The sequence below is a fragment of the Sporosarcina obsidiansis genome, from assembly GCF_009651005.1.
Taxonomy (GTDB): domain Bacteria; phylum Bacillota; class Bacilli; order Bacillales_A; family Planococcaceae; genus Sporosarcina; species Sporosarcina obsidiansis.
Window position 1 is genome coordinate 1 of the sequence record NZ_WHVW01000001.1, and the last position, 115,343, is coordinate 115,343.

General features: G+C 43.9%; 111 protein-coding genes, 1 tRNA gene, 1 pseudogene and 1 riboswitch (1 of these 114 running past the window's edge). Of the genes and pseudogenes, 95 read left to right on the forward strand and 18 right to left on the reverse strand.

The window, feature by feature from the left end; translation table 11 throughout:
- Window positions 1–308 precede the first annotated feature (308 nt).
- Together GD002_RS00005 and GD002_RS00010 are read left to right on the forward strand one after the other, a co-directional pair.
- A complete protein-coding gene (locus GD002_RS00005) occupies window positions 309–626 on the forward strand; it encodes a PadR family transcriptional regulator (RefSeq protein WP_153730275.1) in 318 nt (105 codons plus the stop codon).
- Window positions 626–1,153 carry a DUF2812 domain-containing protein gene (locus GD002_RS00010; RefSeq protein WP_228548232.1) on the forward strand — a complete coding sequence of 176 codons (528 nt, stop codon included), beginning with the start codon at window positions 626–628 and terminating at the stop codon, window positions 1,151–1,153. Before GD002_RS00005 ends, GD002_RS00010 begins: the two co-directional genes overlap by 1 nt.
- A 430-nt stretch (window positions 1,154–1,583) precedes the next feature.
- Here GD002_RS00010 and GD002_RS00015 read toward each other — a convergent pair whose 3' ends face one another.
- Window positions 1,584–2,282, reverse strand: a complete 699-nt coding sequence (locus GD002_RS00015) for a hypothetical protein (RefSeq protein ID WP_153730277.1) — start codon at window positions 2,280–2,282, stop codon at window positions 1,584–1,586.
- 136 nt (window positions 2,283–2,418) lie between these two features.
- On the opposite strand from GD002_RS00015, the gene GD002_RS00020 reads away from it, so the two are divergent.
- The 11 genes from GD002_RS00020 to GD002_RS00070 all read left to right on the forward strand — a co-directional run bounded on the left by GD002_RS00020 (window position 2,419) and on the right by GD002_RS00070 (window position 17,429).
- Entirely contained in the window at window positions 2,419–2,949 is a 531-nt protein-coding gene (locus GD002_RS00020) for a sigma-70 family RNA polymerase sigma factor (RefSeq protein ID WP_153730278.1), read from the forward strand.
- On the forward strand, window positions 2,942–3,589 hold the full coding sequence (locus tag GD002_RS00025; RefSeq protein WP_153730279.1) for a hypothetical protein: 648 nt from the start codon (window positions 2,942–2,944) through the stop codon (window positions 3,587–3,589). Before GD002_RS00020 ends, GD002_RS00025 begins: the two co-directional genes overlap by 8 nt.
- 160 nt (window positions 3,590–3,749) lie before the next feature.
- Complete coding sequence (locus tag GD002_RS00030; protein ID WP_153730280.1) at window positions 3,750–4,319, forward strand: TetR/AcrR family transcriptional regulator; 570 nt, start codon at window positions 3,750–3,752, stop codon at window positions 4,317–4,319.
- 75 nt (window positions 4,320–4,394) lie between these two features.
- On the forward strand, window positions 4,395–6,599 hold the full coding sequence (locus GD002_RS00035) for a YhgE/Pip domain-containing protein (RefSeq protein ID WP_228548233.1): 2,205 nt from the start codon (window positions 4,395–4,397) through the stop codon (window positions 6,597–6,599).
- A gap of 615 nt (window positions 6,600–7,214) precedes the next feature.
- Window positions 7,215–8,069, forward strand: a complete 855-nt coding sequence (locus tag GD002_RS00040) for a response regulator transcription factor (protein WP_194841415.1) — start codon at window positions 7,215–7,217, stop codon at window positions 8,067–8,069.
- On the forward strand, window positions 8,066–9,112 hold the full coding sequence (locus tag GD002_RS00045; RefSeq protein WP_153730282.1) for a HEAT repeat domain-containing protein: 1,047 nt from the start codon (window positions 8,066–8,068) through the stop codon (window positions 9,110–9,112). Before GD002_RS00040 ends, GD002_RS00045 begins: the two co-directional genes overlap by 4 nt.
- Window positions 9,109–10,533, forward strand: a complete 1,425-nt coding sequence (locus tag GD002_RS00050) for a glycosyltransferase family 2 protein (RefSeq protein WP_153730283.1) — start codon at window positions 9,109–9,111, stop codon at window positions 10,531–10,533. Before GD002_RS00045 ends, GD002_RS00050 begins: the two co-directional genes overlap by 4 nt.
- On the forward strand, window positions 10,530–13,715 hold the full coding sequence (locus GD002_RS00055; RefSeq protein WP_153730284.1) for a hypothetical protein: 3,186 nt from the start codon (window positions 10,530–10,532) through the stop codon (window positions 13,713–13,715). The genes GD002_RS00050 and GD002_RS00055 overlap by 4 nt, the downstream gene beginning before the upstream one ends.
- A gap of 252 nt (window positions 13,716–13,967) precedes the next feature.
- Window positions 13,968–16,058, forward strand: coding sequence for a beta-propeller domain-containing protein (locus GD002_RS00060; RefSeq protein ID WP_153730285.1), 2,091 nt, complete (start codon window positions 13,968–13,970; stop codon window positions 16,056–16,058).
- A gap of 149 nt (window positions 16,059–16,207) precedes the next feature.
- A complete protein-coding gene (locus GD002_RS00065; RefSeq protein WP_153730286.1) occupies window positions 16,208–16,960 on the forward strand; it encodes a threonine/serine exporter family protein in 753 nt (250 codons plus the stop codon).
- 16 nt (window positions 16,961–16,976) lie between these two features.
- Window positions 16,977–17,429, forward strand: coding sequence for a threonine/serine exporter family protein (locus GD002_RS00070; protein ID WP_153730287.1), 453 nt, complete (start codon window positions 16,977–16,979; stop codon window positions 17,427–17,429).
- Window positions 17,430–17,461: 32 nt separating this feature from the next.
- Here GD002_RS00070 and GD002_RS00075 read toward each other — a convergent pair whose 3' ends face one another.
- Window positions 17,462–19,114 (reverse strand): sensor domain-containing protein, encoded by a 1,653-nt coding sequence (locus tag GD002_RS00075; RefSeq protein WP_153730288.1) that lies wholly within the window; start codon window positions 19,112–19,114, stop codon window positions 17,462–17,464.
- 132 nt (window positions 19,115–19,246) lie between these two features.
- On the opposite strand from GD002_RS00075, the gene GD002_RS00080 reads away from it, so the two are divergent.
- From GD002_RS00080 to GD002_RS00090, 3 genes are all read left to right on the forward strand, one after another.
- Window positions 19,247–20,167 (forward strand): DMT family transporter, encoded by a 921-nt coding sequence (locus tag GD002_RS00080; RefSeq protein WP_153730289.1) that lies wholly within the window; start codon window positions 19,247–19,249, stop codon window positions 20,165–20,167.
- A 78-nt stretch (window positions 20,168–20,245) separates the two neighbouring features.
- Complete coding sequence (locus tag GD002_RS00085) at window positions 20,246–21,964, forward strand: ABC transporter ATP-binding protein (protein ID WP_153730290.1); 1,719 nt, start codon at window positions 20,246–20,248, stop codon at window positions 21,962–21,964.
- Complete coding sequence (locus tag GD002_RS00090; RefSeq protein ID WP_408020060.1) at window positions 21,964–23,772, forward strand: ABC transporter ATP-binding protein; 1,809 nt, start codon at window positions 21,964–21,966, stop codon at window positions 23,770–23,772. The genes GD002_RS00085 and GD002_RS00090 overlap by 1 nt, the downstream gene beginning before the upstream one ends.
- Window positions 23,773–23,826: 54 nt before the next feature.
- On the opposite strand, the gene GD002_RS00095 is transcribed toward GD002_RS00090, so the two are convergent.
- Window positions 23,827–24,285 (reverse strand): YusW family protein, encoded by a 459-nt coding sequence (locus tag GD002_RS00095; RefSeq protein ID WP_153730292.1) that lies wholly within the window; start codon window positions 24,283–24,285, stop codon window positions 23,827–23,829.
- A gap of 109 nt (window positions 24,286–24,394) precedes the next feature.
- A complete protein-coding gene (locus tag GD002_RS00100; protein ID WP_153730293.1) occupies window positions 24,395–25,411 on the reverse strand; it encodes a DUF2804 domain-containing protein in 1,017 nt (338 codons plus the stop codon).
- Between the two features lie 73 nt (window positions 25,412–25,484).
- Between GD002_RS00100 and GD002_RS00105 the strand changes: the two genes are divergently transcribed.
- The 6 genes and pseudogenes from GD002_RS00105 to GD002_RS00130 all read left to right on the forward strand — a co-directional run bounded on the left by GD002_RS00105 (window position 25,485) and on the right by GD002_RS00130 (window position 29,571).
- Window positions 25,485–25,557 (forward strand) — tRNA-Ala (locus tag GD002_RS00105).
- Between the two features lie 535 nt (window positions 25,558–26,092).
- On the forward strand, window positions 26,093–26,917 hold the full coding sequence (locus GD002_RS00110; RefSeq protein ID WP_153730294.1) for a transporter substrate-binding domain-containing protein: 825 nt from the start codon (window positions 26,093–26,095) through the stop codon (window positions 26,915–26,917).
- Between the two features lies 1 nt (window position 26,918).
- Window positions 26,919–27,584, forward strand: coding sequence for an amino acid ABC transporter permease (locus GD002_RS00115; protein ID WP_153730295.1), 666 nt, complete (start codon window positions 26,919–26,921; stop codon window positions 27,582–27,584).
- Between the two features lie 27 nt (window positions 27,585–27,611).
- Window positions 27,612–28,340 (forward strand): amino acid ABC transporter ATP-binding protein, encoded by a 729-nt coding sequence (locus GD002_RS00120; protein WP_153730296.1) that lies wholly within the window; start codon window positions 27,612–27,614, stop codon window positions 28,338–28,340.
- 32 nt (window positions 28,341–28,372) lie between these two features.
- Window positions 28,373–28,870, forward strand: a pseudogene (locus GD002_RS00125) (amidase domain-containing protein); the annotation flags it as partial.
- 107 nt (window positions 28,871–28,977) lie between these two features.
- Entirely contained in the window at window positions 28,978–29,571 is a 594-nt protein-coding gene (locus GD002_RS00130; protein WP_153730298.1) for a nitroreductase family protein, read from the forward strand.
- A 113-nt stretch (window positions 29,572–29,684) separates the two neighbouring features.
- On the opposite strand, the gene GD002_RS00135 is transcribed toward GD002_RS00130, so the two are convergent.
- Window positions 29,685–31,067 carry a dipeptidase gene (locus GD002_RS00135; RefSeq protein ID WP_153730299.1) on the reverse strand — a complete coding sequence of 461 codons (1,383 nt, stop codon included), beginning with the start codon at window positions 31,065–31,067 and terminating at the stop codon, window positions 29,685–29,687.
- A gap of 245 nt (window positions 31,068–31,312) precedes the next feature.
- Between GD002_RS00135 and GD002_RS00140 the strand changes: the two genes are divergently transcribed.
- On the forward strand, window positions 31,313–32,563 hold the full coding sequence (locus tag GD002_RS00140) for a hemolysin family protein (RefSeq protein WP_153730300.1): 1,251 nt from the start codon (window positions 31,313–31,315) through the stop codon (window positions 32,561–32,563).
- A 114-nt stretch (window positions 32,564–32,677) separates the two neighbouring features.
- On the forward strand, window positions 32,678–33,223 hold the full coding sequence (locus GD002_RS00145; RefSeq protein ID WP_153730301.1) for an RNA polymerase sigma factor: 546 nt from the start codon (window positions 32,678–32,680) through the stop codon (window positions 33,221–33,223).
- A 174-nt stretch (window positions 33,224–33,397) separates the two neighbouring features.
- Here GD002_RS00145 and GD002_RS00150 read toward each other — a convergent pair whose 3' ends face one another.
- Together GD002_RS00150 and GD002_RS00155 are read right to left on the reverse strand one after the other, a co-directional pair.
- Entirely contained in the window at window positions 33,398–33,586 is a 189-nt protein-coding gene (locus tag GD002_RS00150) for an SE1832 family protein (RefSeq protein ID WP_153730302.1), read from the reverse strand.
- 11 nt (window positions 33,587–33,597) lie between these two features.
- Window positions 33,598–34,656: a PseG/SpsG family protein gene (locus GD002_RS00155; protein WP_153730303.1), complete on the reverse strand. Its 1,059-nt coding sequence runs from the start codon at window positions 34,654–34,656 to the stop codon at window positions 33,598–33,600.
- A 120-nt stretch (window positions 34,657–34,776) separates the two neighbouring features.
- Here GD002_RS00155 and GD002_RS00160 point away from each other — a divergent pair, with 120 nt between their 5' ends.
- From GD002_RS00160 to GD002_RS00185, 6 genes are all read left to right on the forward strand, one after another.
- The gene (locus GD002_RS00160) at window positions 34,777–36,714 is read left to right on the forward strand and encodes a cation:proton antiporter (RefSeq protein ID WP_153730304.1); all 1,938 of its coding nucleotides are present in this window, start codon (window positions 34,777–34,779) and stop codon (window positions 36,712–36,714) included.
- A gap of 14 nt (window positions 36,715–36,728) precedes the next feature.
- Window positions 36,729–37,289 carry an NADPH-dependent FMN reductase gene (locus GD002_RS00165; RefSeq protein ID WP_153730305.1) on the forward strand — a complete coding sequence of 187 codons (561 nt, stop codon included), beginning with the start codon at window positions 36,729–36,731 and terminating at the stop codon, window positions 37,287–37,289.
- A gap of 288 nt (window positions 37,290–37,577) precedes the next feature.
- Window positions 37,578–38,165 (forward strand): hypothetical protein, encoded by a 588-nt coding sequence (locus GD002_RS00170; protein WP_153730306.1) that lies wholly within the window; start codon window positions 37,578–37,580, stop codon window positions 38,163–38,165.
- 107 nt (window positions 38,166–38,272) lie between these two features.
- Entirely contained in the window at window positions 38,273–38,764 is a 492-nt protein-coding gene (gene ybaK, locus GD002_RS00175; RefSeq protein WP_153730307.1) for a Cys-tRNA(Pro) deacylase, read from the forward strand.
- A gap of 73 nt (window positions 38,765–38,837) precedes the next feature.
- Complete coding sequence (locus tag GD002_RS00180) at window positions 38,838–39,485, forward strand: YczE/YyaS/YitT family protein (RefSeq protein ID WP_153730308.1); 648 nt, start codon at window positions 38,838–38,840, stop codon at window positions 39,483–39,485.
- A gap of 248 nt (window positions 39,486–39,733) precedes the next feature.
- Entirely contained in the window at window positions 39,734–40,639 is a 906-nt protein-coding gene (locus tag GD002_RS00185) for a hypothetical protein (protein ID WP_153730309.1), read from the forward strand.
- A 213-nt stretch (window positions 40,640–40,852) separates the two neighbouring features.
- On the opposite strand, the gene bshB2 is transcribed toward GD002_RS00185, so the two are convergent.
- The 3 genes from bshB2 to pdxK all read right to left on the reverse strand — a co-directional run bounded on the left by bshB2 (window position 40,853) and on the right by pdxK (window position 42,898).
- Window positions 40,853–41,524 (reverse strand): bacillithiol biosynthesis deacetylase BshB2, encoded by a 672-nt coding sequence (gene bshB2 / locus GD002_RS00190; RefSeq protein WP_153730310.1) that lies wholly within the window; start codon window positions 41,522–41,524, stop codon window positions 40,853–40,855.
- A gap of 16 nt (window positions 41,525–41,540) precedes the next feature.
- Complete coding sequence (locus GD002_RS00195; RefSeq protein WP_153730311.1) at window positions 41,541–41,891, reverse strand: YojF family protein; 351 nt, start codon at window positions 41,889–41,891, stop codon at window positions 41,541–41,543.
- A gap of 173 nt (window positions 41,892–42,064) precedes the next feature.
- The gene (pdxK, locus tag GD002_RS00200) at window positions 42,065–42,898 is read right to left on the reverse strand and encodes a pyridoxine/pyridoxal/pyridoxamine kinase (protein ID WP_153730312.1); all 834 of its coding nucleotides are present in this window, start codon (window positions 42,896–42,898) and stop codon (window positions 42,065–42,067) included.
- Window positions 42,899–43,120: 222 nt separating this feature from the next.
- On the opposite strand from pdxK, the gene GD002_RS00205 reads away from it, so the two are divergent.
- The 5 genes from GD002_RS00205 (at window position 43,121) to GD002_RS00220 (ending at window position 45,543) form a co-directional block, all read left to right on the forward strand.
- Window positions 43,121–43,876, forward strand: a complete 756-nt coding sequence (locus GD002_RS00205) for a DUF4230 domain-containing protein (protein WP_153730313.1) — start codon at window positions 43,121–43,123, stop codon at window positions 43,874–43,876.
- A gap of 5 nt (window positions 43,877–43,881) precedes the next feature.
- Entirely contained in the window at window positions 43,882–44,574 is a 693-nt protein-coding gene (locus tag GD002_RS00210) for a uracil-DNA glycosylase (protein WP_153730314.1), read from the forward strand.
- Window positions 44,575–44,589: 15 nt separating this feature from the next.
- Entirely contained in the window at window positions 44,590–44,766 is a 177-nt protein-coding gene (locus GD002_RS17840) for a uracil-DNA glycosylase (RefSeq protein ID WP_228548234.1), read from the forward strand.
- Window positions 44,763–45,041, forward strand: coding sequence for a YwdI family protein (locus GD002_RS00215; RefSeq protein WP_153730315.1), 279 nt, complete (start codon window positions 44,763–44,765; stop codon window positions 45,039–45,041). The genes GD002_RS17840 and GD002_RS00215 overlap by 4 nt, the downstream gene beginning before the upstream one ends.
- Window positions 45,042–45,162: 121 nt before the next feature.
- Window positions 45,163–45,543 carry a DUF423 domain-containing protein gene (locus GD002_RS00220; protein WP_153730316.1) on the forward strand — a complete coding sequence of 127 codons (381 nt, stop codon included), beginning with the start codon at window positions 45,163–45,165 and terminating at the stop codon, window positions 45,541–45,543.
- Between the two features lie 66 nt (window positions 45,544–45,609).
- Here GD002_RS00220 and gerQ read toward each other — a convergent pair whose 3' ends face one another.
- The 3 genes from gerQ to hemQ all read right to left on the reverse strand — a co-directional run bounded on the left by gerQ (window position 45,610) and on the right by hemQ (window position 47,407).
- Window positions 45,610–45,957 (reverse strand): spore coat protein GerQ, encoded by a 348-nt coding sequence (gene gerQ, locus GD002_RS00225; protein ID WP_153730317.1) that lies wholly within the window; start codon window positions 45,955–45,957, stop codon window positions 45,610–45,612.
- 15 nt (window positions 45,958–45,972) lie between these two features.
- Complete coding sequence (locus GD002_RS00230) at window positions 45,973–46,392, reverse strand: cell wall hydrolase (protein ID WP_153730318.1); 420 nt, start codon at window positions 46,390–46,392, stop codon at window positions 45,973–45,975.
- Between the two features lie 262 nt (window positions 46,393–46,654).
- Window positions 46,655–47,407, reverse strand: a complete 753-nt coding sequence (gene hemQ, locus GD002_RS00235) for a hydrogen peroxide-dependent heme synthase (protein ID WP_153730319.1) — start codon at window positions 47,405–47,407, stop codon at window positions 46,655–46,657.
- A 216-nt stretch (window positions 47,408–47,623) separates the two neighbouring features.
- Here hemQ and pta point away from each other — a divergent pair, with 216 nt between their 5' ends.
- Window positions 47,624–48,595 carry a phosphate acetyltransferase gene (pta, locus tag GD002_RS00240; protein WP_153730320.1) on the forward strand — a complete coding sequence of 324 codons (972 nt, stop codon included), beginning with the start codon at window positions 47,624–47,626 and terminating at the stop codon, window positions 48,593–48,595.
- A 67-nt stretch (window positions 48,596–48,662) separates the two neighbouring features.
- Entirely contained in the window at window positions 48,663–49,499 is an 837-nt protein-coding gene (locus tag GD002_RS00245; RefSeq protein WP_153730321.1) for a lipoate--protein ligase family protein, read from the forward strand.
- A 19-nt stretch (window positions 49,500–49,518) separates the two neighbouring features.
- On the opposite strand, the gene GD002_RS00250 is transcribed toward GD002_RS00245, so the two are convergent.
- The gene (locus GD002_RS00250) at window positions 49,519–50,157 is read right to left on the reverse strand and encodes an RsfA family transcriptional regulator (RefSeq protein ID WP_153730322.1); all 639 of its coding nucleotides are present in this window, start codon (window positions 50,155–50,157) and stop codon (window positions 49,519–49,521) included.
- Window positions 50,158–50,562: 405 nt separating this feature from the next.
- Between GD002_RS00250 and GD002_RS00255 the strand changes: the two genes are divergently transcribed.
- A complete protein-coding gene (locus GD002_RS00255) occupies window positions 50,563–51,852 on the forward strand; it encodes an HD domain-containing protein (RefSeq protein WP_153730323.1) in 1,290 nt (429 codons plus the stop codon).
- Between the two features lie 23 nt (window positions 51,853–51,875).
- Window positions 51,876–52,382, forward strand: a complete 507-nt coding sequence (locus GD002_RS00260; RefSeq protein WP_153730573.1) for a YwgA family protein — start codon at window positions 51,876–51,878, stop codon at window positions 52,380–52,382.
- Between the two features lie 42 nt (window positions 52,383–52,424).
- On the opposite strand, the gene GD002_RS00265 is transcribed toward GD002_RS00260, so the two are convergent.
- Window positions 52,425–52,610, reverse strand: a complete 186-nt coding sequence (locus GD002_RS00265) for a 2-hydroxymuconate tautomerase (RefSeq protein ID WP_153730324.1) — start codon at window positions 52,608–52,610, stop codon at window positions 52,425–52,427.
- A 67-nt stretch (window positions 52,611–52,677) separates the two neighbouring features.
- On the opposite strand from GD002_RS00265, the gene GD002_RS00270 reads away from it, so the two are divergent.
- The gene (locus GD002_RS00270) at window positions 52,678–53,196 is read left to right on the forward strand and encodes a YwhD family protein (protein ID WP_153730325.1); all 519 of its coding nucleotides are present in this window, start codon (window positions 52,678–52,680) and stop codon (window positions 53,194–53,196) included.
- 348 nt (window positions 53,197–53,544) lie between these two features.
- On the opposite strand, the gene GD002_RS00275 is transcribed toward GD002_RS00270, so the two are convergent.
- The gene (locus tag GD002_RS00275) at window positions 53,545–55,599 is read right to left on the reverse strand and encodes a transglycosylase domain-containing protein (protein ID WP_153730326.1); all 2,055 of its coding nucleotides are present in this window, start codon (window positions 55,597–55,599) and stop codon (window positions 53,545–53,547) included.
- Between the two features lie 160 nt (window positions 55,600–55,759).
- Here GD002_RS00275 and GD002_RS00280 point away from each other — a divergent pair, with 160 nt between their 5' ends.
- The 13 genes from GD002_RS00280 to GD002_RS00340 all read left to right on the forward strand — a co-directional run bounded on the left by GD002_RS00280 (window position 55,760) and on the right by GD002_RS00340 (window position 67,520).
- A complete protein-coding gene (locus GD002_RS00280; RefSeq protein ID WP_153730327.1) occupies window positions 55,760–56,182 on the forward strand; it encodes a DUF1934 domain-containing protein in 423 nt (140 codons plus the stop codon).
- Window positions 56,179–57,846 (forward strand): arginine--tRNA ligase, encoded by a 1,668-nt coding sequence (gene argS, locus GD002_RS00285; protein WP_153730328.1) that lies wholly within the window; start codon window positions 56,179–56,181, stop codon window positions 57,844–57,846. The genes GD002_RS00280 and argS overlap by 4 nt, the downstream gene beginning before the upstream one ends.
- A 316-nt stretch (window positions 57,847–58,162) precedes the next feature.
- Window positions 58,163–58,295: riboswitch (cobalamin riboswitch) on the forward strand.
- 141 nt (window positions 58,296–58,436) lie between these two features.
- Window positions 58,437–59,414, forward strand: coding sequence for an ABC transporter substrate-binding protein (locus tag GD002_RS00290; protein ID WP_153730329.1), 978 nt, complete (start codon window positions 58,437–58,439; stop codon window positions 59,412–59,414).
- Window positions 59,407–60,399: a FecCD family ABC transporter permease gene (locus GD002_RS00295; protein ID WP_194841416.1), complete on the forward strand. Its 993-nt coding sequence runs from the start codon at window positions 59,407–59,409 to the stop codon at window positions 60,397–60,399. Before GD002_RS00290 ends, GD002_RS00295 begins: the two co-directional genes overlap by 8 nt.
- A 1-nt stretch (window position 60,400) precedes the next feature.
- Window positions 60,401–61,870, forward strand: coding sequence for an adenosylcobinamide amidohydrolase (locus GD002_RS00300; protein WP_153730330.1), 1,470 nt, complete (start codon window positions 60,401–60,403; stop codon window positions 61,868–61,870).
- Between the two features lie 2 nt (window positions 61,871–61,872).
- Complete coding sequence (gene cbiB / locus GD002_RS00305) at window positions 61,873–62,826, forward strand: adenosylcobinamide-phosphate synthase CbiB (protein ID WP_153730575.1); 954 nt, start codon at window positions 61,873–61,875, stop codon at window positions 62,824–62,826.
- Window positions 62,813–63,886: a threonine-phosphate decarboxylase CobD gene (cobD, locus tag GD002_RS00310; RefSeq protein ID WP_153730331.1), complete on the forward strand. Its 1,074-nt coding sequence runs from the start codon at window positions 62,813–62,815 to the stop codon at window positions 63,884–63,886. The genes cbiB and cobD overlap by 14 nt, the downstream gene beginning before the upstream one ends.
- Entirely contained in the window at window positions 63,868–64,446 is a 579-nt protein-coding gene (locus GD002_RS00315; RefSeq protein ID WP_153730332.1) for a bifunctional adenosylcobinamide kinase/adenosylcobinamide-phosphate guanylyltransferase, read from the forward strand. Before cobD ends, GD002_RS00315 begins: the two co-directional genes overlap by 19 nt.
- Window positions 64,443–65,261 (forward strand): cobyric acid synthase, encoded by an 819-nt coding sequence (locus GD002_RS00320; RefSeq protein WP_153730333.1) that lies wholly within the window; start codon window positions 64,443–64,445, stop codon window positions 65,259–65,261. The genes GD002_RS00315 and GD002_RS00320 overlap by 4 nt, the downstream gene beginning before the upstream one ends.
- A 12-nt stretch (window positions 65,262–65,273) precedes the next feature.
- Complete coding sequence (gene cobS, locus GD002_RS00325; protein ID WP_153730334.1) at window positions 65,274–66,035, forward strand: adenosylcobinamide-GDP ribazoletransferase; 762 nt, start codon at window positions 65,274–65,276, stop codon at window positions 66,033–66,035.
- The gene (locus GD002_RS00330) at window positions 66,008–66,601 is read left to right on the forward strand and encodes a histidine phosphatase family protein (protein WP_153730335.1); all 594 of its coding nucleotides are present in this window, start codon (window positions 66,008–66,010) and stop codon (window positions 66,599–66,601) included. The genes cobS and GD002_RS00330 overlap by 28 nt, the downstream gene beginning before the upstream one ends.
- On the forward strand, window positions 66,553–66,942 hold the full coding sequence (locus tag GD002_RS00335; protein ID WP_153730336.1) for a bifunctional adenosylcobinamide kinase/adenosylcobinamide-phosphate guanylyltransferase: 390 nt from the start codon (window positions 66,553–66,555) through the stop codon (window positions 66,940–66,942). Before GD002_RS00330 ends, GD002_RS00335 begins: the two co-directional genes overlap by 49 nt.
- Window positions 66,939–67,520 carry a cob(I)yrinic acid a,c-diamide adenosyltransferase gene (locus tag GD002_RS00340; protein ID WP_153730337.1) on the forward strand — a complete coding sequence of 194 codons (582 nt, stop codon included), beginning with the start codon at window positions 66,939–66,941 and terminating at the stop codon, window positions 67,518–67,520. Before GD002_RS00335 ends, GD002_RS00340 begins: the two co-directional genes overlap by 4 nt.
- 220 nt (window positions 67,521–67,740) lie before the next feature.
- Here the strand turns inward: GD002_RS00340 and GD002_RS00345 are convergent, their stop codons facing one another.
- Complete coding sequence (locus tag GD002_RS00345; RefSeq protein WP_153730338.1) at window positions 67,741–68,940, reverse strand: iron-containing alcohol dehydrogenase; 1,200 nt, start codon at window positions 68,938–68,940, stop codon at window positions 67,741–67,743.
- 507 nt (window positions 68,941–69,447) lie between these two features.
- On the opposite strand from GD002_RS00345, the gene GD002_RS00350 reads away from it, so the two are divergent.
- The 9 genes from GD002_RS00350 to GD002_RS00390 all read left to right on the forward strand — a co-directional run bounded on the left by GD002_RS00350 (window position 69,448) and on the right by GD002_RS00390 (window position 83,653).
- Entirely contained in the window at window positions 69,448–71,673 is a 2,226-nt protein-coding gene (locus tag GD002_RS00350; protein ID WP_153730339.1) for a (Fe-S)-binding protein, read from the forward strand.
- Window positions 71,674–71,827: 154 nt separating this feature from the next.
- Window positions 71,828–73,024, forward strand: coding sequence for an acetyl-CoA C-acetyltransferase (locus GD002_RS00355; RefSeq protein ID WP_153730340.1), 1,197 nt, complete (start codon window positions 71,828–71,830; stop codon window positions 73,022–73,024).
- Window positions 73,025–73,039: 15 nt separating this feature from the next.
- Window positions 73,040–73,891: a 3-hydroxybutyryl-CoA dehydrogenase gene (locus tag GD002_RS00360; protein ID WP_153730341.1), complete on the forward strand. Its 852-nt coding sequence runs from the start codon at window positions 73,040–73,042 to the stop codon at window positions 73,889–73,891.
- 28 nt (window positions 73,892–73,919) lie between these two features.
- Window positions 73,920–75,056 carry an acyl-CoA dehydrogenase gene (locus GD002_RS00365; RefSeq protein ID WP_153730576.1) on the forward strand — a complete coding sequence of 379 codons (1,137 nt, stop codon included), beginning with the start codon at window positions 73,920–73,922 and terminating at the stop codon, window positions 75,054–75,056.
- A 676-nt stretch (window positions 75,057–75,732) separates the two neighbouring features.
- Window positions 75,733–76,872, forward strand: a complete 1,140-nt coding sequence (locus GD002_RS00370; RefSeq protein WP_153730342.1) for an acyl-CoA dehydrogenase — start codon at window positions 75,733–75,735, stop codon at window positions 76,870–76,872.
- Between the two features lie 19 nt (window positions 76,873–76,891).
- On the forward strand, window positions 76,892–77,509 hold the full coding sequence (locus GD002_RS00375; protein ID WP_153730343.1) for a TetR/AcrR family transcriptional regulator: 618 nt from the start codon (window positions 76,892–76,894) through the stop codon (window positions 77,507–77,509).
- A 66-nt stretch (window positions 77,510–77,575) separates the two neighbouring features.
- The gene (gene icmF, locus GD002_RS00380) at window positions 77,576–80,833 is read left to right on the forward strand and encodes a fused isobutyryl-CoA mutase/GTPase IcmF (RefSeq protein WP_153730577.1); all 3,258 of its coding nucleotides are present in this window, start codon (window positions 77,576–77,578) and stop codon (window positions 80,831–80,833) included.
- Between the two features lie 479 nt (window positions 80,834–81,312).
- Window positions 81,313–81,882, forward strand: coding sequence for a DNA-directed RNA polymerase subunit delta (gene rpoE, locus GD002_RS00385; RefSeq protein ID WP_153730344.1), 570 nt, complete (start codon window positions 81,313–81,315; stop codon window positions 81,880–81,882).
- Window positions 81,883–82,054: 172 nt separating this feature from the next.
- Window positions 82,055–83,653 (forward strand): CTP synthase, encoded by a 1,599-nt coding sequence (locus GD002_RS00390; RefSeq protein WP_153730345.1) that lies wholly within the window; start codon window positions 82,055–82,057, stop codon window positions 83,651–83,653.
- Window positions 83,654–83,718: 65 nt separating this feature from the next.
- Here the strand turns inward: GD002_RS00390 and GD002_RS00395 are convergent, their stop codons facing one another.
- Window positions 83,719–84,243: a DUF2529 family protein gene (locus GD002_RS00395; RefSeq protein ID WP_153730346.1), complete on the reverse strand. Its 525-nt coding sequence runs from the start codon at window positions 84,241–84,243 to the stop codon at window positions 83,719–83,721.
- A gap of 185 nt (window positions 84,244–84,428) precedes the next feature.
- Here GD002_RS00395 and GD002_RS00400 point away from each other — a divergent pair, with 185 nt between their 5' ends.
- The 33 genes from GD002_RS00400 to GD002_RS00560 form a co-directional block, all read left to right on the forward strand.
- Window positions 84,429–84,797, forward strand: coding sequence for a response regulator (locus tag GD002_RS00400; protein ID WP_153730347.1), 369 nt, complete (start codon window positions 84,429–84,431; stop codon window positions 84,795–84,797).
- A 94-nt stretch (window positions 84,798–84,891) separates the two neighbouring features.
- Complete coding sequence (locus GD002_RS00405) at window positions 84,892–85,749, forward strand: class II fructose-bisphosphate aldolase (RefSeq protein WP_153730348.1); 858 nt, start codon at window positions 84,892–84,894, stop codon at window positions 85,747–85,749.
- Window positions 85,750–85,844: 95 nt separating this feature from the next.
- A complete protein-coding gene (gene fsa, locus GD002_RS00410) occupies window positions 85,845–86,492 on the forward strand; it encodes a fructose-6-phosphate aldolase (protein ID WP_153730349.1) in 648 nt (215 codons plus the stop codon).
- Window positions 86,493–86,755: 263 nt separating this feature from the next.
- The gene (locus GD002_RS00415) at window positions 86,756–88,033 is read left to right on the forward strand and encodes a UDP-N-acetylglucosamine 1-carboxyvinyltransferase (RefSeq protein ID WP_153730350.1); all 1,278 of its coding nucleotides are present in this window, start codon (window positions 86,756–86,758) and stop codon (window positions 88,031–88,033) included.
- Window positions 88,034–88,167: 134 nt separating this feature from the next.
- Entirely contained in the window at window positions 88,168–89,133 is a 966-nt protein-coding gene (gene glpX, locus GD002_RS00420) for a class II fructose-bisphosphatase (protein ID WP_153730351.1), read from the forward strand.
- Between the two features lie 158 nt (window positions 89,134–89,291).
- Entirely contained in the window at window positions 89,292–90,575 is a 1,284-nt protein-coding gene (gene rho / locus GD002_RS00425) for a transcription termination factor Rho (protein ID WP_153730352.1), read from the forward strand.
- A gap of 417 nt (window positions 90,576–90,992) precedes the next feature.
- Window positions 90,993–91,208, forward strand: coding sequence for a 50S ribosomal protein L31 (rpmE, locus tag GD002_RS00430; protein WP_153730353.1), 216 nt, complete (start codon window positions 90,993–90,995; stop codon window positions 91,206–91,208).
- A gap of 232 nt (window positions 91,209–91,440) precedes the next feature.
- Window positions 91,441–92,040 (forward strand): thymidine kinase, encoded by a 600-nt coding sequence (locus GD002_RS00435; RefSeq protein ID WP_153730354.1) that lies wholly within the window; start codon window positions 91,441–91,443, stop codon window positions 92,038–92,040.
- Window positions 92,041–92,138: 98 nt separating this feature from the next.
- Window positions 92,139–93,215: a peptide chain release factor 1 gene (gene prfA / locus GD002_RS00440; RefSeq protein WP_153730355.1), complete on the forward strand. Its 1,077-nt coding sequence runs from the start codon at window positions 92,139–92,141 to the stop codon at window positions 93,213–93,215.
- Window positions 93,208–94,059, forward strand: a complete 852-nt coding sequence (gene prmC / locus GD002_RS00445; RefSeq protein WP_153730356.1) for a peptide chain release factor N(5)-glutamine methyltransferase — start codon at window positions 93,208–93,210, stop codon at window positions 94,057–94,059. Before prfA ends, prmC begins: the two co-directional genes overlap by 8 nt.
- A 47-nt stretch (window positions 94,060–94,106) precedes the next feature.
- Complete coding sequence (locus tag GD002_RS00450; RefSeq protein WP_153730357.1) at window positions 94,107–94,676, forward strand: stage II sporulation protein R; 570 nt, start codon at window positions 94,107–94,109, stop codon at window positions 94,674–94,676.
- Window positions 94,677–94,736: 60 nt separating this feature from the next.
- Window positions 94,737–95,768, forward strand: a complete 1,032-nt coding sequence (locus tag GD002_RS00455; RefSeq protein ID WP_153730358.1) for an L-threonylcarbamoyladenylate synthase — start codon at window positions 94,737–94,739, stop codon at window positions 95,766–95,768.
- Between the two features lie 74 nt (window positions 95,769–95,842).
- Window positions 95,843–96,346, forward strand: a complete 504-nt coding sequence (locus GD002_RS00460; protein ID WP_153730359.1) for a manganese efflux pump MntP — start codon at window positions 95,843–95,845, stop codon at window positions 96,344–96,346.
- Between the two features lie 56 nt (window positions 96,347–96,402).
- Window positions 96,403–96,846, forward strand: coding sequence for a low molecular weight protein arginine phosphatase (locus tag GD002_RS00465; protein WP_153730360.1), 444 nt, complete (start codon window positions 96,403–96,405; stop codon window positions 96,844–96,846).
- Complete coding sequence (locus GD002_RS00470) at window positions 96,846–98,144, forward strand: methyl-accepting chemotaxis protein (RefSeq protein WP_153730361.1); 1,299 nt, start codon at window positions 96,846–96,848, stop codon at window positions 98,142–98,144. The genes GD002_RS00465 and GD002_RS00470 overlap by 1 nt, the downstream gene beginning before the upstream one ends.
- Window positions 98,145–98,828: 684 nt before the next feature.
- Entirely contained in the window at window positions 98,829–99,269 is a 441-nt protein-coding gene (gene rpiB, locus GD002_RS00475) for a ribose 5-phosphate isomerase B (protein ID WP_153730362.1), read from the forward strand.
- An 18-nt stretch (window positions 99,270–99,287) separates the two neighbouring features.
- Window positions 99,288–99,833, forward strand: coding sequence for a TIGR01440 family protein (locus GD002_RS00480; protein WP_194841417.1), 546 nt, complete (start codon window positions 99,288–99,290; stop codon window positions 99,831–99,833).
- Window positions 99,834–99,887: 54 nt separating this feature from the next.
- Window positions 99,888–101,141: a serine hydroxymethyltransferase gene (gene glyA, locus GD002_RS00485; RefSeq protein ID WP_153730363.1), complete on the forward strand. Its 1,254-nt coding sequence runs from the start codon at window positions 99,888–99,890 to the stop codon at window positions 101,139–101,141.
- A 221-nt stretch (window positions 101,142–101,362) separates the two neighbouring features.
- Window positions 101,363–101,992: a uracil phosphoribosyltransferase gene (gene upp / locus GD002_RS00490; protein WP_153730364.1), complete on the forward strand. Its 630-nt coding sequence runs from the start codon at window positions 101,363–101,365 to the stop codon at window positions 101,990–101,992.
- A gap of 15 nt (window positions 101,993–102,007) precedes the next feature.
- Window positions 102,008–103,120, forward strand: coding sequence for a non-hydrolyzing UDP-N-acetylglucosamine 2-epimerase (gene wecB / locus GD002_RS00495; RefSeq protein WP_153730365.1), 1,113 nt, complete (start codon window positions 102,008–102,010; stop codon window positions 103,118–103,120).
- Window positions 103,121–104,151: 1,031 nt separating this feature from the next.
- On the forward strand, window positions 104,152–104,520 hold the full coding sequence (locus GD002_RS00500) for an ATP synthase subunit I (RefSeq protein ID WP_153730366.1): 369 nt from the start codon (window positions 104,152–104,154) through the stop codon (window positions 104,518–104,520).
- Window positions 104,521–104,552: 32 nt separating this feature from the next.
- Entirely contained in the window at window positions 104,553–105,263 is a 711-nt protein-coding gene (gene atpB / locus GD002_RS00505; RefSeq protein ID WP_153730367.1) for a F0F1 ATP synthase subunit A, read from the forward strand.
- Between the two features lie 60 nt (window positions 105,264–105,323).
- Window positions 105,324–105,536 (forward strand): F0F1 ATP synthase subunit C, encoded by a 213-nt coding sequence (gene atpE, locus GD002_RS00510; RefSeq protein ID WP_009766206.1) that lies wholly within the window; start codon window positions 105,324–105,326, stop codon window positions 105,534–105,536.
- Between the two features lie 150 nt (window positions 105,537–105,686).
- The gene (gene atpF / locus GD002_RS00515) at window positions 105,687–106,238 is read left to right on the forward strand and encodes a F0F1 ATP synthase subunit B (protein ID WP_408020066.1); all 552 of its coding nucleotides are present in this window, start codon (window positions 105,687–105,689) and stop codon (window positions 106,236–106,238) included.
- Window positions 106,235–106,771, forward strand: a complete 537-nt coding sequence (locus tag GD002_RS00520; protein ID WP_153730368.1) for a F0F1 ATP synthase subunit delta — start codon at window positions 106,235–106,237, stop codon at window positions 106,769–106,771. Before atpF ends, GD002_RS00520 begins: the two co-directional genes overlap by 4 nt.
- 24 nt (window positions 106,772–106,795) lie before the next feature.
- Window positions 106,796–108,307, forward strand: coding sequence for a F0F1 ATP synthase subunit alpha (gene atpA, locus GD002_RS00525; RefSeq protein WP_153730369.1), 1,512 nt, complete (start codon window positions 106,796–106,798; stop codon window positions 108,305–108,307).
- Between the two features lie 42 nt (window positions 108,308–108,349).
- Complete coding sequence (gene atpG, locus GD002_RS00530; protein ID WP_153730370.1) at window positions 108,350–109,207, forward strand: ATP synthase F1 subunit gamma; 858 nt, start codon at window positions 108,350–108,352, stop codon at window positions 109,205–109,207.
- A 35-nt stretch (window positions 109,208–109,242) separates the two neighbouring features.
- Complete coding sequence (gene atpD, locus GD002_RS00535; protein WP_153730371.1) at window positions 109,243–110,658, forward strand: F0F1 ATP synthase subunit beta; 1,416 nt, start codon at window positions 109,243–109,245, stop codon at window positions 110,656–110,658.
- A gap of 19 nt (window positions 110,659–110,677) precedes the next feature.
- Window positions 110,678–111,082 carry a F0F1 ATP synthase subunit epsilon gene (locus GD002_RS00540; RefSeq protein ID WP_153730372.1) on the forward strand — a complete coding sequence of 135 codons (405 nt, stop codon included), beginning with the start codon at window positions 110,678–110,680 and terminating at the stop codon, window positions 111,080–111,082.
- A gap of 312 nt (window positions 111,083–111,394) precedes the next feature.
- Complete coding sequence (locus GD002_RS00545) at window positions 111,395–111,625, forward strand: DUF1146 family protein (protein ID WP_153730373.1); 231 nt, start codon at window positions 111,395–111,397, stop codon at window positions 111,623–111,625.
- Window positions 111,626–112,182: 557 nt separating this feature from the next.
- Window positions 112,183–113,478, forward strand: coding sequence for a UDP-N-acetylglucosamine 1-carboxyvinyltransferase (gene murA, locus GD002_RS00550; protein ID WP_153730374.1), 1,296 nt, complete (start codon window positions 112,183–112,185; stop codon window positions 113,476–113,478).
- 374 nt (window positions 113,479–113,852) lie between these two features.
- Entirely contained in the window at window positions 113,853–114,680 is an 828-nt protein-coding gene (gene spoIID, locus GD002_RS00555; protein ID WP_228548235.1) for a stage II sporulation protein D, read from the forward strand.
- 75 nt (window positions 114,681–114,755) lie between these two features.
- Window positions 114,756–115,343 carry the 5' portion of a M23 family metallopeptidase gene (locus tag GD002_RS00560; protein ID WP_228548236.1) on the forward strand. It continues 24 nt past the right edge of the window, so the window shows 588 of its 612 coding nt (coding positions 1–588); its start codon is at window positions 114,756–114,758; the stop codon falls past the right edge of the window.

Below are 115,343 nucleotides of genomic sequence, written 5' to 3' on the forward strand. Positions count from 1 at the left end.
TTTCTCTGATTTTAGTACCGAAATGACAAAAGGGTTGGAAATCGTTACGATTTCCAACCCTTTTGTCTACAGTCTGAGAAGGTCTTGGCAATACGCCAAGACCTTCTTTCGTTTGGTGTTTTATTGGTAACTCACTTTTCTAATGATGGTAGATCCAAGCAAAAGACTTCCTAAAAATTATCATTGACTCCTCCTAATGAAGAAGCTTTAATATCTTGAATGCAAAAAAATATAGTTGCACTTCTATATCACTTTATGATATAACTTAATTAGATATATCATAAAGTGATATAAAGGAGGGTAAGTTATTGAAATCATTTGAGTCGCTGACGGATTCTGTTTTTTATATTATGGCTTCGCTTACGGAGCCCCGGCATGGTTATGCTGTGATGAGTTTGGTGGAAGAGACAACAAAAGGGGCGTTTGTAATCGGTCCGGCATCATTATATACGATTATTAAAAAGTTACTGAAGGAGCAATTGATTGTACTACATGATGAGTCGGATTCGCGCCGGAAAGTGTATGTCTTAACCGATATAGGCCGGCAAACGCTGGAGACAGATATAGCACGCAGGAAAGTGATGATTGAGATGGCAGAAAAAGGACTGGAGAGGGGAAGCGTATGATGAGAAAAACGAAATATATGATGTCTGCAGGTTTAGCGTTTTCAGAAGCGGACGATATGAAAAAGTTACGCAGCAAAGCATTGCAAGGCTGGCATTTGAAAAAGTTTCGGTGTGCCGGCTACGAATTGGAGAAAGGTGAAAGTGAGGACGTAATCTATAGCATTGATTATCGCATGTTGGATGCTGATGAAAAAGATGAATACTTTGAGATGTTCGCCAGTGCAGGCTGGGAGCATGTGTGCACAGATTATAACATGCATATTTTTAAGGCAAGCAAAGGAACTATACCGATTTATAGTGATAGAGAGTCAGATCGGGATAAAATCAGACGATTAGCGATTCCGGTGAAGAAGGTGACCATCTATGCCGTAGGTCTCACCATCCTGTTAGGGTTACTAATGAAATTCACTTCAGGAACGATTCAAATCGTTAGCGTTTTCGCCTTTTATGTTGCATTGGTTTTTGCAGTTCCTTCTGTCATGACGTATATAGCCACACTTTATCACCGATTGAAAATGATGAAATGAAAAAACTATTTAAACTATGAAAAAACTCAGCAAATAGTTTAAAGTTAGACACATTAGATTTGATAGTTCCTACGCTGTGAAAAAGTAGTGTTAGCGGAGGAATGGCTATGAATCGATAGTAGCAAAAGCTTAGCTATACGATTCGCAGTAAGGTGAAAGTTAAAGTGTCGCGGATAAAACACCAAGAGAAAGGAGCTAACGAAAAGATCTTAGTTAGCTCTTCTTTTGAATGTAACGAGGTTTGTGAAATTTCAGGAATGCTTCGATAGTGACATAGCGTCGAACCTGTTGATTTCCGTTACTGGCGGACGTGTTTCTGGTGGCGTGCAGTGCGTGAGTCCCAAGGAGTCGCAACCTGCAACGAAAATTAACTATGTGCGTGCTACTCATCTTGTTCTTTTAATGCGCCAGTTTGCGAAGTATTCTCCATCTAGCGGGTGCTTTCATAAAAAGTATCGACATAAAACCTAAAACTGTCTCTAAAATCACTTCGAATAGTACCAATTAAATTGTTTACTGCCTTTCGTGAAACATATGTTTCATCTCTTAGATACCTAATACTATCTTCTAAACGTAAAAGATTTTGTATACTATTGAGCAAATAATTTCGCTGTTCCTTCGTATAATCTACCTCGGCAATGAGACTCAATAATGTATCTCTACTCTGTTTAATATCCAAAAGCATGTTATCCAATTTATTTTGATTAATTGATACGGGATCGGTGCCAATCAGCCAATCTTGTTTAAAGATAGGAAGGATATATTCGGTTCGGACAACAGTTAAGTCGATCTCTTCGTCATGATTTTCAAATGCCTGATCCAATTCCTTTTTATAAGTTTCATCAAACTCATTCAATAGCTCTTCATACGTTTTATCATTGTATAAAATTGTACCTGGCTTATAAGTATAACTTTTCTGGATGCTGAAGGGAGAGAAAGGGTAATACCACGTCATCACAGAAATAAAAAGGATAACAAGTACTCCTAAACGTAAAACTAAATAGTTGTTCTTACTCATAAATATTTCCTTTCTTTTTACACGCAAATAATCGAGAGGTTCTCTTGATTCCAAAAACCGATACATCTGCAAAGAAGCCGCTTTTCTAATGTTCTTAACAGAATATGGCATGACCTTCCAGCTTACTATGTAGAAAACTGCCAATGAAACTCTTACCATGATGTTGAGTAACTATAAACAACCTTGCAAAATAAATGGGTCAAAACAAGTACGGTAATCGTCTAATGAATGAAGGGGGGCGAGACACATGCAATATGATGAAGAGGGACTAGACAAAAAAGAATTGTTGGAATCGTTCATCCACGACTATGGAGATGAACTGAAGCGCATTGCCTATCTTTATCTGAACGATCTGTCGGAAAGCGAAGACATTGTCCAAGAAGTACTAATCAAAAGTTATCATCAGCTGGACAATTTCCGTCACGACTCTACTTATAAAACATGGCTTATCCGCATGACTATAAACCAATGCAAAGACTATACCAAACGTTGGAGCATCCGCAACATCTTCTATAGAAAAGAACTAGAAGAGGTACAGGATCAGAACCTAATAGAAAATATATACATAGAACAGGAATCATCCTACGAAATGAGTCAACAGCTAGCGAAACTGCCACCCAAATACAAAGAAGTCCTCATTCTCTATTACTACCAGGAACTGACGATGAAAGAAATCAGCGAAGTTTTGCAAATCAACCACAACACTGTGAAATCAAGACTGTTGCGAGGGAAGAAAGTCTTAAAAGATAAACTGGAAAGGAGCGATTGGAATGGATGAATTCGACCGTAGAATTTCTAAAGAAATGAAACGACGAGTGAAGGGGATTTCCATGACAGAACAAGAAAAGCAACAAGTATACAGAGAAATTAGCCGCCCTCCTGTTACCAACAAAAAGAGAAATATCGTTATATGGACCGTTGCTACTGCTGCGGCAGCACTGTTTTTATTATTGGCTTTGCCTTTGCTGCAAGAGTCAAAAACAGAAACGGGGCTAGGTTCGCCATTGCCAGAAGATTTTTATGAAGGTATGGAAGGGTTGCAACTTAGAGTTCTAAGTGAAAAAGAATTGGAAAACGGTGAAACTGAGTATATGATCGAAGTCAACAACGCCACAAATCGATTGATTCGCGAGGCTATGCTTTACATGAGTTTTGACATCAAACTCGAAAATGGAAGAGCGGGTAATCAATTCAAACAACCATGGAGACTTGGGCATGACTTGGAAGCGGGACAAAAAATTGAAGTACCAATGGTCGTGGATACTCGTCTATTTGACTCGAACCAAATAGATCGGAATTACATTACTCTCGAACTGATTGGCTATCTAGATGAATTGGAACCTCGAAAGATATTTCACGTAGGGCAAGGAAATAGCAACGTGGAAGGCGAAAGCGATCGACAATGGAAAAAGTTATAGCTGCTGTTTTGTTGTACGCCTGCAACACTTTAAATGATGAATCACTAAAAAATTCTTAACTAATTTTACAAACCACTTGCAACTTCCCACCATCCGGTGTAATATAATGACCTAGTGACTAAAAACGTTTTACGGTCAATTTATAAAGCGAGGTGAAGAAGTGGATCGCAGACAGGAAATCTTGCTAGCGGCAGAAAAGTCATTCTCTTTATTCGGCTATAAAGCTACGACTATGGACCAGGTTGCAAAAATCGCCAACGTTGGAAAAGGAACGATTTACACATTTTTCTCGAATAAAGAAGAATTGTTCCATGCAATTGTCCGTCAAATGATTGAAGAAATGAGACGGGTATCCGACGAATGTTCAATCGAAGGTGCTTCATTCGAAGTCAACGCCCACGCGCGACTCATGCAACTATTGAAATTTAGAGAAACACATCAATTGTACATCAAACTAATTGAAGAAGAAAAAGAACTTCGGACGCCGATGGTTAGTGAAGTGCTCGCATCGATTGAACAAGAAATTATTGAATTCGTCCGACAGAAGATTGAACGAGGAATTGCAAAAGGAGAACTAAAACCGTGCAACAGCGAATTAGTCGCCTACCTATTATTCAAATCTTATTTGGCACTTGTGATAGATTGGGGAAAGACGCATGATCATCAACTGACGGAAGAAGAGATTGTGCAATTATTGAGTGATACGATTTTTTCAAGTCTCTTAGTATGAGACTTTTCTTTTCGAATGAAATGACTGATTGAACATTTTAGTCAATTGGTTTTAAATGAAATTGGAGGAAAACTAATGAAGAAGACCATGACATTTGCGGAATGGAAACAATTATTGCGTACGCGCAAGATGATTGTGCCAATGATTGCCATTTTATTTATTCCTGTATTATATGCAGGTATGTTCCTGTGGGCATTTTGGGATCCATACGATCATATGGATCAGCTGCCAGTAGCGGTCGTCAACTTGGATGAAGGTGCCGAACTGGACGATGAACAACTTGCACTGGGAAAAGAACTAGCAGATAAGCTAGTAGAAAGTAAGCAGTTTGATTTTCAAAACGTTACGAAAGAACGTGCGGAAGAAGGACTGAAGGGACAGGATTATTACATCACGATTGAAATTCCCGAAAACTTCTCTGAACATGCGACAACATTACTCGACGATGATCCACAGAAATTAAATATTCTCTACAAGCCAAATGAAGGCTTTAACTTCCTATCTGCACAAATCGGTGAAACGGCGATGGATCGCATCAAAGCAGAAGTAAATGAACAAGTTGCCTCCACATACGCAGAGCAACTATTCGATTCCATCAATGAAATGGGCGAAGGATTCGGTGATGCTGCAGATGGTGCTGGGAAATTGCATGATGGTGCTACGAAATTAGCAGACGGCACGGATGACTTGAAAGGCTACTTGACGCAGCTTGCCTCAAGTAGTGTCGCGTTGTCTGATGGTTCAACTAAGTTAGCTCAAGGTGCAAACAAAGCCGCAAAAGGTGCGAACGATCTGTCAAAAGGTCTCGGTACATTATCGGCTGGTGCAAAAGATATGCAATCTGGCGCTGATCAAGCTGCTACAGGAGCCTCTAGCCTGGAAGCAGGAATTGGTGAATACACAGCAGGCGTCGACAAGCTCGCAACTAGCTATGCTCAAATCGGAGCAAAAGAAAAAGAATTTGTAGGCGGTATCGGCAATTTGGCTGATAAATCGGGTAGCTTGAAAAATGCTGCTGATCAGTTGGCGGCAGGTTCACAAAGTGTCCATTCAGGCATCAACCAGCTGTCCGAACAGTTAGGACCAATTCTTGCTCAATTACCGGAAGAACAGAAAGCAGGCTTGCAAGCAGCGCTGGGTGAATTGAAACAAGGAAGTGCTCAAGTTGCAGGCGGTTTAGGTGAATTGTCAACAGGAGCGAGCGCACTTCAGCAAGGAGCAACACAACTCAACGGTGCAGCTGGCCAATTACAAGGTGCACATGCAGAAGCACTGGCTGGATTGAAAAAACTGCAAGGTAATTCTGCTAAGTTAGTGGCAGGTTCCAATGCACTAGCTACTGGTAACAGCCAATTGGCGGCAGGTTCCAAACAATTGGTTGGTGGGGTACAAACTGCTGCGGCTGGATCGAAGGATTTGGCCAGTGGGTTGAATGAATTGACAACAGGCGCTGGTACCATGCAACAAGGAACGGGTACGCTCGTCTCTAAATCGAAAGACTTGGCGGCTGGATCTGAAAAGTTAGCATCAGGTGCCTCTGAATTAAACGAAGGAACTGCGACATTACAAGAAAAACTGGCCGAAGCAAATGAAACGGCTAGTGAAGTGAATCCGACAGACAAGACGTACGAAATGGCAGCTTCTCCAGTAGATGTTCAGCAGGAAAGCATTAATAAAGTGCCAAACTATGGAACAGGTTTCGCACCGTACTTCCTTTCATTGGGATTATTTGTCGGTGCATTGCTAGTATCCATCGTCTTCCCGATGATGGAACCTGCGACACCACCTACTGGCGCATTCCGTTGGTTCAGCAGTAAAGTGTCTGTACTAGCAGTCGTCGGATTAATTCAAGCGTTACTAGCGGTAGCTGTCATCAAGTATGGCCTCGGTATGGAAACGATCAACACTCCGTTGTTCATCTTAACCGCGATTATCACGAGTTACACATTCATCGCACTCGTCCAAGTGCTTGTCACTATTATGGGGGATCCGGGACGTTTCGTAGCAATTTTAATCTTGATCTTGCAATTAACAACAAGTGCTGGGACATTCCCATTGGAACTAATCCCAGAACCATTGAAAATCTTTAACACGTTATTGCCGATGACGTATTCTGTTCAGGCATTTAAAGCAACCATTTCCACTGGAGACATGGCACACCTGTGGGCGAGCAACGGTGTACTAATCAGCTTTATGGTCGTGTGCTTAGCCATTACATTTGGTTATTTTGCACTCGTCTTTAAGAAAAGATACTCAGGCAAAGTTGCAGTAGAAGCATAAAATTAAAGGTGCGAGATAGTTAGAAACGTCGTAGCAAACGATGCTTCTAACTATCTCGTTTTCAATTTCGTGTTGGTTTTCTCGTACAGAGCGAAAAACTGTCAGAACCGATCCAAACGTATCGCGCACCGATCTAATATAGTAACGCACCGAGCAAAAAACTCTTGCACCGCTCCAAAAAAATGTACAAACGAGCGAAACCATCTTCGAACCGATCCAATACTCGCTACAGGTGAATACATATAAGTGGCTATTCTAGCAACGGATAATCTACCTATAGAGAAAATACTGGAAATTAAGCACGCTTTTTTATGCTGAAAGTTTCGTATACTATTTTTAATGATAGTTTTAATATTAAGAGTATAGAAACACAGCTCGAGATTCACGTACATAAACTGAAGATGGCAGACGACCGGAAGTGTAGTCGTTGCGAAAGATAATGTTGATTGGCAAAAGAATATCCTACACAGCCGCAACTCTGACTAAGTAGCTGCATATAAAATAGGGTTGATCAGAAAATTTTGTGGTTGGTAGTATTTAGGTTATGAGGAATTGGGTAAAGCAATAGTAGGAAGCAAGTGAGTGTGACTTGTAGAATGAATGGGGGTCATCCGGATGTCTATAAGGAAAAATTCTGAAGTGATAGAAGGCGCGTTTTTTCGATATGTTTTCAATTTACTTAGGGCAAACGTTTTGCGCGATCGGAGAACGATGTCGCTTGTGCTGTTGCGAGAGGAAAGGGGCGACAGCAGGATTGCCAGGATGTTGAAAGAAAAATTGACAGAGATGTTGCGAGAGAAGGATGTTCTGTTTGAAACGGAGCATCCCGATGAGATTGGCCTACTGCTGCCGAATAGCGGAAAGGAAGAAGCAGTTGGTTTTCTACAACGTTTGCAAAAAGTCTGCCCGGGAATGGAATGTGGGCCATTCCAGGCAGCGATCCTCGAAGTGTATCACCCTGAACTGACATCGGAGAATGCACTTGCCATTTGTCGTAAGGCCATGGCAGAACCCCAGGGACAGGACGGTATCCATTTTGTCCATGTGGAGTCTGGGTTGGATCGCCCTGTGCTAGAAGTGAAGGTGAGCATCTTAGATGGGGACCGCTTGTTCAGAGAACTTTTGCAGATGGCTGTTGAGCGAATCGACTTGGCGGGTGTACGCTTGCAAGTTAGAACTTTTGCAGATGGCTTGGTCCTGTCGCAGTCAGATTGGACGGATTCTTGGCATCCTCATCTTGTCGTCATGAGTGATGTGCTGCCAAAAAGGAATGGGCTCGATGTCTTGCATGAGCTACGTAAGATGCCAAATCAAGAGAAATTCACAATCCTCATGATGACACGCCATAATTCGGAAGAAGATATGATTTATGCATATGAAAGCGGCACAGACGGCTATTTGCTGAAACCTTTTAACTTGAGGCTTTTTGAAGCGCAAGTTAAGCGGATGTTGGCGGGACTGTGGTCATGATCGGGCTCCCGATTGAGTGGATCGCTGCGTTAATCATAGTTCTCGTAGTAGCGCTTGCCGTCTTCACGTTATACATGGTAATTGAGAGGCATCGTGAGAATAAACGGACCCTGCTCGCTGCAACGTATTTAAATAACAACCGGATAGGGTGGTACGACTATTTGCGTACGGATGGCGTGCCGGAAGACCATCTAATTCCCCGAAATGATGCAGAAGTGAAAGCAGTTGAAGAATTGTTCCGAATGCTAGTCCACAATGTTAAAGAGGATGGTATGGAAGAACGGATCAGTGGTTTTGCCAATCGCTGGATGTCAGGGTTTTATCGTAAAAAGCTTAACGGGCGCAATTGGGGAGAACGCATGAACGCGCTGTACAGAATCTATGACTTCGGTATTGATTCTTTGACAGTTGACTGTCGAGATATGGCGAAAAAATCTATCAGTGAGGAGGAGTTTTTTCTTCTGTTACTGATTGACATGAAGTTCTATCCAGAGACATTTGTACGTGATAATCTCCTTGAATTGTGTGCACTTTCTGCGAATGACGCGAAGGAATTGTTGTTCAGGATGCAGGAGGCAACATTCGAAGAGACAGTATGCCACTTTGACGAACTCGAGCTGACCATCCAATATGCACTAGTAGATGTCATCGGTATGAAGCTTGACGCAACGTATGTGCCGTTTCTTGAAACGCAGTTCAATACTAAGGACAGTGAATTGCGTATCCGCGTGTTGCGCGCATACAATTCGCTTGGCATCGTTCCGGTTGTAACAGTCTATGAAGCGGCTGTCGAATCAGATGTCTGGCAGGAACGGCACCAGGCTGCCAAAATGCTGAAATGGCTACCTCAACAATCTGCTGTCCGGTATGCTGCACATTTTGAGAAGGACGACATGTTTCTAGTCAGAGAAGAGGCGAAGCTATTCAGCACTGCGTCAAGCATAGAAGACCAGGTGAGTCCGTTGGTGGCTGCTGCCGCTGAAGATGAAGGTTGGCTGCTGGATACGCAGTCACCGGACGGAAAAGGAGGAGACCAGATATGACATCCATTCACATTGCAATGCAAGTTTTTGGTGTGATCATATTCCTCTATATGGCAGCGGTCATTTTGTCCTACAGCATCATGTTCGTCCTTGCATTTCGGACATTGAGGCGGGAACGCAGTCTCGATCGTAGGGAGTTGGATGCTCGGTTCGTCGATGCGTTCTATTCGAAACCGGTAACGATCCTCGTGCCAGCCTATAATGAAGAAACTGGAGTAATTGCGACTGTTCACTCGCTGTTAAACCTCGATTATCCACAGACGGAGCTACTCGTCATCGACGACGGTTCAAAAGACGGGACGGCAGCTGTTGTCATTGAGCAGTTTGACATGGTAAGGGCTAGAAAATCAGTGGACCCGCAGCTTGCTACAAAGCCTGTGAAAGAAGTCTATCGTTCAAGAATCCATCCCAATCTTTGGCTGATTCGCAAAGAGAATGGTGGCAAAGGAGATGCCCTAAATGTGGGCATTAACTTTGCACGGTATTCTTATTTCTGTACGATCGACGGTGATTCGATTCTCGATGAAAGTTCGCTACTACGAGTCATGAAACCGATCATTATGTCGGATGGCAAAGTGATCGCTGCAGGTGGCAACGTGCGTATCGTCAACGGAATGGATGTCGAATACGGAGCGGTGTCGTCTACTAAATTGTCAGGCAAACCATTTGTTGTTATGCAGATTGTCGAGTATTTACGCGCTTTTCTGATGGGAAGGATTGCGCTCAGCAAATACAATCTCGTGCTAATCATATCTGGAGCTTTCAGTGTGTTTTCGAAGAAACCTGTGATTCGAGCTGGTGGCTACAATACGACAACGATCGGTGAGGATATGGAGATGGTTGTCAAACTGCAACGTATGCTGAAGGAAGATAAACTGGGTGGGCGCATTGAGTTTGTTCCAGATCCGGTCTGCTGGACGGAAGCCCCGCAGACGATATCGGTGCTTCGAAAACAGCGGCGACGTTGGCATCAAGGTCTGCTGGAGAGTCTTTGGGCGCACCGCAAAATGACATTTAATCCGAAGTATGGAGCGGTCGGGATGATTTCAGTGCCATATTTTTGGCTCATTGAATGTCTCGGTCCGGTTATCGAACTGGCTGGTTATGTGTATGTCATCACTGCGTTTTTCATGGGCGGCATCTACTATGAATATGCGGTTGCACTCGTGCTTCTACTCGTGTTGTATGGAACCGTCTTTTCTATGGGAGCTGTGCTTCTTGAATCCTGGAGTCTCGGCACATTTCCCAAAATTCATAACGTCTTCAGGATGATGTTGCTGACCTTAACGGAAGTTGTCTGGTATCGTCCGCTGACGCTCATCTGGCGTGTGGAAGGGCTTGTTCGTTCCATATTCCGCATCTCTTCATGGGGGGACATGGAGCGAGTCGGTGCGACGGGAACGAAAGGAGCAGGAAAATGAAGAAGGTATACATGATTGCTGCCGCCTTTTTGCTAGTGTTGCTGCTACCGCTTGTTTTCTGGACAGCAGAAAAAGAACAGAAGTTGTCCGTTGCAATTATTGATAAAACGGTTGCCAACGACTCGTTTCGGGAGCACCTCGGCATTATGTGGGTGCTTAATCATCTGAAAGTGAAGACACAGGACGGCAAAGCGTTCCACTCGTCTTCGGACTATTATGGTACTATTCCTCCGAAAGATGGAGAAAATGAGCCGACCATTCGTCAGCTTCCGAAAAACTATGACGGGATCGACGTAATCTACATTGCTGACACATACGGTGTATTTGAAGATGATCTCGTCGAGGGAAAGGGTGGTAGAAATGGGGCTCGCTCTGCAGAAGTGTTAGGCGGACTAGATGCAGAAGAGTGGGAAGCGATTGAGAAGCGCACAGCGAACAAAAAGCCTTCCTTGCTAATCGCTGAATATAATACGTTCGCCTCGCCAACGAAACCGGAAGTCCGCAAGCAAGTGACGAAACATCTCGGAATCGAATGGCAAGGATGGACTGCGCGTTACTTTGATAATCTAGATTATCACAATAACCCTGAAATTCCGCAGTGGGTCATAGACGAGCATAAGGATGAATGGACATATTCAGGAGGTGGGTTCCTGCTCGTCAACGATCTCGATGGCTCATATCTTGTGTTGGAAGATAAGAAGCATGTGAAAGAAACGGGCATCCAGATGACGTTGACAGAAGAAGGAGAAAAGCGTCTCGGCACAGCAGGATCCCACCGCTATTCCTATTGGTTTGATATTGTGACACCGCGACCTGGGGCAGAAGTGCTTGCTACGTATGACTGGTCGTTGACAAACAAAGGACGGCAGCTGCTTGCTGAACAGGGAATTCCGGCTGAATTTGCTGCGGTCGTCCGAAAAACAGCTGATGCGTCTGAAAGCATCTACTTTGCAGGGGACTATAACGATGTCCCATCCGTCCCAAAATTTTATCAGCTAAAAGGGCTATCACAGCTATACAAGTTGTTGTATGCCTTTTCGGACGAATCATTCTTCTGGTCTTCGTATGCGCCGATGATGAAAGGCGCACTTGACGGCTTTGGCAAGGCAGAGGAGAAGACACCTGTTGCAGCTAGTAAAGGAGACATTGACCTACAGGCGAGGATCATCGGCAAACAGATGGAAGTGTTTGAAAACGGAAAATGGAAAGCGATCACTGTGAAAGGTGTCAATATCGGTATGGCCAAACCGGGTGTCTTCCCCGGAGAAGCAGGCATTGAAGAAGCTGAATATTATCGTTGGTTTGAAGCAATTGGAGATATGAACGCCAACACAATAAGGGTATACACACTACACCCACCGGCATTTTACCGTGCGCTTAAGTCCTACAATGAATCTCACGACCAGCCAATTCACGTCATGCACGGTGTATGGATCAACGAAGAAAAACTCGTAGAATCACTCGACGCTTTTGACAAAGGGAACTTGCAGGACTTCCGAGAAGAAATGACCCGCCTGGTCGATGTTGTCCACGGCAATGCGGATGTGGAAGAGCGCCCTGGGCATGCATCCGGTGTTTACGATGCGAACATTTCCAAATGGGTCAGCGCCTGGATGATCGGTGTCGAATGGTACCCGTTCATGGTGGAAGGTACGAACATAACGCATGCCGGTATCGGAGAGTATGATGGTACCTACTTCAGTACGAAAGAAGCTGAGCCGTTCGAGTACTGGCTCGCTGAACAGATGGATTACCTCGTCACCCATGAAGTGGAGAAATATCATGCTATCCGACCGATGAGTTTCACCAACTGGGTGACGACCGATCTGCTTGACCATCCGGCTGATTCATCGGAATCTGAAGACCTAGTGTCGGTTGACCCCAACAAGATTTACGTTAAAGGCGAAATGGAAAAAGCCGGGCAATTTGCTTCGTATCACGTGTACCCATATTACCCGGACTTCTTAAACTATGAAAAGAAATACCGCGAATTCATCGACTTTCGCGGTGAGAAAAACAACTATGCCGCCTACTTGAAAGGCTTACACGCGGCACACCGGCTACCGGTGTTGATCGCTGAATTCGGTATTCCGGCATCGCGAGGTAAAACGCATGAGAACCCGTTCGGCTGGAATCAGGGATTCATGTCCGAGCGGCAGCAAGGTGACGTATTGACGCATCTTTACGAAGATATCCTGCACGAAGGGATGATGGGCGGTCTCGTGTTCACCTGGCAGGATGAGTGGTTTAAGCGAACGTGGAATACAATGGATTACGACGATCCGAACCGTCGACCGTTTTGGTCAAATGCACAGACGAACGAGCAGCAGTTTGGCTTATTGAGCTTCGACCGACTGAAAGTGAAAGTTGACGGTGAGACGGAGGAGTGGGAAGGCGATCCGCTATATGAGAAGGACAGCGGATCGCTAAAGAAGCTGTTTGTCGATCACGATGAACGCTATTTGTACATCCGGCTCGATATAGCTGAACCGGCAGTCGGTGCCTATCCCGTCATCACGCTTGATACTGTACCGGGACAGGGGAATACAACGATTGATGGGATGAAAAATGCGGAGTTTAGCAACGGACTAGAATTTGTTGCGAAGCTGAACGGCAGCAATGCACGGCTACTCATTGATCCGTATTACGATTTTTACCATTACTTGTATGGTAAGAAACTACAGCTCATCAACGACGTTGACCGCAAAAACGACTCGGGGCAGTTTATCCCGATCGAGTACGCATTGAACAAACCGTATCTGATCCCGAACGAAAATAGGACGATTCCGTATTCTGCCTATGAGACAGGCAAGTTGAAAGAGGGCAACGGCAATCCAGAGTCTAATGACTATGATTCTTTGGCTGATTACAAGATCCGCGATGGCCAACTCGAACTTCGCATCCCGTGGCTGCTTATCCAGTCGAAAGACCCGAGCCAAAAGGAGTTCATTGGCAACTTAGCAAAAGATGGTGAACAGGCAAGTGTGAAAGTGGAAGATATCGGCATCGGTGCTTTGTTCGTCGACAATGACGGCGAAGTTCTTGATACTTTCCCGCAGCAGTCCGGCAGCAAGATCAGCGCACTGAAGCGGTACACATGGGATAACTGGGACCAGCCGCTTTACGAAGAGCGTCTGAAGCAGTCGTATTACATCATGCAGAAGACGTTTGCGGAGGAGTGACAGTTGGAATAAGTATTAGGATGTAGACACTACTCTTGATGTATAGTATCTCAAGAAATATGATCCTGCGGAGGGTAATCTCTGCAGGGTCTTTTTCTGTCTTAATAATTCTTCTTAAAATAACTGTGACAAGTACCGGAACCCCCCGTATTTCTATTATAGATCTCCTATAATTTATCCTCCAAAATCTGTAACTAAATCAAAAAAATTCAGTCTACTCCAATAACAACAATTTGGAGAGGATGAGTCGATATGAATAAAAGCAGATGGATATTGACACTTATAGCTTGCGGGGCAGTCAGCGTGTTGATGGTCGCTAGTTTCTTTTTCTGGCCGAAAGTGAACACCACTGTCGCCCAAACGGTGCTCGCTGGTCAGCCGCTGACACTTTATTTTACTGCACCGATCAAGCGAGGCGTGGAGGCGTCGGAATTTTATATCACCGACCACTCGCAAGAAAAAGTGCCTGCTACGCTGTCTTATGGAAATGAAAGGACTTCTTTAAAAGTGGAGGTACTGCAGCCTGGAGAATATAAATTGCACATGCCGAATAATAGTTTCAAAGGCTGGAAAAGAACTACGAACGATACGTTTTCATTCACCGTCATCGAAGCGGTAAAGCCTGTCACATCCATTAAAGAAATTGAAAAATTCTTTAAGCAGGCGGAGCGGCAGAATACGCTTTTTACGTCGCGCGGAGATGTCGTGTTGGAGTCTGCTTCGGAAGATAAAGCTAGCGCCCAAGGAAACAGCGGTCACTCCCAGACGAATCAGCAAGTAGAAGGCGTGGATGAAGCGGATCAGGTTAAAACAGATGGAGATTTCATTTATGATATCACGAACTATGAAGAGTTGATCATCACGGACATTCGAAACCCGAAGAAACTGATAAACGTCAGCACCATAGATTTTAAAGGAGCATTTTACCCGAGAGAACTGTACGTGGATGAAAATCTACTTGTTGTCATTGGTGGTAAACAGCAGGAGCAGCCATCTACTGCTGATGAAGCCAAGCGGATGATGCCAATGCAAGAGTTATCGGTGATTCAGGTGTACGATGTGACAGACCGAATGCAGCCTAAACTGCTGCGTGAAACGGGTGCCGAAGGGTATATCATCGGTACGCGGAAAATTGGACAGCATGTATATATGGTAACCAACAATCGCCCGATGTATTGGATTCAAGAAGCTTCTGAGGGTGAGGGATTATTGCCAAGAGTCTTTGATTCAACAACTGACGATTCAGTGCAACCGATGAAAATCGATCAAGTGTCTATCTTGCCAGGTACGATGGAACCTTCGTATTCCGTCATCACGGCACTCGATATTCATTCGGGTGAGAAAAACGGAGTCCAAACGAAAGCATATATTGGTAGCGGCGAACAACTCTATATGTCAAAGGATCGTGTCTATTTGACGTCCACTCTCTATGGAAAGACAGGAGCTGAAGGGAATAGTGAAGTGTTCAAGTTTGGGTTAGACGGCACGAATGTCCATTTCCTGCAAGCTGCTCAACTGAAAGGCACGATCTTGAACCAGTTCTCCATGGATGAACACGATGGATACTTCCGAGTTGTTACGACGGAAGGCAATCTGTGGGATGAAAAAAATATCGCTAAAAACCATTTATTTATTTTGGATAAGGAAATGAAGCAAGTTGGGTCAATTGAGGATCTGGCGAAAAAAGAACGAATTTACTCAGCGCGATTCATGGGGGATAAAGCGTATATGGTGACATTCCGTGAAACGGATCCGCTATTCGTAATGGATGTAGCGGATCCTAAGAATCCAAAAGTATTAGGTGAATTAAAAATTCCAGGCTTCAGCAACTATTTGCATCCGCTCGATGAAGGACATTTGATCGGCTTTGGCTACGAGACGGTGTCCAAGAAAAATCCACAGGGCGGCGAACCGATTATCCAGACACGTGGCATGAAGATTTCATTATTTGATGTGACGGACTTCGCGAATCCGAAAGAACAAGCGACGGAAGTGATTGGAGGTCAGGGTACATATTCTCCAGTTCAGCATGATCACCATGCGTTGTTTTTACATCCAGAGCAAAACTTGTACGGTTTTCCGATTACCGTTTATCAAGAAACTGAGGAAGAAGGGATATTGCGTTCTGAAAAGGCTGGAGCCATGCTCTATGAAATTTCAGCAGACAAAGGGATTATCCTAAAAGCAGACTTGACGGCAGGTTTTCCGAATGAATACATGGACTGGGAAAAAGAAGTCCAGCGCTTGTTGTATAGTGGTGACGCAGTTTATACCATTGCTGCAAATGAAGTAAAAAGCTACTCATTGGAGGATTTTATATTATTAGGGGAAGTGGAGAAGTGAGAAAAAATTTTAGGGAGCGCTCATAGAACGCATGCAACCGCTCATAAATCCCATCCGGTATATGAGCGGAAATTTTTTGCAATGTTAAAGGTTGTTTTTACCCAGTTCGTCCATTAAGATGTAGAGAACAGTAGCGTAGGGGTGAGAATATGGCGGGAACCGAGGCACAGGAGCTAGCGATTGAATGTTGTTTGCTAGCAGGCCGTCTCATGATGGAAGCAGGTGCGGAAACATATCGTGTGGAAGATACGATGGAGCGCATGGCGCAAGCACATAATCTGCGGATGACCCATAGTTTTGTTACGCCGACGGGCATCATTTTCTCGCCAGGCACGCCACATCATACGCAGCTAATTCGTATTAAGAAACGTTCAACTGACTTAGAAAAGATTGCTAGAATCAATGATGTGTCACGGAAGTTAGTGACAGGTGATTATTCGTTAGAACAAGCGTATATGCAGTTACAAACGATTGATCGAGTAAAAGTTGTTTTCCCATTTTGGCTTCAGCTATTGGCTGCGGCTTGGGCGAGCGGCTGTTTTTTATTGTTGTTCGAAGGGCATTGGCGTGATTTACCGGCAGCTATTTTAGCGGGTGGGGTTGGATATATCATCGTGGTGTTAGTGAATGAAGTGACGAAGGTACAGTTTTTTGCCGAATTTGTCGCATCACTTGGAGTGGCGACCAGTGCTTTTTTGATGGTGTATTTCGGTCAAGGAAACGAATTGGATAAAATCATTATTGGTGGTGTCATGCCGCTAGTACCAGGTCTATTGATCACCAATGCAGTTCGTGATTTGATGGCAGGTCATTTCGTGTCAGGTTTGTCAAAAGGAGCAGAAGCCTTCTTGACGGCATTTGCGATTGGCGCAGGCGTGGCCTTGATTCTGTCATTTAGATGAGCGAGGAGTGGGCGTCGTGTATGTACTGATTCAAGGACTGTTAAGTTTCTTCGCTGCATTGGGATTTGGGATCATTTTCAACGCACCGCGGAAGATGTTGTTTCATTGTGGGCTCGTTGGTGGAGCAGGCTGGCTGATCTATTTACAGTGTAATGCATGGTGGACTGACCCGGTAAAAGCTTCTTTTCTCGGAGCGTTCACCGTATCTGTTTTAGCTCATTTGTTTGCGAAGGCATTTCGGATGCCGATGATTATTTTTAGTGTAGCGGGCATTATTCCGTTAGTGCCGGGTGGGCTTGCGTATAATGCGATGCGACATGTAGTGGAGCACGACTATCTACAGGCAATTCCCATTGCGTCCCAAGCATTCATGGTATCAGGCGCCATTGCGATGGGCCTCGTATTCGCGGAAGTTATGATTCAGTTACTATTTAAATTTGTGATAAAAAATGGAGCCCTTTCGAAATGAAAGGAGCTCCTTCTGATTGAGTGGAATGAAATTTAATGGATGTCTATTTGATCGGCAGGCATCGGGATTCCGATATAGTGTCCTTGGACGGCGTCAATGCCCATTTCTTTTAGTAATTGAAATTGTTGTTCATTGCTTACGCCTTCCGCAATCGTATACAAGTTCATCGTCTTGGAAAACTGAATCATTCCTTCGACTAGTTTTTGCGTTTTTGGATTGATTAACAAGGCGTCGATAAAAATACGATCGATTTTGATACTAGTGATCGGTAAGTGCTGTAAATAGCGTAGGGATGCATAGCCGGAACCAAAGTCATCCAGTGTGAACTGCATGCCGAGATTTTGTAATTCAGACATTTGGATGATCACGGATTGTTCTTCTTCCGCCTTGAGGGCGAACTTTTCAGTGAACTCCAAGTGTACTTTGTTTGCCGGGCAGCCCGTATCGTTTAAGATGGTGATCATACGGTCTTTCCATTGTGGGTTTAATGACTCGCGTATCGATGAGTTGATAGAGATACTCATCTCAGTACCAGCTCGATGCCAGGCCGTTGCAAATGTCATCGCTTCTTCTGCCACATATGCGCCGATTTCTTCAATTAATCCGTTTTCTTCTGCAATGGGAATCAATTCATCTGGACTAATCATGCCGAGATCTTCATCTTCCCAGCGGACAAGCGCTTCATAACAATTAATGCTATCGCTCACGATATCGAATTGAGGTTGATAGGCAACGTGCAATGAATTACGGTCCAGTGCAATCAACATCTTCCGGTCGATTTCAAGACGACGGTTCAAAATCTTATGAGACTCGGCAGAAAGTGAAGCAATCCGTCCACCGCCTTGGCTGATGACATCATCTGCGGCGGTCATGGCGACTTTATATAGTTGGATGTACGTTTTCTGATCTTCTGGAAAACGCACAATACCACCACTAATAGAAAGTGTCTGCGCATTATGGTTCAAGTAGATCGGCTGCTGTTTTAAGAACTCATAAAACCCTTGAATATACCAATCACCAAAAGCAGTGAGAACGACAAAGCTGTTCGTGTCGATACGTGCGATAGGATTATCCTGAAAGTACCTTTTTAGTCGATTTGTGAATTCTTGGATCAGCTGTGTCTCGGAGTCTGGAGATTGCAGCTCTTTCATTGTGAAATAATGGTCGATCGTCAAATAAACAAATGAAAAATGATGACCAAGTTCAATCGATTCATTTACGACTTGTTCTAGTTTATGACGGCTCATGAGACCGGTTTCTACATCAATAAACGCGATTTCTCCTAATTTCTCTTGCAGATGAATGTCTTCTGTAATGTCCAGCTCCAAGAAGAAAGCGGATTGTAGTTCTCCGTCATGAGAAAGAGTAGGGACGGCTAGCAAGTTTACGAAAAATGGTTCGCCTCCGCGAGTCATTTTTTCTACTTTACCAGACCATGCTTTGCCGGATAATAAACGATCCCAAATGGAGTTGGCGACCTGTTGATTTTCACTGCGTTCTGAGAACATTTGCCAAATAGATTTTCCAATAATACGTTTAGGTGTCCATCCACTCACAGTTAAGTAATTTTGATTGGCATAGGTGATTAGTCCCTCTCCATCTGTATGGATGACTAATTGATATTTATCAAGACTATTTACTAATGAGTTGTGTTCTTTAGTTTCAGGAAAGCTAGTGATATTCATTGGAGAATGCTCCTTTCAGATTCTACTATATTACTATTATAGTGGAAATTTCTTTTGTGTCTATGTAATTTGTATGAATTTTATACTATAAAGTAAGAATGTCTATTAATATTTGTTAGGGGTGATGTATGTATGTTACGAATGAAAGGAATCGTGATGATTGTAGTAGGCTCCATGTTATGGGGGGCAACAGGTCCTATGATGGAGTGGATCTTACATCACAGTGAAATGTCCGTCTCCATGTTGTTAATTTTGCGCTTACTGTTTGCTGGAGCCGTTATACTATTATTGCTGAAGGCAAAAGGAGTACGAGTGGGGCGCCCGATGAGACAAAAGCTCTGGTTACGTAAAATGGTCTTATTCGGGGTCTTCGGAATGCTGGGTGTGCAGTTTGGCTTTGTCCAGACGATTGCACATAGTGACGCGATCGTGGCTACGCTCTTCCAATTTGTTGCACCTGTCTACATCATCATTTTGTTGTCCATTAAACAGAGGTCCTTTCCTCCTGGCACCCAAATGATTGGTATGATCGTGGCGCTAATTGGTTTGTATTTTTTATTGACGAATGGCTCATTTTCCAGCATTTCTCTGAATACGGAGGCGATCGTCTGGGGAGTGGTGGTTGGATTTGCGTTTGCATTCTATACATTATATCCAGTTGTCCTCATGGCAGAATGGGGCGTGTTGTTGGTTGTTGGGTGGGGCATGTTCATTGGCGGGCTAGCTCTATTTATCGCCAATCTTCCTAGTTTTTTTGTGAACCTTTCCGTATTGGCGAATGCTCCAGCGATGGGAATGCTACTATTGGTCATCATTATGGGGACTCTAGCTTTTATCATGTTCCTTCAAAGTATGACGTTTATTTCTCCTGTGGAGACAAGTGTGCTTTCATGTTTTGAACCCCTTACCGCAATGGTGATTTCCGTTGTCTGGCTTGGTCAGACGATGGGGATTTGGCAAATAAGCGGCGCTTTGATCATGCTGTTTGGTGTTGTCTGGTTGTCGGTGGGAGGAAGCAAAGTACGATCGGATGCTTCTCCGCCTGAGCTGTAAGCAGTCTTCATCTGTACACTCCTTATGGTGATATGACATAATAAACACAACATAGATGGGGATTTAGAGGTGGAATAGATGAAGACTGTTTTTCGGTACGCGATACGCTATAAATGGTCGATGACTATCGCCATTTTTTTAATGTTGCTAGAACTAGCGGTAGAGCTAATCCAGCCCTTGCTGATCGGTAAGATTATTGACGATGGGATTATGAAGGAAGACCTCGGCATCGTCGGAGTGTGGGGAACCGTCATGATGGGGCTGGCATTGGTGGCACTCTTTTCAGGTGTCGTTAATTCCTATTTTGCCTCACACGTGGCCCAAAGTTTTGGCTATGATTTGAGGCAGGCGTTATTTGTGCGGGTACAAGCCCTTTCGCTCGCTGCCTTTTTGCGTTTTCCTACATCTAGTCTTATCACACGTTTAACGAGTGATGTCACACTTGTGCAAAACGCGTTATTTATGTCATTGCGAATTATGGCAAGGGCTCCTCTCATGGTGCTTGGTAGTCTGATCATGGCGTTCGTGGTCAATTCGAAATTAGCCATTTTCCTATTGGCCGGAGCCCCATTTTTAGCGGTTTTTTTGGTCATCATGGCTCGCAAAGGAGTTCTGCTATTCGGTCGAGTCCAAAGGCGGCTCGACTCGGTCAATCAGTTGGTTCAAGAGAACTTACAGGCTGTGCGTCTCATCAAAGCTTACTTGCGCGGCGCCTATGAAACGAGCCGTTTTTCACAAGCTGCAGGAGCGTTGAAGAAAGACAGTGTTCATGCGATGCGTTTGATGGAGCTCATTTTGCCGGTATTACTATTCATTATGAATGTTAGTTTCATGGCGGTTCTTTGGTTTGGTGCGGATGAAGTGAGGAACTCGGGTATGCCTGTAGGAGATGTCGTAGCAATCGTCAACTATGCGATGCGGATGACGAGTGCTTTTTCCATGTTCTCCTTTTTGATCGTGATCTTTTCACGTGCTAAAGCTTCTTCCGAAAGAATGGAAGAATTGCTACGAACAGATGATGAGTTGGAGCCGTTAAATTCTTTGGGAAACCGTTGTCATGGAGCAGCAGCTGTGCGTTTCGAACATATTTCGTTTCGATATCCAGGTACAAATGAAAACGTATTGAAGAACGTCTCATTTGAAGTGAAACCAGGAGAAAAAATTGTCATTATGGGCGCCACGGGTTCCGGAAAGTCCACGATGCTACAGCTAATTCCACAGATGTTCCATGCAACAGAAGGAACCTTATCGATAAATGGTAAGAACGTGGAAGATTGGCCGCTTGATTCATTACGTAAGATGATTGGCTATGTACCACAGCAGTCTATGTTGTTCACAGGAACGGTGTATGAAAATCTTTCATGGGGCAAGCAAGATGCTAGCCAAGATGATGTGGAGGAAGCAGCGATAAAGGCGCAAATTCATCAATCCGTGATGCGATTTACCGATGGCTATCAAACGCGTGTAGGACAAAAAGGTGTCAATTTGTCTGGAGGTCAGAAACAGCGTTTATCGATTGCCCGTGCATTGATTCGAAAACCTTCCATTTTGATTATGGATGATAGTACGAGTGCGTTGGATGTCAAAACGGAAGCTGCACTATGGATGGCGCTTGAGGAAGAAGATACGACCATGTTCATCGTGACGCAAAAGATCCAAACTGCTCTAATTGCGGATTCAGTCTTATTGTTATCGGAAGGGGAAATAGTCGGTCATGGCACACATGAAGAGCTATTGAAGACCTCTTCGTTCTACCGAAAAATTGCAGAGTCGCAACAGACGGAAGGGGTGGAATGATGTCTAAACCATTTGGTTATGAACCGATTATCCAAAAAGAGGATTTGAGCAAATCAAATCGCAAAAAAGTGCAGAAGGCGAGTAATTGGAAATCCGTTCTCTTTCGCACTTGGCGCCTGATTGATCATCAGCGCGCGCTGCTCGTTGTGGTATTGGTACTCGTGCTGGTCAGTTCTGCCCTTGCATTAGTCGGACCCCTGATGATCGGTAATATCATCGATCACTATGTTATACCGAAAAAAGTAGAAGGGCTAGGCATGCAGATCGGTTGGCTGCTCGTCGTCTATGCAGGTTTTTCGATTGCGACCTATTTGCAGAACTATTGGATGGTGGGGATTGCCCAGCAAACGGTTTATCGTTTGCGGACCCAGTTATTCGGACATTTACAAAAGTTACCCATCCGCTTTTTTGATAAGCGTCAACATGGGGAACTGATGAGTCGTGTGACGAATGATATTGAAAATGTCAGCCAGACGTTAAATTCTTCATTCATTCAAGTATTTTCGAGTGTGCTAACATTGGTAGGTACTTTGTCTATTATGTTGTATTTAAGTCCGTTATTGACATTGCTGACAATGATGATCGTGCCGTTAATGTTTCTAGCGATGCGCTGGATTACGAGACGAACAGGTATCTTATTTAAAGAACAACAGCGTGCAATTGGTGAACTAAACGGTATGATTGAAGAAACCATTTCAGGTCAACGAGTCGTCAAAGCGTTTTCTCAAGAACAGAATGTAGTGAAGGAATTTGCAGAAAAAAGTGAACGCTTGCGAACAGCAGGTTTTTGGGCACAAACGTATTCCGGATTTATCCCGAAAGTGATGAACACGCTAAATAATATGTCGTTCGCTATTGTCGCGGGAGTAGGTGGTTTGCTTGCGGTGAAAGGGTACGGGGGGGTGACCGTAGGAACGATCGTCATTTTTAGTGAATATGCAAGACAATTTACAAGGCCTCTCAATGATTTGGCCAATCAATTCAACACAGTGTTATCCGCCATAGCAGGGGCTGAACGAGTATTTACGATTATGGATGAGCCAGCAGAGAAAGACGAGGGTCTTAAGCAGGCGAAAACACAGACGCTGAAAGGCGATGTCGAATTCTGTAATGTGACGTTCGGTTATGAGAAGGAAGAAACCGTCCGTGGCATCAGTTTTCATGTTAAACCTGGTGAAACAGCCGCTTTCGTAGGGGCGACAGGGGCCGGCAAGACGACCATTATGCAGTTGCTGTCTCGATTTTATGAAGTGGACAGTGGGCAGATCTTGTTGGATGGCATACCGATTGATCAGCTTCCACGTCAAACTGTGCGTAGTCAAATGGCATTTGTTTTACAAGATCCGTTTTTATTTGAAGCAACCGTGCGAGAAAACATTCGCTATGGGAAGTTGGATGCCACTGATGAGGAGGTGGAAGCGGCTGCCAAGAAAGCGAATGCCGACACGTTTATAAGGAAATTGTCCGATGGCTATGACACGGTGTTAACCGCAGGCGGAGAAGAGATTTCCCAAGGTCAAAAGCAATTGCTGTCCATAGCACGAGCGTTGGTGGCTGATCCGACACTCCTTCTTCTGGATGAAGCGACAAGTAGTATCGATACTGTCACGGAATTGGCGATCCAAGAGGCGTTGGAACGCTTAATGGAAGGACGTACGAGCTTTGTCATCGCGCACAGGTTGAACACGATCCGGAAAGCAAATAAAATTTACGTGCTAGCAGACGGAGAAATAGTGGAGGCGGGAAGTCACGCAGACTTACTGGAACGCCGAGGATTATTTTACGACATGCTGAAAAACATAGAGTAGAGTGAATACCAAAAGCCTTCAAATCCGTTATAGAGCGGATTGAAGGCTTTTTTATCATTTCTTTTCATCAATTGTAAGTGTCTTGTCGTCTGTATACTTGACTTCTAGCTCAAATTCATCATAATCATCTAGTCCGTACCATTTCAGAATTTTGTCGATGGCTTCCTCTTTCGACGTATCACTATCGAGCAAAATTTCCATGAACATTTTGTGCAAGTCGTCCATTGCTTCATTGCCTTCCAAGTTCACATTTTGAAATTCATTAACATATTCTGTATCGGAAGGTTTGACATCTTCATAATCTGCTTCAATTTTCTTTCCATCTTTCTTGATACTTAAATCAAAGTCCGTGAAACCATAACCATTCCCTGTGTTAATGGAACTGCCTTTATCTTCATCCTCGTAACCTAGTGCGGGTTCATCATTATTTGGTGGTTTTTCTTTTGAAGAACAGCCGCTGAGAACTAAAATAGAAGAAAACCCTACTACAGATACTAAACGTAACAATGACATGAGAGACACCCTTTCTCAGTGTATAGTACTTATATTATGACCTGAAAGGAGTTATTCTAAACCACTATTTCATAGGTTGAAGAGAAGAGAGTCCAAGACAATGGAGTGATCATCTGTCTGTCCTTTCTAGAATAGAACCAAGCATTTGGCGGATGGGCAGTACTTGATCATTTGGTAGACGAATCTTCCCATGAAAGTATCCGATCACTTGATTCACAGACATTTTGCGAATGAAATAATGGTCGAGTGTTTGTCGTTGAAAAAAAGGTTTAAATGTTAAGTTGATGTCATGCGAAAACTTCGTACGAATACGCCAAGGATTCATGAGATTTTCGGTGTCGCGGCCAAATAATACGTCTTCATGGATCTTGTACATCGTTCCTTCCACAAACACCGCATTCTCTGTTAATCCTGTGCCGTCTGTCCAGCTTCCACCTAGATTCAAGCCAACCCTTTTTCCCCCAGTCCGTTGGGAAGCCATTGCCCAATTCCAATCCGCCATTTTGTTCCAAACGCCACGACCATAATCATGGACTGCGAAGCTATAATATGGATTAAAATCATACCGTCTTTCACCGATTTTCACAAATCCACCGGTTGGTAAAATCGTATGCTTTGATGTGAAATGAAACGTGTCCCTGCTTTTTGGGATCACCACATTTAATGACTCATCTTTATCAGGGTGGATAATATGCAGGTCTGCATGTAACGGTTCATTGTCAAAGTCTGCGATGGTAACGGACAGATGGGTTTCACCTTGCATATGAACGAATTGAACAGTGAGTTCGTCATGAATAAATTTAATGCTATCCAAAGGTTCTTCGGGCATTTTAATACGTCTGCCAAAAGGGAGAGTCAGATGCTTCTCATAAAAACGCTGAGTTTCATAATCTAGTATGTAAATTAGACAAATGGCTTTATGGTCTAGGTGGACGATTGTTGTGGAAAACAACAAATCTTCTCCATAGATGCACCAATAATTCCACCGTTTCTTTTTCATAAACTGCCCTTTTAAGTTACTGATCACTAGAGGACTACGGGCAAATCCTATTGACTCCGGATTAAGAAGACCCTTCGAATCGCATAATGGCACGGATTCAGTCAGTTCTCTTTCTGCATGCTGCATCTGGACATACCACCTTTCTTGCCTATTGTCTTTTCACTGAACACTTGCTATACTCTTATTGTATCAGAAACAAGGGGCATTAGCTCAGCTGGGAGAGCGTCGCGCTGGCAGTGCGAAGGTCAGGGGTTCGAGCCCCCTATGCTCCATACATAGAAACGAAGAGTAGGCGGTAGTTCTTGACGGTTTAGTTCAAGAACTACCTTTTTTTATATTGTGAATAAATTATACTATAAACATATAGGCATCCTATTGTAAGCAATAAAAACTATTTTATAATACCGGTTGTATATTTATTCACTATAACGTATATTAAGTATAACAGGCAATAAGTTTAGCGACGACTAGAATCTTGAATAAGTACTTTATGCAGAAAACTAGTAATCAACTAAATTGCATAGAATATTCAAATAGCAGTAGACAGTCGTCTATAGGTAACATATAATTGTTTTAATTTAGAAGATTTTAACTTAATTCAGCAGCGACTATACTCCTTTTACGTGGGAAATAAATCTATGGTCTCTCTTTATTCAGATGGCATTCAAACACTTGCTGATTTAAGTTAAGCCTCCAGCGGAAGTCACAGATTTTAGGGGGAGCTTTTCGAACAAGCTCGAAAAAATCTGGACGCAATTTCGCCGAGCCGTAATTGATTTAATAATCTAGGGAAAGAAGGGGAAATGAATGAAAAAGACAGTTACAGCACTATTACTCATTCTCGCGCTACTGATTGCAGGTTGTAGTAATAATGACGGTGGGGGATCGGGTACTACGGAGAAGTCCACTTTGAAAAACATCCAAGATAAAAAGAAGTTGGTTGTCGGGATTGCACCAGGTTATTTCCCTTTTGAAATGAAAAGCACGGAAGGCGGTTATGTAGGGTATGACATCGACTTAGCAAATTCGATCGGTGAATGGCTAAAAGTAGATGTGGAATTCAAGCAATTCGTTTTCGATGGCTTGACTCCAGCACTTCAAACAGGTGAAGTCGATATGGTCATCGCAGGGATGACGATCCGGGGAGATCGGGCATTGGCGGTAAGTATGTCAAATCCTTATTACAAAACAGGGCAGGCTATCATGGTGCCTGCTGCAAGTAAGGACATCAAGTCTTGGGAAGAGTTGGATGTGAAAGGTAAGAAAATTGCGGTTGGTGTAGGAACAACGGGTGCGTTGCTTGCGAAATCTCAATTCAAAAATGCTGAAGTTGTGGACTTTGAAGACTTCCCTCTTGCAGCTACAGCAATGGGTTCAGGACAAGCAGATGCGGTTATTTATGATGAGCCGGCAATTGCAGTATGGCGTTTGGAGAATGAAGGGAAAGTGCATCAAATGGAAGGCTTGCTTTCTGCTGAAAATCTAGGAATTGCTGTAAAGAAAAATGATTTTGAAACATTACAATGGCTTAATTCATTCTTGCATAGCTATATTGATAGTCCAGCAGAATTAGAATCTAGAAATCGTTGGTTTGAAGAAAGTGACTGGCTGACGAAGGTAACGGAAGAGTAATATGGGAAGCTATGAATATGACTTCAGTGTCATCTCGCAAAATATGGATATCTTTATTGAAGGGACACTAAAGACGCTTGAAATTTCAGCGATTGCGTTACTTCTTGCTATTCCGATCGGGATTATCTTCGGAATGGGCAGAATCTCGAGAAATAAATTTATCCGTATTATCTCTTCAGCCTATGTAGAAGTCATGCGCGGTGTGCCGTTGCTCGTTTTATTGATTTGGATTTTCTTTGTATTGGGTCAATTCTTGAAATTGGGTTCCTATTGGGGAGCTATCATCGGTCTAGCGATCTTTACAGGAGCGTTCATTGCGGAAATCGTTCGTTCAGGAATTCAAGGAGTGCCAAGAGGTCAAATGGAAGCGGCTCGTTCTTCGGGGATGAGTTATTGGCAGGCTATGCGGCTCATCATTTTACCACAAGCATTCCGTCGAGTTCTTCCGCCACTTGCTTCACAATTTATCATGCTTATTAAAGATTCTTCACTAATTTCTGTAATCGGTGCGACGGAATTAACATTGGCTGCGAAGAACTTGGTTTCGACTACATTCCGGTCAATCGAAGTTTGGACTTTCGTAGGCTTCATCTATTTTGCTATGACGTTTACGCTGTCCATGATTATCAGAGCGATTGAACAACGACTGTTGTCGAGAGAAAATTGAAGAATCTTGTGTGAAGGAGTGCCTTAAATGATTGCTGTAAAAAATGTCAATAAAACATTCGGTATGAATCAAGTGCTTACTGACGTCACGCTGGAAGTGACAAAATCCAATGTAGTGGCGATCATCGGTCCGAGTGGGGCTGGAAAGTCTACGCTAATTCGGACAATTAATGCGTTAGAACCAATCGATAATGGGGAAATCATTGTAGATGGTATTTCCATCCATGATAAAAAAGTAGATATTAATAAAGCGCGTTCAGAAATCGGATTTGTGTTCCAAAGTTTTAATCTTTATCCGTTCTTGACGGCATTGCAAAATGTTACGTTAGCTCCGATCAATGTTAAGGGACTGAGTAAAAGCGAGGCGGAAGAGAGAGGGAAAGAACTGCTAACTTCTTTAGGCTTAGGTGACAAGTTTGATGCGTATCCGAATAGATTGTCTGGGGGACAGCAACAGCGGGTAGCGATTGCGAGGGCGTTAGCCATGGAGCCTCAGGTGATGTTGTTTGATGAACCGACATCTGCGTTAGATCCTGAAATGGTCACAGAAGTATTAGATGCGATTCGAAAGTTAGCAGAAGAAGGTATGACGATGATCGTCGTGACCCATGAAATGGGTTTTGCCAAGGAAATCTGTGATGAAATTATTTTCATGGCAGATGGGAAAGTGGTGGAGCAAGCCTCACCAGCCAAGTTTTTTTCGAATCCCGATACCGAACGTGCCAAAAACTTTTTATCCAAAGTACTAAATCATTAATGCGTAACCCCTCCTTGTCATATAGTTTGACAAGGAGGGATTTTTTGTACGATCGAGAAGCGGCGGTCAGATATGCGGACAAGTGGTGGGATAGCAGAAATCCTGCGTTTCCAATATTTGAAGATGATTGCACAAATTTTATTTCACAATGTTTATTGGCAGGCGGAGCCCCAATGCACGGCTATCCCAATCGTGAAAAAGGGTGGTGGATGCGCAATGGAACCTGGAGTTTTAGTTTTACTGTGGCCCATTCATTGCGCTGGTATTTAGCAACTTCTAAAAAAGGATTGACGGCTACACAAGTGGGTTCGGCAGAGGAACTCCAAATTGGTGACGTCATTTCTTATGATTTACAAGGTGATGGACGATTTGACCATTCTACTATCGTGACAGCGAAAGACGGTACAATGCCGCTTGTCAATGCACATACGTATAATGCCTATCATCGGACGTGGGACTACAAAGATTCGTATGCCTACTCGCCGAATGCGACCTATATTTTCTTTAAAATAAATGATTATTTTTCTTGAGAATAAGGCAACGGAAGGAAGTGTTTTTGCTTAGCCTCTAGTAACAACCTATCTAGTTAGGGTATACTTGGGACTAGATACTTTACAGGCAAAGGAGAAGGTTGAGTGTGAATGAACAAGCATTATCGGTAAGAGAGGCCATTATCACACGGCGCTCAATTAAAAACTTTAACGGACAACCGATCGAACCTGAAATTATACCGGAAATTATCGAAGATGCCATATGGGCACCGAACCATGGAAACCGGAATCCTTGGCGTTTGATTGTAGCGGCAGACGAGCAATATGAGCAACTTCTAGATGTATTAAAGGAATTTGGCGTAGCGAACTGGAAACAGCTTTCAGATGAAGATTTAGAGAAGCAAATGAAAAAGTTCACGTCTGCCAGCGCAGCTGTTTTCGTGATCGTACCTGAGGATGCTCGTCAAAAAGAGCGACTCGAAGATTATGCGGCTGCCAGCATACTGATCCAAAACATTCAATTGTTGGCGTGGGATAAAGGCGTCGGAACTTGCTGGAAAACACCAGGCTTTTTGGATAATCCGAAATTCCGCGACCGCTTAGGCGTGAAACCTGGAGAACGCATTATCAGCATGCTACAGTTCGGCCATTTTGATGGTGCGCCAAAAGCAGCGCCTCGTAAACCGGTGGATGAAATTATTACGTATTTTGGCGATAGCGAAGAAGATTCAGCAGAATAATAAAATAACAGGCTGTTCTCTTCATTTGTAGAGAACAGCCTGTTATTTTATGTTCAAGATGTCAGTAAGCGCTCATAGCTCCCGGATAAGTGCTCATAGAATCAGCCGAAGATTTATAGCTTCAACTTTTCTAATTCTTCATAATAGCTACCGATCACGCGCAAACCTTTATCGAAGTTTTCTAGATGGAAGTGCTCGTTCGGTGCATGGAAGTTTTCAGTGTCTAAACCAAAACCCATTAAGACGACAGGCAGATTAAGAATTTCATCGAACGCTGCCACGATTGGAATGGAACCTCCTCCTCGAGTGTACACCGTTGGAACACCATAGACTTGTTCGTACGATCTACCAGCAGCTTGAATCACGGCATGATCATAAGGCGTCAAATAAGGCTTTCCTTTATCGAACTCGGTAACTGTTACAGTGCAACCGACGGGCTCGTGCTTGGCAATATGCGATCGTAGCTTGTTGATGATTTCATCAGGGTCTTGATCCGGTACTAATCGGCACGTGATTTTCGCACTAGCTTCCGCTGGCAGTACCGTTTTGATTCCTTCTCCTGAAAAACCACCGTAGACTCCGTTAATTTCTAACGTCGGACGAGCCCATGTGCGTTCAGTGTAAGAATAGCCGGGTTCTCCCGTGAGTTCCTTTACACCAACCTCCTGTTTTATAGCTTCCTTGTCGAAGTCCAGTGCTGCCCAAGCAGAACGTTCCTCTTCTGTTAGATCTCGTACTTGATCATAAAAACCATCAATTGCAATCGTACCTTCTCGGTCTCGGAATGAAGCCAAAATTTCCACTAAGGCATGAATCGGATTTTGTACCCCTCCGCCATACAAACCGGAATGCAGGTCTCCTTTTGGACCTTTCACATCAATTTGTACACCAGCTAATCCGCGCAATCCATAACAAATGGCAGGCTGTCCTGGTCCAAACATTCCCGTGTCAGAAATGACGATTAAGTCAGCTGCCAGTTTTTCTTGATTGTCCAGGATATATGCCTCTAGACTAGGACTGCCAATTTCTTCTTCGCCTTCAATGATGAGCTTGACGTTGACAGGAAGCTTTCCGTCAAGTTTCATCAGTGCTTCTATCGCTTTAATATGCATGAACACTTGCCCTTTGTCATCACTTGCTCCGCGTGCATACAATTTATTATCGCGAATATCCGGTTCGAACGGTGGCGTTTTCCATAAATGAAGAGGATCGACGGGTTGCACATCGTAGTGACCGTAGATTAGGATAGTTGGCTGATTTTCGGCATGAAGCCAGTCTGCATAAACGACAGGTTGACCCGCTGTTTTTTCAATCGATACATTCTCTAGGCCGGTGTCTGTAAAAGCGTCTGCTAGCCATTTCGCTGCCTTTTGCATGTCAGCCTGATGTTCTGTTAAGGCGCTAATACTGGGAATCTTTAAAAATGCTTTCAGCTCTTCTAAGTGGCGGTCGCGATTTTTTGTAAAATACTGATCTAATGACTGGAATGTACGCATCTGAAGCCCTCTTTTCTATACACTTTTTTCTTTCACACAGTATAGCAGATATTCTTGATTCGTAAGGTTTAAACGCTTACAAAGAAGGGAAACGATGTGTAAAAGTGAGCATGATAAGTATGTTTAACGTTAACGTCTAAGTTTAGGTTTATGCTATACTGTTGGAATAGGAAGTTGTTAAATTACGGGAATATCTTTATTTTGCTAATGAAAAAGAAACTGAAGAAACGCTGGGGGAGACGCAATTGTTTATTGCACTGGGACTTTGTTTGTTTGTGTCCTTTTTTTTATCGGGAAGTGAAACAGCCCTGACTGCTGTGAATCGTATGAAGATTCAGTTGCGTGCAGATCAAGGAGATAAAAAATCGATTAAGTTACAACAGTTAATTTCAAAGCCGGATCGGATGATTACGGCCATTTTAATCGGAAATAATGTAGCGAATATTTTAATGCCGACCATCGTGACGATGATTGCGATTGATAAAGGTTTAAGTGTTGGGATAATGACGGGTATATTGACGGTTGTTCTTATTATATTTGGTGAAGTATTGCCTAAAACAATAGCAGCCACTTTTGCGGATCGGATCGCTTATGTGGTCGCACCACCTATTACGGTGATCGTCAAATTATTGATTCCATTGACTGCGATATTGGCTTTATTTACGAACTTCTTTGTACGATTAATTTCAAAAGGAGCCGTGACGGAAGCTACGCTGACAAAGGAAGATGTGCGTTCTATGGTGGATATTGCATCTACTGAAGGTACATTTGGTCAAGATGAGTCGATTCGTTTAAAAGGTGTCTTGGATTTTCGCGATAAAGATGTAATGGATGTCATGGAAACACACCGTACAGATATCATTTCTTTATCAATGGACTCTACGTACGAAGATGTGCGAGATGTTGTCTTGCAGTATTTTTATACTCGCTATCCTGTGTATGAAGAAAGTATAGATCGGGTCGTCGGTATTTTTTATTCGAAAATGCTAATCGAATGGTCGATGTATCCTGATCGGAAGTTTTCAGATATGATAGATCGCCAGCCTTTATTTGTCGTGCAGACGGCGAGCGTGGAATTAGTCTTTAAACGAATGCTTACACAGAAGAAACACATGGCGATTGTATTAGATGAGTATGGCGGCACGCTTGGAATTGTTACGCAAGAAGATATTATTGAAGAGATGATTGGTCAAGATATAGAAGATGAAACGGATGTAGAAGAAGAGTCAATGGTTTTTGAGAAAGATGAAAATTGTCTTGTGTGTCAGGGCCGCTTAGAGATTGATGATGTGATAGAGCTTCTAGATGTGGAGCTTCCAACCGACCATGATACGATTGGTGGGTTCGTGTTCCAGGAAATAGGACATATTCCTGAAGTAGGGGAATGGTTTACTTATAACTCATTATTATTTGAAATTGAAGAGATGGATAGAACGCGTATCCTGCGTTTGCGGATCACTAAACAACAAGAACAAGAAGAAGTCATCGAAGCGTAATCTTTGTCAAGCAATCTTACAGAAATGTAAGGTTGCTGAAAGAGAAAGCGATAGTATGTAATGAATGTGTCTGCCATAATTAGGGTACCAGTTAACAAACGGAGGGTACTTATTATGAATTCTGACTTGAACGCACTATATGAAGAATATGGTCGATACTTATATCATTTATGTCTTAAATTAACTCGCAATAAAGAAGAAGCAGAAGATCTCATGCAAGACGTTTGGGTGAAAGTCGTTCGATATAGTGGTGAAATGAATGAAGTCAATCGTATGAAAGCTTGGTTGACGACGATCTGTATGAATACGTTTCGTGATCGCTATCGAAAAAATGTACGTCACAGCCAATACGTGATGAATCAACCTGATACATTAGACGTTCCGATTTTAGATTTGGTTCCCAGTGATGCAAAAACTCCTGTGGAACTGATTGAACAAAATGATATTCAAATGTTGGTTCAACAGAAAATCGGTGAATTGGATGGCATCTATCGTAAGACCATCGAGTATTTTTATGTGAATCAATACTCATTGGTTGAGATTGCTGGGTTGATGAAAGTATCGATCGGTACGGTAAAGTCACGCTTATTCCGCGCGAAAAAGTACTTGAAGGAACTGCTCGTTCAAGACCAAGCAGCACAAGAATATGTCATGGTGTAAAGCTCATATTGTGTGAGCTTTTTTGTTTGGCGTAGCGAGCGGAAGTGAGGATGGACCGAGCGGAAGTCACGTAGAACCGATCTAAATCCCACTACCACCGAGCAACAGACTAATCTCAACTACACAATACTAAAAACGACCTTACATCGCTAAAGATGTGAGGTCGTTCGTTGTTTATTCTGTTGTTGTAGCCAACTGCTTATTCAAATCAGCTAGGCGATCTTCCATGCCTGCCAGACGTCGTTCGGCATTTTCGATCATCTTGCTGTTACCTGTCGATTCTAGTTTTTCGATATCGCCTTGCAAACCGATGTAGTCCATTTTCAGCTGAGCGATTTCCTGTTCAAGTTGCTGTTTATTCATTGGGAAAACTCCTATCTGCGATTTTCCCTTAGTGTAACATATCCAGCCCTTGTCCGTTTCGGAAACTCTAGTAAATAGCGGATTGCTTCCACGATTTTCGCTTCACCATCGCCTACATTCAACAAGAGTTGTCGCTTCACTGCGCGTTCTCTCCTCGCTTCGTGCAATAAAGGCTCCATAATGGCATTCAGCAAATTGGATTGTGTCACTTTACGTCCAAGTCCCAGATGAATAAAGCCATGACTTTCCTTAGGGAAGCCTAGGTTTGATTCGAACTCGTTTTGGGCAAGTACAATACAAGGAATACCGATTGTGGCGACTTCATAAGGCGTGTAGGACGCGTCGCATAAAATCATATCCGCTTGTGTATAAATTTCTGCATGATTATCAGTCGCACGTTTCACAACCGTATTTTTTCGGCTAAGTGCCATCATTTGTATTTCTCCTACGTCGTGAGTATAATTTGAGCCAATTAACACCGTAACACGTAAAGGAATCTGTAATTGTTTAACATGTCTCAATGCACGATATGTCAAATTTCCCGGGTCTTCGTCTCCGAATGTAATAACGAGATGTGGTGAGGAGAAAGAAGGTTTTCTCTTTAGCCCTGCCCTACGATACGGTTGGAGTGAAGTGTCCGCTATAAACGTTTCGTGACCAACGATGTAATGGTCAGGAAGCGGTTCATGTGTTTCCGCATATAATGTTTGGACGACTAAATCGGCCAGTTGACCCCCTTCGCCGAAATCATCAAAGTGCAGTAGGCTAGGGACTACTTCCTGGAGCTTGGACACTTCCTCTTTATGGCTGGTACCACCATCACGGAGTAATAAATCTGGCTGGAGATTGGTCAACAGTTGGATGAGGGAGGACGGTCCTTCCACTGGATAGCAAGCAAAATCACCTTTTGGAGCGGGTGTTTCTGTATCGTGCAGAAAGATGATTTCTGCTTCGTTTTTCAAAGTATTCGCCAGTGTGGCTGCACGTCGGAGAGGATAACTTCCTTTTCCATCCGTTACGGAAAGATACATCGCAATTTTTTTTTGGACTTGTTCTTCGATTGGAACCACCCTTTCTAAATCTGCTACGTTCCTCTTAGCCTATGAAAACGCAGTAGAGTTTATTACAATGGGAAGATACTGAGCAAATACAGAGAAAGATGTTTGAATGGGAAGGAGGGGAATCCTGGTATGTTTGATTCATTGTTGATGGATTTAATGTTAGTCGTATTGATAGGTGTAGGGTCACAGTGGGTGGCATGGCGTACAAGAATGCCAGCAATTGTGGTCATGGCGATTGCCGGATTGTTGGTAGGACCGATACTGGGGTGGATTAATCCCCAACAATCGATGGGAGAACTATTTGGTCCGATTATTACGTTTGCAGTAGCTATCATTTTATTCGAAGGAAGTTTAAATCTTGATTTTAAAGAGATCAAAGGGTTTGGCCGTCCTGTTGCACGAATAGTTACAATTGGTGCTTTTATCGCATGGATTGCCGGTTCTTTGGCAGCACATTATATTGCGGGTCTTTCTTGGGAAGTGGCTTTCATTATCGGGGGGTTATTTATCGTAACAGGTCCTACCGTCATTTTACCTTTATTGCGACAGGCACGATTAAAACCTCGCCCCGCAGCCATTCTGAAATGGGAAGGGATTGTGGTAGACCCATTCGGTGCGCTGCTAGCAGTCTTCGCATTTGAAGTCATCAAGTTTATTAATGATGAAGTCACAGCGAAAGCGATGATGCTTTTTGTTGGGGCTTCCCTGTTTTCGGTCTTACTTGGATGGGGAACGAGTCGGATCTTAGGAGCTGCGTTTGAAAAAGGGACGATCCCGGAATATTTGAAAGCGCCGATTTTATTTGGATTGGTCTTGTTTGTCTTCGTACTATCTGATGAAATTATGCATGAAACGGGATTGCTCGCAGTAACGGCGATGGGGATGACGATGGCGAATATGTCACTCACTACATTGAATGATATCCGAAATTTCAAAGAAAATATTTCCGTCTTACTCATTTCTGGAATTTTTGTCATGTTGACAGCATCTCTGGAACCTCACATATTAATTGAAATCTTGAATCCGAAAATTGTTTTATATGTACTGGCCATGCTGTTTGTAGTCCGTCCACTGTCCATTTGGTTAGCAACCATTGGAACGGATCTGACAATTCGAGAGCGCGCGCTGATCGGTTGGATTGCACCTCGTGGGATCGTCGCCTTAACGGTCTCCGGCTATTTTGCGACGATCTTACTAGACAATGGCTATAAAGATGCAGAACTGCTCACAGCACTGACATTTGCACTCGTATTTTCTACCGTGGTGATGCATGGCTTTTCCATTGGCTGGCTAGCTAAGAAATTGAACTTGACTACGCCGGAAGAGTTTGGTGTCGTACTCATTGGTAGCTCTCGTTTTGTGGCGGAACTTGCAAAAACGATTCAAGAGGCAGACCATCAAGTACTGATCATGGATAACTCATGGGGAGGACTATCGAATGCTCGAAAATTAGAGATCCCTACTTATATGGGAGATATTTTATCTGAGCATACAGGCTACCATTTGGAAATGACGCCATACCGATATATTTTGGCGATGACCAAAATGGACGCATATAATTCCCATGTGTGTGCAGATTTTACGCCCGATCTTGGCCGTGATATGTTATTTCAAACGACTACGCACAAACGTAATGGAGACCAGCAATTCAACTTGGCAACTGGCCAGTTTTTGTTTTCACCGAATTTATCAATTGATGAATTGGAAGAGCGAATGAATGCGGGATATGTTTTCCGTAAAACATTGCTGACGAAACAATACAGTTATACTCAATATCTGCGTGAGCGGGATGATCAATCAATTTTACTGTATATTATCCGAGCAAATGGAGAGATGGAATTTTATACAGCAGAGAAAGAACTGCAAGCACAAACCGGTGATACCATTGTCACGCTGTCTACTCCAACCAAAACGATCGAACGGACGATTGATCGCCTGGAAGGAAAAAACGGCAAGACGTTAATCAAAAAGGAACTAGTGGAAACTAAATTTATCGAAGACTCACCGAATGAAAAACCAGAATTACCGGGGGAAGCCCCACCGAAAATAAATAGGATTACGGACTAAAAGGAGGAGCCATGTTGAAAGTGTTGTTTGTGGATGGAACGATCATTGGCAGGAAAACGGGGAACGTGTTAGACACGGTGCAACGGTATATTCAAGAAACGGGAGCCCAGATTGAAGTAGAACGGATTGATTTTTCAGACTTTGAGCATCAATTTGTTGATGGACGTCCGTTGCATGCATACAACGAAGATATGCAGAAATTGGTCAAGATGTTTGAGTCGGCAGATGGTTACGTCATTGCAACGCCCATTTTCCAAGGATCGATTCCAGGCGTTTTGAAGAATGCATTTGATTTACTACATCCCCATGTTATGCGTTATAAACCGGTATCGATTGTGGCGAACGGTGGAACCTATCAGCATTACTTAGTCGTAGAAAATCAGCTGAAACCGATCTTGGATTATTTTCGCTGTCTCGTCACACCGAACTATGTCTATACGCACACTACTCATTTTAATGAACAAAACCAAATTGTTGATGAAGACGTCCACGGTCGCCTCCGTGAACTGGCACGTGTATTTGTGAAATACGCTGAGATGAGCAGGGATTTGCCGAAAAAGGCATTGGATGAATAATAAAACACGCCATGCAGCAATTGAGCTGTATGGCGTATTTTCATTTTGTTGGAAAAAGGTTTGGCAGTTAATTTACAAGGGTACTAAACGTATACACGTGACAATTGGATACTAGTAAATTTCACCCGTACATAGGAAGCCTTCCTGAATAACCTGGTACTAGGCGGGTAAGATGAGATAATTGATAATTAAGAAAGTGGTCTTTAGACGGATTGGCTAACTAAATGGCTTTGATTACACTAATAATTAAAGTGTACGAGCGAAAATTCCTACCCGGAGGTGGATGCCATGAATGCTGTAATGGGGTTTGCGAGCGCAGCCGAACAATTGCAAAGGTATGACGCAGTCCGAAGAAGGAATGCTGAAAATGCCTATGAACGACAAACACAATTTCGTGATCATACAAATAAAACGAAAGACGATTTAGAAGCACTACTGCGAGGAGAAGAAGAGCCAGTAGTAAAAGCGGCAACCGAGAAGTCGGACTTTCAAAAATTAGATGCTGGTCAAGTGAAAAACATTGCCATTCCACTCGGCAACACATTGGAAGAAACCATTGCCCTTTGGCGTGATGTTCGAAAAGAGGCTTATTCCCATGCCGAAATGACAACAGCTGACTATCAACTCGGCAGTAAAGCCTCTGCCAAAATCGCAGAGGCCGAATTGCAACTGGCTTTACACAACCGTGCCAAAACGATTCGAGACAAAATGCATAGTGCATCGGCTGCTCCAACAGCTTCAAGTTCTATGACAGAGGTAGCAATGGATCGAATGCAAAGATGGTATGATACTGCATTTTCCGCCTATAGTATCCAAAGTCAGGCGAAAGGTAATGACTATCGAATTGAATGGCCTGAAATGTCCGTCAGTGTCTAAGTGGAAAGCGAAGCTAATTTGCTAGCTGTTAGCTACGAATCAACCACAGTCCGTTTTACTGATACTTCAGTGAAATGGGCTTTTTGGTGTAGAAAGGGGAGAATACAATGGGGAAGAAAAGTAAATCTATTAAAACAAATGCAGTCCGGATTATTGAGAGTGAAAAGATCGACTACGAGTTGCGCAGCTACGAAGTGGAAGACGGTCACAATGACGGCATCTCCGTAGCCAATAAAACAAATGAGCCGGCAGCGAATGTTTACAAAACATTAGTTGCTATGGCGAGCAAGACGGACTTACTAGTTTTTATCATTCCGGTAGCAGATGAGCTTGATCTGAAAAAAGCAGCGAGAGCAACAGGTTTTAAGAAGATAGACATGCTGCCGATGAAAGACCTGACGAAAGAAACTGGCTACGTTCGGGGTGGTTGTTCACCAGTCGGCATGAAAAAAGAATTGCCGACATGTATTGATCAACAGGCGGAATCTCTTGACTATATCTTGGTTAGCGCAGGAAAAATAGGCTTGCAAATGAAACTCTCTCCACATGATCTAGCGGAAGTGACCGAGGCGAAGTTTGTGGATATCGTTAAAGGCTGAAGTATCATTTTTGGGTTTTTCTGTTACAATAGATAGAAAGAGTGTTTGACAACTAGAAGAAAGAAGAATGTATATGCGCAATTTATTAGCTTGGCGATGGATTTTCTTCATAGGTGGAATGGTGATCATGTCGCTAGGTATTTCTCTCACAATAAAAGGACAGCGACTCGGGATCAGCCCGTGGGATGTTCTGCACGTCGGGTTGTTTCAAAATATTGGACTGACGATCGGATCCTGGAGCATTATCACAGGATTTTTAATCGTGACGGTTACATCACTTGTTCTCAGAGAGTGGCCTAGATGGGGAACGTGGTTGAATATGATGATGATTGGACTGTTTATCGACTTCTTTAATTGGATTTTACCGGATTTGACATCATTGCCAGCACAAATCGTCAGTTTTATACTGGGGGTTTTGGTCCTCTCGTACGGCGTGGGGATTTATGTTTCACCGAATCTAGGAGCAGGTCCACGTGATAGTTTGATGCTGTTATTCGTTGAGAAATTTGGATGGAGTCTTCGCGTAGTGCGTACAGCGATCGAAGCGACAGTCACATTAATTGGCTTTTTGCTTGGTGGTCCAGTAGGAATTGGAACATTATTTGTCGTATTATTTTGCGGACAAATCATCCAAATCGCATTGCCGCAGTGTCGCATAATTTTATTGAAGATTACAGATCAAGAGGATGAAAAAGTTTTATTACACTATAAAGGAGCATAAGCGGAGACGCTGTGCTTTTTTTATTTGACTAGACATAGAATAAATAGATGAAAGAAAGGATGGTTAGCATATACGGACATATAACAGAATACATGGGAACAGCTTATACGGGCAAAGGCATTATGCACAAGTACGAGGAATTATTGGAAGATTCGAGGAAGACTATCTTCTTGAAATGTTTGCCTACCCACTCTTTGTCACAGGTCCTGAATGATTTAGCTATTTACTTTGTCAAAAGAGGACATCAAGTGGATCGTTTTATGAATCCTGGGCAAGCGGATAAAACCGATGCGATTTATGTGAAAGAGCGGAGTCTATTCATCTTACAGGCTTCTCATCCGATTTCTTTTGAACCGACCGATTTAGGAGGGCACCATAAAGTATTCTGCTTTTATGATGTATACCATCAAGAACAACTTTATCAACAACATGATGAAGTAGGGAATTTACTAAAGGATGGGAAAGTCAGCTTTGAAAAGTCCTTAGTTGCGCTACAAGAAGCAAAGGCTATTCATGATGAGTGGGAAGTAGTCAATATTCAAAGGATGGATTGGAAGCGCCACACAGAGATAGTGGAAGAATTGAAAGATGAGATTTTCGGCACGATCGAATTGGCAAAGCCATCGCAAGTATCTCATCGCATTATTGGTTCTTTGTCTGCTGGTAGTGCACACGACTTTATTCCGTCTATTACAAAACGAATGCGACGACGGTTACTGATCAAAGGGTTGCCTGGTACTGGGAAATCAACCATGATGAGGGCGATTGGTCAAGAAGCACAGCAACGAGGGATAGATGTGCTATATGGCTGGTGCGGTCTCGATCCATCGAGCATCGACTTAGTGTTGTTTCCGGAGCTATCTATCTGTTTGTTTGATTCGACGCAGCCGCATGCTTATGATCCCGAGAGTCCTCGTGATGAAATTGTCGACATCGTTCCTTTGTGCAAGAAAGATGAACAACTTGAGAAGCAAATTGATGAGATACAACATCGATATCGTGAAAAGATTGCAGATGCTGGAGGATATATGCAGACAGCGATAAAAGCACAGAACAGCGCCAGAATTCAGATGGATCGCGCACTGAACGTGGAGGTGTTTGAGAAGAAATTGCAAAATTTATATGCGTTTATCAAAGCGATGGATGGAAACTGATGCGTTAGGTGACGGATCCGAGCCAAAATTTTACCCCAACGCTCCAATCTAAAGGAGAACCGAGCGAAACAGCTCTCGGGCCGCTCCAAAGCGCACTTCAACCGCGCTAATCACCCGTTTCACCGAGCGAAACATAGCCATAACCGCACCAAAGATATCCAGCACCGGCCCCATCACATGGCGAAGAAAAAACCGCAGAGCTCCCTGCGGTTTTTAGTCGAACGTATAGCGATAAAACTTTTCATTATGAAGCCATTCCAAGGCATCTTCTTCTTGAGCAGCCCAACGCTTCTCCATATCTTGTAACATCCAAAGTGTTTGTGAAGCATGTGCTTTCAAGGCAGCGATTTTCTTATCTTGCATATCAGCTACATGATGAATGACATCGGGTTCACCAATCACATTTACGGTGTTATTGTCGAATGCGTTGACATATAGTACCGGACGTTGAGCTTCAGGAATACGTCTCACTGCTTCTACAACAGCTTGACCTGTAGCATTGTGATCAGGATGCACGGCTAATTGGGGATGGAAGGAAATAACGAGGGAAGGGTTCACTTCCTCAATCAAATCAGTCACCAACTTGATCATTTTATCAGGATCTTCGAATTCAATCGTTTTATCACGTAGTCCCATCATTCGTAAATCCGTTAATCCCATCGCGTTACAAGCGTTCAATAATTCTTGCTTGCGAACTTGTGGCAAAGTTTCGCGGTTAGCAAATGGAGGATTTCCTAAGTTCCGTCCCATTTCACCGAGAGTCAGGCAGGCATAGGTAACAGGCACGCCCATCTCGATATATTTTGAAATCGTTCCCGACACGCCAAACGCTTCATCGTCCGGATGAGGGAAAATGACTACTACATGTCTTTCTTTTTGCAACATGAAAATCTCTCCCTTCTTAATAAGCAAATGGCGTTTCGCTGATCTCTAGCGCAACAGCAAGTTTCCCATCAGGTCCGAGACCCGCCATCAATAAACGATCATGTTCATCCATTGTGTAATGGGTAATCCCTTGAGCGTAAATCCAGCCGCTCGGCAATTTGAGTCCGATGCGGTGAGGGGAGTCACCAGCAACTTTTCCAAGTTCATAGCGGATGACGATATTACGAATAAAGGCACCTGCATTGAAAAATCCTTCTTGGAAATGGGAAGCATACGATCCATTCGTAGTTTCCAAATGAATGTAAACATCTTTATTGGCAAAGGAGTCTAGTAACTCCTGCAAATGATTTGCGTCAACAGTTTGCATACTCTTCCTCCTATTATAGCGTGTATTCACGGACGGTAGACAAATTGCTGCACAGAGCCATGTGCAATGATTTGGCTACAATCCATCTAGTAGTAGTATATAGAAAGTCTAGTTTGAATGCGATTAGATGGCTCATGAGAAAAGCCAGGAGAAGTTTCCTGGCTTTCTACCGATCAAACTTCTCGCAGCTCAATTTCTGGTACTTCGAATCTGTTTTTCGCGCCATGCATGACAGGCCCCACGTATTCATTAAGTTTCCAACCATGGGTAATTGCAGCTGTTACAAATTGTTTCGCTTGTATTACTGCCTCTCTAGTATGTAATCCATTGGCTAAATTCGCAGTAATCGCGGCCGCAAATGTGCAACCAGCACCATGATTATAGGGGGTATCTGCTTTTTTTGCTTCTAACAGAGTAAACGTACGCCCATCGTAAAATAAATCTACTGCTGCCGGATGATCTAACTGCTTGCCGCCTTTAATGACCACATTGCGAGCACCGAGATCGTGGATTTTCTGTGCAGCTTCTTTCATTTCATCTATCGTTTTCAAGGTTTTCATGCCTGCCAATTGTCCGGCTTCAAATAAATTAGGTGTAATAATCTCGGCTTTCGGCACTAAATAACGGATCATTGCATCGGTGTTTCCTGGGTTCAACACCTCATCCTCACCTTTACAAACCATGACAGGATCGATGACGACGTGATCAAGTCCGGATTCCTCAATTGCTTGTCCAGCTGTCTGAATGATTTCTTCCGTACTCAGCATACCGGTCTTAATTGCATCAATACCAGTAGATAACGCTGTTTTCAATTGTGCTTTCACGACATCAATTGGCAAGGAATAGACATTGTGCGCCCATTGATTTTCTGGATCCATCGTCACAACGACCGTCAAGGCGGTCATACCATACGTCCCATGCTCTTGAAATGTTTTCAAATCAGCTTGAATCCCCGCACCGCCCGATGTATCCGAACCTGCAATTGTTAAGGTCTTCTTCAGAGTCATCATCAAACGTCCCCTTCATTTACGAAATTTTCCTGTTACTAATTTTAACTAACTAAAAGCAGAAATACAATTAATTCGGATGATCTGAAGTTCTATGATATTGTATAGAAATCCATAGTTTTACATGAATAGACAATGAAACTTATTACCTTGTAGAACGTACAAATAAATGGAGAAAGAACTTGTATTTTGTCTACTAATAGGACGGAAAGGTCGTGAATCATGAGCAAGCATGATCCGTCAGAACAACAGAAGAAAGAAATTGAACTGTCAAACTCTCAATCGTCGGTTACGGTTGATGAAATAAAGAAACCGAAACAAAAACGGAAAATTGGCTTCTGGAAACTTGGGTTGACACTATGGACTTCTTGGAGAAAAGCCTATGTTCTGCTCATTTTATTATTAGTTTCTGCGATCATTATCTTGCCGATCGCTGGCTTTTATTTAATAAAACTTGGCTCCACGTTTACCGAACAAAAAGGTGCATTTGTTGACCATGTGCAGGAACTTCAAGAACTGACAACAGCCAATGCGTATACGAAAGTGCTGGTAGAACGCACAGACAATGAATTATTCGGTCAAAGCATCGGTGTCAATATCCCCGGAACGCAGCGGAAATTATTAGTTGTCATCCCTGGCGCTGTGAAGGCGGGGATCGACCTCAGCAATATTACAGAGAAGGATTTACAAGTGGATAAATCCGAAAAGACTGTCCGCTTAACGGTGCCTGCAGCTGAATTCCTAGGCGGAGCTGAACTATTCTTCGATCAAGTAGAAGTGTATTCAGTGGAAGGGTTATTTCGTACGAAAGCGGATATAGAAGAAGGATACGAACTTGCGAATGAAGCAAAAAACATGATCATGGAAGAGGCGTCTCAGCAAGGCGTTTTGCAAGCGGCTGAGAAAAATGCGGAAAAGACGTTAAAAGAGATGTTTTCATTTGCAGGGTATGAGCTGGAGATCGAATTTAAGGAGTGATACAGATGCAACCCATATTTCACAATGACTGGGACACGGTGCTGAAAGCGGAGTATGATAAACCGTATTATCAAAGTCTACGGAAATTTTTGCAGTCGGAATATGCTACACATGTGATCTATCCACAAATGCAAGATATGTGGACCGCTTTCGAATTAACCTCGTATCACGATGTTCGAGTGGTTATATTGGGACAGGATCCATATCATGGTCCTAATCAAGCACAAGGGATGAGTTTTTCTGTTCAATCTGGCGTCAAAATACCGCCCAGTTTGCGCAATATCTTTAAAGAACTGTCATCAGATCTCGAGGTTCCAGTACCTTCTAGTGGCACGTTGACCGGTTGGGCGAAGCAAGGTGTGTTGTTGTTGAATACGGTACTGACCGTACGAGAAGGTGCGGCTGCTTCTCATCGTGGGAAAGGTTGGGAGCTGTTTACGGATGAAGTGATACGGAAACTGTCACTTCGTAGGGAGCCGATCGTTTTTATTTTATGGGGCCGACATGCTCAGGAAAAAACATCTTTGATTAATCGTAGACGACATGCGATTATTGAATCAGTACATCCAAGTCCGTTTAGCGCGAATCGTGGTTTTTTTGGAAGCCATCCATTCACCAGGACGAATGATTTTTTAGTAGAATGGGGTTATAAGCCTATTGATTGGTCTAAGACAGAAGCGGCTCAGTTAAACGAATAGAAAGGGAGTGGGGTCGTGGCGGTCAACTGTTTTCAATGCCAATACTTTTATACGACATGGGACCCTGCAAATCCGCGGGGATGCAAGGCGTATGGGTTTAAGACCAAAATGTTGCCATCTATTGTCGTTAAGCGTTCCTCTGGGTTGGAGTGCATGAAGTTTGAACTGAAAAAAGGAGCGGAATTCCGATGATTTCATCTGAACAATTGCTTGTGGAGATCGAGCAACAAGTTCGTTTGGCGAGACATGCAGCGAACGAACAAACACGAAGAGAAGCGGTTTCTGCTGTGCGTGCACTATGTAATGTGATGTTGAGCAACTCCGCGACAGAAACTGGAAAATTAACTTTCCAGCACAAGCCAAATAATTTGCCGCAACACGCTTCGATTGGTAAGCCAGTTACCTCTTTACAGGAGCAACCGATGCGAGAAGAGGATGCAAATGGGGAGTCGTTGTTTGATTTTTAATTACGTGTAGTTAGAGCTTTGTTGCCACAAACCGTTCGAAAAATGACCGTTTTCATGGGCTCGGATGTGATAGACTAGAAACAGAATATAATGGATAAGTCGTTAGAAAGAAGGAATCATCATGCCATTTTTCATTATCGTAGGGGCGATCAATGCAGCGCTCGCAGTGGCGTTAGGCGCATTTGGGGCTCATGCATTGAAGGATCGCCTATCTGAACACTATTTAGCCATCTGGGAAACAGCAGTTCAATATCAAATGTTTCACGCCTTAGGTCTTTTGGCAGTGGGTATTTTAATGAGTAGCGCTTTGCTTGGTCCTTCTACTCAATTATCTTGGGCAGGGTATTTAATGCTTGCAGGAATTATTATTTTTTCAGGGAGTTTGTATGCACTCTGCTTATCAGGAGTCGGCATTTTAGGGGCCATCACGCCAATTGGCGGCGTAGCATTTATTGTCGGTTGGATTATGCTGATTCTAGCTGCCATTAAATTTGGAAACTAACGTGTAGTCTTTCATACGAAAACCGCTCACTGCGCAGTTACGCGATGAGCGGTTTTTTATTTGCGATTATGGCGTTTGATCGAAATAATTCAATTCCTCATCAAATTCAGCGTAATCGAAGTAGATCATCGGAAATAAGAAACGGCGTCCCGTCTTCGCTTCGCTGAGGATTACGTGATCTCGCCCGGCAGCCTCGACCATTCCGGCGACGGCTTTCGTATTTTTGCCAGCCTCTACGGCATGTTCAAATGAAAAATGAAAGATTCCAGGTTTTCCTCTGTTCAACCTCAAAATATTCTCAATGTACGATTCCTCTCTAAATGGAGGCGTGTTCGGTCTGCCACTCGGGATTGTGACTTGTGGCGGTACCATTTGCTGTTGGCCGTAGCCAGGATTCCAATAATATTGAACCATTTTAACATCCTTTCTTTAAATGAGTGGGCAGTCTTGTTCCGTCGGGGAGAAGAAGCAGTGCGATTTATAGCGACCGGTATTCCACTGGTTGTACCATTGGGCTGGACATTCTCCTGCTGGCATGAAGAACCACAGGGACCGTTCAGCTGGATTGAACCGTTCTCCATTAATGACGCGTCTCGCTAGTTTACGATCTCGTTCCCGCGCACGTTGATAAAAGTAACTTTTCGTTGTAGCCTCAAAGCCTCCTGGCCGTTGGTACACCATATCATCGATAGTGCGAATTCCTTCAAAATCTAGACAATTGGAACGCACTCGATTGACCCCAACGTTCCCAACCATGAGCATCCCTAAGTCACCGTCACCTTCTGCTTCTGCACGCATTAAACGAGCGAGTAAATCGACCCCTTTATCATTTGTTGCGATGACAGCCAAAGCAAAACCCCCTTGCTTGTATCCTATGTCCGATAAAGGGTCGGCATGACAAAAAGATTTTTGTTGTTTCATTGGTGAATTGGGGGCAGTATGTGCGATTGGAAGACGGTAATGATTGGTTGAGTGAGTCTTATGGGCGCTTGTACAGATATATGAGCAATACATAATGTTTATGATCGACAAGGGAGAATTTGATTAGCAGTATGTATACATAGCAAGGCTGTGAATATAAAAAAGCCGCGAAATATTCGCGGCTTCAAAATTATTTCACTTCAAAAAATGCAGCTCGTTTATCGTCTTGTAAAATTGTGCCGACGAAGAATGAACCGAATACACCATAACGTGCGCTGACTTCATCGAAACGCATTTCATAAACGAGTTTCTTAAATTGCAAGACGTCATCAGAGAATAGCGTAACGCCCCATTCATAATCATCAAAACCGACAGAACCCGAAATGATTTGCTTCACTTTTCCGGCATACCCTCGGCCAATCATGCCGTGACTGCGCATTAAGCTTTTACGCTCGTCCATATCGAGCATATACCAGTTATCGCCGCCTTCACGCTTCTTATCCATTGGGTAGAAACATACATATTGGCTGCGTGGCAGTTCAGGATACAGACGTCCGCGCACATATGGATTTTGATACGGATCTTCATCGGATTCACCCGCTAAATAATTCGATAACTCCACAACAGATACATAGGAGTAAGCAGGGATCGTGTAGTCCGCAATCGTTAGTTTATTAAACTCAGCTTCAAGTTGTTGCAATTCATCCATAGTAGGGCGTAACGTCATGAGCATGAAATCAGCTTTTTGACCCACCACCGTATAAAATGCATGACTGCCTGATTTCGCTTCATCTGCTTGTTGCAGACGTTCCAAATAAGCTAAGAATTCATTGACTGCTGCTTGACGTTCTTCTTTTGAAATTAACTTCCAAGAAGCCCAGTCCATTGTTCGAAAATCATGAAGTACATACCAACCGTCTAATGTAATAGCTGCTTCGTTCACTTGAATTCAGTCTCCTTTTACTTCAAAATGGTTTCTGTCTCAAGTGTAGCATAAAGACACTTTGGACTGTAAGGATTAAGGCAGAGGGGGAGTTGATGTATGTCAAAATTGTGCCTATATTCAAGAAGTGTCTGAAAAGTTCGAAAGTCATAGTGAATTTTATGGGTATTTCAGGTATGATGAGGAAGAAAATATGATAGAAGGTGGGATTTACAGATGGCAAATCTTTTTGATGGCATACGAGCACAGTTGGAAGGAAAGGGGAAGACCATTGTATTACCAGAAGGAGAAGATGTACGAATTTTAGAAGCAGCTGTACGTCTTCAACAAGAAGGTATTGTGAAACCTGTTTTGTTAGGCAATGAAGCAGAGGTGAAGAAAGCAGCCGAAGAAGGCGGTTTTGATATTCGTGAAATCGAGTTGATTGAACCTGCAAGCGCTTCCTATTTTGCTGAGTTGACTGAGAAGTTCGTTGAGCGTCGCGGCGGGAAGGCGACACTTGAACAAGCACAGGAGCAATTGAAGGATGTTAACTATTTTGGAACTATGTTAATCTATACAGGACGTGTAGACGGCTTGGTGAGCGGTGCTGCGCATTCGACTGCGGATACGGTTCGCCCAGCTTTGCAGATCATTAAGACGAAGCCGGGTATATCGAAAACAAGCGGTGCGTTTATTATGATGAAGGGCGAAGAGCGTTTGATTTTCGCAGATTGTGCGATTACAGTGAATCCTTCAGCGAAAGAGTTAGCTGAAATTGCGGTAGAAAGTACGAAAACAGCGAAAGCATTCGGTATTGATCCGCGTGTAGCCATGTTGTCTTTCTCGACTAAAGGTTCTGCTGTAACAGAAGAAACGGAAAAAGTGGTAGAGGCCGCAAAGATTGCGCAAGAAATGGCACCTGAATTGGCAATTGACGGAGAGTTCCAATTTGACGCAGCGTATGTTCCAAGCGTAGCAGCGAAAAAGGCACCGGATTCTGTTATTAAAGGCGATGCGAATGTTTTCATCTTTCCAACATTAGATGCAGGAAACATCGGCTATAAATTGACGGAACGTTTAGGTGGGTACGAGGCAATCGGTCCAATTTTGCAAGGCTTGAATGGACCTGTCAACGATTTGTCACGGGGCTGTTCTGCGGATGATGTGTACAAACTATCTCTTATTACAGCAGCGCAAAGCTTATAAATCGTGCGATCCAGGATTGTGAAACGTCTGCATACATACAAGATGAACAACAGTGGGAGAACTAGACATGTCACAAGATAAATTTTTATTGAATCAATCTGCTTGGCGCTTGATTGACGAATCGATCACAGCCCGTAGTCGATCCGCGCTAGAATCTTTTGCGATGGACGATGCGTTATGCCAATTAGTCGGACAGCAGGAAAGTGTCCCTGTAGTGAGGACATGGGTGCATGATCGAACGATTGTGTTAGGTATACAAGATCATCGCATGCCGTTTATTCAGGAAGCAATTCAGAAAATCAAACAGAACGGCTATCAAGCGATTGTACGTAATTCAGGTGGGCTGGCTGTGGTTCTCGATGAAGGAGTATTGAATATCTCGTTAATTTTTTCAGAACAAAAATCGGCAATTGATATTCCAATAGGCTATGAAGCCATGCTATCTTTTGTTAAATTGCTGTTTCCTGAAATAGATGAGCAAATTGAAGCTTATGAGATTGTCGGTTCCTATTGTCCAGGTTCCTATGATTTGAGTGTAGGAGGCAAGAAATTTGCGGGCATTTCTCAACGACGATTGCGTCAAGGGGTGGCTGTGCAGGTGTATCTCTGTGTAGAAGGCAGTGGTGCCGAACGAGCGGAGTTGATTCGAGAAGTCTACGAGACCGGGTTGCAGGGACAGCCGACGAAGTTTAGCTATCCTGACATTCAACCACATGTGATGGCATCCTTATCGGAAATTCTCGGAGCACAGCTAACGGTCAATGAAGTGATGATTCGTTTGCAATTGTTATTGCGATCACTGACTGATGATATCCGCCATGGCACACTAACGGACGAAGAGCTCGATCTGTATGGCTTTTATTTGCAACGCGTAGTTGATCGAAACCAAAAGATGTTGTCTTGAAACAAAAAAGAGCTACCAATCAATGACTGATTGGTGGCTCTTTTGATGATACTAGATTGCCATTTGGCTCCATTGTGAAGATCGGTGCGACATGCTCGCTTTCTTCATTGAGGGCAATTAATCTGCGCGCACGGTTCATAATTTGGACGAATTGTTCGTAATCGTCTTTTAATGTACGATTCTCTTTTTTCAAACCTTCTAATTCAGCTTCCATCGCTTTTAGCTGCTCAGTTGCAGTTTTTGCTGTTTGTTTCCAACGAAGTGCGTCTGTATCTGCACCACCATTGTGATGCATCCGAATTAAATACGCAATAACGGTATCTAATGACAAAGCGGAAAGGGGAACTTGGATTTTTTCTTGACCATCACCACTAGATTCTGCACTGTACAGTTGCTGGTTACGTCTTTTAAAATCTGTACCTAGCACACGTAACGTCTGCTTTCTCTCTTTCTTTGCTTCTGCCAGCTCACCCTCGTATTCTCTTCGAACGACAGCATTCCATCTAAAACCACAGGCTGCCGCCGTTCGGTTCAGCGCGTCCCCAACTTCCTCAAACGCACTCAGTTGTGTGCTACCTTCTCTTACATGTCGCAACACCGTCTCTGCCAACAACTCATCATCTTGTTCTAACCACGCATCTTGTCTAACTTTCACCATCTCCATGCCTCCTGTCTTGTACTCTCTTTCTACTGCCATTATGGACAGACAATGAAACATTTATTCAGAGACTCACAAAATTCTATCAATTTTGTATTTAAACTTGGGGCTGTCATATGGCTGAAAGTGCTAAAACGCACTAAAAATTCGGAGCACCGCACCAAAGTCTAAGAGAACCGAACCAAACAATTGTTGATCCGCGCCAATGCAAGACAGCGCGGCTCCAAACGATGATACAACCGAGCCAAACTTGCATTACACCGCTCCAAACAGAAATCTACCGCCTTTAGCAAACAAGCGAGTTCTAGAAAAAACGTATCATGATATATAAAATCCGACGTAGAGTCTATGTTGTCTTGCGTCATTTTTTGCTATACTGGAAAGAATGAAGGACGAGGTGATGACATGGCGTACGAAAATGAAAAACTGTTGGAAGAAAAAGTGTTCAAAGACCCCGTACACCGCTACATTCACGTTCGTGACCGAGTGGTTTGGGATGTCATCAACACGCGAGAATTCCAGCGGTTGCGCAGAATTCGTCAGCTTGGTACGACGTATCTAGTGTTCCACGGGGCAGAACATAGCAGATTCCAGCACTCCCTCGGTGTCTATGAAATAGTGCGCCGGATCATTGATGATGGCTTTAGTGGACGTGCTGAATGGGATGAAGGACAGCGATTGGTTACCTTATGTGCGGCCTTGTTGCACGATTTGGGACACGGTCCGTTTTCGCATGCGTTCGAAAAAGTATTCAATCTTGATCATGAGCAGTTTACACAGCAAATTTTATTGGAACAGACAGAAGTAAACGAAGTACTGAGCCGAGTGTCTCCTGATTTTCCACAAAAGGTTGCCGATGTCATCGATAAAACCTATCCTGATAAACTAGTGGTCAGTTTGATTTCTAGCCAAATTGATGCCGATCGGATGGACTATCTTCAACGAGATGCCTATTATACTGGTGTTTCCTACGGTCATTTTGATATGGAGCGTATTTTGCGTGTCATGCGACCGACGGAGGAGCAGGTTGTCATTAAACATAGTGGCATGCATGCAGTTGAACACTATATCATGAGTCGTTATCAAATGTACTGGCAAGTCTATTTTCATCCCGTCTCGCGCAGTGCCGAAGTGATTCTAATGAAAATTTTACATCGAGCGAGATATTTGTATGAAACAGGGTATGCATTTACACAAGAACCCAAGCATTTCATTTCATTTTTCAAGAAAGAGTTTGAGTTGAAAGAATACATAGCACTCGATGAAAGTGTGTTATTGATGTACTTTCAGTTATGGATGGAAGAGAACGATCCCATTTTGGCAGACTTGTGCGATCGCTTTGTCAATCGACGGTTGTTTCAGTATGCCGAGTTTGACCCGGCTTCCCAATATATGAAATTCGGTGAGCTCGTAAAATTATTCCAGGAAGCAGGACTTGATCCTGAGTATTATTTGGTGACGGATTCTTCATCCGATTTGCCATATGATTTTTACCGACCTGGTGAAGAAAATGAGCGTGTGCCAATTTATTTGCAAATGAAAAATGGAGATTTACGTGAACTGTCACGTATGTCAGATGTCGTGGATGCAATTTCAGGAAAACGTCGGACTGACCATAAGATTTATTACCCCGAGGACCGTTTGATGGACGGGAATGTACTGCATGAGAAGATTTTGGAATTGTTACAAGGTTAAAGGTGAAGAGAGGGGTGGGCGAGTTGCTGCAAGAGCATGCAAAAATCGTTCAATTTGTATCGTTAGCGAATGAAGTAAATGGCCGTAAGAAAATGCAGAAGATGGTCTATATCTTGAAGAAGATGAATTTTCCGTTTGCAGAGAAGTACGAGCTTCATATGTACGGTCCGTATTCGGAGGAATTAACGTTGCGTGTTGAGGAATTATGTGAGATGGGCTTTTTGGCAGAACGATTTGAAGATAAAGGGTCGTATAAGCAGTATTGTTATCAAGTGACGGATGAAGGGTCTAAGTTTCTTGGAACAGCGGATGAACCGAGTGCACAGTTACCTGACTGTATTGAGCGATTGAACGGCAGATCTTCCCGTTTTCTAGAATTAGTCTCTACACTACTGTTTTTTGACCATTTGGAGAAGGACGAACAGATTGCTAAGGTACGTATTGTGAAAAATAAATTGAACTTTACGGACCAAGAAATGGACCAAGCCTTTGCATTTATTGAAGAGTTGCAAGTCTGTTCAGCGGGTTGAATAGTTAATAAAAAAGGATTCTCATAACGAGAATCCTTCTTCTTATTGGTCGCTTGCTCTAACGCCGCCTGTAGATAGATGGTTCTTTGACATCTCTTCGATGAAGACAACAACGTTTTCAGACGGAGCACCTGTTGTTTCTGATACCGCTGCTGTTACTTTTTCACAGAGTGCACGTTTTTGTTCATCGGTACGGCCTTCAAACATTTTTACTGTTACATATGGCATTTTACTTCCTCCTAAGCAGAAAATTCAGGTATAGTACATATAATAACAGAGATAGAGGGGGATTTATATGGCGAGTGAGCAAAACTCGAAACCGAAGTTAGGCTTTACGATTATTAAAAATGACCCGACAGATGGCCATAAAGGATTTGGCATCGGATCTTTGTCTTTGGAGAATATTTCACCTGTCATCATTGATGTAGAAGAAGGCACCGCACAAGTGGAAATGGGGGCGATGCATGCCCGTAGTGATACAGAGCGAGGAATCAAGTTCACGACTAATCGAGAAGACTCGGAAGGTGGAAAACCGTATTGGCTTGTTTGGGTCACTATTGATTACCGGGAAGAGGGTCCTTATTACGCAGGAGTCACAGCTTGTGAAATGGTAGTGAATCGAGAGAAGAGACGTGGCTATAAAGTATTGGCTGACCACGTCAATCGCATGGATAAGTCGATGAAACGCCATATTATGGTGGATGATATGGATGAACGCTCCAAGAAGATTCTTGCAGACTTTTTGCGATCACACAATGAAGAATTGTGGGATCGAAGCAAACCAGAATTGCATGACGGATTGCGTACGGAGTAAGTCTTCAATAACCAATATTTACCATCTATATTCCAGGTAAATACGTCAAAGATGTGACATTTTATTTCGCTGTCTCTTTGAGGTTGAATGTCTGTGGGAAAGGCAGTAAACTGAATATACAGCTTTGCTGCTGTAAACTAGGACAACTACGGTAGACTCATATGGTATAGGAACGCCACAAAACCCAAGCGGGCGGATCTATCCAATTGATTTGCTGTAGTCAAAAAAGCCTCGCTCTCCGCGGATTCGGAGGGGAGGCTTTTTATTGTAGGATAATGTTCGATAGGATATGCGTTGCTGCTCATAGAGTGCATGCAGGCGCTCATAACCACTAAAACAGCCTCTCCATCATTCAAAAAAAGAAAATGGAAATAGATCCAACTTCGAATCTTCTCGTTCTCCAGAATTTTGCTCTCTCAATGAACGATCAGTACAAAGCTTTTTCGGCACGTCTTTATCTTTCACATACATCAACCGTTGCTTTGGACATTCATTGACTGCGATGCCACCCGTTTCGATATCGACGATGACGCCCTGGACACCAGAAGGCGGCAAAAATGGTTCCGGAGTGCTTCCTTCGTGTACTGTTTCCATGAAATCAATCCAGATTTTTTTAGAAGCCGCTTTGTCGTTCAAATCTTCAAGTTGTTTCCCTCGATCAAATCCAGTCCAAATTCCTGCTGTTAATGAAGGGGAGAAACCAATTAAATATTGGTCAGAAATTGTCGTGCCGGACTTGGCGGCGTAAGGTCGAGATTGTTTTGGACGCATGGATAAACCGGTGGCAGATAAATAATCACTAAAAACCGGATCAAACATGCCAGTCATCAAATGAGTTAGCACAAACGCATCTTGTTCAGACATAATCTGTTTAGGTTTCTTAGGTGAATACTCATAGACGACTTTTCCGGATGAATCAGTAATTGACAAGACCAGTTGCGGCTCGACTTGAATTCCTTTTGAAGCAATTCGATTATAGGCAGTCGTCATTTCTAGTAACGTCACATCGGATGTTCCAAGTGCCACCGCAGGCGATTCCTGGAAGGATACATCGATTCCAAGACGTTGCGCCATTTTCGTGTACTGCTTGTAGCCGACCTTCTCCAATGTTTTCACTGCATAAATATTGTCAGAAATTGCGATAGCTTGTGCCAATGAAATAGGCTTTCCGGCAAATTTTCCATTAATATTACTCGGCTCATACGTAGAACGACCTTCATCATACGTAAATAGAGTCTTCTCTGCTGTCATGAATGTGAGTGGGTTGAAACCTTTTTCTAATGCTGCTGCATAAAGAATTGGCTTCATGGCAGAACCTGGCTGTCGTTTTGCCTGTGTCACTCGGTTAAATGAACTATCCGCGAAATTCACACCGCCTACCATCGACGTAATATAACCCGTGTCTGCTTCCATGGAAACAAATCCAACCTGGAGCTCGTTTTCCGGCATCCATTGTTTGATCACGTCTTCCGCTGTCTGTTGATGATGTTGGTCTAATGTTGTGCGGATCGTCCAGCCACCTTCAGCAGGTACACGTCCTTTGTTAGCCAATATTTCTTCCGCTTGTTGCCATGCCGCATCCAAGAAATAGGGAGCAACTTGTTTCGTATCTTTCCAGTTTTCCGTTTTCAACACAATTTCCTGTGATGACGCTCGCTCTTTTTGGTTGGACGTGATGTACCCACCAATTTCCATTTGATTCAGCACTAGAAGCTGTCGATTGCGAGAGTTTTCGGGATTGGAAAGCGGCGAATAAATGGAAGGCCCTTTGGCGATCGCTGCAATCGTTGCTGCTTCCTCCAACGTCAAATCTTTAGCAGACTTTGAAAAGTAAAATCGACTGGCTGCCTCTACACCGTACATACCATGTCCGAAGTATACTGTATTTAAATAACCTTCTAAAATCGTATCCTTGTTATAAAAGACTTCTAACCGATAAGCAAAGAGTGCTTCATGAATTTTACGTGTCCAAGATTTCTCATGACTTAAATATAAATTTCGGGCATATTGCTGTGTAATGGTACTGGCACCTTGTGCTTTACTCATCGTTTTGACATCTTTTAACACAGCAGCCGCAATTCGGGAGTAATCAAATCCGTGGTGCTCAAAAAATTGTCGGTCCTCAGTCGCAACAAAAGCATCTGCCAAAAAAGGTGAAATATCGGAAAGCTTCATCCAATAACGTCGCTGTTGGGAAAAATGATCCCCGATCTGATGGCCATTCTGATCCAAAAAGAGAGAGGCTTTTGGAACGCTAAGTGAAGGAGCGCCTAGTATTTGAGCATACAGTCGAAGCGAGATCAAAACAGTTGCAGCGGCTGTAAGTAGTATGATAGAAATCGAAAATAATCGTTTTCTCAGCTTTTTCCGGTTAGTGGTTTTTATATAATCGGTACGTTTCATTGAACATCCCATCCCGTTCCATTCAGTATCTTTTGACAGTATGGGAAGGTTCCGAGCAGATTAAACGGCTGCCGAGAAAAAGTTTACACTCGGTAACATTGAAAGTGACAACGGATGAAGTGTATAATAAGTGAATCTATTTATATAAGGCGGTGAACGAATGGAAGCGCCGAAACAGACGGTGCATGTCCAGCTCCGTTCTATTATTCAGCATCCAGGACAGCCGGCAGAAACACATGAAATGCGGGCGAATGGACAAATCGTTGAGAAAAAAGGACAGGCTTATTTATTATTTGAGGAACAGACAGAAGGAGTTCCTGCGATTCGAACAACCGTTAAACTGCATGCGCAAGATGCGTTCATCATGCGAAAAGGCGGCGTTCAGATGAGATTGCCATTTCGACCGGACGACACGCGAATTGGTACATACGGAAATGGACCGGCCGTTATGGATTTACTCGTCGATACAAAAGAACTTCATTGGACACCTGGGAGGTTTGCGGTGGCGTATAAATTGCATGCAGAAGGAAATGTATTAGGGAACTATCAATTGACAATAACCTATTCGGAGGTAACACAATGAATGCAGTAGAACAGATTCAACAGGAAATTAAACAGGCCTTGCAACTGGCGATCCAGAAGGCGGAACTTGTGGAGCAATCGGATATCCCAGAAGTCAAGCTAGAGTCACCAAAGAATAAAGAAAATGGTGACTACGCTGCGAATATTGCAATGCAATTGACGAAGCTAGCAAAGAAGCCACCGCGTGCGATTGCAGAAGCTATTTTAGAGCATCTAGATACGACGGGCACAGCGATTCAATCGATTGAAATTGCGGGACCTGGCTTCCTGAATATCCGTTTGAAAGCGGATAGTCTAGGGGATACGATTAAATCTGTCCTTGAACTAGGTGAGGAATATGGACGCTCTGAAAGTGGCAATCAACAGAAAGTCCAAGTCGAATTCGTTTCTGCCAACCCAACAGGAGACTTGCACCTTGGCCACGCGCGTGGAGCGTCTCTAGGAGATTCGTTATGTAATATTCTGGATTTTGCAGGTTATCAAGTATCACGTGAATATTATATTAATGACGCAGGTAATCAGATCAATAACTTGGCATTGTCCATCGAAGTCCGTTACTTCGAAGCGCTTGGTCTTGAAAAAGAGATGCCAGAAGACGGTTATCGTGGAGCAGATATTATTCAAATTGCACAAGACCTAGCAAAAGAACATGGCGACCGTTACGTTCATGTTTCAGAAGAAGAACGTCTAGCGATTTTCCGCCAGTACGGCCTGGAGATCGAACTGAATAAATTGAAGAAGGATTTGGCAGATTTCCGGGTTCATTTTGATAACTGGTTCTCCGAGACTTCGTTATATGAAAACGGCAAAATTGAAGTAGCGTTAAATAAATTAAGGGAAAATGGTCATGTGTACGAAGAAGACGGAGCTACCTGGTTCCGTTCCACTACATTTGGCGATGATAAAGATCGCGTATTGATCAAACAGGATGGCTCATTCACTTATTTGACACCGGACATTGCTTATCACGAAGATAAACTACGACGTGGATTTGATAAACTCATTAATATTTGGGGAGCGGATCATCACGGGTACATTCCACGTATGAAAGCGGCAATCCAAGCACTCGGCTATGACCGCGACACGCTGGAAGTAGAAGTGGCACAAATGGTCCAGCTATACAAAGACGGTGAAAAGTTCAAAATGAGCAAGCGAACAGGGAAAGCTGTTACGTTACGTGAACTGGTAGAAGAAGTTGGACTAGACGCGGTACGCTATTTCTTCGCGATGCGTTCAGGCGATGCACAAATGGACTTCGACCTAGATCTAGCTGTTTCTAAGTCCAATGAAAATCCGGTGTATTACGCACAGTACGCACATGCTCGTATTTGCTCGATTCTACGTCAGGCGAAAGAGCAGAATCTGCAAGCGTCTACGGAGCATGTCACACAATTGCAGGATGAAAAAGAGTTAGAACTATTGAAAAAAATCGGCGACTTCCCGAAACTGGTCAGTGATGCAGCACGTCTGCGCGCGCCACATCGAGTAACGACGTACATCCAAGAACTCGCTGCTGCTTTCCATAGTTTCTATAATGCGAATAAAGTACTCGATCCTGACAATAAAGATTTATCCGAAGCACGTTTGGCGTTGATCACTGCAACAAGTACGACGATCGCGAATGCGTTGAAACTTGTCGGAGTAGAAGCACCGGAACGAATGTAATCGTATTTGACGTAACATAACGCCAAGAAGGAGTCTGATTAGGCCCTTCTTGGCGTTATATCGTGTGATAGGTTGGAACAAGAGAGCTTTGGAGCGGTTCGGAGAGAGTAATGCTCGGTTCAGCAGAGGAATGGCGCGGTTAGCCTTCCGTTTGGCTCGGTTGCTAAGTGGATTCGCTCGTTGTTGTAGTTTTACGCTCGTTTGGCCAACATATTGGCTTGGTCCTAAGATTTGTTGCGCAGAGCGAGATGCATTTCTCAAGCGACCCCACACTGTACAACGATGTGAATTATAGTATAATAGAGCACGATTACGAATTACATAAATTCCGAAAGGTTCTCTCGTTCAAACGGAGATGAAAAGGGAAATCGGATAGAAGCCGATGCGGTCCCGCCACTGTATGTGCGTTATGCACAAGCCAGGTACCTGCCTTTACGGAAGTGAGTTCCGCAGCAGCCTACGAGGATGGGCAAAGTGGAGGAGATCTGCTGTAGATTTCATCCTGCCTAATCCTTCGAAATGATCGAAGGATTTTTTCGTGTCTGTAGCAGACAACGTAATGGGTAAGAGACATAAAAGGAGGAAATAATATGAAGAAATTTTGGCAGCTGTTGTTGACCGCGCTGCTTGCCGTCTTATTGCTTGCAGCGTGCGGCAACGATAACAAAAAAGAAGAAACGCCAGGGGATTCCGATAAAGCAACGGAAGAAACGAATACGGACCAAACAGAAGGTACCGCGTATCCTTACACCATCAATGATTCTTCTGGAGAAGATGTCACATTTGAAAAAGCTCCAGAAAAAGTGATCTCCTTGATCCCAAGCAATACAGAAATTTTATTTGGCATCGGTGCAGGTGATCGAGTAATTGCGGTCACTGAAAACGATGATTATCCGGCAGAAGTAGCTGATCTTGACAAAGTAGGCGACTACAATGTCAATATTGAAAAAGTTATTTCATTGAAACCAGACGTAGTATTTGCTCACGATATGATGTTAAGCTCGAGTGAAGAAGGGTTGAACCAGATTCGCGATGCTGGTATTCCGGTGGTCGTGGTACCGACTGCAGAAACATTTGATGAAACCTATGAAACGATTAGTGTTTTCGGTGAGATCATGAATAAAAATGAGGAAGCCGATCAAATCATAAAAGACATGCAAGCAAAAGTTGACGAAATCAAAGAAAAAGCAGCTGATATCACAGACAAGAAACGTGTCTTCATTGAAACGTCAGATGCGCCGGAAATCTATGCACCTGGTAAAAATACATTCCCACAACAATTCTTGGATATGATCAACGCTGAAAACGTCGTGACAGAAGAAGGATGGGTCATGATTAGCCCAGAAACAATTGTCGATGAAAATCCTGACGTCATAATTGCGATGCATGGTACGCCAGACATTATCGATAGCATAAAAAAACGTGATGGCTTTGATACGATTACGGCAATCAAAGAAGATCAAGTTGTTCGAGTAGATGAAAATATTACAAGCCGGACAGGTCCTCGTTTAGCAGAGGGATTAGAAGCTTTTGCAAAAGCCATCTATCCAGAGGTTTTTGGTGAGTAAAACGGCTGTCGCCTATGCCGTGTCGATTGCCACATTTTTCGTAGCAATTTGGCTCGGTGTATCGATTGGCACAGTGAACATACCAATCGAGACGCTATGGAACGATGCAGATGAGACGGCAACCAATATCCTATGGAAAATCCGTATGCCGCGTGTGATACTGGCTGGAATTGTCGGTGCATCGCTCGCGATTTCGGGAGCAGCTTTCCAAGGGCTGTTGAAAAATCCATTAGCAGATCCATATACCCTCGGAGTGTCATCCGGTGCCTCTGTAGGCGCTGTGATCACACTCTTTTTTGGTATATCATTGCCAGTCCTAGGCACATTCACACTACCTGTCTTTAGCATGATCGGTGCAGCAGCTACAATGTTCTTAGTCATCGGCTTTGCCCGTTTAGTCGATCGGTCAATGAAAATGGAAACGATTATTTTAACAGGCATCATCTTTGGTTCGTTCCTTGGCTCCGTGTTATCTATGATGATCGCGTTGACGCAGGAAGAGTTGCGTCAGATTATCGGATGGCTGCTAGGCAGTGTGTCGATGCGCGGGTGGAAATATATTACGATGGTGTTGCCATTTTTCATCATAGGTTCATTCATTCTGTGGCTCAATCGTCGGGAATTGAACGCCATGTTATTTGGAGAAGAACGTGCACATCATTTAGGAGTCAATGTAAAACAACGCAAATTAATGATCTTGATTGGTGGGTCTGTTTTAACAGGTTCAGCGGTTGCGGTATCCGGTACGATTGGCTTTGTAGGCTTGGTCGTTCCACATATGACGCGTTTGCTGTGGGGTTCTGATCATCGGCATGTACTTCCGCTATCTTTATTTAATGGCGCTTCGTTATTAATCATTTGTGATTTGGTAGCTCGTACGATTATTTCACCAGCTGAACTGCCAGTAGGTGTCATCACTGCGTTCATTGGGGCTCCAGTCTTTGCTTATATCTTTTACAAACAGCGTAGGAAGGGAGCGATGTAATATGTTACAAGTGGACGGATTATCCGGGGGGTATGGCAACGAGCCGATTGTGCGCAATGTGTCATTTCACGTGGATAAAGGAGAAGTCCTTGGAATATTAGGACCAAACGGTAGCGGAAAATCTACCTTATTGAAAATTATTTCAGGGATTTTGCCAAAGCAAAGCGGCACTGTGACAATTGACGGAAAATCCGCTGCGACTTATACACAGAAGCAATTTGCACGGAAAGTTGCGGTGCTGCCGCAACTACATGCCCATGCGTTTTCCCATACAGTAAAAGACACGGTAGCACTGGGAAGATATCCGCATCAGTCAGGGATTTTCTCTAGTTGGTCGGAGCAAGACGAGCAAGCGGTTCAGGATGCAATGGGTTATACAGGAATCAGTCGTTACGAAGATACGCCAATTGAATTATTGTCAGGTGGGGAACAGCAACGGGTATTTGTTGCACAAGCACTCGCTCAAGAAGCGCCTATTTTGTTGCTTGATGAGCCGACGAATCACTTGGACATCGCCCATCAACAGCAGTTGCTAGATACGATTCGCAATCAAGCGCATCAGAAAGACATTACCGTCGTTTCTGTATTTCACGACATTAATTTGGCGGCGTTGTATTGTGATCGGCTGCTTTTATTGAAACAAGGGGAAGTAGCGAATGTGGGTTCACCACAAGACGTTGTGCTGGAGCAGGAAATCCGCACTGTCTATGAAGCACGTGTCAAAACGCAGCCACATCCTGAAATGCCTAAGCCTCAAATGACGTTATTGCCAGATGTACGCGGAGAAACAAAATGGTTCAGCGTTACTAAAGAAGATATTACAATTCTTGCCGATCATGTTGTTTTGCATGCACAACAGCCCCTTAAGACAATATCATCTGCCGTTCATAATGCGGGGATGGGTTGGTACCGAACGTTTATTAACCGAGGTGTACGAGATGATTACGACATTGATGATGTGCAAAAAGAGAATACAGATTATTTGCTGTCGCACGGTTATCATTTGACGGATACGGTGGCCATGATGACAGCTGTTAGACCAGAACATGTAGAAGTGGAAGAGTACGAAAGTGAACATGGCTCGATCGTCATTGCGGTGACAGCAGGCATCGGCAATGCGGTAGACGTTTCCAAAGCGTGGCATCGCGAAGAATTTCCATATATCGGCACGATCAATACGTGGGTGTTTATCAATGGGTTCCTATCGGAAGAAGCGTTTGTTCAAGCGATGATTACAGCGACCGAAGCGAAAACGAAAGCGTTGCAGGATGAAGAAGTGGTCGATCCGGAATCTGGTACGATTGCGACGGGTACTTCGACTGATAGTTTGTTGATCGCTTCCACTCAGCAAGGAACGTCATTTCCATATGCAGGGCCAATTACACAGCTTGGGAAATTGATTGGAAGAGGCGTGTATGAATGTACCGTGCGAGCGATTCATTCATATAGGCAAGCGAAAGGTGGAGTGTGATGATACCTGCGCATTTTATCGCGATTGCGATTGGGATGGTGCTCGATCGGTTGATTGGTGATCCACCTAATTGGCCGCATCCCGTTAAATGGCTTGGCACATCGATTCATAATTTGACGAAGCTGTTGAACAGAGGCAGAATGCGCACGGTAAAAGGTGCATTGTTGTGGTTGTTCATTTGCGGCATGACGTTTGGTTTGGTTATTTGGCTGATCAGTATAATGTATCGTCTCCATTTATTTGCAGGCATCGCGGTGGAAGCATTGCTCATTGCGGCGGGACTTGCACAGAAAAGTTTACGGGATGCGGCACTTCTTGTCTACGAACCATTGCAGACCGGTGATTTGAAAGAGGCACGCGAAAAGCTCAGCTGGATTGTGGGAAGAGATACAAAGAAACTCGACAGCGGTGGTATTTCACGTGCTGCGATTGAAACGGTATCGGAAAACACGTCAGACGGGATCACCGCTCCATTGTTCTGGGCATTCTTACTAGGAGCACCGGGTTTATGGCTTTATAAAGCGGTAAACACACTGGATTCAATGGTGGGTTATCGAGATGAACACTATAGCGAGTTTGGCAAAGTGTCCGCACGAATGGACGATCTGTTTAACCTTATTCCATCGCGCATTACGGGTCTGCTAATTATCTTGTTCACTTCGAATGAAGGTGGCTTGCCGTTGCGTGAGCGTTTTAGTGGCTGGTTGCGTGATGCAAGGCGTCATATGAGTCCGAATAGTGGCTATTTGGAAGCAGCGACTGCTTGGCAATTAAACATTCAGCTTGGCGGGAAAAATACATATCGCGGTCGGACATCTGAGCGTGCGAAGCTGGGACCACCAGTGACCGCGACTGCATCACACATCCGCTCTACCATAAAACAAATGCAAGCAACCTCCTGGATTTTCTGGTTGCTATTTACAGCGTTAGGAGTGTTACTTTATGCAATTACCTGAGCATGGAGCGAATAGTACTAGATTGTATGAGTCGTTGAATTTGGTGGAGCCTGAGGAAGTGTTGGACTTTAGCGAGAACTGCAACCCAGCTGGAATGCCGTTATCTATTACGAATGCATGGCCGGACTTGATATCCAAATTACTGAGCTATCCCGATCCAGATGGACAGCCATTTAAAAGGGCGGTTGCACAATTTCATGGAATCAGTGAACTACAAGTGCTAGTCGGCAATGGGGCAGCAGAATTATTGTCGTTACTGGCAGAACGTTATCGTGGGAAACGAGTCGTGCTGATTGATCCAACGTTTTCAGAATATCGTGCCACGTTAGAAGCAAGTGAAGCAGAAATCATCTCGATCCAAGCGAATGAAGCAGAGAATTTCCGGTTGCCTGTCTCACGTATTCAAGACAATTTGCCGCGTGCTGCCGCCATTTATTTGTGCACGCCAAATAATCCGACGGGAATCCTGCCGTCGATGGAAGAATTGATAGCTGTGATTCATGCAGCGGAAACTAGCGGGACAGAAGTAGTGTTGGATGAGGCGTTTATCGACTTTGTGGATGAAAAGCATTCATTTATTCATCAAGTAGAAACGTATTCGCATGTTATCATTGTTCGCTCCATGACCAAAATGTACGCGATCCCGGGCATCCGGTTGGGCTATTTGGTGGCCCATCCTGAAATTATTGAAAATGTAAAAAAGCAAGCACCACATTGGCATGTGAACGGATTAGCGGCTGAAATCGGTATGCTTTGTTTACAGGAGGCGTCATACCGAGAACGAGCAATTCATCATGCAGAAGTAGAGCGAAAGAAGATGGCTGACTTTTTGCGTGCTCATCATTGTCGAGTGATCGACTCGGCAGCAAACTATCTCGTATTTTCACCGAAACTAAATGCGAGACAGCTGTATCAGGATTTATTGAGACAAGGCATCGTCCTTCGTCACTCCGAAAATTTCCGCGGAATGGATGGCAGATGGTTACGAGTTGGTATGAAATCGGAAGCGATGATGGAAAGATTGCGGGAGGCGATGGCAAAATGGTTCGAGCAACAGTAACCTTCATTAGTGGTGGCGCGCGTAGCGGGAAAAGCGCCTATGCCGAACAGCTACTTGTCACACAAGCAAAAAATGCAGGGCGACTCGTCTATATCGCGTCCGGTGTTGCATTTGATCAGGAAATGAAGGAACGGATCGCGAAGCATCAGCTCGATCGTAGACTAGCTGATTGGCAGACGATCGAACAGCCGGTAGATTTTCAACAGGTGTTGCCTCATCTACAGCAGGGGGACTACGTATTATGGGATTGTTTGACGACGTGGTTGGCAAATGAAATGTACGAAGGCATTGAAGAAGGACGACCTTGCTGGCAACGGCCTGGTTGTCTAGAGCAGAAGCAACAGAAATTATTGTGCACGATTGAGCAAATGACAGAAATTATCGATCAGCTTGTAATCGTTTCCAATGAAGTGCTCGATGAATGGCCATATTATGAAGAAGAAACGGAGCTTTACCGGAAGACCATTGGTGCTTTACACGTTCGAATCGTTGAGTGCTGTGACGTGGCAATTGAAATGGACTATGGATTGCCAATGGTTTGGAAAGGAGACAATCAATGAATGGATTGATGGTCGTCGGTACGGCATCAGATGTTGGGAAAACCATGATCTGCACCGCGTTTTGTCGTATTCTTGCCAATGAAGAAATAAATGTGGCACCATTTAAATCACAAAATATGTCTGGCTTTTCTGTGAAATTGCCAAATGGCCTTGAAATCAGCCGTTCGCAATTTCAACAGGCGGAAGCTGCACGGACTGCACCAATTGTGGAAATGAATCCAATTTTATTAAAACCCAAACCGCAATTGCAATCAGATGTGTTATTCATGGGAAAATCTATGATCACAATAGGCGGTCAGGAATTTCGTGAGCAGTTATACGAAAAAGGTATGGATACAATTAAGCTAGCCCTTCAACATCTATCGGAAAACTTCGATACAGTGATCATTGAAGGGGCAGGAAGTACAGCGGAAGTAAATCTTATGGATCGCGAGCTGACGAATATGCGAGTTGCCGAATTGGCGGATGTGCCGGTCGTGCTAGTTGCGGATATCTCAAAAGGTGGAGCGATCGCTTCGATTGTCGGTACGCTTCAATTGCTCTCTCCCGAAAGACAGCAGCGAATAAAAGCCATTATTATCAATAAATTTTATGGTGATATGGCGTACTTCCAAGATGGGGTGGAGTTCATTGAACAATACACAGGCACTCCGGTCGCTGGTGTTATTCCAGTTTTAGAGAATCACGGAATCCCTGAAGAAGATATGGAACGTGACACAAAACCTGCTGCGTCGGGTGTTGATGTCTATGAACAATGGGCGGAGCACGTCAAGAAACATATGAACTGGCCGTTGATCAAATCTATTTTGGCCTAAAGGAGTGACGTGATGAATAGCATTTTATTGGCGCTCCAATTTTTCACTTCGCTGCCCGTTCAAAGAGAACTGCCGCTCGGAAAAAAAGAGGTTTCTGGCATGTATATGGCCTTGCCGCTCATCGGTGGAGGAATTGGCTTGCTGCTTGGTACGATTGCATATATTGGCGGAGACATGTTGGGCTTTAATAGTTTCCTCGTTGCGATGCTGATACTGTTGGTAGGAATTGTGGCGACAGGAGGCTTGCATGTGGACGGTTTCGCGGATCTCGGAGATGCCTTTTTTTCGTATCAGGACCGTGAAAAACGTCTAACGATTATGGAAGATCCTCGACTCGGTGCGTTCGGAACCATTTCATTGCTTGTCTTGCTCGGTTTAAAGGTTGGCTTGTTCATGGAGATAATGGGGATGGAGAACGGCTGGGCATTCCTCGTGGCAGTTCCTATTTTGTCGCGAGCCACGATGGTAGTTTATTTCACTACGACAAAGACGGCAAAACATAACGGGTTGGCTCATTTTTTTAAGCAACATTTTCTAAAAAAGCGAATGCAGGCTGCAAGTGGTCTCATCAGCATCCTCACTGTCATTGGACTAGGTGTTCTATACGATTCATTGGTTATCGTTCCTGTCATGATAGCTACTCTAGTAATCGCAGTCTATTTGTATCGACGCTGGACCGTCAAACACTTTGGCGGTGTGACAGGTGATCTGTGTGGTGCATTTATCGAAGGAATGGAGGTGCTTTTATGGCTCGTCCTTATCGCTTATTTTTAATCCGGCATTTGCCGACAAATGCAAATAAAAAGCGACAATATTGCGGCTGGACGGATATCGGGCTGGCACGTGACGAAGGAGATTCCATTGAATTTCCGATCGATGTGAACCAAGTGTATGGAAGTGATTTACGGAGAGCGCATCAAACGGCCGCCATTTATTTTCCTGAAGCGATGTACCAAGCTGATTCTCGATGGCGGGAGTGTAACTTTGGAGATTTCGAAGGGAAAACGTACGAACAATTAAAAGATGATGCTGCCTATAGGCGGTGGCTGGCTGACCCTTGGCAAGTGGCGCCACGTAACGGGGAAACTTTGCAACAAGTAAAGGTGAGAATACTAGATGCACTTCAAGACTTGCCGAATGATTCCGTTGTTGTGACGCATGGGGGAGTGATTCGGTTACTGTTAGAAACATTTTCAGCAGATCCGCGCACGTTTTGGGAATGGACGGTATCGAACGGTTCGGTCTGGCAATTCGAGTGGGAAGATGAGCAACAATGGAAGGAGGGACAGCCATGCACATCTTTATCGGAGGTGCCTATAACGGCAAAACGGAGTATGTAAGACGCTGGATTGGAGATCAACCTGCGTTCTTCTGTACAATGGAAACAGTAGCATCTGCGGCACCTGAGGAGAGGTTAATCATCTCAGGTTTGCAGGATTGGCTAAGACGTTCTGAACTTAGTGAGTCGGAAGCTAGCGAAGCAGTGCGCCTCGTCAGCATGCATGATACAGTGTTCATCTTAACGGACATCGGTCGCGGCATTGTCCCTCTCGAACCGGAACAGCGTGAGTTGCGTGATCGATGCGGCCGATTGTATCAGCAATTATTCAAGGAAGCGACAGAGATTACACGAATTTGGTACGGTATTCCCCAAACTATAAAAAGGAGTGAAATGATATGAAAATCTATACGAAAACTGGAGATAAAGGCAAAACGAGCTTGATCGGAGGGCGCGTGGCAAAGGATGATTTGCGTGTCGAAGCATATGGCACGATTGATGAATTGAATTCTTTTATTGGAAAAGCGATGACGGAGCTTGAAGGTGACAAGTTTGCAGATATTTTAACTGATCTAGAGACAATACAGAATGAACTATTTGACGGTGGCGGTGACTTGGCAAATGTCATGAAAGAACGGCATTATAAGTTAGATGAAGCTCCGATCACCGTGCTGGAAGAGCGAATAGATAAACTAATGGAAGAAGCACCCGAACTGGAACGCTTCATCTTGCCAGGCGGCTCACCTGCTGCAGCCACTTTGCACATCGCCCGCACCATTACCCGTCGCGCAGAGCGAGTCACAGTGACATTGATGAACGCAGCAGACGACGTATCGCCAGTCGTTCAGCGCTACTTGAACCGACTATCTGATTACCTTTTCGTAGCTGCTCGTATTGTCAACGCGCGTCTTGGCATACCGGATAACGAATACGTCCGCAGTGCGAAGGTATTCCGTACAAATGAAAAGAAGGAAAAGTGAGTGATAGCAGACAGAAGCCAGAGCGTAGAAACTCGTGCTTCTGTTTTTTATTGTGCTGGGAGTCATAAAGCGGACCGCGCGAAACTTCTCGCAAACCGAGCCAATATGGCCTTTTATCGCGCCAAAGTCTTTAAGAACCGAGCGAAAAACAGACAACACCGATCCAAAGCTAGGCCGAAACGAGCCAAACGTCTTGTGTAACAAGCCAAACAAAGACGCCTTACTCCTTAATCAAATAATAAAGCTCCGTAAACTGAGTTTTACTCAGGATTTTCGGCACGGGATACAAAGGATTGGCTTCTGCCGCTGTTCGTCTGACCATCAATGGAATATCCTTCTCCACAATCCCACTCACTTTCTCTGGAATATTTAGCGCTCGATTCAAAGCCTTAATTTCCCTAATGAACTTCTCAGCTTTCGTTCGCTTCGTATCCGATGGTGAAGAAACACCGATCACATCTGCAAGCTCAGCAAGCGGTTCGTAAACACGGCTGCCGTAATACTCCAAAACATAAGGCAAGATGATGGCGTTCGCCTGCCCATGAGGCACATTGTAGAATCCACCGAGAGTGTGCGCGATAGCATGTACATTTCCAACATACGCTCGGGTAAAGGCTTTGCCTGCCAAATGAGAAGCCCATTGCATATTTCTTCGAGCCTCTAGATTATCCCCATTAACATACGCTTCGAATAAATTTTGGAAAACTAACTGGACCACTTCTCGGCCCCATTGCTTTGTTTCTTTTGTATTGCTTTTCCCAATATACGCCTCCACTGCATGGGTCAGTGCATCGATACCCGTAGCCGCTGTGATTGCTGGCGGCAGTTTAAGAGTCAGCAATGGATCAAGTACCGCATAGTGTGGAATTAGCACCGTATCATTAATGGCGTATTTCTCATGCGTCACACTGTTCGTCACGACGGCTGCCAGCGTTGCCTCACTTCCAGTTCCGGAAGTCGTAGGTACAGCAATGAGCGTCGGAATTTCTTTGCGTACATGTAATTGTCCCTTCAATTGTGGAATACTCTTATCCGGTCTTGCGATACGCGCCCCAATCGCTTTAGCACAATCAATCGGCGAACCGCCACCAAACGCAATGAGTGCCTCACATTGATTCGTACTGTATAATTCACGTGCTTCTTCTATATTATCAATCGTCGGATTCGGTACCGTCCGATCATAGACCAAATACTTAATGTCCAATGAATTCAGCCCTATCAACAATTCATCCAGTAGCCCCAACTTTACAATATCGCGATCCGTAATAATCAATACACTTCCAATACCTAAGCTCTTGATTTTCACCGGTAGATTCCCTAAACTACCCGCCCCCGTCAACAACTTCGGTTCTCTCCATGGCAAAAATTGCATGCCCATTTTAAACGCACGCTGAAACAGCCGACAGTACAATGAATACATCATTTCAACTCCCTTCAACTAAATCGTGTGATATAATGAAAACGCTATCATAAAAGTGTGGATTTTACTATATTAATATTGTGAAGATGAAAATCACTTTGCATCTATTTACCTTTCTAATGTTTGTTTACAAACACCAACAAACAATAAGCCTTTACATAACGCTTTAAAACGAATTATGTTCTTAACTTTACTATTTAATTTCAACGGAAAGAAACCCGTGTATTTTGTCAGGTATACTAGTAATTCTCCACATTTTATTAAGTTTGATTGTATTGGAGAACGACTCAAGTCATACCTGCGGAAAGTGTCCGTCTGAAACGAATACCCCGGACCACTCACTCAATATGCTTTCAAGTATATACTTTAGCGATGTGTTTTCAATAAATTTTCAAAAAATTGTTGACTGAATGCTCATTCATAATTTACACTGTACATACGCTAAATTACTTGTAAGCGATTGATCATTAGGGGTCTTACGAAGTTCAGAGGAAGGGGAGAACGAAGATGAATGCATTACTCATTGCAAACTGGGTGTTATTTTTAGCAGTAACTATCTACGGAGTCGGACTATTTTTATATCTATTGAAAACCCGTACCGAATTTGTACGATTGGGGAAAAAGGAAGAATTCGATCACAATGTGAGAGAACGGCTCAGAAAAATCTGGGTCTATGTATTTGGACAAAAAAAATTATTGAAAGATAAAAAGAGTGGCGCTATCCATGTTCTGTTTTTCTATGGATTCTTGCTTGTTCAATTCGGGGCAATTGACCTCATATGGAAAGGATTGAAACCAGGTTCGCATCTGCCACTTGGACCGTTGTATCCAGCGTTTACTTTCTTTCAGGAAATCGTCGTGTTCTTGATATTAGTAGCCGTTGTTTGGGCGTTTTATCGCCGTTATGTAGAGAAACTCGTCCGATTAAAACGTGGTTGGAAATCAGGATTAGTTCTAATTTTCATTGGAACTCTAATGGTTTCCACTCTCGTCGCAAATGGTGCAAACATGATTTGGCACAATGAAGGAACGACGTGGACTGAACCGATGGCCTCGCTCATTGCGATGGCATTCAGTGGAGTTCCAGAAGTAGTAGCGATCGGTGTGTTCTTCATCGGTTGGTGGGTGCACCTGCTGACGCTTCTGACATTCTTGGTCTACGTACCGCAATCGAAGCATGCGCACTTGATCGCTGGTCCTGTGAATGTTTATTTTCACCGCCTTGATCATGCAGGGCGGCTGAAGCCAATTGATTTTGCAGCATTGGAAGAAGTAGAAGATGAAGAGGAGATGCCGACACTTGGCGTTGGTCATATTACCGACTTCACGCAAGCCCAAATGATCGACTTTTATGCATGTGTAGAATGTGGCCGCTGTACGAATATGTGTCCAGCAACAGGCACTGGTAAAATGTTGTCGCCAATGGATTTGATTACGAAATTGCGTGATCACTTAACGAATACAGGCGCAGTGATGACGAAACAAAAACCGTGGGTACCGCAGGTCATGTTCAATCAGTCGAAAGGGAACCAGCTGGCACTAGCTGCGACTGCGGAAGGCGTGATAATCGATGAGTTGTACAGTCCTTCATTGATTGGTGACGTCATCACAGAAGAAGAAATCTGGGCATGTACGACTTGCCGGAACTGTGAAGATCAATGTCCTGTCATGAATGAACACGTCGATAAAATCATCGACCTTCGCCGTTATTTAGTCATGACGGAAGGGAAAATGGATGCGGATGCACAACGCGCGATGACGAATATCGAACGCCAAGGAAATCCGTGGGGCTTGAACCGTAAAGAGAAAGAAAACTGGCGAGATGCGCGTCCTGACTTGCATATTCCAACGGTCAAAGAAGCGAAAAAAGCAGGAGAAGACTTCGAATACTTGTTATGGGTCGGTTCGATGGGTGCTTTTGATAACCGTTCCCAGAAGATCGCATTGGCGTTCGCGCATCTATTGAATGAAGCTGGCGTTAGTTTCGCGATCCTCGGCAATAAAGAAAAGAACTCGGGAGATACGCCGCGTCGTTTAGGAAATGAATTTTTATTCCAAGAACTAGCGACTGCCAATATTGCAGAATTTGAAAAAGCAAATGTCTCAAAGATAGTCACAATCGATCCGCATGCATACAATATTTTTAAGAACGAGTATCCGGACTTTGGACTACAAGCGATAGTCAAGCATCATACCGAGCTATTATATGATTTGGTCATGGCGGGCAAATTAGTTCCGAAACATGCAATCAACGAAACGATCACGTTCCATGATTCCTGTTACTTAGGCCGTTATAACGATGTTTACGATCAGCCGCGAGAAATTCTTAAAGCGATTCCTGGCGTACAATTGGTCGAAATGAAACGTAATCGTCAGGACGGTATGTGCTGTGGAGCAGGTGGTGGCATGATGTGGATGGAGGAACATACGGGCCAGCGCGTAAATGTGGCACGTACCGAACAAGCAATGGAAGTCAGCCCAGGAATCATTTCATCCGGTTGTCCTTATTGCTTGACGATGTTGTCTGACGGAACGAAAGCCATTGAAGTAGAAGAGCAAGTCGGCACATACGATATAGCAGAATTGTTGGAGCGCTCTATTTTTGGAGAGCAACAAACGGAACCAGAAGTGGTAGAAGACCTAGCTGAAGAAGTGAATCTGGAACCTGAAATGGCTGCAACGGTCGAAAAGGCGGATGAAATGCCGAATAACACGGACGGAACGCGAAATTAAAATATTGCGAATGACGTGGTAATATCGTACAATTAGAGTATCTAAAACGCTAACAATTAGATTATTTTCTAAAGAAGAGGGACTTTGTGCCCTTCTTTTTATTAATTAGTAATCGAGCGAGCGTTCAGTCGATATAAAAGTAGGAGGGAATGGAATGACGAGAACTGTTATTTTACAAGGTGCAAGAACGCCATTTGGAAAGCTGGGGGGAGCTTTCCAAACACAAACGGCCAGCGATCTCGGAGGAGTAGCGATCAAAGCAGCTTTGGAACGTGCAGGAATCACAGGCGATCAAGTCGATGAAGTGATCATGGGTACTGTGCTACAAGCGGGGCAAGGTCAAATTCCTTCCAGACAGGCAGCAACAAAAGGCGGAATTCCTTTTCACGTCAAGACGGAAACGATTAATAAAGTATGTGCTTCCGGAATGCGCAGTATTACATTGGGTGACCAACTGATCCGATTAGGTGAAGAAAGCGTGATCATCGCAGGTGGTATGGAATCGATGTCTAATGCACCATATTATTTGCCTAACGTGCGGTCTGGATTGAAAATGGGTGACAGCACACTTGTAGACGGCATGATTTACGATGGATTATCTTGTGCATTTTCACCGAATCGCGTTCATATGGGAACATACGGCAACAGTACGGCAACTGAATTTTCATTAAGTCGTGAAAAGCAGGATGAATGGGCGTTGAGAAGTCATGAGCGCGCATTGGCTGCAATGGATAACGGACTATTCAAAGAAGAAATCGCAGCGGTAAGTATTCCGCAACGCAAGGGTGAGCCTCTTATTGTTTCAGAAGATGAAGCGCCACGCAGAGGTAGTTCACTAGAGTCATTGGCAAAACTGCGTCCTGCTTTTGATAAGGACGGCACAATTACAGCAGGCAATGCACCTGGTGTCAATGACGGAGCATGTGCGGTTGTGCTGATGAACGAGGATCAAGCGAAACAACAAGGGAAAGAGCCGCTAGCTGTCATTTTGGGGCATGCGGAAGTGGCCATTGAGCCGGAACGCTTCCCGGAAACTCCAGGACACGCGATCAAATCACTTCTTGAGAAAACTGGGAAATCCCTCGAAGAAATCGATTTATTTGAAATAAATGAAGCCTTTGCAGCTGTAGCTCTTGTAAGCTCGCAAATCGCAGGCTTAGATGAAGAGAAAGTGAACGTTAATGGTGGCGCTGTCGCACTTGGTCATCCGATCGGTGCTAGTGGAGCACGTGTCGTTTTAACACTAGCCAATGAGCTAAAACGTCGAGGCGGTGGAATCGGCATTGCGGCCATTTGTTCAGGTGGCGGGCAAGGCGATGCAATCATGATCGAAGTACCGAAAACGAACTGATAGGAGGCATTCTAGATGACGATTCAGAACGTGTTTGTCATAGGTGCAGGACAAATGGGTGGAGGGATTGCCCAAGTTTGCGCGCAAGCAGGCTACCAAGTAACACTACATGATATTAATGAAGAGGCCTATAACAGTGGTTTCCAAGTCATCACGAAAAACTTGTCTCGTAACGTGGAAAAGGGAAGGATGACTGAGGAAGAAAAGCAAGAAGTAATTGGTCGATTTACAAAGTCGCTTGATCTGCAAAATGCAAAAAGTGCAGACATTGTAATTGAAGCAGCTCTCGAAAACATGGAAGTGAAAAAAACGATTTTCGCTGAGTTGGACGAAATCGCACCAGAACATACGATACTAGCAACTAACACCTCTTCATTGCCAATCACCGAAATTGCAGCCGTAACAAAACGTCCAGGCAAAGTGATTGGTATGCACTTCATGAATCCAGTGCCTGTTATGCAACTTGTAGAAATTATCCGTGGACTCGCCACGGACGACGAGGTGTATATGGCAGTAGAAGAGATGACGAGGAAGTTGAAAAAAACGCCTGTTGAAGTGAATGACTACCCAGGCTTTGTCGCCAATCGAGTATTGATGCCGATGATCAACGAGGCTATTTTCACACTGTATGAAGGCGTTGCGACAAAGGAAGCGATTGACGACGTCATGAAAATGGGTATGAATCATCCGATGGGACCGCTACAATTAGCAGATTTCATTGGGCTTGATACATGCCTGTATATTATGGAAACGCTTTATGAAGGTTTCGGTGATTCGAAATATCGTCCATGTCCGCTACTGCGTAAATATGTGAAAGCAGGCTGGTATGGCAAAAAAGCAGGACGAGGTTTTTATACTTACGATTAAATGCAGCCGAAAGCGCGAGGTGAAGAAGATGGATTACAACTTATCAGAAGAACAACAGATGATGCGCCAAATGGTCCGTGATTTCGCGAAAAAAGAGATTGAACCATGGATTCCACGAATGGAGGCGGGAGAATTTCCGCGCGAACTGCTAGACAAAATGGGTGAACTCGGATTAATGGGAATTACAGCACCCGAGCAATACGGAGGTTCCAATATGGACTTCCTCTCATACATCATCGCTATTCATGAGTTATCTAAAGTAAGCGCCGTCATGGGGGTCATCTTGTCTGTCCATACTTCAGTGGGAATGAATCCCATCCTCTACTTTGGCAATGAAGAGCAGAAAAATCGCTATTTACCAAAAATGGCATCCGGGCAATATTTAGGGGCGTTCTGTTTGACGGAAGCTTCTTCCGGATCTGATGCAGGTTCCTTGAAAACGAAAGCGAAGCGAATAGATGATCAGTATGTCATCAACGGCTCCAAAATATTTATCACTAACGGAGGCGAAGCAGATGTCTATATCGTCTTCGCTAACACAGCACCGGAAAAAGGTACGTATGGTATTACGGCGTTCATCGTTGATAAAGATACACCTGGCCTATCGATCGGTAAGGATGAACAGAAGATGGGCCTACACGGATCAAGAACTGTCGCGCTGAGCTTCGATAATATGAAAGTGCCGTTGGAAAATCGGCTAGGTGAAGAAGGTGCTGGCTTCAAAATCGCCATGGCGAACTTAGATGTTGGTCGAATTGGAATCGCTGCACAAGCACTAGGTATCGCAGAAGCCTCACTAGAAGCTGCTACTGCCTACGCCAAAGAACGCGAACAATTTGGCAAACCAATAGCTGTCAATCAAGGGGTAGGTTTTACATTAGCAGATATGGCAACCGCAACAGAAGCAGCAAGATTATTAGTCTATCGTGCTGCCTGGCTACGCGCAGAAAATAAACCGTGCAGCAAAGAAGCCTCCATGGCCAAACTCTTCGCCTCTCAAGCAGCGGTTGACAACTCGATTGAAGCCGTCCAAATTTTCGGGGGCTACGGCTACACAGAAGATTACCCGGTAGAACGCTACTTCCGCGACGCCAAAGTCACACAAATCTACGAAGGCACCAGCGAAATCCAACGAGTCGTCATTGCAAAGCATGTGACAGGGTGACATTGGCTTGACGATTTGAGGATTGGCGCGGTGCAACGAACGATTGGTTCGGTCCAACTAGTGTTTGGTTCGGTGGGAGCGGTGATTGGCTCGTTGCTGCGTGAGTTATGCTCGCTTCGCCAAGAGAATGGCTCGCTCCGATAGGGTTTTGGCGCGTCCGTCTACTTAGCGTTGCGGGTGTAATATCGGTTTTCTGAATGAGATGATCATTGGCTTAGTTTTCGAAAGTGGGAGAGTGAAAGGTTACCGTTACTCTGCGTTCCAGGCGGACGCGTTCTGGAGGGCCTGCGGTGAGCCAACCTTCGCTGCGCTCATTGGTTGTCTCATCTGTCAGGCTGATCCTCCCAGAGTCGCCGCCTTCCACTACGATTCACTAGATAATTATTCTTGTTAAACGAATTGAGATATTTAATCAATAGGTTTGTCTTGCCATATCACTACCTTGATAACTACAGGAAACTTCACCTTTACCATTCCACACTATCTATAAGGATTGAAGTGGAAGACGGGCGACTCCTTGGGAGGTGAGACCCTGGACTGAGCAAAGCGAAGGAAGCGGCTCACCGCACGCCCCCAGGAAAGCGTCCCGTCTGGAGCTTCAATCCCCGGACCGCAAGCCTGAAGGATTCATTCAAATAAAAAAATTTCATTAAAAAACATAAAGGGTGGGAGAATAATGGATTTTAAACTATCAGAAGAACATGAAATGATTCGTAAAATGGTACGTGATTTTGCACAAAAGGAAGTTGCGCCAACTGCAGCAGAGCGTGATGAAGAAGAGCGCTTTGACATGGACATCTTCCATAAGATGGCGGAGCTTGGACTCACCGGTATTCCTTGGCCTGAAGAATACGGCGGTATCGGCAGCGACTACTTAGCATACGTCATCGCAGTAGAAGAACTATCACGCGTCTGCGCATCAACAGGCGTTGTCCTATCTGCGCACACTTCATTAGCAGGTTGGCCACTATTTAAATACGGCAATAAAGAACAAAAACAAAAATACTTACGGCCACTTGCGGAAGGAACGAAAGTCGGTGCATACTGTTTAACGGAAGCAGGTTCCGGTTCAGATGCGGGCGGTATGAAAACGACAGCGAAACTAGATGGGAACGACTACGTGCTGAATGGTTCAAAGATTTTCATCACCAATGGCGGAATTGCCGATACGTATATCGTCTTTGCAGTCACCGATCCAGAATCCAAACATAAAGGGACGAGTGCGTTTATTGTCGAAAGTACATGTGAAGGTTTTTCTGTAGGTAAAAAAGAGAAGAAAATGGGGATTCGTTCTTCACCTACAACGGAAGTCGTTTTGGATAACTGCCGTGTACCGAAAGAAAATTTATTGGGTGAAGAGGGCGACGGCTTTATCATTGCGATGAAAACGCTCGATGGCGGTCGAAATGGAATTGCAGCACAGGCGGTTGGAATTGCACAAGGCGCGCTTGATGCAGCGGTAGCCTATTCGAAGGAACGAGTACAATTTGGCAAACCGATAGTGGCCAACCAAGGAGTTAGCTTTAAGCTGGCGGACATGGCTACATCCATTGAAGCGTCCCGCCTATTGACATACCAAGCTGCTTGGCTAGAGTCTAATGATCTACCATACGGCAAGGCATCTGCAATGGCAAAACTAATGGCGGGTGATACCGCAATGAAAGTAACAACTGAAGCCGTTCAAGTATTCGGTGGCTATGGTTATACAAAGGACTATCCAGTGGAACGCTATATGCGTGACGCGAAAATCACTCAAATTTACGAAGGAACACAAGAAATACAACGTCTCGTCATCTCGCGTATGCTGACAAAATAACAGGGGGGAAGGGTACCCAATGCCAAAACATGAAGTGAAATCTACCGTGAAAGATGAAGAACTAATTCAGAAAAGACGTGCACAAATTAGCCGTGGCGCCGTGAAATTGTTTATTGCGAAAGGTTTCCATCGTACGACGACTCGTGAAATCGCCAAGGAAGCAGGCTTCAGTATCGGCACACTTTACGAGTATATCCGCACGAAAGAAGACGTATTATATCTCGTTTGCGATCATATTTATCACGAGGTGAAGGTCCGTCTTTCTGAATTGGATACAAGCGACAACACGGTGGAAGGGCTACGTGTGGCGATTGCTAAATACTATGAGCTGATTGATGATATGTCCGATGAGTTTGTCGTCATGTATCAAGAATCCAAATCGTTGCCGAATGAAGCGCTCCGTTATGTGCTCAATAAAGAGCTCGAGATGGTGGAATTATTCGAAACGATTGTGCAACGCTGTATGGAGGCTGGCAATCTCCGCATCGGACCGGATGAAGTGACGCTCGCGGCGCATCATATTCTCGTGCAGGGGCAAATGTGGTCATTCCGTAGATGGGCGTTGCGAAAGAATTATTCATTGGAACGATATATTCAAATGCAGACCGATCAAATCATCAATGGATTAGCAAAATAAAAAAGAGACTCCGCCATGGCAATGTTCCGTGGCGGACATCAAAGAGTAGGGAAGGATGGAGAGCAAATGGCAACTGAGGAAATTTACAAACCGAAGCATCATATCCGTTTTGTGACGGCTTCTAGCTTATTCGATGGGCACGATGCGTCTATTAATATTATGCGAAGAATTTTGCAGTCGACCGGTGCGGAAGTCATTCATCTGGGGCATAACCGATCTGTCGAGGAAGTTGTAAACGCTGCCATTCAGGAAGACGTGCAAGGTATCGCGATTTCTTCCTACCAAGGCGGCCATGTGGAGTATTTCAAATACATGTATGATCTGCTGAAAGAAAGAGGCGCTTCCCATATTAAAATCTTCGGGGGTGGTGGAGGAGTGATCATCCCGAAGGAAATCAAAGAGTTACACGACTATGGCATTCAGTGGATTTTCTCCCCGGAGGATGGACGGAAAATGGGTCTACAAGGAATGATCAATCGCATCATGGAGCTATCCGATTTCTCCACGACTCCCGAAAATGAAGAAGCGAACCTAGAAAAACTCTCTGCGGAGACACCTGGCATTCTGGCCAATTTAATTACCTATGTTGAAGAAAAGCATTTGCAGAAGGACGAAGCATCGGAACAACTACTACAGCACGCACGAAGCCTTTCTAAACAGACGCCAGTTCTCGGGATTACGGGCACAGGAGGCGCAGGAAAAAGTTCATTAACTGATGAATTAATCCGGCGTTTTCTGCAGGAATTCCCAGAAAAACGCGTAGCCATCCTTTCGATCGATCCGACGAAACAAAAAACAGGTGGTGCCTTACTAGGTGACCGAATTCGCATGAACGCTATTTTTAATGATCGTGTGTACATGCGCAGCTTGGCGACACGAGGTTCCCGTTCTGAGTTGACGACAGCGATTCATGACGTGCTAGATGTGACCAAAGCAGCTGGTTATGACTTGATCATTGTTGAGACCAGTGGGATCGGGCAAGGCGATGCGCAAATCACTGATATATCCGATGTTTCCATGTACGTTATGACAAGTGAGTTTGGAGCACCTACACAGCTTGAGAAGATCGATATGATTGATTTCGCAGATCTAATTGTCATCAATAAATTTGAACGAAAAGGCTCGGAAGACGCATTGAGTCAAGTTCGCAAGCAATATCAGCGTAGCCATCTATTGTTTGATGATGAGCTAGAAAAGATGCCGGTATTTGGTACGATCGCAAGCCAATTCAATGATAAAGGGACCAATATCTTGTTTGCTGCACTTGTTGATCGGTTGAATAAAACATGTGATTTGGACTGGACTACCAGCTACGCGGAATCCATTACTATGCAAAAACAAACAGTCATCATTCCACCTGATCGCAGTCATTACTTACGAGAAATCGCGGCAACTGTTCGCAATTACCATGCGAAAGCGAAACAGCAAGAAGACCTTGCGCGTCGCCTTTTTCAATTAGAAGGCGCGATGGAAGCTGTGAAGGAGAACGATTCCAATGAAGCACTCTTGGATTCATTGAATAGTTTAAAAGAGGGTGTGGAAGAACAGCTGACAAGTGAATCAAAACGTACCCTGAAAAACTGGGAATCATTAAAAGAATCCTACCAGCAAGATGAATATGTAGTGAAGATCCGAGATAAAGAGATTCGTACGGCTCTTAATTCAACCAGTTTATCAGGATTGAAGATTCCTAAAGTTGTTTTGCCGAAGTTTAAAGACTATGGAGAGATTTTGCGCTGGGTCTACAATGAAAATGTGCCGGGTGCATTCCCATATACAGGCGGCGTTTTCCCATTCAAACGAGAAGGTGAAGATCCAAAGCGCCAGTTCGCAGGCGAAGGAACGCCAGAGCGTACGAACCGCAGATTTCATTACGTGTCAAAAGATGATGACGCTAAACGTTTATCAACTGCATTTGACTCAGTCACGCTCTACGGAGAGGATCCTGACGAACGGCCAGATATTTACGGGAAAGTAGGAGAGTCGGGGGTAAGTATCTGTACGCTTGAAGATATGAAAAAGCTGTACGATGGATTCGACCTCTGTGCGCCATCTACTTCCGTATCAATGACGATCAATGGACCCGCACCAATCATTTTGGCAATGTTCATGAACGCAGCGGTCGATCAGCAAGTGCGAAAAAAAGAAGAAGAGCTTGGACGCACGCTAACTGTCGAAGAGTTTTCTGAAGTGCGTGAAATGACGTTTCAAACGGTAAGGGGCACAGTACAAGCTGATATCCTGAAAGAAGACCAAGGGCAAAATACGTGTATTTTCTCAACAGAATTCGCACTACGAATGATGGGCGATATTCAGCAGTATTTCATTGATAAAAAAGTACGTAACTATTATTCTGTCTCCATTTCGGGCTATCATATTGCGGAAGCAGGGGCTAATCCAATTTCGCAGCTAGCCTTCACGTTGGCAAATGGCTTCACGTATGTCGAATACTACTTGAGTCGCGGCATGAATATTGATGACTTTGCACCGAATCTATCGTTTTTCTTCTCCAATGGTTTAGATCCTGAATACACGGTAATTGGTCGTGTAGCGCGACGTATTTGGGCAGTCACGATGCGCGACAAATACGGTGCCAATGAACGTAGTCAAAAGTTGAAATATCATATCCAAACTTCTGGCCGCAGTCTGCATGCGCAAGAAATCGACTTTAATGACATCCGTACCACGCTGCAAGCCTTAATGGCGCTACAGGACAACTGTAACTCGTTGCATACGAATGCCTACGACGAAGCGATCACGACGCCAACGGAAGAATCGGTGCGCCGTGCGATGGCGATCCAGATGATCATCACGAAAGAACACGGATTGTCGAAAAATGAAAATCCGTTGCAAGGTGCATTCGTTATCGAGGAATTGACGAGCTTGGTGGAAGAAGCCGTATTGCAAGAATTTGATCGACTAAATGATCGTGGCGGCGTACTTGGATCGATGGAAACTCAGTATCAGCGAGGGAAAATCCAAGAAGAATCCATGTATTATGAGATGAAAAAACACTCCGGTGAATTACCGATTATCGGAGTCAACACGTACTTAAATCCAAATCCGCCTTCTGAAGAAGATATCGATAATATGGAATTGGCACGTGCAACGAAGGAAGAGAAAGAAGCGCAAATCCGTAACTTGCGAGAATTCCAGTCTACTCACGCAGAAGAAGCGAAAAAAGCATTGGGAGCCCTCCAACAAACAGCGGTGTCAGGAGGCAATGTGTTTGCGGAACTAATGAAGACCGTTCAAGTTGCAAGTTTGGGTCAAATCACTAACGCATTATATGAAGTAGGCGGCCAGTACCGTCGAAATATGTAATCAAATTCGAAAAGCTGCGTAATTCACGCAGCTTTTTTGGGATTTACTGCAGAAATAGGATTGCGCGCGCTCATAAATCTTAAAAATGAATGTACAAAAAGTTATCACAAACCATATACATAAAAAATCACTATCCTCACAGTGGATAAATTGGTAATTTTATCAGTATAATGAAGAGAACAGAGAGAAAGGGATGTGTTGAAGGTGAGATGGTATCATCATACGGTCATAATTGTACTTCTGTTTCTTCTCACATTCATCTTTTATAGCAGCGGCCTAGGAGCAATCCCCTTTTCCTTTGCAGCCATTTATTTGGGATGTCTGACCATCAAAGAATACAGAAACGTAAAGAGAAGCAAAAGAATGTAGCATATTGGAAGTCGAAATGTATATAATGTAAAGTATGCTTATCTGGTTCCAGATAAAATCGTTGATGAATCGTCAACGCGTAATTGATTGAAGAAAGGACGTGCCATACATTGAATATCCACGAAATGACAAAAGAACAACTAGCAGAAGAATCGTTCATCAATATTACCTACCAAATCTTAACAGAACGACGCGAATCGCTTACATTACAGCAACTAATGGACGAAATCCGAAAAATTACAGGCGTCTCCGAGAAAGAAATGAAAGAAAAGCTTGTTCAATTTTACACAGACTTGAACATTGATGGCAGATTTCTTGCGATCCAAGACAACCGTTGGGGATTGCGCGAATGGTATCCAGTTGATCAAATCGAAGAGGAAACAGCGCCAGTCGTAAAAGTCCGCAAAAAGAAAAAGAAAAAAGCGTATGACGACGAAGATGAAGAAATTGAAGATGACGATGAAGACGAAGAACTCTTCGATGAAGATTACGTAGAGCTTGGCGAAGAAGAGGACGACGTAGATGATGACGACGAGGAAGAAGAGGACGTCATTGAGATTGAAGAAGACTTGATTGATCCTGATGACGATTTAGAAGTAATCCCGGACGAAGAAATTGACCTCGATGAAGAAGACGAGGAAGAGGAAGAAGACGAGGATTACGAGGAAGAAAAAGAGTAACAAGACTTGACTTTTTGGGCCTGGGAATATAAGATTTGTATGGGCTCCTGAAAAGGACACATGAATTCGTGTATACGCGCTCCTTATTGTAGTTAGGCTACAAGTGGGGCGCTTTTTTGATTTTTCATTTTAGCCTTCGAGCATGTAAATAGAACAAATGGAGGAAGTACACATGACAAAATATATTTTTATCACCGGTGGAGTCGTATCGTCTTTGGGCAAAGGGATCAATGCAGCATCACTAGGAAGATTGCTCAAAAATCGAGGATTGAAAGTAACCAATCAAAAATTCGATCCGTATATCAATATTGACCCACGTATGATGAGTCCATATCAGCATGGTGAGGTGTTTGTTACTGAAGATGGCGCAGAAACAGACCTCGATATCGGACATTATGAGCGGTTTATTGATATTAAATGTAATCAATACTCCAACGTTACGATGGGAAAAGTATATGATCTCGTGTTGCGAAAAGAGCGCAGTGGTGAATATAAAGGAGCTACCGTTCAGGTTATTCCTCATATTACCAACGAAATTAAAGAACTTATCAAACGTGCAGGCGAAACGTTGAATGCAGACGTAGTCATCACGGAAATCGGTGGAAGTGTAGGGGATATCGAGTCACTGCCATACCTTGAAGCGATCCGCCAGCTAAAGACAGATTTAGGAAAAGATGACGTCATGTACATTCACAATACGCTGATCCCGTACCTCCATGCAGCGGGTGAAATGAAAACAAAACCTACGCAACATAGCGTGAAAGAATTGAGAAGTCTTGGTATCCAACCGAATATGATTGTTGTACGCAGTGAGTATCCAGTGCCACAAGAAATGAAAGATAAAATTGCGTTATTCTGTAATATCAAGCCGGAAGAAGTCATTGAAGCGCTAGATGCTGAAACATTATATGAAGTGCCACTTCGACTACATGAACAACATATGGACCAGATTGTTGTCGATTTCCTTGGACTAGAAACACCGCAACCGGAACTAACAGAAGTTAAAGAACTTGTGACATTAGTTAAATCGCTGAAAGAAAAAGTTAAAATCGGTCTTGTCGGAAAGTATGTAGAACTACAAGATGCGTATATTTCTGCGGTTGAATCTTTGCGTCATGCAGGTTACGCATTCGATGCAGATATTGAAATTAAGTGGATTAATTCGGCAGAAGTTACTGCAGAAAATGTTGAGGAATACTTGGGCGATGTAGATGGAATTCTTGTTCCTGGTGGTTTCGGAGACCGTGGGATTGACGGGAAAATCGAAGCAATTACGTATGCTCGTGAACATAAAGTTCCGTTTTTCGGTATCAGTTTAGGACTTCAATTGGCAGCTACGGAAATTGCGCGTAATGTCATGGGTCTAGAAAATGCACATTCATTGGAATTCGACACGGACACAGAACACCATGTGACGACTTTCCACCCAGATTGCAAGACAGCAGATGAAGCAGACAGCACATTGCGTCTTGGCGCGTATCCATGTAAAGTGGCAGAAAATACGAAAGCATACAATGCGTATGGTGAAGAGTTAGTATACGAACGTCACCGCCATCGTTATGAAATGAATATAGCGTACCGTGCACAGTTAGAAGAAGCAGGATTTATCGTATCAGGCATTAGCCCGGATGGACGTTTGATTGAAATTATGGAATTACAAGAGCATCCGTTTTTCATGGGTTGCCAGTTCCATCCAGAGTTTGCATCCCGTCCGACACGTCCACAACCATTGTTCCGCGAATTTATTCGTGCAGCACTGGATAACCGATAATAAAAAGAAATGCCGGCAGAAGGTCGAAACCTTTTGTCGGCATTTCTTTTATCGTTTTATCCATATCAATCAATGTCTTCTAACATTTCATCGATCGATAGTTTGACGGCTTCGTAAATGAAGAGCGCAGTGAGTGCGTGTGGTTGGACGATCCGTTCGCCATCTGGTCCAGGAAGAAGTCCCTTTTTTATTCCGGTAGAAATATAAGTAGATGCAAGTTTTGCAAGTGTATTTGATTCGTCATCAGGATCTGCCGCTAACACAGCAAATGGGATGAACTGCTCAGCTAGTTGTGTTGCCAATTGGTTGGCTTTAGGCTCATCGGCTTTTCTCACTATCAGCCAAACGCGATCGGCTGCAGTAGGTACAGTATCCTCCGTATAGCGAATGGCTTGCCGTAGTGGTTCAGAACCATGTAATGCAGTCAGGGTGATCGCTTCCATTTCACCGAATCCAGCAATGACGATTCGTCCTTCACCAACTAACGCCTGAGCAAGCAAACGTGCAGTTTCTTCAATTGCTTCCTCCTGCCCACTCGCAATTCGTTCTAACAGCCCTCTAACCTGTGTCGTCAATATTTTCACTTTCATCCCTCCAAAGTATCAGTATAGTAGACGAAAGATAGAAGTGCAAAAAAACGATTTTAGAAAATTAGAGGAATTCTTGGGATAGTTGCGAATAATATACAGTAACTATATAGATTAGAAAATCTATGAATATTTACTTCTGTTGAAAAATAACTAAAACATAATCTGGTGAAATAGGGGGGAAATCATTGAAACAAATATTAATAATTGACGATCAACCTGGAATACGATTGTTGTTGGAAGAAATATTCAGGCAAGCTGGTTTAGAAACATCGTTAGCTTCAAATGGAAAAGAAGCCTTGAATATTTTAGGGGAAATGAATCCTGACTGTATCTTATTAGATATGAAAATGCCTGGAATGAATGGTGTAGAAGTCCTTCGTGAAATAAGAAAACAAACTCCTGATGCCCTTGTGATGATGATGACGGCATATAGTGAAATTGAGTTGACTGAAGAAGCTGGTAGTCTAGGCATCGACCATCATTTTACAAAGCCGTTTGATATTTTTGAAGTAAGAGATGCAGTCTTAAAAAGGTTGCAATTAACGGACGTTTGACAGTAGTAATAATGAAATGGATTTGCTATGCTAGAGAGTAGAAAGTATAATGAACTCATATAAAATTCGCTGTAAATCCAAGGAGGAATTCTGCATGCCACTCGTGTCAATGAAAGAAATGATGATTCAAGGAAAAAAACAAGGATATGCTGTCGGTCAATTTAACATAAATAATTTAGAATATACACAAGCTATTCTACAGGCTGCTGAAGAAGAAAAATCACCTGTCATTTTAGGAGTATCTGAAGGCGCAGCTCGTTATATGGGTGGCTTTAAAACTGTCGTCATGATGGTAAAAGGGTTAATGGAGGAATACGGTACAACTGTGCCAGTCGCTATTCATTTGGATCATGGCTCTAGCTTTGAAAAATGTAAAGAAGCTATAGAAGCTGGTTTTACATCTGTAATGATCGATGCGTCTTCCAAACCACTCGAAGAAAATATTGAAATCACGAAAAAAGTCGTGGACTTAGCAAAACAGCATAATGTATCTGTAGAAGCTGAACTGGGAGTTGTCGGTGGACAAGAAGATGACGTAATCGCAGAAGGTGTTATTTATGCAGATCCTGCTGAATGTAAAGAACTTGTAGAAAAGACGGGCATTGATTGCCTTGCTCCAGCGCTCGGTTCTGTACATGGACCGTATAAAGGAGAGCCGAACTTAGGGTTTAAAGAGATGGAAGAGATTTCCGGGCAAAGTGACCTTCCGTTAGTATTGCATGGCGGTACCGGAATTCCGTTGAAAGATATTCAGCGTGCTATCTCATTGGGTACTGCGAAAATCAACGTCAACACAGAAAACCAAATTCAAGGTACAAAGGCTGTACGTGAAATACTTCAAGCAGATTCAGAAGTATACGATCCTCGTAAATTTCTTGCACCGATGCGCGAAGCTATCAAAGAAACAGTCATTGGTAAAATGCGTGAATTTGGTAGTTCGCAGCAAGCATAACGATGAGGTAATCGCATAGAAAGACAAGGAGGAGCGTATTACTTCTCCTTCTTTTCATTTGAACAAAAGAGTAAACTACTAGGAGGACAACATACGTGAAATTTTTCATAGATACCGCAAACTTTGACGAAATAAAAGAGGCGCATAGCTGGGGCATTGTGTCTGGTGTGACAACGAACCCTTCATTAGTCGCCAAAGAAAATATTTCATTCCATGATCGCTTGAAAGAAATTACAGCACTCGTACCTGGCTCTGTCAGCGCAGAAGTCATCGCGTTAGATGCAGAAGGAATGATTGAAGAAGGGCGCAAGCTAGCAAGTATAGCGAAGAATATTACGGTTAAATTGCCGATGACACCAGAAGGATTAAAAGCTTGCTCTGTATTTGCAGCAGAAGGCATTCAAACGAATGTCACGCTTGTATTTAGTGCCAATCAAGCATTACTCGCAGCACGTGCTGGCGCAACGTATGTCTCACCTTTCATTGGGCGCTTAGACGATATTGGACAAAACGGGATCGAATTAATCGAGACCATTTCTGACATTTTCACTATCCACGATCTTGACACGCAGATCATTGCGGCTTCGATCAGACATCCTCAGCATATTACCGCCGCCGCGCTAGCTGGAGCTCATATCGCGACGACACCATTCAACGTGTTGAAAAGTTTATTCGCACATCCGTTAACTGCCAAAGGTATCGATCAATTCTTGAAGGATTGGGAAACTAGAACGAATAAGTGATGGGATCAATCACGCCTCAGCGTGATTGCGTCTGGATTTTGAATTGAGGCCTGCACGATACAGGTCATGCAGGCGGTGTCGTATGATGCGACAAAGACTGCGATCCTTTTTAACTCCTTACAAAATCCCTGACATCCGCTGGAGGCTTTTATTTGGATTCAGCGGGCGTTTGAACACCCGCTGAACAGAAAAAACTATTTGCATTCATACCGCCACATATAAAAGTGGGGTAATCTGCTGAATTCAAATAAAAGGAGATCGAAATGGACGTTTACAAAATTAAAGGTGGAAAACGGCTACAAGGTACGGTACGGGTCAGCGGTGCGAAAAATAGCGCCGTCGCTCTCATTCCTGCTGCCATCTTAGCCGACTCATCTGTAACGATTGCAGGCCTTCCAGAGATTTCAGATGTTTTAACATTACAAACACTAGTTGAAGAGATTGGTGGAAAAGTACACATAGAAGATGGGAAGATGACAATCGACCCGTCAGAAGTAATATCCATGCCACTGCCGAATGGGAATGTAAAAAAACTTCGGGCATCCTGCTATATGATGGGTGCGCTACTTGGTAAATTCAAGCATGCAGTCATCGGATTGCCAGGAGGCTGTCACTTAGGACCTCGGCCAATCGACCAGCACATCAAAGGTTTTGAAGCACTAGGAGCAAAAGTGACTAATGAACATGGTGCCATTTATTTACGCGCAGATGAATTGCGCGGTGCCAAAATTTATCTAGATGTAGTCAGTGTGGGCGCCACGATTAATATTATGATGGCGGCTGTGTTGGCAAAGGGTAAAACGGTTATTGAAAACGCTGCGAAAGAGCCGGAAATCATTGATGTTGCAACGTTATTATCAAATATGGGCGCCAATATCAAAGGAGCCGGAACAAATGTGATTCGGATTGAAGGTGTGGAAAAACTTCACGGGACGAAACACACAATCATTCCCGACCGTATCGAAACCGGAACGTATATGATTATGGCAGCAGCAATTGGAGATGGCATTACGATCGACAACGTCATCCCATTGCATGTCGAGGCAGTCACTGCAAAGCTTCGTGAAATGGGCGTGAAAGTGGAAGTGGGAGAAGAGCAAATTTTCATTCCGAAAACGGAAAAGCTCCAAGCGGTAGATGTCAAAACACTTGTTTACCCAGGATTTCCCACAGATCTACAACAGCCGTTCTGCGTACTATCCACACAAGCGGAGGGATCTTCCATTTTGACCGATACGATCTACCCTGCTCGATTCAAGCAAATCGATGAGCTTCGTCGAATGAACGCAGATGGTCGGGTGGAAGGTCGCTCGGCCATCATTACGGGACCGACACCATTACAGGCCGCTACAGTCAGAGCTACAGATCTACGAGCAGGTGCCGCATTGTTAATTGCAGGGTTAATTGCGAGCGGAGAAACGGAAATTCAGGAAATCGAGCATATCGAACGTGGCTATAGTCGAATTATTTCAAAGCTACAAAAGCTAGGCGCGGATATTAGCAAAGTGGAAGGTTTGAAGACAGCTTCTATTTCAGAGTGACGCTAATTGTCAATTTCGTGTATAATAGACCACAACGACACATCCAGACATAATAGCACAATGGATGCGGACGTAGGCAAATGAGAGGTAAAACGCGACAAGCGCCTTACCGCAAACAGGAGGAAACAAACAGTATGGAACGTAGTTTATCGATGGAATTAGTGCGTGTTACAGAAGCGGCAGCCGTTGCAGCGGCTCGCTGGATGGGACGCGGTTTAAAGAATGAAGCGGATGATGCAGCAACAGAAGCTATGCGGACAGTATTCGACACGATCCCAATGGAAGGTATTGTCGTTATCGGTGAAGGAGAAATGGACGAAGCACCGATGCTTTATATTGGTGAAGAGCTAGGGACAGGACATGGACCGGCAGTGGATGTAGCGGTCGATCCTTTGGAAGGTACGAACATCGTTGCTTCAGGTGGCTGGAATGCACTGGCGGTACTCGCTGTTGCGGATAAAGGGAACCTATTGAACGCACCGGATATGTATATGGACAAAATTGCGGTAGGACCTGAAGCGGTAGGGAAAATTGATATTGACGCATCTGTTACAGAGAACTTGCATGCTGTAGCGAAAGCGAAAAATAAATCTGTTTCCGATCTAGTTGCTTCCGTTTTAAACCGGGAACGTCATAAAGATATCATTGAAGAAATCCGACAAGCTGGAGCACGTATCAAGTTGATCGAAGATGGCGACGTAGCAGGCGCATTGAACACAGCGTTCGATGATACAGGTGTCGATATTTTATTCGGTATGGGTGGTGCACCTGAAGGCGTCATCGCGGCAGTCGGTCTAAAATGCTTAGGTGGAGAAATCCAAGGGCGACTCGTTCCTTCGAATGATGAAGAAAGAGAACGTTGCATCAAAATGGGTATCGATGTTGACAAAGTATTGAAGATGGATGACTTGGTCAAAGGCGATGATTGTATTTTTGCGGCAACCGGCGTTACAGACGGCGAATTGCTGGGCGGTGTACAATTTAAAGGTACATATAGCCGAACGCATTCAATTGTTATGCGCTCCAAGTCAGGTACCATCCGCTTTGTAGAAGGTCGCCACAGCATGAAGAAAAAACCTCTTCTCGTTATGCAAGACTAACTCCCTCATTACCCGGTGTCACAACCGGGTTCTATTTCCTAAAACTATGAACAATCCATAATGTTAGCAAATCGAAAGGAAGTACGTAAGGTACCTTCCTTTCTCTTTCTGATGTCGAAATATTCATATAATCTAAATGAAGAGTGGTGTACGTGTAGATGACAATGATCACACTGGCAGACCTTGAAAATATGACGCTGAAGGAGCTCTATTCTCTCGCGAAGCAATTTAAAATTACGAACTATGGCAAGCTGACGAAAAAGGAACTCATCTTTGCCATCTTAAAGACCCGTGCAGAACAAGAAGGATTCTTTTTCATGGAAGGTGTCTTGGAAATTATCCAATCCGAGGGGTACGGCTTTTTACGTCCGATTAACTACTCACCGAGTTCTGAGGATATTTACATATCCGCCTCACAAATCCGGCGCTTTGATTTGCGTAACGGTGATAAAGTAACAGGGAAAGTTCGTCCGCCAAAAGAAAACGAAAGATACTATGGCTTGCTGCAAGTAGAAGCGGTCAATGGACAAAATCCTGAAGTGGCGCGTGAACGCGTTCATTTTCCAGCCCTAACTCCTCTCTATCCAGAGCGTCAAATCCAACTAGAAACGACTCAAAATCATATTTCCACACGCATCATGGACCTTGTATCACCTGTAGGGTTCGGCCAGCGTGGATTGATCGTCGCGCCTCCGAAAGCTGGAAAGACGATGCTACTGAAAGAAATCGCAAATGCTATTACGACAAATCATCCCGAAGCAGAGCTAATCGTCTTGCTAATTGACGAGCGTCCAGAGGAAGTCACAGATATTGAACGTTCTGTCAAAGCGGATGTCGTCAGCTCCACATTCGATGAAGTGCCGGAAAATCACGTAAAAGTGGCAGAGCTCGTGTTAGAACGAGCCATGCGTCTCGTTGAGCATAAACGGGATGTCATCATTTTAATGGACTCCATTACCCGACTAGCCCGTGCATTCAACTTAGTAATACCACCAAGTGGACGTACACTTTCGGGGGGGATTGACCCAGCGGCTTTTCACCGGCCGAAACGATTTTTCGGTGCTGCGCGTAACTTAGAAGAAGGCGGAAGCTTAACCATTTTAGCGACTGCACTCATCGAAACGGGTTCTCGTATGGATGAAGTCATCTATGAAGAGTTTAAAGGTACTGGCAACATGGAGCTTCACCTGGACCGAAGCCTAGCGGAACGCCGTATCTTCCCGGCGCTAGACATTCGCCGCTCTGGCACACGGAAAGAAGAACTTCTCATTCCTTCCGAAAAACTCGAAAAATTATGGGCCATCCGAAAAACATTCTCTGATGCGCCAGATTTTGCCGAACGCTTCTTAAGAAAACTTCGCCAATCCCCAAATAATGAAGAATTCTTTGAGAAACTGAACGAAGAAATGAAAGCTCATCGTAAAGGGAAAGGCTTGATCTAATGTTTTCAAGTGTGTGGTGGTTTGAACCGCGCCAAAGATATGTTAGACCGAGCCAAACACCGACCTAACCGAGCGAAAATCTAGCTGAACCGTGCCAATCTTCTGTCCAACCGAGCGAATCACCACCTGTAACGCTCCAAAGTCATTCCGAACCGAGCGAAACCCGTAACATATACAGTTTTAAAGTGTATGAGAAAATGATTTGCGTTCTGAAAAATCTTGATCAAACAGTTGCACCAGATGCGTAATTTTGCTATACTTTTCAAGTACGGTTTTTCGTACACTGCATATGCGGCTGACATATACGGGTCGTGTACGGCATCGCTCTTTACATTTGTTTTATTGGCAAACGGTCAGTAGAGCACCCTATAATTTATACTCTGTTCCAGATGGTTCAGGGCGAGAGGAGAGAGAACGATGAAAGCAGGAATTCATCCAGACTACAAACTTGCAAAAGTTATTTGCTCATGTGGCAATACATTCGAAACAGGTTCTGTAAAAGAGGAAATTCGAGTGGAAGTTTGCTCAGAATGCCACCCATTCTACACTGGACGCCAAAAGTTTGCTGCAGCGGACGGCCGTGTCGACCGTTTCAACAAAAAATATGGCATCAAGTCAGAAGACCAAGAGTAATCAAATGCCAAATACCCGTCAGGTGCAGTCGTGCCAGGCGGGTATTTTTATAATCATAGATCCAAAAGCGGAGCACGCTGGTTAGAGGCGGCAGACATTAAGGCTGGATCTGCCAAGAGAGAAGCGCTCATAGCATCCGAGCAAATGCTCATAGCACCCGCGCAAGCGCTCATAAACCAAAGCACGACCACGCTGAAAAGATACATAGCACGACATCGAAAGGAGATTGACCATGTACGTTTCAATGCAAGGCGGCTGGATGGAAGTCATCTGTGGTAGCATGTTTTCAGGTAAATCAGAGGAGCTCATTCGTCGAATTCGTCGGGCGGAATTTGCTAAACAAAAAATTGCGGTATTCAAGCCTGAAATCGATGATCGCTACAGCGAAGAAGCTGTTGTGAGCCACGACGGCACCTCAGTAATCGCGAATCCTATTTCCAAAGCCAATGAAATTCCACAACTCGTAACAGATGATTTCGATGTGGTCGCCATTGATGAAGCTCAATTTTTTGACGAAGAAATTCTTGAAGTTGCGATCAGTTTAGCAGATCGTGGTTTCCGTGTCATCATCGCGGGACTGGATCAAGATTTTCGAGGAGAGCCATTTGGACCGATGCCTCAATTAATGGCAGTTGCTGAACTGGTCACGAAACTTCAGGCTGTGTGCACCGTTTGTGGTTCTCCTTCGAGCCGAACCCAACGGTTAATTGATGGACAACCTGCTGGGTACGACGATCCTGTTATTCTCGTCGGTGCATCCGAAGCCTACGAACCACGCTGTCGTAAGCACCATGAAGTACCAACAGGTGTCCGTGTACAACATGCGAAATAAATAAACTCCACCGTCTATCCATATGCACAAAAGGATAGGCGGTTCTGCTATACGCTGGATAAACCAACAAACCATACTCAAGAAGAGGTGAAGCTATTATGTTCGATAGACTACAAGCGGTAGAAGATCGTTATGATCGACTCAATGAACTGCTGAGCGATCCTGAAATAGTCAATGACTTAGACAAATTGCGGACGTACTCAAAGGAGCAATCCGATTTACAGGAAACCGTTGAGGTATACCGTGAATATAAAGAGGTTCAGTCTCAATATAAGAACGCGAAAGAAATGCTAGATGAACCGTTAGATGACGAAATGAAAGAACTAGTCAAAATGGAAATTGATGAACTCGAAGATCGTATTGAACCGTTAGAAGAACAACTGAAACGCCTGCTTATACCAAAAGATCCGAACGACAATAAAAGTGTCATTATGGAAATTCGTGGCGCAGCCGGTGGTGATGAAGCAGCATTATTCGCTAGCAGTCTGTATCGCATGTACACTCGTTTTGCCGAAATGAACCATTGGAAAGTGGAAGTAATTGATTCATCTCCGACGGAATTGGGCGGTTTTAAGGAAATTATCTTCATGATCGATGGCAATGGTGCCTATTCCAAACTAAAATACGAAAACGGGGCACATCGAGTGCAACGAGTACCGGAAACGGAATCAGGCGGGCGTATCCATACGTCCACTGCCACGGTCGCTTGTTTACCTGAAGCGGAAGAAGTGGAAATTGAAATTCATGATAAAGATGTTCGCACCGATACATTTGCCTCATCTGGACCAGGCGGACAATCGGTTAACACAACGATGTCAGCCGTTCGTCTTACACATTTGCCAACAGGGATCACCGTGTCATGTCAAGATGAAAAGTCTCAAATTAAAAATAAAGAAAAAGCGATGAAAGTATTGCGTGCACGTGTCTATGATAAATTTATGCAAGAAGCACGAGCGGAGTACGATGAAAAACGCAAATCAGCTGTCGGTTCTGGCGATCGTTCCGAACGTATCCGGACGTATAACTTTCCGCAAAACCGTATAACAGACCACCGAATTGGTTTAACGATCCAAAAACTCGATCAGATTATCGAAGGCAAACTGGACGAGGTAATTGATGCGTTAATAATTGAAGAACAAGCACATCGACTGGAAAGCTTGGATCAAAATGACTGAAACGATCTTGGAATCCGTTCAACGTGCGGAGAAATTACTGTACGCACGAGGACTGGAAACAAAGACAGCAGAGTTAGCGATGCGAGCGGTGACGGGAAAAAGTCAAGCCACCTATCTTGCCAGTCTGCGTGAACAGTTATCGCACGAACTTTGCGAGCAATTTTGGGATCATATTAAGGAGCTTCTCACTGGAAAGCCGCTGCAATATATTCTTGGCGAAGAATCATTTTATGGCTATTCATTCGAAGTGAATGAACATGTTTTAATTCCGCGTCCTGAAACGGAGGAATTGGTGTATTATGCATTAGAACGGGCGAACCGACTGTTTGGGAATCGACCGATTCGGGTGGCGGATATCGGAACGGGAAGCGGAGCCATCGCGGTAGCGTTCAAAAAAGAACGTCCGTCGGCACTGGTAACCGCGACGGATTTCAGTGAAGAAGCATTACAGGTGGCTGAGCGTAACGCGCGACGCAATAAAGTGGAGATCACCTTTTTACAGGGGGATATGGAAGAACCACTCGTGCAAAACACATGGGATATCATTCTGTCTAATCCACCCTATATTGCAGAATTTGAAAAAACAGAGATGTCTGCGACTGTTTTTGAATACGAACCGTCCTCTGCTTTATTTGCAGAAGAAGAAGGACTGTATTTTTATCGTAGACTATCGGAACGTCTATCATCTATGATGAATCATCCATCGTTGATTGGCTTTGAAATTGGCTATCAGCAAGGGGAAACCGTCCAACGATTTCTCCAACAAGCCTTCCCAGAAGCAAAAGTAGACATCGTAAAAGATATCAATAAAAAAGATCGAATGATATTTTGTGAGATTCGATGAATAAAATCTCTTCCTGCGGGTCATGATAGATTGCAGGAGGGGATGACATGTTACAAGATTATCCGATCGCACAACAACCAACGAAAACTTCAAAACTAGTTGCCTTTATAGAATTTGTACTCGTATTACTGGCGATTCAAGGCGTACTATTATTATTCAGCCAAGAAGCACCGGCTAGCGAAGCAACACAGTTTCGTATTCTAGCAAACTCCAATGCGAATGTGGACCAGCAAGTAAAGCGAGAGATCCAAGAGAAAGTTGCGCCACTGCTTGAACGTGCGATCAATGAATCAACGAGTCAACAGCAATTAGATGACAAGCTTCAGTTGCTTGAACCGACCATTATTCAATTAGCAAGAGAGCAAGCAAAGGGGAAGCCTGTAACATTTGAACGTAGATCAGCATTGATTCCACCGAAGAGAGTGGGATTTGCTATTCAAAAACAAGATGTCTATGATGCCTATATTTTAAAAATAGGTAAAGGTCAGGGAGATAATTGGTGGTGTGCGCTATTTCCGAATGTTTGTTTTCCGGAAGAAGAAGCATCTGTCGTTGAAACAGAAGAAGAGCCCGTCAAATTCTTCATTTGGGAGTGGATAAAGTCGTGGTTCGCATAAAACTATTCACATTTTTTGTGGATAAATCCAATGAAATGTGTATAAAAAGGGGTTGAACAGATGGAAACGAAGATGAATTCGGTGGATAACCTCGTGGATAATGAAAAAACATATAAACAAGCTGTGGATATCCTTCGAGAAGGAGGACTTGTTGCGTTTCCGACTGAAACAGTTTACGGTCTTGGAGCCATCGCAACAGATGAGCGAGCTGTGCAGCGGATTTTTGAAGCAAAGGGACGACCTGCCGATAATCCGCTCATCGTACATATTGGGAAAAAGTCTGACGTGAAAGACTATGTGGAAAAGATACCTGAAGTAGCCGAACAATTAATAGAAGCGTTCTGGCCTGGTCCTCTGACATTAGTGATGGAGAAAAAACCTGGAATTATTGCGGATACCGTGACAGCAGGTATGGATACGGTAGCGATACGTATGCCGGATCATCCAGTAGCTTTACAGTTATTAAAGAAACTTGAACTTCCATTAGCGGCACCGAGTGCGAATCGAAGCGGAAAACCGAGCCCTACGGAAGCGGAACATGTCTATCATGATTTATTTGGAAGAATTCCGCTAATTTTGGATGGGGGCGCAACGGGAATTGGAGTCGAATCAACTGTGCTAGATGTGACCGTCACACCGCCAGTTATTTTGCGCCCAGGCGGAATCGTCAAAGAACAACTGGAAGCATTAATCGGACCTGTCCATCTGGCGGCAAAACCGGAAGAAAAGACCGAGACACCTCGGGCACCGGGCATGAAATACACCCATTACGCACCGGAAGCACCTTTATTCGTCATTGAACCAGACGCTTCTATTCTTGAGCATGCAGTGGACAGCATTCATCAGCAAGGAAAACGAGTGGCGATTATCGGTCCTGATGAATTACAAACGATAAAAGCGGATTGGTATTTTACAACAGGTGCGATCCATAGCCATGAAGCAATGGCTGCCAACTTATACAAAGCGATCCGTCAATGTGATACTACTGAAGCTGATATCATTCTAGCAATCGAAACGGATCTTACAGGTATCGGAGCAGCCGTCATGAATCGACTGGATAAAGCCTCCGACGGCAAGCGGTATTCAGAATGAAATAAAAGACACGAATAGCCTCCTAAAGTAGACGCATAAGATAGATAGATGCGAACTGTAAGGGGGCTTACTCATTGATAGAAATAATAGCGGCAATTGTCACCACGATCGATATCATCATTGTCTATACAGTTCTTCAACTACGGCGAGGTAGATTCATGATTGCTTTATGGACCACCGTATTAAATATTCTATTGCCGTTAGTCGGTTTCTATATGGGAGAATGGACCATCCACTACTTTGCGGAATGGGGCAATGCACTTTCGGGTGTGATGTTAGGTTTGATCGGGGTACATATTTTACTGGATGATGCAGATCAACCGTCCATGATCGACAAGATCTCTCCATTTTTCTTGGCGTTACTCGTCAGTATCGACGCTTTCACTGTCAGTGTGACGTTTGGCATGATGCAGCTGAATAAATGGCTGTTCATTTTTGCATCAGGTCTCTTTGCTTTCATCTTCTCTATCGTAGCGCTTTTATCTACAGGTCGTATTCCACTAATAAACGGAACGTATATTAGACGTCTGACTGGAATTGTTTTCATTATTATAGGTGTAATGTCCTTTATAATTTAGTGTTTAGTGTTTCTTTTTTCTTATAAATCCGGTATTCTGTATAGTAGGTGAGGAAAATGAACATATATTTTATTTGTACAGGCAACACATGTAGAAGTCCGTTGGCAGAAGCTTTATTGAACAATGAAAATTTGCCGGGTGTGATGGCGAAATCTGCTGGCATTCACGCGATGGATGGACTGCCCATCTCCGAGAATTCCGCGCAACTGTTAACGGAAGCAGAAATTCCATACAACAAACTTTCGAATGAACTCAAAGAATCCGAAATGCATTGGGCTGATCTCGTTTTGACGATGACAGCCGGCCACCGAGATATTTTACACAACAGGTTTCCTGAAATGAAAGAAAAGATTTTTACATTAAAGGAATTTGCAGGTGTGTCGGGTGGGGGAGATGTCCATGATCCGTATGGTGGGGATTTGGCGACATACCGCACGACATTCGCGGAGCTTACGGAACTCATTCAATTCGTAATACGAAAGCTCTCGGAGGGAAAATAATGACAAAAATTAGAACCAGAAAAGTAGGGCTACGAAAAAAGTTTGTCTATTTTATCGTAATTCTTGCAATCATAACGTATTCAACGAGCGCGGTTTTCATTAATTGGGTACAGCCGACGTTCTTCCCGAATGTGCAGCCTTTCGTATTCCAACTAATTACGTATGCGATGGGTATCATGTGGTCAGGAATATTGGCAGCGCTATTCAGCGTTATTTTGACAAAACCTTTGCAACGTTTAGAAACAGCAGCTATGAAAGTGGCGGATGGGAAAATTGGTTCTGATATTAAATTATCGAACTCGTCTGATGAAATTCATTCGGTAGCCAAAGCATTTCAGCAAGTTGTTTTGAACTTGCGAAGCATCATCGAACAAATTGAATCTAACTTCCAAACCACTGTTCAATCGGTTGACGCCTTAACAAAAGAAACGAGTGTGGCATCCGGACAATCGGACGCAATCGCTCGTACCATCGGAGAAATCTCCAACGGTGCAGAAACTACAGCTTCCGCGATTCAAGAAACGGTCAATGCAATAGAAGACGTTCGGCAACTGGCTATGGAAGTAAACAGCCGCGCAGGACAATCATCGGAGTATTCCAAAGCAATGTTGCAGGAGCTTCATACGACAACAGAAGTCTTTCAATCGGTGTTAGCGGGCATTCATCAAATGACGAAGCAGAGCGAGCATTCATTGGAAACTATTCAAGTCTTAGATGAAAATGCACATAAAATTGGAGAAATCGTAGAACTGGTCGGCAATATAGCGGGGCAAACAAACTTATTAGCACTCAATGCATCGATCGAAGCAGCGCGTGCTGGAGAACATGGTAAAGGATTTGCCGTTGTAGCTGAAGAAGTGCGTAATTTGGCAGATGAAAGTGCTAACGCTGTCCAAATGATTTCTACACTCGTACAAAGTATTCAAGCGGACGTCAAGAAAGTCGTTTCAGAGATGAAACAACAAGTTGACACAGCCTCTACAGAAGCAGAGCGTGCGACGAAAACGAATGAAAATGTAGAATCCATGACCGCAACAATTCATACGATGGCAGCCTCGGTTGTTGAAATTAGTGACATCGTCGGTCGCCAAATGCAAAAAATTGAATTAACAGCCAAACAATCAATGGAAGTCGCATCGATTGCTGAAGCCACATCGGCAGGCGCCGAAGAAGTACGCGCCGCTACAGAGGAACAAGTTGCTTCCATCGAGCAGACCGATGCCAAGGCACTCGAATTAAAAGCTCAATCCGAAGAACTCTACAAAGTGATACGCAAATTCGATCGGTCGGTTGACTAATTAAGAACGAACACCATATTCTTCTGGTGTTCGTTTCAGCTTGTAGACAAACACAAAAAATCTAAAAAAACGGCTCACAATCTTTAATTTTCAATAGGATTAGCATGCTAACGTTGTTCTATAATAAAAACTTAACACTCGCTTCTGTTTTATAAGCTGAAGAGAAACGAACTACTTAAAAAATCAATGAATTACGCTAGTTGATCGTAGTGGAGGGTGGCGACTCCGGGAGGATCAGCGTGTGTCTTGAGACCCTGGACTGAGCAAAGCGAGGGAAGCGGCTCAAGCCACGCCCTCCGGAACGCGTCCACCTGGAACGTAGATCAACGGTACCCTGCCCACTTCCTTTCTTTTGTCTACAGTCTGGAACGAACACCATATTCTTCTGGTGTTCGTTTTTTTATTCGAATAAATTAAATAGGACTTTTTAGAACCGCGCCAAACTCGCATCGAACCGCTCCGATCCCCCAAAAAAGCTGAAAGCAATTCAAATTAACGATGACAATCGGAAAAAATAAACAAAAACGTACGTTTATGACCTATTATCTGCTTAACATTCGTATTTTAAACAATTCTCTTCACTTTAAAAATGAAAATTTCAAAAAGAGTGCAGTAAAACCGATGATTTTTTTATCTAACAGTGGTAGAATAAGCGATAAGTAAAAATAGAAATGAGGGTGCGCAGTGAAAATTGCAATTTCTTCAGACCACGGAGGCAACAACCTTCGAAAAGAGATCATCAATTTATTGACTGAACTCGAAATAGAATACGTCGACTATGGACCAGATTCCGATGCATCTGTCGACTATCCAGATTACGCTGTTCCTGTAGCGAATGATGTAGTCGCAGGAAAAGCAGACCGCGGAATTTTAATTTGTGGAACAGGCATCGGGATGTCTATTGCAGCAAATAAAGTAAAGGGCATCCGCTGTGCACTCGTTCATGACGTATTCAGTGCAAAAGCAACGCGGGAACATAATGACTCTAATATTCTTGCAATGGGCGAGCGGGTCATCGGACCAGGACTCGCGCGCGAAATTGTCAGCACATGGCTGGGAACTGAATTCGAAGGCGGTCGACATGGGCGTCGTATTGATAAAATGATGGAATTAGAAAAGCAGTAAAGAAAGAAGGTGGAACATGTGGATGCCATCGCGTTATGGAAATTACAGCTCGAGCAAGCATTAACCGAATTTGCGGAACAAGCACCACCTGTGGCAGATACGATTTTCGTCGTCGGCTGTTCCACATCTGAAGTGGCAGGTGCTCGGATCGGTACGAACGGGGCACTGGAAATTGGTGAAACATTATTCGCGCCACTTCAGGCATTTGCGGACAAGCACCGGATTCATTTGGCGTTCCAAGGTTGCGAGCATATTAATCGCGCTGTAACGATTGAAAGAAAGACGGCTCTACAATTTCAATTAGAGCCGGTTTCAGTAGTGCCGGTCGTAAAGGCAGGCGGTTCTATGTCTGCTTATGCGTATCAACAATTGAAAGACCCGGTAGTAGTAGAGTCGGTACGGGCAAACGCCGGTATCGATATTGGTCAAACTTTGATTGGCATGCAATTAAAGCCGGTCGTTGTGCCAATTCGAACTTCCATCAAGCAAGTAGGCGAAGCCATCATCACGCTAGCCACGACACGTCCCAAATTGATTGGCGGAAGTCGTGCGCAATACGAGTGATCAGTGTACAATACTAGATAGTATAGAAATCATCAGAAAAAGGGGATAGGAATAATGGACTTAAGCAATGTACAACGTGAAGACTCAGCAATTTTCGAAGCAATTATGGCGGAAAAGGGTCGTCAAAATTCCAACATCGAATTAATTGCTTCAGAAAACTTTGTTACACAAGCAGTAATGGAAGCACAAGGATCGTATTTGACGAATAAATATGCAGAAGGTTATCCAGGACGCCGTTATTATGGTGGCTGTGAACATGTGGATGTAGTAGAGGATATCGCACGCGACCGCCTGAAAGAATTATTTGGTGCAGCTTATGCTAACGTACAGCCTCACTCAGGTGCACAAGCGAATATGGCAGTCTACTTCACAGCGCTAGAGCCAGGCGACACGGTTCTAGGAATGAACTTATCTCATGGCGGTCACTTAACACACGGATCACCAGTCAATTTCTCTGGTATTCTATATAACTTCGTAGAATATGGTGTGACAAAAGAAGACGAAAAAATCGACTATGAAGATGTTCGTCAAAAGGCACTTGAGCATAAACCGAAAATGATCGTAGCGGGCGCGAGCGCATATCCACGTGAAATCGACTTCGCGAAGTTCCGTGAAATCGCTGATGAAGTCGGTGCGTATTTGATGGTCGATATGGCGCATATCGCAGGACTCGTTGCAGTTGGTGAGCATCCAAATCCAGTGCCTCACGCACATTTCGTTACGTCTACGACACATAAAACATTGCGTGGACCACGTGGTGGTTTGATTTTATTAAATGAAGAGTTCGCTGAAGAATTCGGCCGTAAAATCGACAAAACGGTATTCCCTGGTGTTCAAGGTGGTCCGTTGATGCACGTCATCGCTGCGAAAGCTGTTGCATTCAAAGAAGCTTTAGAGCCTGAATTCAAGACATATATCCAACAAGTGAAGAAGAACGCTAAAGCATTGGCTGAGCAACTGAACGCTGAAGGAATCGACGTAGTTTCAGGTGGCACGGACAATCACTTAGTTCTCGTGAAGTTGAATTCACTTGGCATCACAGGAAAAGTAGCAGAACACGTTTTAGATGAAGTGGGTATTACAGTCAATAAAAACACTATACCATTCGATACAGAAGGACCATTTGTCACGTCTGGTATCCGAATCGGTACGCCTGCTGTCACAACTCGTGGATTCAAAGAAGAAGATATGCAAGAAGTGGGTCGCATCATTGCGAACCTATTGAAAAATCACGAAGACGAAGCTGCGAAAGCAGAAGCTCGCAAAGCAGTCACAGCTCTGACAGATCAACATCCTTTATACGCATAATTAGGTGGCGCCTGACTATTTGTCGGGCGCTTTTTTGCAGGGTATGGCCAACGAGTAAGAGAGTTTATAAGAGGTTTCTTGTTTTTGATCGCTTGTCGCTTTTTTAGTAGCGCACGCAATCTAACCTGTCGACACGATCCGAATAAAACATCTAACTTCCCTGCGTCTATCGCATGAATTCTGTTATAATGTACAAGATATTCCGAAAAGGAGCGAAACCAATGGCAAAAGTACATGTATTTGATCATCCATTAATTCAACACAAACTGACGTATATAAGAAAGGTTGACACGGGAACGAAAGAATTCCGCGAACTAGTGAACGAATTAGCGACACTAATGGCTTTCGAAATCACACGAGACCTTCCGACGAAAGAAATTACGATTCAAACTCCTGTCTGCGAAGCAACTTCGCATGTGTTAGCAGGTAAAAAATTAGGAATTGTTCCAATCTTACGTGCAGGAATCGGGATGGTGGACGGCATCATCAAATTAATTCCGGCAGCAAAAGTAGGGCACGTCGGATTATTCCGCGATCCGGAAACGTTAAAACCAGTTGAATATTATGTAAAATTGCCTTCTGACGTATCCGAACGTGAATTCATCGTAGTGGATCCGATGCTTGCGACAGGCGGAACTGCAGTCGAAGCCATCAATTCAATGAAAAAGCGTGGCGCAGTCAACATCAAATTCATGTGTCTTGTTGCTGCACCTGAAGGCGTGGAAGTGTTGACAGAAGCGCACCCTGATGTAGATGTCTATATCGCAGCGCTAGATGAAAAATTGAATGAAGCAGGGTATATTGTGCCTGGACTCGGTGACGCAGGTGACCGTTTATTTGGCACGAAATAATGGAGGGACCATTCATTGACTAAAAAATGGAAAGTGATGACGATTTTCGGTACGCGACCGGAAGCTATCAAAATGGCACCGCTCGTATTGGAACTGGAGAAGCATCCCGATCAAATCGAGTCAATCGTTACAGTCACTGCACAGCACCGCCAAATGCTTGATCAGGTGCTAGAAACTTTCAAAATCAAGCCAGATTTTGATTTGAACATCATGAAAGATCGACAGACACTCATTGATGTAGCGACACGAGGACTCGAAGGACTCGATAAAATCATGAAAGAAGCTAAGCCGGACATTGTGCTCGTTCATGGTGATACTGCCACAACATTCATTGGCAGTTTGGCTGCGTTTTATAATCAAATTGCGGTAGGTCACGTCGAAGCAGGTTTACGGACATGGAATAAATATTCACCGTATCCTGAAGAAATGAACCGCCAATTAACAGGTGTCATCGCAGATTTACACTTTGCACCCACCGAAAAGTCAGCACAAAACTTGCTGAATGAAGGCAAAAATGAAGAACGCATTTACATCACAGGTAACACTGCGATTGACGCGCTCCAGACGACGGTGAACCCTGATTATCACCATCCGATTTTCGATCAGCTGGGGGACGACCGTTTAATCCTGCTGACAGCTCATCGTCGGGAAAACCTTGGAGAACCGATGCGCAATATGTTCCGTGCGATCAATCGATTACTCGCTAAATACGAAGACATACAAGTCATCTACCCTGTGCATATGAATCCAGCTGTACGTGAAGTGGCGGATGAACTGCTTGGCGACAACGACCGAGTACATTTAATTGAGCCGCTAGAAGTTCTTGATTTCCACAATTTCGCAGCACGTTCGCATATCATTCTCACAGACTCCGGTGGCATCCAAGAAGAAGCACCATCCCTTGGAAAACCCGTCATCGTCTTGCGTGACACAACCGAGCGTCCAGAAGGTATCGAAGCCGGAACATTAAAGCTAGCTGGAACAGACGAACAAACCATTTTCGAATTAACCGACATGTTGTTATCTGACAGCGCGGAATATGAAAAAATGGCTAAAGCTCACAATCCATACGGTGACGGCCATGCCTCCGAGCGCATCGTCGAATCACTATTGAAATACTTATCTTGATTATAAGAACACACACCAGCAGGGATTCATTCCTTGCTGGTTTTTTTCTAACAGAGTAAAAGAAGACTTAGGATGGGGGACCGGGGATTTACGCTCTGGGTGTACGCTTTACGCGGGATTCGCGATGGGCTTCTTCGTTCGTGAGAAGTGTGTGCTACTGGCTGTAAAACCACTTAACGCACGTAATGTTAGTCAAAGGAAGATGCCTATTTTGCACACTGATAGTAACTAATCTTCCCAGATCTTAAAAAAACTACAATGTACTTTCTATGTGCTTCCCACACTAACTAAGGATTGGAGCGAGAGCCGTTGCGTAGGACGGCTTTTGCGAGAAAAAGCGTAGCGTTAGGAGCACCGCTGTATAATTTCTGAAAAAAGTCGCAGAAATTATACAAATCAACCCCTTCGTTGTTCGATTGGTTCAAGGCACGCCCTCCGGAAAGCGTCCCCGTCTGGAGCGAGAGCCGTTACGAAGAACGGCTTTTGCGAGTAAAGCGCAGCGGTAGGAGCACCTCTTTGCCGTAAATCCCGGAGCACTCACCAAGTTTCCACTCTTCAATAATTATAAGTACCCATATATCTGGATACATTCCTTAAAGCACCGGGACAACCATCTAAAAACACAACCCAAAAAGCCTAAAACAAATATGTCGAATGTTTGACAATGCGAACACATTGTGAATTAATTCACCTGAATCAATTGACATAAAAAACCCCCTATTGTATGCTAGCAAAGGGTAAGATTGATAAGGGACTCATACATATCAATAGAAAAGTAATGATGTTTTCGAGCTTTCTAGTCTTTCTCCATGAACGCCTGCTAGCCTCTTTGACTGTGTTGTGCAAAGCAACGCTACCTGGTGAACAAAAAAGGCGCTTCACTTACAATTTCCAGATTCCTATGCAAGGAATCTATGTCGTTCAAAAAGGATCAAAACGACAAAGTCTCATCGCTTTCGACATTCGTCGGAAGATCTACTGAACACTTCAAAGTGCTGGAATCCAAATACGAAATGGGAGAATCACCAACAATGCAAAGTATGCAGGAAATTTTTAGTCGGCAGAAGAAAAGCTTATTTTTTTTGCTTGCATTGTTTGGACTCGGCTGGTTCTTTTTGGACTACCGGACATTCTTCGCTGGACTCATCTTAGGTTCACTTTTCGGTATGTATAATTTTTGGATACTTGTTCGACGGATGGAACGGTTTGATCGTGCCATTACAGAACAGAAGCGCGCAAAGTCATTAGGTATGGGCTTACGTTTTGGATCAGGTGTAGCGGCGGCAGCCATTGCACTATCTTTGCCGGAAGAGTTTGACTTGATCAGCACGGTAATCGGGTTAATGGTACCCTATCTATTACTGTTTACTGATCGACTGCTATTCCATAGGGAGCATTGACACTTTATTAGCAAGGGGAGGTGAACAAAAACGTGAATCATGAAAATCCACATTTTGTTTTATTCGGAATCGGGTTCAACCCTTCGAATATATTGATGCTGTTTGTGACATGTCTGGTCGTGTTCCTGATTGCAGTTGCATCCACTCGACGGCTTCAAATGAAACCTACGGGCATGCAAAACTTCATGGAATGGGTCATGGACTTTGTCAAAGGCATCATTAAAAATAACATGGACTGGAAAACGGGAGGCCGCTTCCACGTACTAGGTATCACCTTGATCATGTTTGTCTTTGTGGCAAATATGCTCGGATTGCCATTCGCAATCGTGTGGGATCATCAGCTTTGGTGGAAATCTCCAACAGCCGATCCAGTTATCACGTTAACCCTCGCTTCTACAGTTGTTGCGTTAACGCATTTCTATGGCATCAAACAGCTCGGAATGGGTGGTTATTTCAAAACATATTTCCAACCGATTCCTTTCTTGGCTCCACTGAAAATCATTGAGGAATTCGCAAATACGTTGACACTCGGTCTTCGTCTTTACGGGAACATTTTCGCGGGTGAGATCTTAATCGGCTTGCTTGCAACTTTAGGGGCTTCCAGTATCTTCGGCTTAGTCGGAGCTGTAATCCCAGCAATCGCTTGGCTAGGTTTCTCTGTATTTATCGGAGCGATCCAAGCATTTATCTTTGTTATGTTAACGATGGTCTATATGGCTCACAAAGTCAGCACAGACCACTAAACATAGAAATACCCTATTTAGGGAAATCAAAACTATACAAATATTAGGAGGAAATACACTATGGGTTTATTGGCAGCAGCACTAGCAGTTGGTCTAGGTGCACTTGGCGCAGGTATCGGTAACGGTTTGATCGTTTCTAAGACAGTTGAAGGGATCGCTCGTCAACCAGAAGCACGCGGCGTTCTTCAAACAACAATGTTCATCGGGGTTGCATTGGTTGAGGCACTTCCAATCATCGCAACAGTTATCGCGTTTATCGTAATGAACAAATAATTTTTGAATCATATGGCGAAGCACGTAGTTTGGGTCTTCGCCATTCCTTTATGTGGATAAACACATGAAATGCTTGAACATAGAATGATTCTGCCAATTCGGCAGAAGACTGAAACGAAAGAGTCATGAGCTCTTGAAGGGAGTGAAACAATCGTGTTGGATACCTTCGTCCTCTTATCAGCAAATGCTGACGCAGGATTTTTAGCAAGTTTGAACCAGCGACTCAATTTAGGTGACATCATCGTCACTGTCGTATTTTTCACGATTCTCATGGTACTTCTCAAGAAGTTCGCATGGGGTCCGTTAATGGGTGTAATGGATCAACGGGCGCAATTAATCGCCACGGAGATCGAACAAGCCGAAAAAAGCCGTCAAGAATCTGCAAAGCTTCTTGAAGAACAACGTGCTCTATTGAAAGAAGCACGTGATAATGCACAATCCATCGTCGAAAATGCAAAGAAACAAGGTGACACTCAACGTGAAGAGCTGATTACGGCTGCACGCGCTGAAGTAAACCGAATGAAAGAAGCAGCGACTCTCGAAATCGCAACAGAAAAAGAGAAAGCTGTGGCTGCAGTTCGCGAAGAATTCGTATCTCTATCCATTTTGGCTGCGTCTAAAGTTCTTGGGAAAGAAATTTCCGAAGAAGATAACCGCGCATTGATTGAAGAAACGATTGTGAAGGCAGGCGAAGGGCGATGAGCCAATCGGTAATCGCAAAACGTTATGCCGTTGCATTATTTAATGCTGCACAGGAAAAACAACAAGCTCTAGCTGTGCAAACAGACTTGAAAGAGCTAAAGAAAATCTTTGAAGGTGAAAAGGAATTAAGCGAGATGTTAATCTCTCCTAAGTTCTCGATCCAACGAAAAAAACAACTAATTGGGCAATTTTTCAGTGAAGCGAATCAGCTCGTATTGAACACATTATATGTGCTCATCGATGCAGGTCGTATTGGAGAAGTACTGAACGTTATCGAAGATTTCCAAGATATTGCGAATGAAGCGTCTGGAATCGCCGAAGCAAAAGTTTACTCTACTCGTCCGCTTACTGTTGAAGAGAACAATGCAATTTCCACTGCCTTTGCACACAAAGTAGGGAAACAAGCATTGCATATCGAAAATTTGATTGACCCAAGCCTAATTGGAGGCATTCGCCTTCAGATCGGCAACCAAATATATGACAGTAGCATCAGCGCGAAGTTAGCGCGTCTTGAACGTCAATTAGTCAATTAATTTGAATTAAGAGGGGTGACATACATGGGCATTAAAGCTGAAGAAATTAGCGGTCTGATTAAACAGCAGATCGAAAATTATCAGTCTGAAATGGAAGTAAGTGAAGTAGGTACTGTAATCCGTGTAGGTGACGGTATCGCACTTGCTCATGGCCTCGACAATGTCATGGCGGGGGAACTTCTTGAGTTCTCTACCGGCGTAATGGGTCTGGCACAAAACTTGGAAGCGAACAACGTAGGTATCGTTATCCTTGGGCCATACACTGACATTAAAGAAGGCGATGAAGTTCGTCGCACAGGCCGTATTATGGAAGTACCAGTCGGAGAAGAATTGATTGGCCGTGTCGTCAATTCACTTGGACAACCAGTTGATGGACTTGGTCCAATCAACACAACAAAAACTCGTCCTATCGAAAGCCCAGCACAAGGGGTTATGGCACGTAAATCTGTTCACGAACCATTACAAACAGGAATCAAAGCGATTGATGCGCTTGTTCCGATCGGTCGTGGACAACGTGAATTGATCATCGGTGACCGTCAAACAGGTAAAACAACTGTTGCAATCGATGCGATTCTAAACCAAGCAGACCAAAATATGATCTGTATTTATGTAGCGATTGGACAAAAAGAATCTACTGTTCGTGGAGTTGTTGAAACTTTACGTCGTAACGGTGCACTTGACTATACAATCGTAGTTACAGCTTCTGCATCAAGCCCAGCGCCAATGCTTTACTTGGCACCATATACAGGTATTTCTATGGCAGAAGAATTCATGTTCGAAGGCAAACACGTTCTAATTGTTTACGATGACTTATCTAAACAAGCAGCAGCTTACCGTGAACTTTCCTTGCTACTTCGTCGTCCTCCAGGTCGTGAAGCTTACCCAGGGGATGTCTTCTATCTACACAGCCGCTTACTTGAGCGTGCTGCGAAATTGAACGACTCACTAGGAGCAGGTTCAATTACAGCATTACCATTCGTTGAAACACAAGCAGGGGACATCTCCGCTTATATTCCAACAAACGTAATTTCAATTACGGACGGACAAATTTTCCTTCAATCCGATCTATTCTTCTCGGGCGTACGCCCTGCAATCAACGCAGGTCTTTCCGTATCCCGTGTAGGTGGTTCGGCGCAAATTAAAGCGATGAAGAAAGTTGCCGGTACACTTCGTTTGGACTTGGCAGCGTTCCGTGAGCTTGAAGCATTCTCTCAATTCGGTTCGGATCTAGATCCTTCTACAAGAGCGAAACTTGACCGCGGTCAGCGTACAGTTGAAATCTTGAAGCAGGACTTGAACAAACCATTGAAAGTCGAATACCAAGTCGTCAGTCTTTATGCATTGACACGCGGTTATCTCGATGATATTCCAGTTAAAGACGTATTGCGTTTTGAAAGTGAAATCACTAGCTGGTTAGAATCAAACCACACTGAAGTGTTAGATCACATCCGTACAACAAAAGATCTTCCAGCTGATGACGTAATGAGTGCAGCTTTCAATGAATTCAAGAAAAACTTCGTAACTTCTGAAGCGTAATCTATTGTTGTTTGATCTAAAAATAAAGGTGGTGAATAGCCAGTGGCGTCCTTACGCGAGATACAAAGCCGTATTACTTCAACAAAAAAGACGAGTCAAATCACGAAAGCGATGCAAATGGTATCTGCTTCTAAGCTGAACCGTGCCGAAGTGAATGCGAAAAAATTCGTTCCGTACATGGATAAAGTAGAAGAAGTGGTTGGTGCCATTGCAGCCGTGACGAAAGATTCAGGGCATCCACTATTGACAGCACGTCCCGTAAAGAAGACTGCTTACATCGTAGTTACTTCTGACCGTGGATTAGTCGGTGGATACAACGCTCACATTTTCCGTGCCGTAACTCGTGCAATCGAAAAACGCCATAAGTCCAAAGACGAAGTGGTCATCATTGCGATCGGTCGGAAAGGATATGAATTCTTCAGTCGTCTAGGATACAAGATTGAAGAAAGTCTGATTGGTCTTTCGGATCACCCTCGTTTTGAAGAAGTAAAAGACATCGCGAATCGGGCTGTTGGCATGTTCACAGAAGGCGTTTACGATGAAGTGTATCTTTATTACAATCACTTCATCTCCGCCATCTCCAACGAAGCAACTGAACGTAAATTGCTTCCACTCACAGATATTTCATCCGTATCAGCTACTTCCTCTTATGAGTTCGAGCCATCTGCTGAAGCGATTCTCGAAACACTTCTTCCGCAATACACGGAAAGTCTCATTTATGGAGCAGTACTGGATGGAAAAGCGAGCGAACATGCTTCCAGTATGACAGCGATGAAGACGGCGACAGACAATGCGTCTGAACTAATCGATTCGTTAACATTACAATTTAACCGTGCGCGTCAAGCAGCGATTACTCAGGAAATCACTGAAATCGTAGCCGGCGTAGCAGCACTTGAATAATTGAATTGAAGGAAAGTAAGACAGGAGGGAAAAGCATGAGTAATGGACATATTCTTCAAGTTATGGGTCCGGTTGTTGACGTAAAGTTCGAAGACGGCCAACTTCCTGCGATCTATAATGCATTGAAGGTTAATATCGATCGTTCTAACGGAGAAGTAGAAGTTTTGACTTTAGAAGTAGCACTTCACCTTGGTGACGATGCGGTTCGTACGATTGCAATGTCCTCGACAGACGGTCTGAAACGCGGTACTCCAGTAGTGAATACAGGTGCACCTATTTCTGTTCCAGTCGGCGACATTACACTCGGACGTGTATTTAACGTACTAGGCGAGGAAATCGACCTAGCTGAACCAGTTCCGGCTGATGCACAACGTGATCCAATTCACCGTTCTGCACCTACATTTGAACACCTTTCTACAGAGGTTGAAATTCTCGAAACTGGAATTAAAGTAGTTGACTTGCTTGCACCATACATCAAGGGTGGTAAAATCGGACTCTTCGGTGGTGCGGGAGTAGGTAAAACAGTTCTAATTCAGGAATTGATCAACAACATCGCGCAAGAACACGGTGGTATTTCCGTATTCGCAGGTGTTGGAGAACGTACTCGTGAAGGTAATGACTTGTACTGGGAAATGACAGATTCAGGCGTTATCAAGAAAACGGCAATGGTATTCGGTCAAATGAACGAGCCACCTGGTGCACGTATGCGCGTAGCACTTTCTGGTTTGACTATGGCTGAGCACTTCCGTGATGAGCAAGGACAAGACGTTCTATTGTTCATCGATAACATCTTCCGCTTTACACAAGCAGGTTCTGAAGTTTCTGCCCTACTCGGTCGTATGCCATCTGCGGTTGGTTATCAGCCGACATTGGCTACAGAAATGGGTCAATTACAAGAGCGTATTACATCAACAAACAAAGGATCGGTTACATCAATCCAAGCAATTTATGTACCGGCGGATGACTATACGGATCCGGCTCCGGCAACAACATTTGCTCACTTAGACGCAACGACGAACTTGGAGCGTAAGCTTTCCGAGATGGGTATCTACCCAGCAGTGGATCCACTTGCTTCTTCTTCTCGCGCATTGAGTGCAGAAATCGTTGGGGAAGAGCATTATCGTGTAGCACGTGAAGTTCAAACAACGTTACAACGTTACCGTGAATTGCAAGATATCATTGCAATCTTGGGTATGGATGAGTTGGATGAGGATGACAAGTTGGTTGTTGACCGCGCTCGTCGTATTCAGTTCTTCTTATCTCAAAACTTCCACGTTGCTGAACAGTTTACAGGACAAAAAGGTTCTTATGTTCCAGTTCCTGAGACAATCAAAGGCTTTGCTGAAATCTTGGAAGGTAAATATGACCACTTACCGGAAGATGCATTCCGTTTGGTCGGACGTATCGAAGAAGTTATTGAAAAAGCAAAAGGTATGGGCGTAGAAGTTTAAGGGACCAGGAGGGGAAAAAATGAGTAAAATCAAAGTGAATATTGTCACTCCCGACGGCCCTGTTTGTGAAATGGATGCGAACATGGTGATTGCAGTTACCGAAGCTGGTGAGATCGGGGTACTTCCCGGCCACATCGCGATGGTAGCACCACTTCAAATTGGTGCGCTTCGCCTAAAAACAGACGGCAAGACAGAAACTGTCGCGGTCCACGGAGGTTTCATTGAGGTCCGTCCCGAAGTGGTCACTGTATTGGCGCAGAGTGCTGAAATGGCTGAGTCCATTGATATTGCTCGCGCAAAAAAAGCAGCTGAAAAAGCAGAAACGGACTTGAAGAAAAAATCCGACAGTCTTGATTTGCGAATGGCTGAGCTTGATTTAAAGCGTGCGATCAACCGTATGCAAGTGTATGAGCAACGTGTGTAAATAATAGGTGGGCGGACAGACATTATTTCTGTTCGCCCATTTTTTCTTTGTAATGCTTTGGTAATTATCTTCAAAGCCTAACTTGCTGTGAGCCCAAAGTTATTGATCCGAGCGAAAGTCATGAAGAACCGAGCGAAACTTGAAGCGAACCGCTCCAAAATCAAGAAGAACCGAGCGTAACCTAACGCAGACCGCTCCAAAGTCCCGAAGAACCGCTCGAAACATGTATCGGTCCGCTCCAAAATCACAAATCATCGATAGAAACGAGAATCAAAATGTTCCAAACCACTATTTCGAGAGGAGACCAAAACTATGAGTATGCTCGGCAGCAACCCATTACTTGCGATTGTTTCTCATATTATTTTTATTGGTATTAGTTTTTATGCATTGCAAGCGATCCTACCAGAAGCGATTATTCGTAAAAATCGGGTCATGCAAGCACAACTTTTGTTTATTTTGCTAAGTATTGCAATTGGTTCGACTGTATCAAATTTCTTTTTAGACATATCCTATTGGTCAGGAAGATGGTCCACGTGGTTTTGATTTCCTTCAGCTGAAGTTCGTTCACAATCTTCACAGCGGGAGTCGGAACTCCGGCTGAAAGAAGTTAAAACCTTTTAAGCGAACATATTTTACACAAAAACACAGAAATTATACAAAATGAATACTTCGCTGTTTACTTAACTCAAACCAGGTCCTAAAAAACGTCTCGCCTGCAACGCAAATGCCTAAAATGCCTAGACGCCTAGTCAATTCACTAGCTAGGATGCCGATCTAACTCGCATATATGTACCAATGCAAATAAAAAATTAGTGAAAGCGTGTATAATCTAGAAAACTAGGGTATTACGTTAAATATGTCCAATATTACACGATTGTAATAAACACATTGTGTCAATTTGACACATATACTAGGGTACATAAGAAATACCCGAAAATTGCGCCAGAAGTTACTTGTCTAGTAAAGTTTTACAGGGTACAATAGGATGTGTTTTATGTGTATTTTAACGAACTGAAGAAGTATTGGAACTGACAACAAAAATGTTTATTGATGATAATAGTTTGTGGTAGAAGGATAAATTTGACTCGGAGGGGCTAGTGGTGGAAAAAATTATTATTAACGGCGGACGAACTTTACAAGGGAACGTACGTGTGGAAGGTGCGAAAAACGCAGTATTACCGATTTTGGCGGCTGCTTTATTGGCATCTGAGGGAGTAAACGTGATTCGTGACGTGCCGAACTTATCGGATGTTCGGACGATCAATGAAGTACTCAAGAGCTTAAATGCGAAAATCATACATGATCCAGAAAATGGTGAAGTGATTATTGATTCACGAGGGAAATTGGCAGATGAAGCGCAATTTGAGTTCGTACGTAAAATGCGAGCGTCCATTTTGGTAATGGGTCCTTTGCTAGCGCGTAACGGCTTTGCACGAGTCGCATTACCAGGCGGCTGTGCAATCGGTTCAAGACCGATCGATCAGCATTTGAAAGGCTTTGAAGCAATGGGCGCTGAGATTTCATTTGGACATGGCCACGTGGAAGCGAAGGTTGCTGGACGCTTAAAAGGCGCGAAAATCTATTTGGACTTCCCAAGTGTAGGCGCAACGGAGAATATCATGACAGCTGCGGCATTGGCGGAAGGCACGACTATTATTGAAAATGCCGCAAAAGAACCTGAAATCGTCGACTTGGCAAATTTCATCAATGAAATGGGCGGTAAAGTAGTGGGAGCTGGTACGGACAATATTCGTATCGAAGGTGTCCCTACACTCTATGCCTCTACTCATCACATTATTCCTGACCGTATCGAAGCGGGAACCTTCATGGTGGCTGCTGCGATTACAGGCGGAGACGTTGTGATTGAAAACGCAGTCCCTGAACACTGTACAGCATTGATCTCCAAATTAACTGAAATGGGCGTTGTAGTTACTGAGTTGGATGAAGGCGTTCGTGTAACAGCGAAGCATCCACTAAAGGCAGTCGATTTGAAAACGATGCCGCATCCTGGATTCCCAACGGATATGCAATCGCAAATGATGGCGTTGATGTTAACTGCAACAGGCACAGGTGTATTAACTGAAACTGTATTTGAAAATCGTTTCATGCACGTGGAAGAATTCCGCCGCATGAATGCCGATGTGAAAATTGAAGGACGCTCTGTGATCGTCTCTGGACCATCTAAGATTCAAGGAGCTGAAGTTGCTGCAACAGATTTGCGTGCCGCTGCATCACTTATCTTAGCAGGCCTCGTCGCAGAAGGGGTCACTCGTGTTACTGAACTTATTCATCTAGATCGCGGCTACGTCGATTTCGATAAAAAGCTGAAGGCACTTGGAGCAGATATCACACGCGTCTCTTCTGAACAAGAAATTACTGAAACTCAATTTGTATAATGTATCAAAAACCGTGGACGCTCGTCGTTCATGGTTTTTTCTTGCTGTTTTTTGACTAATGGCTTGGTCCCTGGTGGGTTTGGCTCGGTTAAATTAAACTTTGGATCGTTACATATGAAGTTTAGCTCGCTTCGCTTTGACTTTCGCTCTGTCATACTTCTTAATTGCTCGTTCTGTGACGACTTTCGCGCGGTTCTCCAAACAACTTATGAAACCTCTCGCATGAAAAACTTCACACGCGCATAGTGTGTAGTATGTACAAAAAACTACTCCTTTTATTCATCATTCTTGGTTTATTTTTTATTCCCATCCTTGCTAAAAAAGCACCAGATCTGAAACTGGTAGATCAGAGAAAGGAGAAGAGTTGTGACATCATGATTACCGTCACTGGAGTGGACGAGCCGCTTTCATTGGAAGAGTATGTGGTAGGTGTAGTTGCGGGTGAGATGCCGGCAGACTTCCATGAAGAGGCGCTAAAAGCTCAAGTGATTGCAGCTCGTACCTATGCAGCACGAAATACAGATAAAGGTGCGAAACCGATCGCGAAGGATGTCTCTGCACAGGTATATCGAACGGAAGCTGAACGAAAAGAGCGCTGGGGGAAATCTTTCAAGCAGAACGAGAAAAAAATTAGAGCAGCAGCAGAAGCTACGCGAGGCGATATCATTGTACATGGAGAAGAAATCATTTCGGCCATGTTCTTTTCTACATCTAATGGTAAAACGGAAGCAGCGCAAAACTTCAGCGGAAACCCGGTGGAGTATTTACAGAGTGTAGAAAGTCCTGGCGAGGAAGAGGTTGCGCCCACAGTCGAACGTAAATTACAAATGACGTTAACGGAGTGGAATCGGAAACTTGGCTTAAAGTGGGATGCTGATGAATTTCGTGCACTTCAATTAGTTAGGAATCAAACAGGGCGTGTTCAGAAAATAATAACGAATAATTACGAAACGAGTGGACGTCAAATTCGAGAAAAGTTGAATTTAGCATCTACGGATTTTAATATCGCCTATGATGTGAACAATCAAATTGTTCATATCACCACGTTAGGATACGGACATGGCGTGGGGATGAGTCAATATGGAGCAGAGGCATTTGCACAGAAAGGCTGGACAGCGGAACAAATTATATCGCATTATTATACTGGGACGAAAATACAAAAAATAAATTTACCTGAAGATGAATGTTTAAAATCCTCTTAACTTGCAAAGAATGCAAGTGAGGTGATGACAATGCGAGAAGAAAAACCAAAGGCCCCTTCTCAGGAGAATAAGAAAATGAAAAACGGCTGGTTCTGGCCTGCCATTTATACGAGCGTCGCGCTCCTATTTATCGGTATGGTATGGGGATACTCCGCACTGACAAAGGATGAAACGACGAAGTCAGAAGTTGCGAAGATTGATCAGCCGAAAGACAGTGTCACGGTGGAAACAAATGCAGAGAAAGAAACACTTAAGTATCCATTTAACGAAGACCAACTAGAGCAAGTCGCTATTTTACAAGAATTTTATGATCCGCAAGCAGAAGAATCTATGCGTGAAAAAGCATTGCTAGTGTTCAAACAAAGCTATGTCACAAGCACAGGTCTTGCTATTTCAATTGATGGACAACCGTTTGAAGTGGCAGCGGCGATGAGTGGAACGGTAGAAGAAGTGATCGTAGATTCATTCAAAGGCAGTGAAATCAAAATCAAACATGCGGACGGAAAGACGACCGTCTATGGTTCGTTAACTGGTGTACTCGTGAAGGAAGGCGATGAAATCCAACAAGGACAAATTATCGCATCTGCTACACAGAATGAGTGGAACCCGGCAGCGGGCGTACATTTACAATTTGAAGTGCAGGAAGAAGGCGTGGCAGTGAAT

Excerpts from the sequence above, each read along its gene's own strand:
- ybaK (WP_153730307.1), top strand. The coding sequence starts at position 38,273 with ATGGGGAAGAAAAGTAAATCTATTAAAACAAATGCAGTCCGGATTATT.
- GD002_RS00435 (WP_153730354.1), top strand. The coding sequence starts at position 91,441 with ATGTACGTTTCAATGCAAGGCGGCTGGATGGAAGTCATCTGTGGTAGC.
- GD002_RS00055 (WP_153730284.1), top strand. The coding sequence starts at position 10,530 with ATGAAGAAGGTATACATGATTGCTGCCGCCTTTTTGCTAGTGTTGCTG.
- prmC (WP_153730356.1), top strand. The coding sequence starts at position 93,208 with ATGACTGAAACGATCTTGGAATCCGTTCAACGTGCGGAGAAATTACTG.
- prfA (WP_153730355.1), top strand. The coding sequence starts at position 92,139 with ATGTTCGATAGACTACAAGCGGTAGAAGATCGTTATGATCGACTCAAT.
- GD002_RS00020 (WP_153730278.1), top strand. The coding sequence starts at position 2,419 with ATGCAATATGATGAAGAGGGACTAGACAAAAAAGAATTGTTGGAATCG.
- GD002_RS00320 (WP_153730333.1), top strand. The coding sequence starts at position 64,443 with ATGAATGGATTGATGGTCGTCGGTACGGCATCAGATGTTGGGAAAACC.
- GD002_RS00250 (WP_153730322.1), bottom strand. The coding sequence starts at position 50,157 with ATGGTGAAAGTTAGACAAGATGCGTGGTTAGAACAAGATGATGAGTTG.
- GD002_RS00450 (WP_153730357.1), top strand. The coding sequence starts at position 94,107 with ATGTTACAAGATTATCCGATCGCACAACAACCAACGAAAACTTCAAAA.
- glpX (WP_153730351.1), top strand. The coding sequence starts at position 88,168 with ATGGAACGTAGTTTATCGATGGAATTAGTGCGTGTTACAGAAGCGGCA.
- GD002_RS00135 (WP_153730299.1), bottom strand. The coding sequence starts at position 31,067 with ATGCGTACATTCCAGTCATTAGATCAGTATTTTACAAAAAATCGCGAC.
- glyA (WP_153730363.1), top strand. The coding sequence starts at position 99,888 with ATGGACTTAAGCAATGTACAACGTGAAGACTCAGCAATTTTCGAAGCA.
- GD002_RS00050 (WP_153730283.1), top strand. The coding sequence starts at position 9,109 with ATGACATCCATTCACATTGCAATGCAAGTTTTTGGTGTGATCATATTC.
- gerQ (WP_153730317.1), bottom strand. The coding sequence starts at position 45,957 with ATGGTTCAATATTATTGGAATCCTGGCTACGGCCAACAGCAAATGGTA.
- GD002_RS00090 (WP_408020060.1), top strand. The coding sequence starts at position 21,964 with ATGTCTAAACCATTTGGTTATGAACCGATTATCCAAAAAGAGGATTTG.
- GD002_RS00025 (WP_153730279.1), top strand. The coding sequence starts at position 2,942 with ATGGATGAATTCGACCGTAGAATTTCTAAAGAAATGAAACGACGAGTG.
- atpA (WP_153730369.1), top strand. The coding sequence starts at position 106,796 with ATGGGCATTAAAGCTGAAGAAATTAGCGGTCTGATTAAACAGCAGATC.
- GD002_RS00540 (WP_153730372.1), top strand. The coding sequence starts at position 110,678 with ATGAGTAAAATCAAAGTGAATATTGTCACTCCCGACGGCCCTGTTTGT.
- atpE (WP_009766206.1), top strand. The coding sequence starts at position 105,324 with ATGGGTTTATTGGCAGCAGCACTAGCAGTTGGTCTAGGTGCACTTGGC.
- GD002_RS00170 (WP_153730306.1), top strand. The coding sequence starts at position 37,578 with ATGAATGCTGTAATGGGGTTTGCGAGCGCAGCCGAACAATTGCAAAGG.
- GD002_RS00290 (WP_153730329.1), top strand. The coding sequence starts at position 58,437 with ATGAAGAAATTTTGGCAGCTGTTGTTGACCGCGCTGCTTGCCGTCTTA.
- GD002_RS00280 (WP_153730327.1), top strand. The coding sequence starts at position 55,760 with ATGGAAGCGCCGAAACAGACGGTGCATGTCCAGCTCCGTTCTATTATT.
- GD002_RS00355 (WP_153730340.1), top strand. The coding sequence starts at position 71,828 with ATGACGAGAACTGTTATTTTACAAGGTGCAAGAACGCCATTTGGAAAG.
- GD002_RS00360 (WP_153730341.1), top strand. The coding sequence starts at position 73,040 with ATGACGATTCAGAACGTGTTTGTCATAGGTGCAGGACAAATGGGTGGA.
- GD002_RS00270 (WP_153730325.1), top strand. The coding sequence starts at position 52,678 with ATGGCGAGTGAGCAAAACTCGAAACCGAAGTTAGGCTTTACGATTATT.
- GD002_RS00210 (WP_153730314.1), top strand. The coding sequence starts at position 43,882 with ATGCAACCCATATTTCACAATGACTGGGACACGGTGCTGAAAGCGGAG.
- GD002_RS00080 (WP_153730289.1), top strand. The coding sequence starts at position 19,247 with ATGTTACGAATGAAAGGAATCGTGATGATTGTAGTAGGCTCCATGTTA.
- GD002_RS00195 (WP_153730311.1), bottom strand. The coding sequence starts at position 41,891 with ATGCAAACTGTTGACGCAAATCATTTGCAGGAGTTACTAGACTCCTTT.
- GD002_RS00545 (WP_153730373.1), top strand. The coding sequence starts at position 111,395 with ATGAGTATGCTCGGCAGCAACCCATTACTTGCGATTGTTTCTCATATT.
- GD002_RS00350 (WP_153730339.1), top strand. The coding sequence starts at position 69,448 with ATGAATGCATTACTCATTGCAAACTGGGTGTTATTTTTAGCAGTAACT.
- GD002_RS00300 (WP_153730330.1), top strand. The coding sequence starts at position 60,401 with ATGTTACAAGTGGACGGATTATCCGGGGGGTATGGCAACGAGCCGATT.
- GD002_RS00110 (WP_153730294.1), top strand. The coding sequence starts at position 26,093 with ATGAAAAAGACAGTTACAGCACTATTACTCATTCTCGCGCTACTGATT.
- spoIID (WP_228548235.1), top strand. The coding sequence starts at position 113,853 with ATGATTACCGTCACTGGAGTGGACGAGCCGCTTTCATTGGAAGAGTAT.
- GD002_RS00215 (WP_153730315.1), top strand. The coding sequence starts at position 44,763 with ATGATTTCATCTGAACAATTGCTTGTGGAGATCGAGCAACAAGTTCGT.
- GD002_RS00075 (WP_153730288.1), bottom strand. The coding sequence starts at position 19,114 with ATGAATATCACTAGCTTTCCTGAAACTAAAGAACACAACTCATTAGTA.
- GD002_RS00265 (WP_153730324.1), bottom strand. The coding sequence starts at position 52,610 with ATGCCATATGTAACAGTAAAAATGTTTGAAGGCCGTACCGATGAACAA.
- GD002_RS00470 (WP_153730361.1), top strand. The coding sequence starts at position 96,846 with ATGACAAAAATTAGAACCAGAAAAGTAGGGCTACGAAAAAAGTTTGTC.
- cobD (WP_153730331.1), top strand. The coding sequence starts at position 62,813 with ATGCAATTACCTGAGCATGGAGCGAATAGTACTAGATTGTATGAGTCG.
- cobS (WP_153730334.1), top strand. The coding sequence starts at position 65,274 with ATGAATAGCATTTTATTGGCGCTCCAATTTTTCACTTCGCTGCCCGTT.
- GD002_RS00100 (WP_153730293.1), bottom strand. The coding sequence starts at position 25,411 with ATGCAGCATGCAGAAAGAGAACTGACTGAATCCGTGCCATTATGCGAT.
- GD002_RS00255 (WP_153730323.1), top strand. The coding sequence starts at position 50,563 with ATGGCGTACGAAAATGAAAAACTGTTGGAAGAAAAAGTGTTCAAAGAC.
- GD002_RS00335 (WP_153730336.1), top strand. The coding sequence starts at position 66,553 with ATGCACATCTTTATCGGAGGTGCCTATAACGGCAAAACGGAGTATGTA.
- pta (WP_153730320.1), top strand. The coding sequence starts at position 47,624 with ATGGCAAATCTTTTTGATGGCATACGAGCACAGTTGGAAGGAAAGGGG.
- GD002_RS00180 (WP_153730308.1), top strand. The coding sequence starts at position 38,838 with ATGCGCAATTTATTAGCTTGGCGATGGATTTTCTTCATAGGTGGAATG.
- GD002_RS00205 (WP_153730313.1), top strand. The coding sequence starts at position 43,121 with ATGAGCAAGCATGATCCGTCAGAACAACAGAAGAAAGAAATTGAACTG.
- GD002_RS00035 (WP_228548233.1), top strand. The coding sequence starts at position 4,395 with ATGAAGAAGACCATGACATTTGCGGAATGGAAACAATTATTGCGTACG.
- GD002_RS00060 (WP_153730285.1), top strand. The coding sequence starts at position 13,968 with ATGAATAAAAGCAGATGGATATTGACACTTATAGCTTGCGGGGCAGTC.
- GD002_RS00455 (WP_153730358.1), top strand. The coding sequence starts at position 94,737 with ATGGAAACGAAGATGAATTCGGTGGATAACCTCGTGGATAATGAAAAA.
- GD002_RS00010 (WP_228548232.1), top strand. The coding sequence starts at position 626 with ATGAGAAAAACGAAATATATGATGTCTGCAGGTTTAGCGTTTTCAGAA.
- GD002_RS00345 (WP_153730338.1), bottom strand. The coding sequence starts at position 68,940 with ATGTATTCATTGTACTGTCGGCTGTTTCAGCGTGCGTTTAAAATGGGC.
- upp (WP_153730364.1), top strand. The coding sequence starts at position 101,363 with ATGGCAAAAGTACATGTATTTGATCATCCATTAATTCAACACAAACTG.
- GD002_RS00220 (WP_153730316.1), top strand. The coding sequence starts at position 45,163 with ATGCCATTTTTCATTATCGTAGGGGCGATCAATGCAGCGCTCGCAGTG.
- GD002_RS00520 (WP_153730368.1), top strand. The coding sequence starts at position 106,235 with ATGAGCCAATCGGTAATCGCAAAACGTTATGCCGTTGCATTATTTAAT.
- rho (WP_153730352.1), top strand. The coding sequence starts at position 89,292 with ATGACAATGATCACACTGGCAGACCTTGAAAATATGACGCTGAAGGAG.
- GD002_RS00405 (WP_153730348.1), top strand. The coding sequence starts at position 84,892 with ATGCCACTCGTGTCAATGAAAGAAATGATGATTCAAGGAAAAAAACAA.
- GD002_RS00275 (WP_153730326.1), bottom strand. The coding sequence starts at position 55,599 with ATGAAACGTACCGATTATATAAAAACCACTAACCGGAAAAAGCTGAGA.
- bshB2 (WP_153730310.1), bottom strand. The coding sequence starts at position 41,524 with ATGTTGCAAAAAGAAAGACATGTAGTAGTCATTTTCCCTCATCCGGAC.
- GD002_RS00065 (WP_153730286.1), top strand. The coding sequence starts at position 16,208 with ATGGCGGGAACCGAGGCACAGGAGCTAGCGATTGAATGTTGTTTGCTA.
- GD002_RS00150 (WP_153730302.1), bottom strand. The coding sequence starts at position 33,586 with ATGAATAAACAGCAACTTGAACAGGAAATCGCTCAGCTGAAAATGGAC.
- rpmE (WP_153730353.1), top strand. The coding sequence starts at position 90,993 with ATGAAAGCAGGAATTCATCCAGACTACAAACTTGCAAAAGTTATTTGC.
- GD002_RS00120 (WP_153730296.1), top strand. The coding sequence starts at position 27,612 with ATGATTGCTGTAAAAAATGTCAATAAAACATTCGGTATGAATCAAGTG.
- GD002_RS00160 (WP_153730304.1), top strand. The coding sequence starts at position 34,777 with ATGTTTGATTCATTGTTGATGGATTTAATGTTAGTCGTATTGATAGGT.
- GD002_RS00330 (WP_153730335.1), top strand. The coding sequence starts at position 66,008 with ATGGCTCGTCCTTATCGCTTATTTTTAATCCGGCATTTGCCGACAAAT.
- GD002_RS00340 (WP_153730337.1), top strand. The coding sequence starts at position 66,939 with ATGAAAATCTATACGAAAACTGGAGATAAAGGCAAAACGAGCTTGATC.
- GD002_RS00365 (WP_153730576.1), top strand. The coding sequence starts at position 73,920 with ATGGATTACAACTTATCAGAAGAACAACAGATGATGCGCCAAATGGTC.
- pdxK (WP_153730312.1), bottom strand. The coding sequence starts at position 42,898 with ATGACTCTGAAGAAGACCTTAACAATTGCAGGTTCGGATACATCGGGC.
- GD002_RS00375 (WP_153730343.1), top strand. The coding sequence starts at position 76,892 with ATGCCAAAACATGAAGTGAAATCTACCGTGAAAGATGAAGAACTAATT.
- GD002_RS00500 (WP_153730366.1), top strand. The coding sequence starts at position 104,152 with ATGCAAAGTATGCAGGAAATTTTTAGTCGGCAGAAGAAAAGCTTATTT.
- GD002_RS00370 (WP_153730342.1), top strand. The coding sequence starts at position 75,733 with ATGGATTTTAAACTATCAGAAGAACATGAAATGATTCGTAAAATGGTA.
- GD002_RS00015 (WP_153730277.1), bottom strand. The coding sequence starts at position 2,282 with ATGCCATATTCTGTTAAGAACATTAGAAAAGCGGCTTCTTTGCAGATG.
- atpD (WP_153730371.1), top strand. The coding sequence starts at position 109,243 with ATGAGTAATGGACATATTCTTCAAGTTATGGGTCCGGTTGTTGACGTA.
- GD002_RS00465 (WP_153730360.1), top strand. The coding sequence starts at position 96,403 with ATGAACATATATTTTATTTGTACAGGCAACACATGTAGAAGTCCGTTG.
- GD002_RS00085 (WP_153730290.1), top strand. The coding sequence starts at position 20,246 with ATGAAGACTGTTTTTCGGTACGCGATACGCTATAAATGGTCGATGACT.
- argS (WP_153730328.1), top strand. The coding sequence starts at position 56,179 with ATGAATGCAGTAGAACAGATTCAACAGGAAATTAAACAGGCCTTGCAA.
- GD002_RS00415 (WP_153730350.1), top strand. The coding sequence starts at position 86,756 with ATGGACGTTTACAAAATTAAAGGTGGAAAACGGCTACAAGGTACGGTA.
- GD002_RS00115 (WP_153730295.1), top strand. The coding sequence starts at position 26,919 with ATGGGAAGCTATGAATATGACTTCAGTGTCATCTCGCAAAATATGGAT.
- icmF (WP_153730577.1), top strand. The coding sequence starts at position 77,576 with ATGGCAACTGAGGAAATTTACAAACCGAAGCATCATATCCGTTTTGTG.
- GD002_RS00245 (WP_153730321.1), top strand. The coding sequence starts at position 48,663 with ATGTCACAAGATAAATTTTTATTGAATCAATCTGCTTGGCGCTTGATT.
- GD002_RS00390 (WP_153730345.1), top strand. The coding sequence starts at position 82,055 with ATGACAAAATATATTTTTATCACCGGTGGAGTCGTATCGTCTTTGGGC.
- GD002_RS00145 (WP_153730301.1), top strand. The coding sequence starts at position 32,678 with ATGAATTCTGACTTGAACGCACTATATGAAGAATATGGTCGATACTTA.
- GD002_RS00095 (WP_153730292.1), bottom strand. The coding sequence starts at position 24,285 with ATGTCATTGTTACGTTTAGTATCTGTAGTAGGGTTTTCTTCTATTTTA.
- GD002_RS00315 (WP_153730332.1), top strand. The coding sequence starts at position 63,868 with ATGGTTCGAGCAACAGTAACCTTCATTAGTGGTGGCGCGCGTAGCGGG.
- GD002_RS00040 (WP_194841415.1), top strand. The coding sequence starts at position 7,215 with ATGTCTATAAGGAAAAATTCTGAAGTGATAGAAGGCGCGTTTTTTCGA.
- GD002_RS00045 (WP_153730282.1), top strand. The coding sequence starts at position 8,066 with ATGATCGGGCTCCCGATTGAGTGGATCGCTGCGTTAATCATAGTTCTC.
- GD002_RS00395 (WP_153730346.1), bottom strand. The coding sequence starts at position 84,243 with ATGAAAGTGAAAATATTGACGACACAGGTTAGAGGGCTGTTAGAACGA.